Here is a 115,343-nt window from a genome sequence, read left to right as displayed (position 1 = left end):
CTTGGAACCGCAACAACGAGTTTTTGTCAAACCTAAAGATGCGAGATCTTTTCCGTTATACTATTCAATTTAGTTATTCAGCTGCTCAGTAGTCAGCAGAATTTTTCTTGGGAACAGGGTAAAGGGTCAGAGGAAAAGAAATTTGATGTTTCCTTTCACCTTTCTCCCTATAAACCAAAGAGTTTGGAATTGATTGATAGCTGACATTTGAGTTTTTCTGAGGTTGATAGTAGTAATGAAGAAGTTTTCTGTATCTAGCAAACAATTGCGTTCTGTAGCAAAACTTTTCGGTCTTTTCTGTCTTTGTTTTATTTTAGTTATTAGCTGTGGTCGGCGATATGATGCTAATGTAACGGGTAATGCGCCAACGGGTAATAATAGCGAACGCTTATCTGTAGGAACAACTTTAAAACCGCGAACTCTCGATCCGGCAGATGCTTACGAATTAGCGGCGAGTAATGTGTTGTATAGTTTGGGCGATCGGCTTTATACCTACAAATTAGGCACAGATCAATTAGTACCAGAATTAGCTACAGCTTTACCAAAAGTTAGCGCAGATGGTTTAACTTATGTAATTCCTTTGCGTCAGGGAGTAGTGTTTCACGATGGCACTCCTTTTAATGCCGAAGCAATGGTTTTTTCCTTGGAACGCTTCATTAAAAATGGGGGAAAACCTTCAAACTTGTTAGCAGATATTGTGGCATCGGTACAAGCTTCGGGGCCTTATGAAGTAACAATTAAATTGAAAAATCCTTTTGCGGCATTTCCAGCAATTTTAGCTTTTGCCGGAATGTGTCCGGTTTCTCCTAAAGCTTATCAAATTGGCGAGGGGAAATTTACACCAACAAAATTTGTCGGAACTGGCCCTTATAAATTAGTTGAGTTTACACCAACTTCGATTCGTTTAGAAGCTTTTGATAAGTATTGGGGAGAAAAACCAGCAAATAACGGAATTGATTTTCAGGTGCTTACTAGTGCGGCAAATTTATATAATACTTTCCGCACGGGAACGGTAGATATTGCCTATCAAAGTTTAGATCCGGTACAGATTTCTAGCTTGCAACAAAATGCGAAGTCTGGAGGTTGGCAGGTATTAGAAGCGAAAGGCAATGTAATTAGTTACATGGTACTGAATACGAAACAGAAACCTTTGGATAGAGTGGAAGTAAGACAGGCGATCGCTTCTTTAATTAATAGAAAATTAGTGACTGAGCGAGTTTTAAGGAATCAAGGAGAACCTGCTTTTAGCATGATTCCTAATACTTTTAATGTGTCTATTCCAGCTTATCAACAACTTTATGGCGATGGAAATATCGCTAAGGCAAAAGAACTTTTGACTAAGGCAGGATTTTCTAAAGAGAATCCTTTGAAGTTAGAAATTTGGCATCCGATCGCTTCTTCAGTTCGCCAACAAGTTGCCAGTTTGTTACGAGAATATGCCGTACAAGAATTAGATGGCATGGTACAAATTCAACCCCAAGGAGTTGAATCAGCAACGTTTTTTGCTAACATTCGTAAGGGAATTTATCAAAGCGCTTTAGTAGATTGGTATCCCGATTTTTCCGATGCAGATAATTACATTCAACCTTTTTTAAGTTGTGCTAAAGGTTCACCAACAACAGGTTGTCAACAGGGTGCAAGTCAAAGTCAAGGGTCGTTTTATTATAGCGATCGCATGAACAAATTAATTCAGCAACAGCGCAGCGAACAAAACCCAGAAAAACGCAAACAAATCTTTGCCGAAATTCAAAAACTCATGGCGCAAGATGTTCCTTTAATTCCCTTATGGCAAAGCAAAGATTTTGCTTTTGCTAAACAAGGATTACAAGGAGTAAAATTAGACCCAATTCAACAATTACCATTTTGGGACATCAGTAAATAGTTTTGAGTTTTGAGTTTTGAGTTAGTTTTGAGTTTTGAGTTTTGAGTTTTAAGTTTTGAGATACCAAAGAGAGAATTTGAATGGCAGCAAGTATAATTCAACAGAAGAGTTTTGATTTTGCTCTAGAAATTATCGATCTTTACCAAGAACTGATAAAATGCAAAGAGTATGTGATTTCTAAGCAATTATTGCGGAGTAGAACAAGTATTGGTGCTAATGTTGAGGAAGCTAGTGCTGCTCAAAGTAGAAAAGATTTCTTGGCGAAAATGTCAATTGCTTCCAAAGAAGCAAGAGAAACTAGATACTGGCTACGTTTGCTACAAAAATCGCAAATGGTAAAAATGGATTTCACTACTCAACTTAACCACGTCGATGAACTGATCCGTATTCTAAACTCAATAGTTAAGACAACTAGCGAGAACTGAATATGGTTTTTGCAGTTTTTTAGCCGCAATAAACTAGAATCCAAACTCAAAACTCAAAACTAACTCAAAACTCAAAACTCAAAACTAACTCAAAACTCAAAACCCAAAACTCAAAACTAACTCAAAACTCAAAACTCAAAACTCAAAACTAACTCCCAAACTCAAAACTCAAAACTCAAAACTAACACAATGTCTCGATCGCGTGCTTTACAATATTACGTTATGGCGCGTTTACTCCTTGCTCCTTTGATGCTGTGGACGATCGTTACAGTAGTTTTTTTACTACTAAGAGCAACTCCCGGCGATCCTGTGGATGTAATATTAGGAGGACGTGGCGCACCAGATAGCGTTAAAGAAGAATACCGTCAAAGATTAGGATTAGCCGATCCTTTGTGGTTACAATATATTCGTTATCTGGGATCTTTGCTCAGTTTTGACTTAGGAAATTCTCTCACTAGTCAAGGTCAATCTGTTGTTGAAATTATTCAACTACACTTCCCGGCAACTTTGGAATTAGCAACTTTTGGGATGGCGGTTGCCTTAATTGTTGGAGTTGGATTTGGTGCTATTTCTGCTTCTAAACCAAATACAGTTTTTGATGTTAGCGGCAGGTTATTTGGCATTATTACTTATGCCATTCCTTTGTTTTGGTTTGGGATGATTTTACAATTGATTTTTGCTGTACAATTGGGTTGGTTTCCTCCTAATGGTCGCTTTTCTTTAGGTTATTCTCCTCCTCCCACAATTACAGGTTTGTACACTGTTGATAGTATCCTTAATTTAGATATCAATCAGCTATTAATTTCGCTTCATTATTTGGCACTTCCTTGTTTGACGTTGGGATTTTTAATCAGCGGAATTTTTGAGCGAATTGTTAGGGTAAATTTACGCCAAACTCTAAAAGCAGATTATGTGGAAGCTGCTAGAGCTAGGGGAATTTCGGAAAGTAAAATTCTCATTTCTCATGCTTTGAAAAATGCTTTGATTCCTGTAATTACTGTTTTAGGTCTGACTTTTGCTTCTATGTTGGGGGGTGCAGTTTTAACAGAAGTCACCTTTTCTTGGCCTGGATTAGGTAGTAGACTATATCAAGCAATTTCCGATCGCGATTATCCAACCGTTCAAGGAATTATGGTGTTTTTTGCCGCTATTGTAGTGGTTGCTAGCATTTTAATTGACATTATCAACGCCTACATCGATCCGCGCATTCGCTATTAACAATCAGGCGATTTCAGTTGCAACTAAACAAAGAAAGTGTGCTTGACAAGCACTAAAATTATCTGCGGTATCAATCTAAAATCTCAAATCGGATGACTGGTGGCTGATGGCTACCAGCTTTTTTATTTCTTAGCGAAATAAGCATAATTTCTAAATTTCCCATTAAAATGCAAAGTTTTTGCAAAGTTTTTGCAAAGTTTTTGTGAAGTTTTTGTGAAAGAAATCAATCATATATATATAGGCAGAGGTATCGCTAAAATATGAAGTAGGTATAATTAATGAGTCCTATTAAGTAATTCCGATTTTAGTAACGAATTACTAAGGAAATCTACAATCTTTGCTTAGGAGGAACACAGATAATGGGTACGGAATATTCCATACTTCAACCTAATAATTTGCTGATGCAACAAACTAATTCTTTAGCTGCAAATAGCTCAATTTCTGTGGAAGTAATTTTCACCAAGGATATTGTAGGTAAAGATGGTACAGACATAATCACTGGAACTGAGGAAAACGAACGAATTTTCGGTTTAGGTGGAAACGACTTTATCCAAGGAGGAAAGGGTAGCAACTTTATTGATGGTGGTAACGGTAATGATATTATCTTCGGTAACTTAAATTCTGGTTTTGTAGGTACAGAGAACCTCAACGATACCATTTATGGTGGCAATGGCAATGATGTTTTATTTGGTAATCCGGGGAATGACTATCTAGATGGGGGGAATGGTGACGACTTCCTCTGCGGTGGAGGGGGAAATGACACTTTAACTGGCGGCGCGGGTAAGGATACATTTTATTTTCATGCACCTCTAGCAACTAATACGATGCAGGGACAAGTAAACACTCTTTCTAATTTTAATGCTTCTTTAGGGGAAGACACTATTACTGATTTTACTCCGGGAGAGGATACGATTTTCTTATCTCGGCAGCGTTTCTCTAACCTTTCTAAAGTTGTAGATTTTAGTACAGTTTTTGCTACCGTTGATAATGATTTAGCAGTAGAAACAAGCAGTGGTTTAATTGTTTACAACTCAGTTAACGGCAACTTGTTCTATAACCAAAATGGCAGTGAATTAGGTTTTGGTGATGGTGGTTTATTTGCTGTATTAATTGGGGCTCCAACTATTACATCTGTGGATTTTGCAACGACAAAAATGACTAGCTAAAGTTCAATTTGCTAATTGTTAGATTAATCACAAGTTTAGGCAGCTAGAAAAGATTGTGCTGTGTGTTTTTTTCAAGTCAGGCAAATGTTAAATTAGGTGCATCTGGTTAAACTGGATCTGGGTAAAAACCCAGATCTTATTTCAAAAGTTCGGTTTTAAGATTGGCGAGTAATCTGTTGATTCACTTCTTGAATTTGTCTGGTAAAGTAAGGTTCTCGATAACTTAACTGTTTGGCGATCGCCAGTCCTTTTTCAAAAGCTGCGAGTGCTTGAGAATAGTTTTTTTGTTCTAAATAAAGTTGAGCAATTTGATCGTAAGTGTTCATCATTCCATAGAAATTGTTAGCTAGTCGATCGGTTTGTAACAGCACTTGACTAGTTTCTAATGCTGCGTCTATTTGCTTTAGTGAAAGTTGCAATGCTACTAGTTTTCTGAGTGCATCAGCTGCACCGGAATATTGCTGAATTGACCAAGCAAAGGAGTAGGTTTCTTCGTATTGTTGAGCAGCTTCTTCAATTTGTCCAAGGGATTCTAATTTTGTGCCGATCGCTAATTTTAAATCAGGAATTTCGGTGAAGTTTTGCAGGTTTTGGTAAAGTTCAATTAACTGTTGCTTGGTGTTAATAAATGGCAGCGGTTGTTTCAGTTGTTCGTAAATATAGGCAAGTTGTTTTAAGTAAGTAATTTGCTGTTCCCCATTATTTTGCTCTTTGGCTAAATTCAACAACTCGTTATAAGTAACGGCGGCTTTTTGGTAATCAAACCAATTTAAACTTAATTCGCCAATTTTGAGCAGTGTTGCTGTTATTTCATCTGTGTTTTGTTGTTCTCTGGCGGCGCGGAGAATTTGTTCATAAGCTACAACTGCTTTATCAGGTGCTCTGACTTGTTCATAAGCTGTTGCTAAAGCACGCCATAAATCTAATTCTACTGGAGGTTTTGCTGTAACTTCTGTTTGAATTGCTTGCAATCTTCGGGTAATAAATTGGATATCTTCTCTGGAATTTTCCGACCAGGCGATCGCACCGACTCTCCCCAAAGCTTGCACTTCTGGTAATAATCCTAATACCCTCGTTAAGCGCAATTCTCGATACCAAACTGCAAAAGCAGTGACTTTATCACCAGCTTGAAATAACTCCGTTGCTTCCTGATTTAATTCATTTAATGATTGGGTTAATTCTGTCCTTTCTTCCTCAGTTAAAGGTTTTTTATTTCGCGCTGACTGAGGTAACATCGGATCGAGAGTTCTAAACTCTAAAGGATTGGGAGGAAATACATTTGGATCTTCCTCATTATTACTCTGAGCATAAACCGGAAAACCCAAAATTAACCAAAGCAAAGAACAAACAATCGAAAAATAAAACTTGCTGATTTTTTGTTGTTGGCGATCGCTCATAATTTAAAATCCACTCAGGCTAATATAAAGAAGATCGGAAATAGCAATTAGTTTCCACTCCCTAACTGTAATCGATGAATAGGAGATAACTGGTGAACAAAAGCATCAGAATTTTAGTTCTGAGTTTAGCACTAATAGGATTGACTTTACTATCATCTTGTGCTTTACCGAGGATTAATGCTCAACAACGGACATTTCTCGACCTATCTTTAGAATTTTTGGGTGAATATCAATTACCCAAGATGAAATTTCAGGATACAACAGTTGGGGGATTATCGGGGATAACTTATGACCGACAACGCGATCGCTTTTATGCCATTTCGGACGATCGCAGCAACCTCGCGCCAGCCAGATTTTACACCTTAAAGTTAGACATAAACAACAGTAAACTGCAAAACGTAAAAATAGAAAACGTTACCTTTCTCAAAACCAAAAACGGCGAAACTTACCCCAAAGGTAGCATCGATACCGAAGGAATTGCCCTCACTCCTCAAGGAACTGTATTTATTTCCAGCGAAGGTGCTACCCGTGAACTTGTTTCCCCATTTATTGGCGAATTTGACTTAAAAACTGGCACCTTAAAACAAAATTTGCCAATGCCAGAAACTTACATTCCTGAAGCTAATGGCGAACAACAACAAAGGGGAGTCCAAGATAATTTAGCCTTTGAATCATTAACACTTAATCCTACCGGATCTTTGCCCTCCACTAGCGAACCAATTCGTTTATTTACAGTCACTGAATCAGCATTAGTTCAGGACAAAGATCCACCGCAAAAAGACGAACAAGGTAACTATAAACCACAAATTACTAAATGCCGATTGTTACATTATCTAATTAGTGATGGCCCACCAATCATCATTTCTGAACATCTTTATCCCCTATCTCCCAATCCCCCAGGAGCAATATATCATGGCGTGGTGGATTTATTGGCGATCGATCAAGGTGGACATTTCTTAAGTATAGAAAGGTCATTCGGTTTGACAGGTTTCGGCGCAAAAATTTATCAGCTATTCACTGGTGCAGCTACCGACACCTCTCGCATCGCCAGTTTAAAAGGTGAAACAAGAGCAGTACAACCAGTCAAAAAACAATTAATCTTAGACTTGAAAGAATTAGGAATTAGATTAGACAACCTAGAAGGACTAACTTTTGGCCCTCGTTTACCTGATGGTAGCCAAAGTTTAATATTGCTCAGCGACGACAACTTCAAAGAACAACAAATAACCCAATTCCTGTTATTTCGACTTAAAATTTCCTAAAAGTTCGTAGTAGCGACTTCAGTCATTTCAATTCCACTAATAAGGACTGAAGTCCTCACAACAAACCTCACAACAAACTTCACAACAGACAGAAATATAAAAAAATTAGGGCATCAATCACAACTAAGCGATGCCCCATTTTGACAATTATTAAAGTGAGAGATTACAGAGGTTTCTTGGTTAAAGTACCATCGACATCAAGCGTACCGTCAGGTGTAGAAACATCTTCCTCTGAGGCGTAATAACCATTATTTGTGTAACTTTGTCCAGCTACACCCTTTAGTGAACCCACAGCTTGATACAATGCTTCCAAGCGAGAATCAGCTAAATTATTTGCTGGTACTCGGTCTAAAATTCCGAAGCGTTCTAATCTAGCTTTGACCTTTTCTGTACCACCAACAAGGAAAACTTCCAGGTGTTTTTGATTAGCTTCTGCAATCAAACTTTCCAGTGCCAAAGCAGCAGTAACACCCAACATTGGCACATCGCTAACATCCAAAATCACGACTTTATAATCTTCCATGATTGCTTGGCGTTGCGAAATCGCTTTAGCAGCACCGAAGCTCATTGGCCCACCTAAGTGTAACAGCAGAATCTTTCCACCAGCTTCTTTGAACAAGAGTTTTTCTTCTTGGCTGAGAGGTGTTTCATCATCAGCATGAGTAATTGCTTTTACTTCCTCAGATTGGATATCTGACAAACGTTGAATGGTCAGAATATTGGCAACAAAAACCCCAACACCTACAGCAACAATCAAGTCAACAAATACAGTCAGTAGCAACACGCCATACATAATTGCTGCTGCTTTCCAAGACAGCTTATGGGCGCGTTTTAAGAAATTCCAGTCAACAATATCAATCCCAACTTTGACCAGAATACCTGCTAATACAGCTTGAGGAATAAACTGAGTTAATCCACCAGCACCAAGAACGATAATAAATAAAACTACGGCATGAAGCATCCCGGAAAGAACTGTTGTGCCACCCGCTTGGATGTTAACAACTGTTCCCATTGTTGCGCCAGCGCCAGGAAGACCGCCGAAAAGTCCCGATAGTAAATTGCCAATTCCTTGTCCGACTAATTCTTTATCAGAGTCGTGTTGAGTGCGAGTGATACTATCAGCAATTACCGAAGTTAATAGAGAGTCAATACAGCCCAACATCCCCAGCATTACACCATCAACTAACATGATGGTCATCTGATCAAAGGTGAATACTGGTAATTGTAGTTTGGGTAAACCCATTGGAATTTCACCAATGAGTCTGAGGTCAGAACCTTTGAGAAAGAAGGCTGCAATTAAAGTACCAATGACTAATGCTAATAGTTGCGGTGGTACTAAACGACGGATTTTTTTGGGAGTTAGAAATAAAAGGGCTAATGTTAAAGTTGCTAACGCAGTTTCGGCTGGATCGAGATTTGAGATAAATGTCGGAATAGAAGTGAAGACTGGTATGATTCCACCTTTTGGATTGGCTTGTCCAAAAAATGGCCCGATCTGCAAAATGATCATGATTACACCAATCCCGGACATGAATCCAGAGATTACGGTGTAAGGCATCAAGGTGATGAATTTACCTAATTTCAGGATGCCGAACAGGATTTGAAATATACCTGCCAACATGACTACTGTAAAAGCCATTGCCAACCCGTTCTCTGGGTTTTTCGCAGTCATACTGGTAACAATGGCTGTCATGACAACGGTCATCGGCCCAGTAGGGCCAGAAATTAGGGTGGGAGTTCCACCAAATAGCGCGGCAAAGAAACCCAGAATAGCCGCACCGTAAAGACCTGCGATCGCACCCGCACCCGAAGAAACACCGAATGCTAGAGCCATTGGTAAGGCTACGATCGCCGCCGTGATTCCACCGAACAAATCACCCCGCAGGTGATTAAATGTTACCCGATTCGCTAGTTGCATAACTAAGACAGTCCCACAAGTATTGAGTACTAATTTACATTGCTAATGCTCTATAGGTTCAAAACTAATCATTGGTATTTTTGATGATTAGAATTATTTTGTATAGGGGTAAACAGTCAGAATCTACAATTTACATCCAAAAAAATAATATTTACCTATATTTAATCGAACAATAAATAACCTCAACGGATGAATCGAGCAATTTGACTCTGTATAGATTTAAAAATTAAATCTTTCTAAAGACCGATCGGGCTACAACTTATCAATGTCCCTCAAGTGAAAGCAGCTGGCAAAGAAATCCTTGAGATGCAAATTTTGCAGAATCTATACCGAATGGCAATCAGAACAGAAAAGCCTTCTGCTTTAAAATAGTTGGGACTATGTGAATACTGTTTAACTATCAATGACCCATTCTACCGACATTACCACCTTAGCTCGCTGGATGGCAGCTGACTTTAGTAATCAAGAGCAAGCATTTGAAAATCCGCCATTTTACGCCCATATTCGCGTTTGTATGCGTCCATTACCCTTAGATCTGCTATCAGGGGTCAGTTTCTTTGTCGAACAAGCTTATGATTACGCGCTGAACGACCCTTACCGCGTGCGAGTGTTGAAATTAGTTCCTAAAGACGATCGCATCGAAATTGAAAACTACACCCTCAAGTCAGAAACAGAATTTTACGGCGCTTCCCGTGACGTGAAACGACTAGAAAACCTCAAAATTGACAATTTAGAGAAATTACCAGGCTGCAACATGATTGTAGAGTGGACTGGCAGCAGTTTTAAAGGCAAAGTGGAACCAGGTAAAGGTTGCATTGTCGTTCGTAAAGGTCGCACCACTTACTTAGATAGCGAATTTGAGATTGACCAAGAAAAGTTTATCAGTCTCGATCGCGGACGTGACCCCCAAACCGACGAACACATCTGGGGTTCCCTCGCCGGCCCATTTTACTTCGTGCGTTGGGCAAGTTTCGCGGAGGAAGTGAAAGTTTAAAAAAATTATCCCAATTCTCAAATTATCTCTGCTCCTCTACTCCTCTAGTTTAATTCGATCAGAATATTCACTTTGGTGGTTTAAAGGGTACACAAACCTGGTACATTTAGCGAGTGTCAGCAAGCAGGATAAACAAGATCAAGATGAGAGTTCTGGTTATTGGTGGCGACGGTTACTGTGGTTGGGCGACAGCACTTTATCTTTCCAACAGAGGTCATGAAGTTGGCATTCTAGATAGCTTAGTGAGGCGACACTGGGATTTAGAACTATGTGTAGAAACCTTAACCCCGATCGCACCCATTCAGCAACGCCTCCAGCGTTGGCAAGATATTACAGGGAAAACCATAGAATTATTCATTGGTGATATTACCAACTATGATTTTCTCAAGGTAGCGCTGCACAAATTTCAACCAGATGCGATCGTCCACTTTGGCGAACAGCGTTCCGCACCATTTTCCATGATCGATCGCGAACACGCTGTTCTCACCCAAGTCAACAACGTCACGGGAACGCTGAACATCCTTTACGCCATGAAGGAAGATTTCCCTGATTGTCATTTGGTGAAATTAGGAACAATGGGTGAATATGGTACACCCAATATTGACATTGAGGAAGGTTACATCACGATCGAGCATAACGGACGCAAAGATACCCTGCCGTATCCTAAGCAGCCTGGGTCAATGTATCACCTCTCCAAAGTGCATGATAGTCACAACATTCATTTCGCCTGTCGGATTTGGGGTTTACGTGCCACAGACTTAAATCAGGGAGTCGTTTACGGCGTGCTGACAGAAGAAACTGGCATGGACGAACTGCTAATTAACCGCCTAGACTACGACGGCATTTTTGGCACCGCCCTCAACCGTTTTTGTATTCAAGCAGCAATCAATCACCCGATTACAGTTTACGGCAAAGGTGGTCAAACCAGGGGATTTTTAGATATTCGAGATACAGTAAGATGTGTGGAATTGGCGATCGCAAATCCAGCTGCTCCGGGCGAGTTCCGTGTCTTTAACCAATTCACCGAACAATTTAACGTCGCCGAACTAGCTTTAATGGTGAAAAAAGCTGGTACAGCATTAGGATTAAATGTAGAAATCAATAACCTGGAAAACCCCCGCATCGAAAAAGAAGAACATTACTTCAACGCTAAAAACACCAACCTACTTGATTTAGGTTTACAACCTCACTTCCTCTCCGATGCCTTAATTGATTCACTGTTAAACTTCGCCATTAAGTATCAACAGCGAGTCGATAAAAACCAAATCTTACCAAAAGTTACTTGGCGACGGTAGGTTTTTTGGCACATCAAAGCCTGTGAAAAAAGCAAGTTTTCAGGATGTGAATTCATTGTCTTCCTCCCTACTCTTTTTTCAATAGAGTTAGGGAGGAACGAAAAATTGTTAACCCAAACTAGGCGGAAAAATGAATTGCCAAAATCCCCTAATTAAGCAAGTATGAACCGAAGAATAGTGATATTATTGCTCACCGTAGTTATGCCAGGTGTTGCTACAGCTGGGATCAGTCTTTACTACCTATTCCCAGAATGGGCAGTTTTAGATAGTAGCTACAGAAATTACGCCAAAATTGCCAAACTTAAAACAACAACAATTAACGAATTGTCGATAGCTCAAGCAGCAGAAAATAGGCATCGGATTAATTGTTTTGCTGAAGGAGTAGGAGTTTTATTGGGAGGGATAATGGCTGGAATCGGTATTCATGGTATCTGCCTGCAAAACCCAAGAAATTAATTGTTAAATGATCGATGACTAGTTATGCGAATTGCCCTATTTACAGAAACATTTTTGCCAAAAATTGATGGCATCGTTACCCGTCTTTGCCACACAGTTGAGCATCTGCAACGTAGCGGAGATCAAGTATTAATTTTCTCCCCAGATTACGGCATCACTGAATATAAAGGAGCCAAAATTTACGGAGTTTCTGGCGTACCTTTACCCATGTACCCAGAATTAAAATTAGCATTTCCCCGACCTGCGATCGGCAAAGCCTTAGAAGAATTTCAACCAGATATTATTCACGTAGTTAACCCCGCAGTCTTAGGATTAGGCGGAATATTTTATGGCAAAACCTTAAAAATTCCCATCGTCGCCTCCTATCACACCCACCTCCCCCAATACCTACAACATTACGGATTAGGAATGTTAGAAGGAGTATTGTGGGAACTATTAAAATCCGCCCATAACCAAGCCGAATTAAACCTTTGTACCTCCACCGCAATGGTACAAGAATTAAGAAATCACGGCATTGAAAGAGTAGACTTATGGCAAAGAGGAGTAGACACCGAATTATTTCATCCTGACACAGCTAGTGAGGAAATGCGATCGCGCCTCAGTCAAGGACACCAGAGCAGCCCCCTCCTCCTCTACATCGGACGCTTAGGCGCAGAAAAAGAAATCGAACGCATCAAACCAATCCTAGAAGCAATTCCCAACGCACGCCTCGCCCTAGTCGGAGATGGGCCCAACCGCGAAGCCCTCCAAAAACACTTCGCCGGAACAAATACCAACTTCGTCGGCTACCTCCGAGGCAAAGAACTCGCCTCCGCGTACGCCTGTGCCGATGCCTTCATCTTCCCCTCTCGCACCGAAACACTCGGACTAGTCCTCCTCGAAGCAATGGCAGCAGGCTGTCCCGTAGTCGCCGCCCGTTCCGGTGGCATCCCCGATATCGTCACCGACGGCGAAAACGGCTACCTATTCGACCCAACAGACGAACAAGGCGCTATCAACGCCACCATTCGCCTACTAGCCCATCAAGAAGAACGAGAAACCCTCCGCCACAACGCTCGCAAAGAAGCCGAAAAATGGGGCTGGGCAGCCGCTACTAGACAACTACAGCGCTACTATCAAAACGTAGCCTTCTCCACCTTGCCCAAAGCCGCCTAATTCTGCCTTCTACCCTCTGGAATTTGTCATACTCTATGAAGAAGCTAAATTTATTTGGCTAACCAGCCAAGCCCGGACAAGCTAACAGAATTAGTTTTGAGCATCGAGTTATGAGTTTTCAGTTAAATTGCCTTGACCACTCAAAACTGTTGCCTGTTAAAAGTTCCCTGTTCCCTTTACTCCCAACTTGTCCAGCTTGCTTAACAACAGCCATTTATTTAGCTTTCCCAATATCTACTTAACTTGTGATTAAAACACTTGTAACTCACCGATCAATGCAGATACATTCGTAGTAGGTCATCTACTTTCTTGTCGAAGTAGGTCAGCTTGGCTAGGGGTCAGGGTAAAAAAATAGCATGGGAGAGTAGCAGAGCCAAAAATCATTGGGAAAAAGCCCACAAATTCGACTTTTACCCCTTCAGACCCTCTGCGTTCCATGACCTGTCATTTCCATATTCCATTAGATGGAAAAGAGCTTCCCAAAATAGAAGCTTCACCCTGTAAAACCTCATGAGTATGACATTCCCCAATACTGGTAGCGTCTTAACCACGTTAACCCAGCTAACTCAGCAGCACCGAGTTAAAGCCCTGCTTGAGCGAGTCAGAAACATATCCGTCAAGGAATTTATTTGTCTTCTCGACTTCATCACCGCCGAATTCCAGCAATTCCTCAGAGCCATTGAACTAATTAACAATGAAGCTCTAGAAACCATGCTGGAAGATATTTTAGAAGTTATAACCCTAAAAATGGGTCAAGTCCTGCAAGCAGAACTGAGTACCATCTACTTGGTTGATAACGCTAAAGGCTATCTGTGGTCAAAAATACGCCAAGCAAACAGCGACAGACCTTTAGAAGTTCGCCTCCCCCTAAATGCAGGTATTCCAGGTCATGTAGCTAACACGGAAAAATCTTTGATTGTCCCGGATGCCTACAATCATCCCTTGTTTAATCCTGACTTGGATAAACAACTTGGTTATCATACCCGTGATATTCTTTGTATGCCCGTAAAAAGTAGTAAAGGGCATATTGTAGCTGTAATTCAGCTAACTAATAAAGCTGGCGACCAACCTTTTAATGAAGAAGATGAGCAGGAATTCCAGAGATTTGTCGATGATATCGGCGTAATTTTGGAAAGTTGTCAATTGTTTTATCAAGCGGGACGAAATCAACGTGGTGCTAATGCTTTACTGAAAGCTACCCAAATTTTAGGTCAAAGTCTCGACCTGGAAACCACTTTAAAATCGGTAATGGAACAAGCCCGTATTTTAATGCAGGCCGATCGCAGTACACTATTTTTATTATTTAGAGAAACTAACGAACTTTGGACAAAAGTAGCCACCGCCGACGGTATAACAATGTTTGAAATTCGCATCCCCGCTAATCGGGGAATCGCTGGCTATGTCGCTTCTACAGGTCAACCTTTAAACATTCCAGACGCTTACAAAGACCCCCGCTTTGACCCCACTACCGACCAGCGTACAGGATACCGAACACGAAATATTCTCTGTTTACCAGTTTATAATTCAGCAGGTAGTTTAATCGGTGTAACTCAACTAATTAATAAACATCAAGGTAGCTTTACTTCTTCTGATGAAGAGTTTATGCGAGCATTTAATATTCAAGCCGGAATCGCTTTAGAAAATGCCAAACTCTTTGAAAGCGTATTAATAGAAAAACAATATCAAAAAGATATTCTGCAAAGTCTATCCGATGCAGTAATTTCTACAGATATGGAAGGTAGAATTGTTACTATTAATGATGCAGCTTTAGAATTGTTGGGTTGCCCAGTAAAACAGACAAACGACAGAATTCATAAATCTAATTGGGAACAAAAATTAATGGGTCGTTTAGTCTGGGAAGTAGTACCAATTGAAAACTTACAAATGCGCTTAGAAGATAGTTTGAAAACAGGTGCAAATCACTATGTTCCCGAACAAAGTCTGACTGTAGGTTTATATGTCCACTCAAGCTGTTCTAGAGAAAAAGAGCAAATTAATTGGTCAGAAATTGCTAACCAAAATGGTCATGAAATAACCGGATGCAAATGTATTTTAGCAATTCCAGATCGCACCAACCCCGACTATTATATTACTTGGAATCAACCAAAACCCGCTCCAGAAAATATCAAGGAAACTCCTGAAGAAGAAATTCCTTATCTGATTCACAAAGATCAAATAAAAAACATCGAACGGAGTGTCAATCTCTCAGTTAAACCACTGACAAATCCCGAAGGAGCGGTGCGAGGCGGTTTAGTAGTTTTAGAAGATATTTCCCAACAAAAAAGAATGAAAAATGCCATGTATCGTTACATGACTCCCGGAGTCGCAGAACGAGTTATGGCGCAAGCAGAAGATACTTTAATGATTGGAGAAAGAAAAGAAGTTACAATTTTATTTTCTGATATTCGCGGCTACACCACAATTACAGAAAACTTAGGTGCAGGGGAAGTAGTATCACTGCTCAATCAGTATTTTGAAACAATGGTAGAAGCAGTATTTGACCATGAAGGCACTCTCGATAAATTTATTGGCGATGCTTTAATGGCTGTATTTGGTGCGCCATTATCATTACAAGATCATGCCTGGAAAGCAGTGAAAACAGCCTTAGATATGCGTCAGCGTCTAGCCAAATTTAATCAGCAACGTCGCGCCAAAAATCAGCCAATAATAGCTATCGGTATTGGCATTAGTTCGGGAGAAGTAGTTTCGGGAAATATTGGCTCGCATAAACGCATGGATTATACAGTGATTGGTGATGGAGTTAATTTAAGTTCTCGCTTAGAAGGCGTGACTAAAGAGTATAGATGCGATATCATTTTAAGCGAGTTTACTTATAACTTATGTCACCAACATATATGGGTACAGGAGTTAGATAAAATTCGTGTCAAAGGCAAACAAGAAGCAGTGAAAATTTACCGATTAATTAGCGATCGCTCTCAACCTCTAGATCAAGAAACCCAACAATTCTTACACTATTACAACTTAGGTAGAGAAGCATTTCTTTCGCGGAAATTTTCTCAAGCAATTACCCAATTTGAAATAGCGCAAAAATTTCTACCTAATGACCCAGCACTAAACATACATCTCGAAAGAGCTAGAAAATATCTTAGTCAACCTCCCGCCAAAGAATGGGACGGGGTTCACGAAATGACAACAAAATAGAAGGTAATTGGTAGTAGGTAGTAGGTAGTAGGAAATTAATTAGCACATTGAATTCCTTGGGAGCGACAATAAAATAACACAAATACTAATAGCTAAATCACCATGAACCAAAAACTTTACGAAGGCAAAGCCAAAATCATTTACACAACCGACAACCCAGAAATTCTGCTAGCGTATTACAAAGACGACGCTACAGCATTTAATGCTCAAAAACGGGGTCAAATCGCAGGCAAAGGACAAATTAACTGCACCGTTTCCACACATTTATTTAAACTTTTAGAGCAAGGGGGAATTCGCACCCATTTTATAGAACAAACAGCCCCAGACCAAATGTTAGTGCGTCGGGTGCAAATAGTGCCTTTAGAAGTAGTAGTGAGAAATATTGCTGCTGGTAGTCTTTGTAAACAAACCGGATTGCCAGAAGGAAAGATTTTAGCAAATCCCTTAGTGGAATTTTACTATAAAAACGACGCATTGGGCGATCCATTACTGACTAGCGATCGCATACTAGTAATGGAACTAGCCACCCCGGAACAAATCGAACAACTGCGAAGTCTCTCCCTAGAAGTTAACCGAATTCTCACTCAATTCTTCAACCAATGCGGCATCACCCTAGTAGACTTCAAACTAGAATTTGGCCTAGATGAAACCCAACAAATCCTCCTAGCTGACGAAATCAGCCCCGACACCTGTCGCCTGTGGAACCAGTCAGAAACCGACTCCGAAAAACGAGTCATGGACAAAGACCGCTTCCGCCGTGACTTAGGCAACGTAGAAAACGCCTATCAACAAGTCCTAGAAAGAGTTCTAGCTCAAAACCTGCACTAACTAAAGGCAAAACGGAAGAAAGGGAACTCCTGAACAGGGAACAGATAAATTCTTCAATTGTCTCCTGTGCTCCCCTGCTCCGAGAGTCCCTACACTTGCCAAATAGCTAAATTCGACACATGATCCCAACAAGGCAGATAATGGAGTATTGCCTAAACAGGTGATATTGTGTTGGATTGAATACTTATATAGTGAAGAGTCCCCTCGTTGGGAGTCAAAGAGTCAGAAGCTAAAACCAAAATTGGCTTTAAGACTTTAGACTAAAAAACTCTGCTTAACGACGGTGTGTGGAAGTGGTAAATAACAACAACAAAATGCGTTTATCTCCAGTCTTGGTAGCAACTGTTGCTTGGGTCACATTGGGTAACTCAAATCCAGCTTCCGGGCAAACTACGGAAAACAACTGGGCAACAGCAATCAAACTTTTAAATAAATCCCAAAATGCGGCTTCACGCAAGAGCGCCCAAAGAATTGCTTCTCCTTCAGTCGAGAGAGCATTAGGGGATAGAGGTCAGGAGTTAGGGGATGGGGAAAAAGACACATCCCTAATCCCTAACCCCCAACCCCCCATCTCCCCATCTCCCCAACCCCCCATCTCCCCATCTCCCCATTTGCGTGCCGAAAAAGTGGTTGAGGAAATTACTATTTCCGAACTATCAATTTCCCCATTTGAGGTTCAAAACACCTCTAAAGCAGAATTGAAACAGGAAGTACAGGCACACATTAATATATTTCCGGCAACCATATTGCCGCCCTATCAAGGCCATTACTCGCCTAAAGATACAAAAGGAAATTTAATCGAATTGCCCGTACAGCAGAGCACCTTTTATTCTTTAAACCATATTTCTGATCTTCCGCAAAAACTTAAAGGGTTAATTACAGCACAAGCACCACCCGCCACAGAGGCACCAGCAATACCAGAACCGACAGCACCTGAACCAGCAGAAACGGATACGCCCCCGGCTGAAGGTCAAAGAACCCAACCACAAACGCCAACTCAACCAACCGCTCCTCCCCCCTTACCCACACTCGAACAGAACGCGCCTCCTTCGATACCCAGAACTGAACCCAAGCCTCCCGCTCAACCCACCCCATCTTCAGAAGCAGAACCTCGCGTATTAGTAGCAGAAGTATTAGTGAATGGAGTAGAAGGAAAGCTGCAAGACATTGTTTATGATGCCATCCGCACTCGTCCGGGAAGAACAACCACCAAATCACAGTTACAAGAAGACATAAACGCCATTTTTGCTACGGGTTACTTTTCTAGAGTCAGAGCCGAACCTACCGATACACCCTTGGGCGTGCGAGTAACATTTGTTGTCGAACCCAACCCAGTCTTGCGTTCCGTCCAGCTAGAGAGTAGCCAAGTATTGCCCAAAGATCTAGTAAATCAAACCTTCCGGGAACAGTACAACGAAATTCTGAACTTCCGGGACTTGCAAGCCGGGATTCGGCAGCTAGAGCAGTGGTATCGGGATAGAGGCTACGTTTTAGCACAAGTAGTAGATACCAGAGTATCTCCAGAAGGTGTTGTGACCTTGGAAGTAGCCGAAGGAATCGTCGAAGACATTCAAGTGCAGTTCTTGAATAGAGAAGGAGAAACAGTTGACGCTGAAGGTCAACCAATCAGAGGAAGAACCAGACCATATATCGTTACCCGTGAACTAGCAACCAAGCCCGGTACAGTATTTAACCGAAATGAAATTCAACGGGATTTACAGCGAGTGTTTGGTTTAGGCTTATTTGATGACGTGAAATTATCATTGAATCCTGGTCAAGACCCCCGACAGGTAACAGTACAAGTGAACGTGAGAGAAAGAAATAGTGGTTCTATAGCAGCCGGGGCAGGTTTCAGTTCCGCAGCCGGTTTATTTGGGACGGCAAGCTATCAACAGCAGAACTTGTTTGGCAGAAACCAAAAAGTTGGTTTAGAAGTGCAGTTAGGGCAAAGGGAATTTCTCTTTGACGTGCGCTTTACCGACCCTTGGATTGCTGGCGACCCCTACCGGACTTCTTACACCGTTAATTTATTCCGAAGACGATCGATTTCCCTGATTTTTGACGGTGGCGATCGAGATATTGACCTACCAAACGGCGACACACCCAGAATCCTCCGACTCGGCGGCGGTGTCACCTTTACTCGTCCTCTATCTCGGAATCCCTTAGCAGATTCAGAATGGGTGGCTTCCTTAGGATTACAGTATCAAAATATTTCTATTCGGGATAATGATGGCGACCTCAGCCCCAGAGATGAGCTTGGCAACAACCTCAGCTTTAGCGGTTCAGGGAAAGATGACTTAATTACAGTACAACTTGGCGCAGTGCGCGATCGCCGGAACAACCCAACTCGCACCACCCAAGGTTCCCTCTTCCGCTTCGGTCTAGAACAATCCGTGCCAATTGGTGAGGGTAGCATCCTCTTGACCAGATTGCGCGGTAGCTACAGCTACTTCATTCCAGTTAGATTCACCAACTTTACCCCAGGCCCACAAGCCCTCGCCTTTAACATCCAAGGCGGAACTATTCTAGGAGATTTGCCTCCCTACGAAGCCTTCTCCTTGGGCGGCGTGAACTCGGTACGCGGTTATGATGAAGGCGACTTGGGCAGCGGTCGCAGTTACTTCCAAGCTACAGCTGAGTATCGCTTCCCAGTATTCTCAATTATTGGTGGCGTGCTATTCTTCGATTTCGGTACAGACCTGGGTACTGGCGGAGATGTCCCCGGAAGACCCGCCGAAATCCGCAATAAACCCGGTACTGGCTTCGGTTACGGTGTCGGCGTTCGCATTCAATCACCTCTAGGCCCAATTCGGATTGATTATGGCTTCAATGAAGAAGGTGATAGCCGCTTTCAGTTCGGTATCGGTGAAAGGTTCTAATTTAGTAGAGGACAGGGGAGACAAAGTGACAAGGGGACAAGGTGACAAGGGGACACAATAAATTGATCCTGTTCCCTGTTGCCAATGACCAATGACCAATGACCAATGACCAATGACCAATGACACAAACTCTGGCAACTAGTTTTGAACTTTCTGGCGTGGGACTCCATAGCGGAATCATTACCAAAGTGCGGGTTTTACCAGCATTACCAGGTGAAGGTCGCTATTTTGTTAGGGTTGATTTACCGGAAAAACCAGCTATTCCCGCTAAGTTAGAAGTTGTGACTCAAACTCTACTTTCTACTCAACTGGGGGAAAACTCTAGGGGAGTTCGCACCGTAGAACACCTATTGGCCGCTTTAACGGCTATGGGTGTTCGTGATGCCAGAATCGAAATCGATGGGCCAGAAGTGCCGCTTTTGGATGGCTCGGCTCAAGTTTGGGTAGAAGAAATCTTACGGGCAGGATTAGGAGTAGAGGAGCTCTTGAGCAGAGGGGCAGAGGGGCAGAGAGGCAGAGGGGCAGAGAAGATCCAAGAGAGGAAAATTCAAAACTCTCTGACTCCTGAAACTCTTCCTAACTCAAAACTCAAAACTCAAAACTCAAAACTCTCTCACTCCCCCAGTCCCCAGTCCCCAGTCCCCAGTCCCCTATCCGTTTATCAAGGTGATGCTTTTGTTTGTGCTATGCCTGCGCCCCAAATGCGTTTTACTTATGGCATAGATTTTGCTGTTCCGGCGATCGGGAATCAATGGTACAGTTGGTGTCCAAGTCAGGAAAGTTTTGCTAGTGCGATCGCACCTGCACGCACTTTTGGTTTAGCATCCCAAGTTGAAGAGTTACGGGCTAAAGGTTTAATCAAAGGTGGTACTTTGGAAAATGCTCTAGTTTGTGACAATTCTGGTTGGTTAAATCCACCTTTGCGATTTGCAAATGAACCAGTACGTCATAAAATCTTAGACTTAGTAGGAGATTTGAGTTTATTGGGAAATATTCCGATCGCTCACTACTTCGCCTACAAAGCAAGTCACAACCTGCATATCCAACTAGCTAAGTTGTTACAAGCACAGGGACTGGGGACTGGGGACTAGGGACTGGGGACTGGGGGAAATTAATTAAAAATTCCCCAAACTTTCTCTCTAACTGAAAAGTCAAAACTCAAAACCTAACACTTTCCCCAAGATAAATCGCCAATCTAAAATTTAACATCGCTCTGCTCATGTCCGTAATCGAAGCAAATACATCCAATTCTCAAAGTTCTGAATCAACAGATATCGAGTCTTCTACCGTCAGCAAAAAAGTTTTTCCAATTGAAGAAATTCAAAATTTGCTGCCCCATCGTTATCCTTTTTTACTAATAGACCGCATCATTGATTACTTACCAGGAGAAAAGGCTGTAGGCATTAAAAATGTCACGATTAATGAGCCTTTTTTTCAAGGACATTTTCCCGGAAGACCTCTTATGCCAGGAGTTTTAATTGTCGAAGCAATGGCGCAAGTCGGTGGCATAGTTCTCACTCAGCTACCTGAAATGGAACGCAGTTTATTTGTTTTTGCTGCCATTGATGGAGTGCGCTTCCGTCGTCCTGTAGTACCAGGGGATCAATTAGTAATGACTGTGGAACTACTGAGCGTCAAACGTCGTCGCTTTGCGAAAATGCGCGGCATTGCCCAAGTAGATGGTCAACTCGCCTGCGAAGGTGAGCTCATGTTTTCTTTGGTGGACTAGTGCAGCGTGGCTCCTTTTTAGGGGATAGGGGGTGGGGAAAAGGCAATTTCCCTAACCCCTACCCCCTAACACCTAACCCCTAGTTACCCCAACTTGAAAAACGAAGCTAAGAACTCAAAACTTTGATGATGACTACTTTAATCCATCCCACTGCTGTCGTTCATCCTAGCGCCGAACTTCATCCTACAGTTCAAATTGGAGCTTATGCTGTAATTGGGGATAAGGTTAAAGTCGGTGCAGGAACGGTTATTGGCCCTCATGTTGTGATTGAAGGGCCAACGGAAATTGGGGAACGTAATGAAATTTTTCCGGGGGCTGCGATCGGTCTGGAACCCCAAGACCTAAAATATGATGGCTCGGCTAGTTGGGTCAAAATTGGCAACGGTAACAAAATTCGCGAGTATGTCACGATTAACCGCGCCACTAACGCAGGGGAAGCTACAGAAATCGGTAATGATAACTTATTGATGGCTTACGTTCACGTAGCTCATAACTGCGTAATTGAAGACTCAGTGGTAATTGCCAATGCTGTGGCTTTAGCAGGTCATGTTCATATTGAGTCAAAAGCAGTAATTGGCGGAGTTTTGGGTATCCATCAATTCGTTCATGTGGGACGTTTGGCAATGGTGGGTGGGATGAGTCGGATCGATCGCGATGTCCCCCCCTTTATGCTAGTAGAAGGCAATCCTTGCAGAGTGAGAACTCTTAATTTAGTCGGGTTAAAAAGAGCAGGTTTTACTAGCAGTGATTTAGCAGATATGAAAAAAGCTTTTCGTCTGTTATATCGCGCTGGATTTACTTTAAATCAAGCTCTCGAAGAGATGGAAAAATTAAGCACTAACCCACATATTGAGCATTTATACAACTTTCTGCAACTGAGTCAATTACCAAAACGTCGGGGGCTAATTCCTGGCAAATCTCATGGTATAAATGTTGATGATAATTAGTCAAAAAGTCATTAGTTATTGGTCATTAGTTATTAGTCATTGCTCAAAAGTTAACGAATGACAAAACACAAATGACAAGTGACAAATGACAAAGGACAAATGACAAAATGACTATGCGGATTTTCATTTCCACTGGCGAAGTTTCTGGTGATTTACAAGGGGCGTTATTAATTAACGCACTGAAGCGTCAAGCCCAAAAATTGGGACAGGAATTAGAAATTGTTGCCTTGGGTGGTTCCCTCATGGCGCAAGCGGGTGCTACTTTGTTGGGCGATACTACTAAAATTGGCTCTGTGGGCATTCTGGAATCATTACCCTACATTTTGCCGACTCTACAAATCCAAAATCGAGCTAAACAATATTTACGGCAAAATAAGCCAGATTTGGTAATTTTAATTGATTACATGGGACCGAATTTGGCGATCGGGAATTTTATGCGATCGCACTTGACAAATGTCCCCGTTGTGTATTATATAACTCCCCAAGTTTGGGTTTGGTCATTGGGCGATCGCGACACCAAACAAATTATCAAAAATTCTGACCTAATTTTGGCAATTTTCCCGGAAGAAGCTCGGTTTTTTGGAGAAAAAGGCGTAAAAGTAACCTGGGTAGGTCATCCTTTACTAGATAAAATGACTAATGCTCCCAGTCGTTCGGCTGCGCGTGCTAGTTTGGGAATTGCGTCCGAAGAAACGGTAATTACCTTAGTGCCAGCTTCCCGAAGACAAGAGCTTAAATATGTTTTACCAGTAATGTTGGCAGCGGCGAAAATTCTCCAATCTAAAATTCCAAAGGTAAAATTTTTAATTCCCCTATCTTTAGAATCATTCCGTCAGCCCCTCGAACAAGCAATTCGAGAATACAACCTAAATGCTACTTTAGTAGGTGATAAAAACATAGAAGCGATCGCCGCAGCTGACTTAGCAATTAGCAAATCTGGGACAGTAAATCTAGAAATTGCCCTTTTAGAAGTTCCTCAAGTCGTAATCTATCGCGTTAACCCGATTACTGCCTGGATCGCCAAAAATGGGTTAAAATTTGCCATTCCCTTCATGTCGCCGCCCAACTTGGTATTGATGAAAGCGATCGTCCCGGAATTACTCCAAGAACAAGCAACAGCAGAAAATATTGTCCAAGAATCCCTGAATTTATTGAATACTGCCAAGAGAAGCCAAGTTTTGGCAGATTATCAGCAAATGCGTCAAGCTTTGGGGGAAAAGGGGGTGTGCGATCGGGCAGCCCAAGAAATCTTCACCCTGTTACCTTTGTAGCAGGGGAGATGGGGGGATCGGGAGATGGGGAAGTTTATTAACTCAAAACTCAAAACTCTGTGTTGGCGGGTTTTGTTGTTAATTTTTCTGCTCTTGAGTGCAGAATTGTCTACTCTCACCCGCCCCTACCACTCAAAACTCCCCCCACCTCCCTACCTCCCCACCCCCCCACCTCTGTCCCCAGTCCCCGAAACAGAAAGATCATTTTTCTTTAAGTATTGTTACTTGCAGCATGGTATGATTGCATCTGGCTAGAAAAAGCCAAAGTCAAATTATAGAACCCATTTGCGAGTTCCGTTACCTTGACAGACTCATCTCATGAATCCACCACTGTAGCCACAGCTACGGATAATTCTCAAGTTGATTCCCCGGCAGAAAGACCCAGAGAATCAATGCAGGAATACTATAACCTGCAAAAAGAACTATTCATAGTCACCTTGACGACAACAGCGATTATTTTCGTCTCTGTTTGGATTTCTTACAACCTGAACACAGCGCTAAATTATTTGCTTGGTGCGTGCACAGGTGTGGTTTACTTGAGAATGTTGGCAAAAAATGTTGAACAGCTTGGTCAACAAAATCGCAGTCTGAGCAAGTCTCGGTTTGCCGTATTTATTGGGTTGATTATACTAGCAACTCAATTGAGTCAGCTACAGGTTCTCCCCATATTTTTGGGATTCCTGACATACAAAGTTGCACTCCTATACCAGATGGTGCGAGCCCTCATGCCGTCCGATCCTAGATAGATTAGACAAGCTGGGATGCTCGAAAGCTAAATTTCGGGGAAAGTTTCCTGAAGGTCAAAATGCTCAGTGACTTGAATTACTTAACTTTTACGCACCTGGCTAGTTTAGAAGTGGGTCATCATTTCTACTGGCAAGTGGGCAACTTAAAACTACACGGGCAAGTATTTCTCACCTCTTGGTTCGTTATTGCCCTCCTATTGGTAGCTTCATTCCTAGCTACTAAGAGCATCCAGAGAATTCCCGGCGGTATGCAGAATTTTATGGAATACGTTCTGGAGTTTATCCAAGGACTGGCAAAAAACCAACTTGGTGAGAAAGAATACCGTCCTTGGGTGCCCTTTATCGGCACACTGTTTTTGTTTATCTTCGTGTCCAATTGGTCAGGAGCATTGATTCCCTGGAGATTAATTAAACTTCCAGAAGGTGAATTAGCTGCACCGACTAATGACATCAACACCACTGTAGCCTTGGCATTGCTAACTTCCTTGGCGTACTTTTACGCTGGGTTTAGCAAGCGGGGGTTGGGGTACTTTAGGAAATATATCGAACCGACACCAGTCCTATTACCCATTGCGATTTTAGAAGATTTCACCAAACCACTTTCCCTGAGCTTCCGTCTATTTGGAAACATTCTGGCGGATGAACTAGTAGTTGGGGTGTTGGTGCTACTGGTGCCTCTGTTTGTACCTTTGCCAATTATGGCGTTAGGTTTGTTTACCAGTGCCATCCAAGCTTTGGTATTTGCTACCCTGGCGGCGGCATATATCCATGAGGCGATGGAAGGGCATGGTGGAGAAGAACATGAGGAGCATGGTTAGTCCTCATTTAATGGTAGGTTGATTAGGAAGAGAGAATTTGGCATCAAGGAAGTAAATTTCTGATCCTAGCTCAAAAGTCCAAAATCCGATTTGTTTGTTGTGTAGATAAGGTAAGTTAAAACATCATGGATCCATTGGTTTCTGCTGCTTCTGTATTGGCTGCTGCTTTAGCTGTTGGTTTAGCTGCTATTGGCCCTGGTATTGGTCAAGGTAACGCTTCTGGACAAGCTGTAGAAGGTATTGCTCGTCAGCCAGAGGCTGAAGGTAAGATTCGCGGTACTTTGCTGTTAACTCTAGCGTTCATGGAATCCCTGACCATCTACGGTCTGGTTATTTCTCTGGTGTTGTTGTTTGCTAACCCCTTTGCAGGTTAAGCAGAGTAAAGCATTGAGAGATGGGTAATGGAGAATGGCAAATTTTCAGAGGTGAGATGGGAAATTGTGATTGAATTTGCCATCTGCTACCTGTAATTTGAAATTCCTCCATACCCAAGTAATCAATTTTTCCAGAATTTATTTTGCTCCCTGGTAGTTTTTGAAACTGTAAAAAATGTTTGATTTCGACGCTACTTTGCCTTTAATGGCAGTGCAGTTTTTGCTGCTGGCGGCGGTGTTGAATGCGGTTTTCTATAAGCCTCTGTCTAAGGCAATAGACGATCGCTCTGAATATATCCGCACCAATGAGGTTGAGGCACGAGAACGCTTGGCTAAAGCAGAGCAACTGGCAAAGCAGTATGAGGAACAGTTAGCTGTAGCTCGTCGGGAAGCTCAAAGTGTAATTGCTGCTGCTCAAGAAGATGCCAAGAAAATCGCGCAAGAGAAAAATGCTGAGGCTGTTGCAGAAGTACAAGCTCGATTAGAGCAGACTCGGAAAGAAATAGACGAGCAAAAACAAGCTGCAATGAGTTCTCTAGAACAAGAAGTAGATGCTCTCTCGCGCCAAATTCTAGAAAAGCTTTTGGGGCCAAGTCTAGCAAATCGATAGAGCATAAGCTTTTTGCATTGCTGAAATGAGGGTTTACTTAGTGTCGGAAATTGGCTCTAAGTTGAAAGCGAATGTATGGGAAACAAAAGCCGCTATCAATAGTGAATGGGTATGATGGAGACTTTCTTTTTACTGGCTACAGAAGCTCATTCGGAAGCAGCGGAATCAGGGGGTTTTGGGCTGAATTTTAATTTATTTGAAACCAACCTGATTAACCTAGCTATTCTGATTGGAGTTTTATTTTATTTAGGGCGGAACATCGTTACTAATATCCTGACGGAAAGAAAGAAAGGAATTTTAGAAGCGATCGCAGAAGCGGAAACTCGCCAACGCAAAGCAGCTGAAGCTTTAGCAGATCAACAGCAAAAGTTGGCGCAAGCGCAGGCAGAAGCAGAACGAATTAGAAAAGAAGCCCAAACAACTGCACAAGCAGCCAAAGAATCTATCCTAGCTCAAGCAGCTAAGGAAGTAGAAAATTTGCGGAAAAAAGCTAGCGAAGATTTGAACACAGAAACAGACAGAGTGCTAGCAGAATTACGGCGCATGGTAACAGAGTTAGCAATTCAAAGAGTAGAATCTCAGCTAACCTCAATTTTGGATGAATCCGCTCAACAAGAATTAGTTAATAACAGCATTGCCCTGCTAGGAGGAAACCAATGAAAGGAAACTTATTTGGTGAAGCAGTAGCAGAACCTTATGCAGAAGCAATGATGTCAGTGGCGCAAAGTCAGAACTTGACAGAAAAGTTCGGTGAAGATGCGCGGGGTTTAATGGAACTGGTAAAAAGTTCACCAGAATTGCAAAAATTTCTTGGCGATCCACTAGTTCCAGCTGCTAAAAGAAAGGAAGTAATCAGCCAAATTATCGGCGATCAGGTTCATCCTTTTATAAAGAACTTTTTGATGCTTTTGGTAGATAAAAAACGGATTCTATTTTTAGAACCAATTTGCCAAGAGTATTTAAATCGATTGAGAGAACTCAATCAAACTGTTCTGGCTGAAGTGACCTCAGCTGTGGAATTGAACGAAGACCAAAAACACTCGGTTCGGGAAAAGGTAAAATCCCTATCAGGTGCCCAACAAGTGGAACTCGCAACGAAAGTCGATCGCGATCTCATTGGTGGGGTAATCATCAAAGTTGGTTCTCAGGTGTTTGATGCGAGTTTGCGCGGTCAATTACGTCGCATTTCTCTGCGCCTGAGTAATGCCTAGTTTAGTTATGAGTTATGAGTTATGAGTTTTGAATTAAATTAATAACTTAAAACTTAGAACTCAAAACTTAAAACTTGTGCGTTTTGCCTTTTCACTAATTAACAGACACAGTAACAACTAACAAATAAGACTTCCATGATCAGTATCAGACCAGACGAAATTAGCAGCATTATTCGGCAGCAAATTGAGCAATACGACCAAACTGTTGATGTTACTAATGTTGGGACAGTATTGCAAGTAGGAGACGGGATCGCCCGGATTTATGGCTTGGATAAGGTCATGTCTGGCGAACTGTTAGAGTTTGAAGATGGCACTATTGGCATTGCGTTGAACTTGGAACAAGACAACGTGGGTGCGGTGTTAATGGGCGAAGGTCGGGAAATTCAAGAAGGTAGCACGGTTAAGGCTACTGGTAAAATCGCTCAGGTGCCTGTAGGTGAATCTCTGATTGGTAGAGTTGTAGATGCGCTGGGTCGTCCGATCGATGGTAAGGGAGATTTGGGAACTAACGAATTTCGCTTGATTGAATCTCCAGCACCCGGTATCGTAGCGCGGAAATCGGTTTGTGAACCTCTACAAACAGGGATTACCGCGATCGATGCGATGATTCCTGTAGGTCGGGGACAACGGGAGTTAATCATTGGCGATCGTCAAACTGGAAAAACTGCGATCGCAATTGATACCATCCTCAACCAAAAAGAAGAAAACGTTGTTTGCGTTTATGTAGCGATCGGACAAAAAGCTTCCACCGTTGCTAACGTGGTACAAAAGCTGCAAGAAGGCGGCGCAATGGATTACACCATTGTAGTTGCTGCTAACGCCAGTGACCCCGCTACCTTACAATACTTAGCACCTTATAGCGGCGCGAGTATGGCTGAGTACTTCATGTACAAAGGCAGACACACCCTAGTAATTTACGATGACCTTTCCAAACAAGCCGCAGCTTATCGCCAAATGTCCTTGCTGCTGCGTCGTCCACCAGGACGGGAAGCTTATCCCGGAGATGTATTCTACCTCCACTCTCGTTTATTAGAACGCGCCGCTAAATTGAACGATGAATTGGGTTCAGGTAGCATGACAGCCTTACCCATCATCGAAACTCAAGCGGGTGACGTATCTGCTTACATTCCGACTAACGTAATTTCGATTACCGACGGTCAGATCTTCTTAACCACTGACTTGTTTAACTCTGGTGTTCGTCCAGCAATTAACCCTGGTATCTCCGTATCTCGCGTAGGTTCGGCAGCACAAACCAAGGCAATGAAACAAGTTGCAGGTAAACTGAAGCTGGAATTGGCTCAGTTTGATGATTTGGCAGCTTTCGCTCAGTTCGCTTCTGATTTGGATAAAGCGACTCAAGACCAATTAGCACGCGGTCAACGCTTGCGGGAATTACTGAAGCAACCTCAATATTCGCCTCTGTCTGTTGCGGAACAAGTTGCTTTGGTGTACGCAGGTTTGAATGGTTATATAGATGACGTTCCTGTAGACAAGGTGACTGGTTTCACTGCGGGACTGCGGGAATACTTAAAGACTAGCAAGCCGAAGTATGTGGAATTAGTCCGCAACGAGAAGAAGTTGGGTGATGAAGCAGAAGCTTTGCTCAAGGAAGCGATCGTAGACTTTAAGAAGAACTTCCTAGCAATGGCTAAGTAATTTGTCAAGAATTAGGGGTTGGGGGTTGGGGTGTGGGGGTTGGGGTATTTTTCTTCTTCTTCCCTAACCCCTAACTCCTTCTCTTTCCCTACACCCTACACCCTACACCCTATCCCCTTCTTTGGAAAAACTATGGCTAATTTAAAAGCAATTCGCGATCGCATTAAGTCGGTTAAAAACACCAAAAAAATCACGGAAGCGATGCGCCTAGTAGCAGCAGCTAAGGTGCGTCGTGCTCAAGAACAAGTTATCGCCACCCGTCCCTTTGCTGATGCTTTGGCTCAGGTTCTCTACGGTTTACAGTCCCGGTTACGCTTTGAAGAAGCTAACTTACCCCTACTCAGACAACGGCAAGTTCGTACTGTAGGGTTGTTAGTGGTGACAGGCGATCGCGGTCTGTGTGGTGGTTATAACAATAACGTCATTAAGCGAGCAGAAACTCGTGCTAAGGAACTGAAAGCTGAAGGATTGGATTATAAATTTGTTCTGGTAGGACGGAAAGCTATTCAGTATTTCCAACGCCGCGAACAACCAATTGATGCTACCTTCTCAGGTTTAGAACAAGTTCCCACAGCAGCAGAAGCATCTGCGATCGCTGATGAACTCCTGTCTCTATTTTTGTCGGAAAGTGTCGATCGAGTAGAACTGGTTTACACTAAGTTTGTCTCGCTGATTAGTTCTCGTCCAGTAATTCAAACTTTGTTACCCCTCGATCCCCAAGGTTTGGAACCCTCAGATGATGAAGTTTTCCGTCTCACTACTAGAGGCGGTCAATTTCAGGTGGAACGCAGCAAGGTAACAACCGAAGTTCGCAGTTTCCCTAGAGATATGCTCTTCGAGCAAGATCCTGTGCAAATTCTTGATGCTTTGTTACCGTTGTATTTAAATAACCAATTGTTGCGGGCATTACAAGAATCAGCTGCTAGTGAACTGGCTGCTAGAATGACGGCAATGAACAATGCTAGTGATAATGCTAGTGAGTTGATTGGTACTTTAACCCTGTCGTACAATAAAGCACGACAAGCAGCAATCACACAACAACTCTTAGAAGTTGTGGCTGGTGCTGACGCTCTAGGTTAGGAGCAAGTAATTATTTAATATTTCAGTTTTCCACCCCCTGGTTGATAGCGCCTGAAGATACAGGCGCTTTTTTTAGGTTGAGGGGTCAAGTTGCTAGTTACAACAAATTGCAGTTTTATGAAGTAGACCCCAGAAACCCGGTAACTTCTGCGAAACCGGGTTTCTTTGTGCCTCACTTACCTGAAAAGTGCTGTATATAGCAGTATACGATCGAGGCTGGTAGTAGGTAGTGGGTAGTAGGAATGCAACTACCTACTACCAATTTCAAACCATCACCACGCTAGTAACTAGCAACTTAATGTTTTATCTGATTAGATGGGAAGGGCGATCGGGCTACTTATTTTTGTGGCTATTTTTGCCACCCTTACTACCGATCTCAGACATATGTTCCCGATCTTCACTCACTGCTTCGCCGCCTTTGCGACCAATTTCAGCCATGTGTTGGCGATCTTTACTGACAGTTTCGCCGCCCTTACGTCCAGCTTCTCTAGCCTCTTCTGGGGTAAATTCATGAGCAGTACCCTTTTCATGGGCAGCTTTCCCACCTTTGCTAGCAATTTCTCTTTGCTTCTCTTTATCCATTGAGGCAAATCCGCGTTTACTTTTCTCTGCCATGACTAGACTCCACTTTTTTTCAAACCTGGCAATTTGATTATGCAGCTTATTACATCCTAGAAAGGTTCTATGGACGATCTCTTCTTACTACAGGATTATCTATTTTAGTAATTTTAGTAGCCTACTCTACCAAATTGAATATTAGTTTATGGAGAAGCCCGCTTGTTTGTGATTAAAGCAGAGAAAACGATCGCGCCTCTGGAGAAAATAGTCGAGTTTGCTAAGTAATGTAACGAATCTGATCCGGTACTCAGTTTTTGGGGTTATCCGATCGCCGAGCGGAACCTTTTGCTGAAGGAACTGTGGAAGACTTTCCATCTTAAGTTTTCCGTTTTGAGTTGTCAAGGCAATTTAACTCAAAACTCAAGCATTTGTATAGCAAGTTACTTTTATACCTATTTGTAATGGTTGCAAGTTGACTTATTGTGTAAATGGCAAACATATTTTTACTACAAGCTTTATACAAGCTTCACATAACCCGGGGTGAGCCAGAAAGTCAATGAAGATTTGAAGAAGAAAATCCAGTAATACTACCTAATCGGGAATTATGCCCTTATTATTTGGATCTATTACCTAAGTAGTTTCACGGTAATCCAGCCAAAAAAGTTTATGATCACTCCTCCAGGGCTGTGTCCAACACTTGTCGGTTCAGAAATGTTTAATTCCAGAATGTATCAAGTAGCTCACCCTTCAACTAATTCTGTGATTAAACGATTCATAGATATAGTGGGTAGCATTGTAGGGTTGTTGATTTTGTCTATTGTATTTTTACCGATCGCGATCGCCATTAAGCTAGATAGTCCAGGGCCGATATTCTACACTCAAGCTCGTTGTGGGTTACAAGGAAAACCTTTTAAAATCCGTAAATTCCGATCGATGGTAGCTAATGCAGACGCTCTTAAATCAAAAGTAAAGAACGAAGCTAAAGGATTGATATTTAAAAACGAAAACGATCCTCGTGTGACTCGCGTCGGAAATTTCCTCAGAAAAACTAGTTTGGATGAATTGCCGCAATTCTGGAACGTTTTCAAAGGAGAAATGAGCTTAGTTGGTACTCGTCCACCAACCCTGGATGAAGTTGCTCAATACAAAGAACATCACTGGCGCAGACTAGATGTTAAGCCTGGTATTACTGGATTATGGCAAGTTAGCGGTCGTTCTTCCGTTAAAGATTTTGAAGAAGTCGTAACTTTGGACTTGAATTATCAAAAAAATTGGCATCATCTTTACGACCTTTACTTAATTTTGAAAACTATAGAAGTAGTAGTGTTGAGGAAAGGTGCTTACTAACACAAAATCAGCCAACAGAAAGGACTCTCTTACCTTTCTTTGGCTCTTTCTTTTGTGCTAATGCAAGCAAATGTTTTCTAGCTCCAACTTAACGAGCAATTGAGATTAACACCTGCTTTTCTGTGATTAACATTATTTGTATTTATCGGAAGCTGACAAGCATATTGCTCAAGAGAATTGTTTGATAATTGTAGGGAATGGTTAAACTCACAATTATCTAATTTAGCTCCCGAAAGATTAACACCTCTGAGGTCGGCTTCAGTTAAATTAGCTTGACTCAAAATTGTCCAATTTAATTGTGCATTGTGCAAGGAAGCTTTAGTAAAATTAGCGCTAGTTAGGTCTGCGCCTATAAAATTTACTCCTTGGAGTTCAGCTTGGGTAAAATTAGTGCCAATTAAATTTGCTCCTTGAAAGTTAGCCCCACTCAACTTTGCTTCGCTTAAATTGACTCCACTTAAGTCTACTCCAGTTAAATCAACTCCGTTGAGATAAGCTCCGGTGAGATTAACATTTTGCAGATCTGCGCCTTCTAAAGAAGCTCCACTTAATCTGGCAGCACTTAAATTTGCCCAGCTAAGAATTGCACCATTAAGATTAGCTCCTCTCAGGTTAATTCCGGTTAAAGAAGCGCCACAAAGATTGGCTTTTGCTAAGTCAGCATTTCTCAAGTTAGCAGCATTAAGATTAGCACCGCTGAGTCGAGATTGAGTTAATTTCGATTTGACTAAAAAAGCACCCTTGAGGTTAGCTTTAGTTAAATCGGCATTTTCCAAACTCCCTTCACTTAATTTAACAAAACTTAAATTTGCCCAATTTAATAATGCGCCATTAAGATTTGATTTAGTGAGAAAAGCTTTACTAAAATCGGCTCCGGTAAGATTTGCTTCTGCTAAATTTACTCCGATTAAAGTTACTCCGCTTAAGTCTACTCCTCGCAGGTCATATCCAGAGAAGTCTCTATGTCCCATATCATAAAGCCTGAGCATAATGTGACGAGCCATGTTCTGCGATTTCCTATTGCTAAATTTTTCCTCTGAGAAGTTAAGGGGACTGGGATTCCTTATAAAACAAACATTTCACAAAATTTTCTGGTTTACTTGTCACCATAAGTACCAGCGTGATAATTTATATTTCCCTGTTGAGCTTCTAATTTAAACAGTCCACTAAAAATATTACTTTGGTTGGCTTGGGAAAAAATTTAAGAAAAAAGATGTTTTGTCAAGCAAATTTAACAATTTATTTATATTTACTACTGATTTTACAAAAATTACCAGTCAAAGGGAAGAGCGAAATAATCGGTGAGAGTAAAGAATTGTTGCTTTTGATCAGTGAAGGGAAGAGGGACTGGGGAGAAGAGGTGGAGGGATGGGCAAGAACATCTAATGTAGGGGTAATTCATGAATTACCCCTACATTAGATGTTCTCTCCCCTGCTCCCCAGTCCGAGAAGAGGTACTTTTAGTCACTTTTGTTAAGTTGAGTAAGGGATATTTTGATTTTTTGACTGTGAATAGGCAGCATTAGAGTTTAGTAGATTTTTCATTTGGTTGAGTTATGTTAGATACTCTCGATCTCGATCGTGCTTTAGATAAAAATACTTATCGCACCCAGATTGAAGCTTTGATGCGGCAGTTGCGATCGCTCCAAAAAGCCTGTTGGGATAAAAAACAACCGATGGTGGTAGTTTTAGAAGGTTGGGCAGCGGCAGGTAAAGGCGGATTAGTGAAAAAAATGGTAGGATACATGGACCCTAGAGGTTTTACAGTCCATCCTACTTGGCCTCCGACCCCGGAAGAACAAAAGTATCCTTTTTTGTGGAGATTTTGGAAACAGTTACCAGCGCGTGGCAGTATCGGGATTTTTTATCATAGCTGGTATATTCATGTACTCGAAGATCGGTTATTTGAGCGGGTGGAAGCAGCGCAAGTGCCGATGGTGATGCAGAGTATTAATGCTTTTGAGCGTCAGTTGGTGGATGATGGAGTGGCGATCGCCAAATTCTGGATTCATCTTAGCCAAAAAGAACTGAAAAAACGCCTGAAAAAATACGCCTCCAACTCCTTAGAATCTTGGCGAGTTCGTCCTGAAGACTGGCAACAAGAGAAAAATTACGATCAATATGTTGCCCTTGCCGAAGAAATGCTGATTCATACTAGCACTGGATCGGCACCTTGGACTTTGGTCGAAGGTGACTGTCAACGCTGGGCAAGAGTCAAAGTTTTAACGCAATTTGTGGCTACAATTACCGAAGCACTCGATCGGCAACACTCTCATCTTCCGCCGCCTTCCCTTCCACCCCAAGAACGCCTGAGTCCCGCCGAACCAAATTTATTGGCACAGGTAGATTTAACTCAAAGTTTGTCTAAGTCAGAATACAAAATCCAACTGAGTCGAGAACAGGTAAAACTCAGACAATTACAATTAAGTATTCATGAACATCAAGTCCCAATTTTAATTATCTTTGAAGGTTGGGATGCCGCCGGAAAAGGTGGGGCTATTAAGCGACTTACAGATATTCTCGACCCTCGCAGTTACAAGGTTAATGCTTTTGCTGCACCCACTGACGAAGAAAAAGCTCATCATTATTTGTGGCGTTTTTGGCGACGCTTACCAATGGCAGGAACAATTGGCATTTTCGATCGCAGTTGGTACGGTCGAGTATTAGTAGAACGAGTCGAAGGTTTTGCTAAAGAAAATGAATGGCGACGCGCCTATCAAGAAATTAACGAGTTTGAAGCCCAGTTAACCAGTGATGGCTATGTTTTGGTGAAATTTTGGTTACATATTAGCCAAGAAGAACAAATGAGACGGTTTGAGGAACGGCAGAACGATCCATTTAAAGAGTATAAACTGACTGAGGAAGATTGGCGCAATCGGGAGAAATGGCCGTTCTATGAAGTAGCAGTAAATCAAACTATTCAACGCACTAGCACTCCTACGGCCCCTTGGACTTTAATTCCTGCTAATGACAAGTACTTTGCCCGTGTTAAAGTAATTCAGACTGTTAGTGGGGCGATCGTCCGCGAACTAAAACGTAGATAATTGTCTTTGGTCATTTGTGATTGGTCATTTGTCATTGGTCATTGGTGTTTGGTTATTAGTTATTAACCCAACTTTTTCCTTATTTTAAACCCCTACAAATGACGAATGACCAATGAATAATGCCTAAAACTATATTCGTGAGGTAGTGTTTTTATGTTGTTTCTCACATTAACTCAATTAATATTTTTAACGTTAATAGTTTGGTTAGTTTGGCGAGTAGTTTTTCGACCTGGTAAAGAGGGCGATGCTAGCGGTGGCAGTGCTGGTGGTGGGAAGTATAGACCAAGAGATTATTTAGCTTGGTTGGGGGCGCTAATTGTTTTACTGGCAGTAATCCTGGCATTATTAACCCCGAATAATGGTGCAGTAGTCCAGGTTTGGAGTATTTTATCTTTACCTCTAAAACCACTAGGATTATCTATTTTATTGCTGTTGTTTGGATTGATGGGGATTAAAAAAGGAGGAATTCCCAAAGATGCAGAAAGATATGTACAAATTGCTACCGCACTTTTGCTGGTTTTTAGTATTCCGATTATTGCTTTTTTGCTGGTGCAATTAATTGAATCTGATTCGATTTTGGCTTTACAAGCAGCGGCGCATCGCCAAGATAAAGTTGATGCTATTGTATTGCTAGGACAGGCAACAACTCAACAACCTTTTTTGGAAGCAAACCAAATTCACTTGACGGATGCGGGCGATCGCATTTTGCAAGCCGCTAGAGAATACGATCAACAATTAAGATTAGGCAACGATGCGTTTATAATTGTAAGTGCAGGCCCTAGACCAGGACAAAGATTAAACCCCAATCAACCTAACCCTGCTGAAGCTTTTACTATTGCCAGAATCCTCAGAAGTTTAGGTATTCCCCAATCAGCTATTTTTATTGAACCAACAGGCATAGATATTCGCACTAGTGCCGAAGCAATTAAACGAAAATATGTGGATCAAGGTATTATTAGTAAACGAGTTATTCTCGTTGCTTCCGCTTTAAATATGCAACGCGCTAGACAAACATTTGCTCAATTAGGAATTTCCACTATTCCTAGTCCAGCTACTTTTTATACATTTCAAGCGGGCGGAGTTCCCAGAGTTATTTTTGCCACTAGCCAAAAAGATAGATGCGATACTATTAGTGTGACTTTCCGTAATGCGCGGGAAGTACAATTTTCTGATTTTATGCCTAATGTAGATTCTTTATTGTTGAGTACTCGCGTAATTAATGAGTTTTGGTCTTCAGTTTATTACTTTTTACGCGGTTGGTTATCTACTGGTGTAGATCCGGTTCCGCTACCCCAGAATATAAGATGCTAAAAGTTGGGAAGTTTCTACATCTGTAGAGACGTTTCATGAAACGTCTCTACTACAGTAAAGGATGTTCCTTTGTAGCATAAACAAATCCAAAGGATATAACATATAAATATGGCTCATTCTCGATTAAGAAAACTTGGTACTTATCTCCGTCCCTACTGGAGAAAAGTTGGGTTAGGCATTTTAGCATTGTTTTTTGTCAACAGCTTAGGGGTATATATTCCTCTGCTAATTCGGCGCATCATTGACGAACTTAGTGTTACTTTTAGCTTTAATCAAGTTGTCCGTTATGTGGTGGTGCTTTTTATTTTGGCATCTATCATGTGGGTGATTCGTGTAGCATCGCGAATGTTAATTTTTGGGATTGGGCGACAGGTAGAGTTTGACTTAAAGCAAAAGATTTTTCAACATCTGCTAACTTTAGAACCATCTTATTTTCATAACAATACAGCCGGAGATATTATTAACCGTGCGACTAGTGATGTGGATAATATTCGACGGTTGTTAGGTTTTGCTGTATTGAGTTTGGCAAATACTTTTTTTGCTTATGGGTTAACTTTGCCAGTGATGTTAGCAATTAGCCCTATTATCAGTTTATCAGCGATCGCAGTTTATCCCTTCATGTTACTAACTGTTCAATTGTTTAGTGACAAATTGCGTAATGAACAATTGCAAGTGCAAGAAAAATTATCTAACCTGAGTGAGTTAATTCAGGAAGATATGAGTGGGATTTCTTTAATTAAGATTTACGCCCAAGAGGAGAATGAAAAACGCGCTTTTACAGGGTTAAATAATGAACTACTAGAAGCAAATTTGCAACTAGCTAAAACTAGAACTACTCTGTTTCCTTTAGTTGAGGGAATGGCTTATATTAGTTTGCTGGTGTTATTGTGGGTGGGAGTAGGCGCGATCGCATCTGGTACAATTAGTATTGGGGATTTTGTCGCTTTAATTCTTTATGTCGAACGCTTAGTTTTTCCCACAACATTGCTAGGTTTTACGATTACAGCTTATCAACGAGGAGAAGTAAGTATCGATCGCATAGAAGCAATTCTAACTGTAGAAGCAAAAGTCAAAGACCGAGAAAATTCTGTACCATTACCCCTAGAAAAAGTTAGAGGTAAATTAGTAGCAAAAAACCTTAACTTTACCTATCCCGGCGCTAAAATTCCGGCTTTAAGTAATATCAATTTTACCATTGAACCGGGAGAAACTGTAGCGATTGTTGGGCCAATAGGTTCAGGTAAATCAACATTAGCTAATGCAATTCCCCGCTTATTAGATATTGCCAAAGGAAACTTGTTTTTGGATGGGTATGATATAACTTATTTGCGGTTGCAAGACTTACGAAATGCGATCGCTTACGTTCCCCAAGAAAGTTTTCTCTTCAGTACAACCATTAAAAATAACATTCGCTACGGCGATCCAGTAATTGAACATCCTTATGTAGAAAACGCAGCAAAACAAGCACAAATTCACGAAGAAATTACCACATTTCCCCAAAATTATGAAACCATAGTTGGCGAAAGAGGAATTACACTTTCTGGCGGACAAAGACAGCGTTCCGCATTAGCCAGAGCATTATTAGTGGATGCACCAGTGCTAATATTAGATGATGCTTTAGCGAGCGTAGATAATCAAACTGCAACCGCAATTTTGGAAAATTTATCTTCGGGAACTGAACGTAAAACCGTAGTTTTTATTTCTCACCAAATGTCTGCTGCTGCTAGTTGCGATCGAATTTTCGTCATGGATAAAGGCGAAATTGTCCAAGTAGGAACTCACAAGGAATTAGTAGAAAAACCCGGATTATATCAATCACTTTGGAATCAGCAAAAATTAGAAGAATTGCTGAAGTAATAGGTAGGAAGTAATGCCAAGTTACTATAATTATTTCCTTACCGAAACTTCCAATGGGTATCTTCTAGCCAGCTTTTTCCATTTTTCTGCTTCTGATTGTAAAACCTCAAACAGTGAAAACACATAACAAGCAATAAAACTCATAATCACCAGTTCACCGCCATCTTCTAAGAGGATTAATACAGGATCTAACTCAGGAGAACTAGTTATCATGTGAACTAAATCTAGTATGACTCCGCAGAAAGCAAGAGCAAACATCATGATAATTAAATCTTTTGATACTCTTCGGGAAGTGTAATCACTAAATCGATAAGTAATAGTAATTAATGCTAAGAAAAATAAAACAACTACACCAATTACCACCAGTTCCCCAAAATCTTGTCCCCGCAGATTGAACATTCCAGGAATAGCCAATTGATTAGTGATAATAGTACCTAATCGTTCGTGAATTTCCCCCGCATCATCAAGCAAAAGATAAAAGAATAATAATGACCAACTTCCATATAAAAGTAACCCCGTTCTGAAAGCTAAAATTAGCAATAACATAGCAATCCAATACTCTTTTATATACTGGAATATTTCCGAAAATCCCCTATCTGTTTCCAAGGAGAAAGCATAATTTTTAGTTAATCCTGTGTAGGAATAAATCAAATGAAGCAACATAAAAGCAACATCAGTCAATAAAAATAAGTAAAACAGTCTCATTGACTGATTGCTAAAATTGAATATCCCGGAAAAGTTAAATCTTTTTAGTCCCATAATGTTTCTCACCTCAATAAAATTTAAGCGCATCAAACTATCAGTAGGGTGTTTATAGCCTACGGCATTTAAGAAAAGCGCCGCGTCATGCGCCATTCCTAAAGATGAGTTAACTGCAATTTATTTATTTTTTAATCTAAACTTAAACTACTGCTCGATCGCTCTTTCTTATGGATGATTGTTGCAAAGAGAAGCAACATTCCTCAGATCGAGCCTCTGAGCATTAGTGTTTTCACTGAATAATCTCGCTTCTTGACAGTATTTTCCTCTATATTCAAATGTATTTTTTTCATGAAGAGTAAGTGGAAATATTGACCATATTTTATTTTTTTGATGAAGACTCTCTCAAACTGATTGACGAGGCCGATCGGGGTATGACATTTTTTTGATGAGATTCAAATGGATGCGAACAGAAATATCAGCTAGTTGTTTGTCGATTTAATTCATTTTTTAGAAATATAAGGAGATTAAGTATGAATTTCATACGATATGGGCTGTTAGCGGGGACGACTGTGGCAATGCTGCTTTTTACGACTAGACAGAGTGATGCGGCATCGATTTTGCAAAATGCGACTCTGGCAACTCCACCTGCCGGAAGTACTGTAATTGGAGAATGTGCTACTGGGGGACTTTGCCAACCTGGAGACGTGCTAAATCTTACGTATAATCCAGGCACAAGTTCAGTATTTGCCACAAATGACACAGATTACAACTTTACGAAATTCATCTACACTATTCTTCCAGGGCAAGATGCGGTTTGGTCATCGCAGTCTACGTTTGATTTCTTCAACAAGGCAGAAATTTCCAGTGATGGCAAAGTTCTTACCCTGAGTGATGGTTTATTTAGTGTTGGCGCAACGGCTCTTTTCAGCGCCACCTTTTCTGGTAACACTCCAGTGAATGCTGCTGTTACATTTGAAGGTTCTAAGGCTGTTCCCGAACCAAACACAATTGCTGGTTTAGCACTAGTGGGTGCAGCTGGTGCTTATTTCCGTCGTCGTAAACAACAAAATGTTAATTAGTTGATAGCAAATCCGGGTTATCTACCTCCTTTGTTTTCTTCCTCTTTTCTTGGTATTCTAATTCGCTATTGCGAATAATTGCGCTACCGCGTCTTTGGGGTTTAAAAAAGAGGTAATTAACCCGGATTTAAAGAGAATCAAAAAAGTTAGCCCCTGGCAAAGGTAGATTTTGTAATTGAGAATTGATTCTTTGGGCTGTAGATAAGCCAGATTGCAAAGCACTTTCGACCAAATTTCCTCCACACCAATCGCCACAACAAATTAAAGGTAAACTTGTTTGAGCATCCAAAAACATTTCCCCTAAAGGGCGACTAGGAAAAGCATAACGCCAGCGATGAACTTGGAAGAATTCAGGACTGTCTAACCAAGGAATAAAATGTTTAGCTGCACTCGCTAATAATTCTCTAGCGGCGGGTTGTAAATCCTCCGCATCTAAATAAAGTTGAGCAAATTTAGCGCTACTTTGAATCACAAAAACAGGTGCTTCTGAATTTAAGCGTTTACTACTATCCAAACCTATCCAAGCTAAATCATCATTTTGGGAAAAAAGAATTGCTTTCTCAGGTCGATCGACTTGACAAGAACTAGAATAACCAGCCATAACCGTAATACAAGGAGCAAAATCGATCGCTCTCAACTTACCCAAAACCTCTTGAGAAACCAAAGGTTCTAATAACATCAAAGCTTGAGGCGCTGGAATTGCCACTACCACCGCTTTTGCCAATAAACTTTCTGGCAACTCATCATTAATAGCAGCGAAATTCAATTGCCAACAATCTTGATTAATTAAAGAAATTGACTCAACCCTGTGATTTAACCAAACTTCCAACCCAGTAGCCAAAAACTTAGCAACCGCACTCATTCCTTCAGGCGCAACATAACAGTTAGTCGAAATTTGGGAGTCGGGTGAAAGGAAAATTTTATCCGTCCATAATTTTAGGATTTGGCGATCGGATAAAATCTTTACCAAACCCTGCAAAAATTCACCTTTCTCTTCCAAATAGCGCAAACCGTGATCGGCGCGAGTATCATGTAAACGGCGCGTCGCCACCCTTCCGCCCACACCACGCGACTTTTCCACCACTACCACCCGATAGCCAGCCTGACGTAATTGCTGCCCCACAGTCAAGCCAGCCACACCAGCACCAATTATTGCCACATCAAACATGACTTAGTGAACTCCGCATTCAAAGGGATAAGTAGGTAGATATAAATAAAGTAAAATTAAGGCGGGCAGGATGCCCACCCCACAAGATTTACAGCTTTCTTGTGGGGTGGGCATCCTGCCCGCCCCATCCATAAATAACTATTATCACTTTATTTATTTACACCTACTTAGAAGTAGATTGACAATTCAACCTCCTGTCAAGCTATTGCTGTGACGGCAGATGAATTGTTCTATTAAGATAAGGTACAGCAACGCATCTCTAGTCTGGGAGGGTTCGATTTTGGATGAGTTGAGATCGGCGCTGGAGTTAGCAACAGAAGAAGAATTGCAACAACTTACCGCAATTCTGTTCTGCCGCAGATTTAATCCTATAGATTATATTCACACGCCTGACCCAATAGAAGTGCAAAGCCAAGACCGAGAAGCTTGGCTGGAAATGATCGAAAATAGATTTCGTTTTTTAGCAGCAGATGGCATAACAGTATTGCGAGGACGTACCCAGCAAGTAACTTACCGCCAAACTTTAATTCAAGTTTGTCGCTATCTCAAAATTCGTTATTCCCATAAACTTTCCACCACAGACTTAGAAGCAGAAATTTTTCTCAATCTGCTAAAACGGGCTTGGAAAGAATTACCTGCTGGCGATCAAAATGAAATTACTAAGAGAGTACAAATTGGATTATCGGAATCTAAGTTATCGCAACCATTACCCCTTTCAGTACAAAAAGATCCTTTTGGTTGGCTAATTAAAGGTGGTAGTGCTTTGGCGGTAACTTCCATTCTACAACCGATGCTTTTGCAACAAATTGCCCGTCAGTTTGCCATCCATTTTGCTACTTATCAAATGGCGAAGCAAGCTATTGTTCAAGGCGGCGCAGCAGTAGCCACAAAATTCCAAGGTTATATGGCCCTGCAAGCAGCAGAAAAAGGAATGGCAATCACAGCTGCTCGATATTCAGCAGTACGTGGTATATTTTCATTTTTAGGCCCTGCAATGTGGGCTTGGTTTGTTGCCGATGTTGGTTGGCGGTCAATTTCTACCAATTATGCACGGATTATTCCAACCATTTTTGCCTTAGCCCAAATTCGTTTAACTCGTGGGGAATGTTGGGAATTAGCTTAACAAAATGAAGGATGAAAGATGAAGGAAAAATTTTTGCATTGGAAAATTAAAACCTCTCACTTTCATCCCGATCGCAAATTGCAATTTTTGGGAAATATGTTTCAGCTGGGCTTACTTACTTTTCCAGTAATTCCAGCAGTGGGAATGGTGTTACTTTCGTTATCCGCTTTAGCAACTTGGTGGAAAAAATACCGCCAAATTATTAGTCAACCTTTAACTTGGGGTTTGGGAATTCTCACAGTTTTGTTAGTTATAGTATCCAGTTTTGGCTATTACCGGACTGAAGCTTATTTAGGTTTAGGCAATTTAATTCCCCAATTCATCTTTTTTACTGGCATTAGTGCGTTAATTCAAACTCCCGCCCAACTAAGACGAATTAGTTGGATTTTAGTTATTACTTCCGTCCCAGTAGTAATTTTTGGTTTAGTGCAAATATTATTAGGTTGGGGAACAGTTGGTGCAGTGGAAAGTTTTTTGGGTTTAGCGATCGCACCCACCGGAAACCCCCCAGGCAGAATGTCCGCAAACTTCATGTATGCCAACATACTAGCCGCCTATCTCACAATAGTTTTTATTTTAAACTTAGGTCTATTAATCGAAAACTTCCAACAAAAAACTATTTCTCAGTCCCCACCCGTAGACGGGGGGGTTAGGGGGGGTTCCCAGTCCCAATTCCTAATAGTAACACTGTTAGGAAATTCCCTAGCTTTACTACTAACAAATTCCCGCAATGGTTGGGCGATCGCAGTTTTTGCCGCCTTAACCTTTGCCGTATATTTAGGTTGGCGTTGGTTAATATTTATAGTTAGCGGAATTTCAGGAATTATTCTATTATCAGCTTTCTCACCCTCACCAATTCGGGAACCTTTTAGAAAAATTGTTCCCTATTTTATCTGGGGAAGACTGTCTGATGAAATGTTTGGCGATCGACCAATTCCTCTATTACGTTCAACCCAATGGAACTTTGCTTTATCTCTCACCCAACAACGCCCCTTAACAGGTTGGGGATTACGGAATTTTTCACCTCTTTATATTAACAAATATTCCAATTATCCCCTAGAAATTTGGTTAGGACATCCCCATAATTTATTTTTAATGTTAACCGCTGAAATCGGTATTCCTGCCACAATTTTCTTTTGTATTTTAGTGGGTTGGGTAATCTTTCAAGCCTTTTTATTAATTAGAGATTGGTCAGATACTTCAGCAGACAAATTAATATTTTTCAGTCATTTAGTAGCTTTTTTCGGTTGTATTTTGTTTAATACTGCCGATGTCACAATGTTTGATTTACGAGTTAATGCTTTAGGTTGGTTGCTGTTAGCTGGAATTTGGGGAGTTATAAGTACTCATCGAGCCAATATTTAACATATTCGATACTTATGACTTATGATAGTAAATCAAATTACTCTCACAGGTTATCAGAAATAATTAAATCAATTATCTCATTTTTAAACTTTCGGTAAATCCGAAAGTCACTATCCAAAGTTAATACCGAACTGCCTTCTATTAACTCCCTCATCCTTACTAAACAAGCATCAGCTAACGACATTGGTACATTCTGATATCTCTTCATTAACTCGCGGATAGTTTCTACTTGATCATCGAGATGAATTGGTATTGTGATTACTCCAGCCTCCAGCATCGACATAATGGCATCTTGTCCGCCGTAAGTTCGCCGTAATAAAAAACACGCTTCAGAAATTACGGCTTCACAAGTAAATAAAGGTATTGCTAGATTTTTCCAAACTTCTCTCGTCCAATGATGGAAATTATCTCCTTTATCAAGAAAAGCTACTAAGGGACTTGTATCTATAATTACTTTGGACTTCATTCTTTACCAAATCCCTCTAAATAAGCTTTATTAGTAGAAAGGTCGCCTAATCCACTATCAATACATCCCGCCCATTGTTGAGCAACTTCATAAGCAGAAATAGGTTGTATTTCTTTCGCATTATTTTGGGATTTATATTGCAGAAATTGAATAAAATCAATGACTTCTTGCTGTTGATTACTGGATAATTTTTTAAATTCATCGATCATTAATTGTTCGTTATTAATGGCTTGTGTCATATTTCACCTGTGGAAACATCTAATGTTTTAGCTTAAACAATAGTGATGTGGCTCAATTTTACCAAAACTTCATCTTTCCTTTCTTTGCCGATCGAATGAAGCCTGAAATACAGTCCAAAGTTCTATGGTTAGTCTTGCTGGATAACTTTAAGCTGTAAGTATCGCTAAAATAGTCGATAAACTTTCACAACTAGTCAGAGGGAAGCAGAGGTGACTAGCAACAGGGAGACAGAAAACCAAAACGAAACCAGCGTTTCCACCAAAGATCGCATAAATTCGAGTTATTACGCCTTATTAGGGCTGCATCCAGCCGCATCCCCCGTAGAAATTAGGCGTGCTTACCGGGAATTAAGCAAACGCTACCATCCCGACACTACAACCTTACCAAAAGCGATCGCCACCAGCAAATTCCAACAACTTAACGAAGCCTACGCCACTCTCAGCAACCCAGAACGCCGACTAACCTACGACTACCAAATAGGTTACTCCCGCGTCGCCGTAGTTCAGCCAAAGCCAAACCTACACCAACAAGTTACCCAAAAAACCCATTCCTCTTCCGCTTACCTCGACCCCACCGACAGACCCCTCGATGGTGGAGAAATTTTTGCCTTATTTCTACTCCTGTTAACCTTCATTGGCTGTTTAGCCTTAGCCTTCTTCGTTGCCTTAACTCGTGGTGAAGCAGCATTACAACCAATAGTCAAAGAAAATCAGACCATACTCAAACAAGTAACCACCACTCCAGTAAGTTCATTCCCTGTTCACACTGCGCCACCGCTGGGCTAATAAGCGTAAAAATAATAAGTGAAGGTTAACTATTCCTCACCTTTAACTTATTAAACTATGACGATTCCTCCTCCAGAAACCCCGTTGTATAACCATCCCCTACCAGAAATTGAACAATGGTTAAAAGCCCAAGGATGTCAACAAGATGAAACAGAACTCCATTGTTGGCGAGTCGAAAAACCCGCCTGGAAAGCTGAATTGTGGTTAGATATCGACCAAATAACAGTTCGTTATCTCAACGCTGGGGAAAATGGTCAGGATATTCAACGATCGTTCAAATATTCCCTGAGTCGCCGCGACATTCAAGAAGCAGTTTTCTCAGGCCCTTAAAACGATTTTAGATTGGCGATTTTAGATTTTAGATTTGTGATTGATGAAACAGGTGTTTTAATCTCAAATTAGATTAATCAATCCGAAATTCCCAATCAGAAAATCTAAAAATCTAAAATCCAAAATCTAAAATCTAAAATAGTTAGACTTTTCCAAAACGTCGATCGCGCCGCTGATAAGCAGACAAAGCTTGATGAAACTCTTTCCGGTCAAAATCAGGCCAAAGAGTTTGAGTAATATAAATTTCTGCATAAGCCATTTGCCACAGCAGAAAATTACTAATTCGCATCTCGCCACTAGTCCGAATTAATAAATCGGGATCGCAAATCCCCGCCGTGTAAAGATGACTTTCAAACAAAGAATCATCAATTTGTTCTGGGTTTAGAGTACCTTGTTGCACTTGATTAGCGATCGCCCGACAAGCCTGTAAAATCTCCTCCCTGCCCCCGTAATTCGTCGCCACCGTAAACTTAATTCCTTGATTTTCTTTGGTTTGGGCCATCGATCGCTCAATTTCAGCTTGCAGCGACGAAGGCAAAGAATTCAAATTCCCCACAAAGCGAATTTGCACATTCTCCTCCATCATTTCCCGCAATTCTTGACGCAAAACCCGCTCAAACAAAGTCATCAAAAAATCAACTTCCTCTAAAGGTCGCCCCCAATTCTCCGTCGAAAACGCATAAGCAGTTAACGCCTCAATCCCCCAATCCTTACAGCAACGTAACAAATCCTTCAGCGCATCAACCCCGCGCCTATGTCCCATAATTCGCGGTAAACCTTGTTGCTTCGCCCAGCGACCATTGCCATCCATAATCACCGCTACGTGCCTGGGCAATCTCTCTGGCTCCAAATCATCCGGCAGATATTTTAAGACAGTTTGCTTGAGAGTCATATAAACATTAAAAATTTGAATTCGTTAGTTTTTCAATGTCAGGAACAATTTCAATTCAGTTAATCTCTACCATTTAAGAAGCATAATGTCCGAATCATCACATCGTTACTTTAAATAGCTTGCGCCTATTTGTCCTCACTGACAAGTCATTTCTTATCCCGCGAAGATGACCGCGAACCGAACAAACGCCCAAGCCAACCGAACAAACGCCCAAAAACCGCCTGTCCACCGGAACCAATTTGCCGACCTAAAGTACGTATAGGAGCCACAGCCCTCTCATCACTAGAAGGAGAAAAGCGCAATTCCAGAAGTTCCTTTAGTTTACTGCTGGTTAAAGGTCGATTCAGTACACCCCTTTCGGCTAAAGAAATTGACCCCGTTTCTTCAGATACAACAATACACAAGCAATTTTCGACTCGCTCTGTAATTCCCATCGCCGCCCGGTGGCGCGTCCCCAACTGGCGAGATGCAGTGCGCTCCGAAAGAGGTAAAATCACTCCCGCAGCCACAATTCGCGAACCAGCAATCAACACCGCTCCATCATGTAATAAAGTTGAAGTCTGGAAAATCGTCTGTAACAGTTCCTTAGACACTTCCGCATTCAGTTTCACTCCCGGCACCGAAAAATCCTGCTCATCAATTGGACTACTTGTTTCCATTATGATTAAAGCACCGATCCGGTTTTGAGAGAGTTCTTTTACCGCATCTACAATTTCATCAGTTACGCTGTCCTGCTTCGGCATAACTCGACCTGGGTGATGAAACAATTGCATAATTTCTCCCCGACCAAGCTGTTCCAAAAATCTGCGAAACTCTGACTGGAAGATCACAGCCATCGCCACAGCCGAGCCAACAACCAATTTATCCAGAACAAAACTCAAGAGAAACAGGTCTAGGCTTTTGCTCAAAACACTAGCCAACATCAAGATAATAAATCCCCTGACCACCCAAAGGGTGCGTCGCTCACCAATGATGACCAGCACCATATAGGTGAGAGCCAGAACCAACCCCACATCAACTAAACGTAGAACCCAACTAGGGTCGGTCAGCCATTTACGTAGCGCATCTCCCATCAGTTCTGGAATAAATTACTCTACAACTCCCCTCGCTCCTACCATATCAGTTAAGCTGAACCAGAGTTTAGCCAAAAAGAATGTAATTTCATCATAATTTCAATTATTACCAGTGGTATCAAAGCTTTACAAATTGCCAGGTTTTTCATTTAATTTAATTTAATTTAATTTTAATTTTTTTTTTGACTGAAATCGCTAAAAAAACTTTTTCATCCTTGAAACAAATATTACTTTTTGCAGACCAAAAACTATTTAATTCAAGACTCAATATTTTAGAAGGCAGAAAGCAGAGGCAAAGTTTTGAGAGAGGGAGTTTTAAGTTATCTCCCTGCTCCCCTACTTCTCTACTTAGATTAGCCGCTCTGGGAGGCGATCGCATCTGATCAAATCCTGATAAGTCTCGCGCCGGATAATTACATTCGCTTCCCCATCTTTAACTAAAACCGCTGCTGGACGAGGCACTCGGTTATAGTTAGAAGCCATGCTGTAATTGTAAGCGCCTGTACTGGGGACTACCAAAATATCTCCCGGTTGAGTTGGAGGCAAAGAAATATCTTTAATCAAGACATCCCCCGACTCGCAGTGTTTACCAGCAACAGTTACCGTTTCCGTTAAAGGCGCAGACATCCGATTGGCGACAACGGCTCGGTAAACTGATTGATAAGTAATAGGACGAGGATTATCCGACATTCCCCCATCTACAGAAATATAAGTGCGAATTTCGGGCACTTCTTTCCGACTCCCGATCGTGTAAGCTGTCACACAAGCCGATCCAATTAAAGAGCGTCCAGGCTCACACATTAATTTTGGCAGAGGTACTTGTTGAGCTTGACAAGCAGCCGTTACCGCTTCACAAACAACCTTCGACCATTCGGCAATACTTGGGGGATCGTCAGCTTCAGTGTAGCGAATGCCTAAACCACCACCAATATTTAAATGAGTTACTGGCAAACCATAATCGGCTGCTTTTTTCAGCCACTCTACCATTACTCCTGGTAAATCGTGATGAGGCTGGAGTTCAAAGATTTGTGAACCAATGTGAGCGTGTAGTCCTATACATTTAAGGTTAGGATTTTTGCTAACAAAGCTAAATACTCGATCTATTTGATGAGGATCGAAGCCAAATTTACTATCTAAGTGACCAGTGCGGATATATTCGTGAGTATGACATTCAATCCCTGGAGTTAGCCGCAGCATAATTGATACTGGCAATTTAGCTAAACCAGCTAAAGTTTCCAATTCTAGCCAATTATCGACGATAATCGTGCATTGGGAATCGATCGCTAACTGTAATTCCTGAACCGACTTATTATTACCGTGAAAATAGAGTTTTTCAGGAGCTACACCAGCCTGAAGAGCAGTGTAAAGTTCGCCTCCAGATACTACTTCTACAGCTAAACCTTCACTGTGGACGATCGCACAAACCGCCAAACAATTCCAAGCCTTAGAAGCATAAACTACCTGAGATTCCCCCGGATAGTAACTTTTAAAACTATCACGATATTGGCGACAAGCAGTTCGCACAGTTTCTTCATCCAATATATATAGTGGCGAACCGAACTGCGCCACCAAAGAAGTAACATCACAGCCACCAATTTCCAAACAGCCACTACTATTAACCTTAGCTGTCAAAGGTAAAAGTTCCTGATTTGGCGAAGCAGTAGCACTCCTGGAATCAGACAAATACTGAGAACCAGAATTGCGAACCTCAGCCGGGTGAGTTGATACCATAATGTGAGAGCGATCCTCAAAAATTCAAAATAACAAGCTTAAGTGCTTCACTTTAACCAGTTTACATTCGCGCCTTGACACAAACATTAATTATTCAACCTTTAACAATAGATTTGTTACCAGCAGTAGTCGAACTAGACCAAAAATGCTTTGCTGGACTCTGGACTCTAGAAGGCTACCAAAGAGAGTTAGAAAGCCCTAATAGTGACGTTTTGTTAATTTTGGCGCGAGGGAGCGGGGGGGCAGAGGGGCAGAGGGGCAGAGGGGCAGAGGAGCAGAGGAGCAGAGGGGCAGAGGAGCAGGGGAGCAGGGGAGCAGAAGATAAAAATTCCCCTTGTCCCCTTGTCCCCAGTCCCCAGTCCCCAGTCCCCAGTCCCCGACTCTTGGCAATGGGCTGTCAGTGGGCTATTTTAGATGAGGCACACATTACGATCGTGGCTGTCTCTCCTGAGTACCAACATCAAGGTTTAGGTCAGGCGATGCTCCTAGCTTTGTTGTCTAGAGCCAGACAACGAGGATTAGAACGAGCCACCTTAGAAGTAAAAGCGTCCAATCAGCCAGCCATTTCTCTTTACGAAAAGTTTGGCTTCAAATTGGCTGGAAGACGACGCGGATACTATCAAGATACGGGTGAAGATGCTTTGATTCTTTGGCTAAATGGCTTGCAATATCCCGAATTTACTCGGACTTTAGCCCAGTGGGAACAGCAAATTTTTTTGCGTCTTGCCACTTATGGTTGGGAATTACAGATGAGAGAAATTGCTAATTAACAGTGAAAAAATTAAAAGTTAGTAAAGGGAAGAATTTAGATGTTTTAGATACATAAATGGCGATCGCCAAGGGAAAACCGCCAATTTTTTATCAATAAATGTACCAGTCTCAAGGGGTGTTTATTCAAGAAGAATGTCAGCCCTCCAGAATCCCTATGCTAGAATCAACCTACCGGGACTCAGCAGGTGATGGAAAGCTGCCATGTTTGAACGCTTTACAGAAAAAGCAATTAAAGTGATCATGCTGGCCCAGGAAGAAGCACGTCGCCTGGGACACAACTTTGTAGGTACAGAACAGATCCTATTAGGTCTGATTGGTGAGGGGACAGGTGTCGCCGCCAAGGTACTCAAATCGATGGGCGTTAATCTCAAAGACGCTCGCATTGAAGTAGAGAAAATTATCGGTAGGGGTTCTGGTTTTGTTGCTGTAGAAATACCTTTTACCCCCAGAGCTAAGCGCGTTCTGGAGTTATCCCTAGAAGAAGCTCGTCAACTAGGGCATAACTACATTGGCACTGAGCATCTCCTTTTAGGTCTGATCCGGGAAGGGGAGGGGGTTGCAGCAAGAGTTCTGGAAAATCTAGGTGTCGATTTATCGAAAGTTCGCACCCAAGTCATTCGGATGTTGGGTGAAAATACCGAAGTTACCCCAGGTGTCAGTCAAGGTCGGACGAAGACTCCAACTTTGGATGAATTTGGCTCGAATCTAACTCAGATGGCTGGGGAAGGTAAACTCGATCCGGTGGTGGGTCGCCAACGGGAAATTGAGCGGGTAATTCAAATTCTGGGTCGGCGGACTAAGAATAATCCTGTATTAATTGGGGAACCTGGTGTTGGTAAAACAGCGATCGCAGAAGGTCTAGCCCAACGCATTGCTAATTCTGATGTGCCAGATATTCTCGAAGATAAGCGGGTGGTGACTCTCGATATTGGTTTGCTGGTTGCAGGGACAAAATATCGGGGTGAGTTTGAGGAACGCTTGAAGAAGATTATGGATGAAATTCGATCGGCTGGAAATGTAATTCTGGTGATCGATGAGGTTCATACTCTGATCGGAGCGGGTGCGGCTGAGGGTGCGATCGATGCTGCTAATATTCTGAAGCCTGCTTTAGCACGGGGCGAACTCCAGTGCATCGGCGCGACAACTTTAGATGAGTATCGCAAACATATTGAAAGAGATGCGGCTCTAGAAAGACGCTTCCAACCAGTAATGGTGGGCGAGCCTTCTGTAGAGGAGACGATTGAGATTCTCTACGGTTTGCGCGAACGCTACGAGCAACACCATAAGCTGAAGATTTCTGATGAGGCGATTATTGCAGCTGCGAAGTTATCCGATCGCTATATCTCGGATCGGTTCTTGCCAGATAAGGCGATCGATTTGGTTGATGAAGCAGGTTCTAGAGTACGTTTGATTAACTCGCAATTGCCACCAGCAGCGAAAGAGTTGGATAAGGAACTGCGTCAAGTTCTTAAGGAAAAAGATGATGCTGTGAGATCCCAAGATTTCGATCGGGCGGGTGAGTTGCGCGATCGAGAAATGGAAATTAAGAGCCAGATTCGATCGATTTCCCAAAATAAAAAAACTACCGAGACTTCCTCCGACAAGGATTTACAACCAGTTGTCACCGAAGAAGACATTGCTCAAATTGTCGCTTCTTGGACTGGTGTACCAGTGAATAAACTCACTGAGTCTGAGTCGGAAAAGTTACTACACATGGAAGACACCCTGCACCAGCGTTTGATTGGTCAGGAAGAAGCAGTTACAGCTGTTTCACGGGCGATCCGTCGGGCTAGAGTTGGGTTGAAGAATCCAAATCGTCCGATCGCCAGCTTTGTCTTCTCTGGCCCAACCGGGGTAGGTAAAACAGAGTTAGCTAAGGCTCTAGCATCCTATTTCTTTGGTTCGGAAGAAGCAATGATCCGCTTGGATATGTCGGAATACATGGAACGGCACACGGTTTCTAAGTTGATTGGTTCTCCTCCGGGTTATGTTGGTTACAACGAAGGCGGACAATTAACGGAAGCAGTACGTCGTCGTCCTTATACTGTGGTACTTTTCGACGAAATCGAAAAAGCCCACCCCGATGTTTTCAATATGCTGCTGCAAATCTTGGAAGATGGTCGTTTGACTGATGCCAAGGGTCGGACGGTAGATTTCAAGAACACTTTATTGATCATGACCTCCAACATCGGTTCTAAGGTAATTGAAAAAGGCGGCGGTTCTTTGGGCTTTGAATTCTCCTCTGACCAAAACGAGGCGCAGTACAACCGGATTCGTTCTTTGGTTAATGAGGAGTTGAAGCAATATTTCCGTCCAGAATTCCTCAACCGTTTGGATGAAATTATTGTCTTCCGGCAACTTTCCAAGGATGAAGTTAAGGAAATTGCCGATATCATGCTCAAGGAGGTTTTCGGTCGGTTGTTGGAACAAGAGATTACTTTAGAGGTAACGGAAGCTTTCAAGGACCGCTTGGTACAAGAAGGTTACAACCCGAGCTATGGTGCAAGACCTTTACGCCGTGCAATTATGCGGTTGTTAGAGGATAGTTTGGCTGAGGAAATTCTTTCTGGTCGCATTCAAACGGGAGATACTGTAGTTGTGGATGTGGACGACCAAGGTCAAGTAAAAGTACGTCAAGGGGAGAGGCGAGAGTTGCTACCCCAAGCGGCTGAATAAGTTGTAGGGGCAATTCATGAATTGCTCCTAGAATTCAATTTTTCAGACTGCAAGGTTTTGGAAAACGGTAGGGTTAATTTCTACCGTTTTTCTGTTGATTACTGCAAGCTAGATTCCCGATTTCTTGAAGAGGTCGGGGATCTAATCAGGATTAATAATCAAAAAATCTAGTCAATCTATAAATCCTGTAAGTCACGATCATGAAATATAATGTAATTTCGCAATTAGTTTATACAATCAATCAACCGAGCACTTTTATTTTTAATTTGCAGGTTGTCAGAAATGATTTCCAAAAGATTATTGCTGAAGAATTACGGGTCGATCCGCAATTACCATTTGATGAATTGATTGTTGATGAGAATAGAAATCGCTATGTTCGCTTAGTTGCACCTGTAGGTAATTTGGCGGTAAACTACCAAGCAACTGTGGATTTGTCGCATTTTTTCACAGATGGTAAAGATACGGCGGAGGTACCGCCATCCCAATTACCAATGGAGACTTTTAAATATCTTTATCCTAGTCGTTATTGTCAATCAGATATGTTGTTTGGTTTGGTGCAGAGTGAGTTTAATAATTTAGAACCTGGTTATCAGAGAGTAGCAGCGATTTGTGATTGGATTTATGAGAAGGTGACGTATCTTTCTGGAAGTAGTGATTCGCAAACTTCTGCTTATGAAACGGCGATGCAAAGGGCGGGTGTTTGTCGAGATTTTGCTCATTTGGGTGTGGGTTTTTGTCGGGCTTTAAATATACCAGCGCGGTTTGTAAGTGTGTATGCTTACAAGTTAGAACCGCAAGATTTTCATGCGGTTTTTGAGGCTTATTTGGGCGATCGCTGGTATTTGTTTGATGCGACAAAATTAGCACCAAAAGAGGGTTTTATTCGCGTTGGTACGGGTAGAGATGCGGCTGATGTTTCTGTAGCAACTATTTTTGGTTCGGTAAAGTTGGAAGAAATGAAGATTTCTGTAGACCAAGTAAGGCAAGAAAAGGAGGCTGATAATATGGGTGAGGCGATCGCGATCGCCTAGCGTGCCAAGATTGCATATCGCGTAGCTTGTGCATAACAGGTATTTCAGGGCACCTGATGAGAGCCTTCCGACGATTTTAAATAGATGAAAACGGGCTACCAACTCAAGCCCGGACAAATTAACTGAAATATCTGTTCCCTGTTCCCCGTTTCCTTCCCACAATAGATCGATGGCTAACAAAAACTAACAAGCGCAGCTGTTAGCCTGAACTAACTCGCGAGACTCTTGCTTAACATAACCAGCCATAGCTGCTAATTGTAACTTCAGAAAAGCATTGAAGTCTTCTGACTCATACTTTTGGCTTAAAAGTTGTCGCAGTACGTTTTCAGCTTCTATAGTTAAATACCCAGTGTTTAAAGCCTGTTGTACCACATCACGGATTAAAACCATAGCACCTCCTCAAAAAAGAACTAATAAGCCCATGTTCAAGTATACTTAAAATTTGCTTATAACTATGACTCCATAACTCCTTGTGATGTTTCCGGCAACTAAATTGTGATAGATTCATAGTTCTAATATTTCGTGCATCTTCTAAGTGAAAGATCACTTCTTAGGCTTCATTGAATTCTATGTAGTGCCATAGTTTATCCAATTTCATCTGTCTTTAGCATGAAACTAGAGAAAGATTGCTTCAGTGAGTAAGATGGCTCTATATCTTCATGAGAAAACTAGTTTCGTTTCCGTATCAGAAATAACAATTTATGCAGTATAAAGACCAAGAATTAAAAGATTCTCCTACTGAGTCACCTTCGCAAAGCGTCGGGGTAGCAAAAGTCTGGCGACAAATCAAGGAAAATCTGCTCATTCTAAGCATAGCCTTGGGGTTAGCGTTGTTAATTCGCACCTTTATAGCGGAACCGCGCTTTATTCCCTCGGATTCTATGGTACCGACTTTGCAGTTAGGCGATCGCTTAGTAGTCGAAAAAATCTCCTATCGCTTCCACCCACCAGAAATGGGCGATATCGTAGTTTTTGAACCACCCACCCAATTACAAATTCAAGGTTATGCTAAAGACCAAGCATTTATTAAACGAGTAATTGGCGAATCTGGGCAAATTGTCAGCGTCGCTAATGGCAAAGTTTATATTAATAACAAACCATTAAAAGAAGATTATATTGCCGAATCACCTGATTATCGTTGGGGGCCACAACAAGTCCCAGAAAACCAAGTATTTGTCATGGGAGATAACCGCAATAATAGTAATGATTCCCATATTTGGGGCTTTTTACCAACGAAAAATATTATTGGTCGTGCTTTGTTTCGCTTTTGGCCTTTCGATCGCATTGGATTTGTGACTAAAAAATAATTTTTGTCATTGCTTATTTGTCATAAGTCATTTGTTAACCTGTTGACGAATGACCAATGACTAATGACCTAAAAGCACAAATGGTGCATCAATTGACCAATTACTTCACCGGGTAAAGATAAGCGATTTTGGAAATCTGCTAAATTGCGATAAAACCCAGCAGATTCCCGATTGGCGACAATTCGATCGGCTAACGAACTATCAATACCGGGGATTTTACTTAACATTTCCCCAGTAGCAGTATTAGGATTAATTAGTTTGGGTGAGTAAATGCTTTCCACATCGTAATAACAAAATTGCAGAATTGGTGCTAAAGGTTGTAATCTTTGGACTGACCAACTTAAAGCAGCAGCAATATCTTCCAAACAATGAAACTGGACTCCATTGCGGCTTAGTTCCACAAGCGATCGCGCCTGATGAATCGACAACCCCGGTAATCTCAACCAATCATCAACAGTCGCTTGATTCACATCAATTCTAATGCCCAAACTTGCTGCTAAAACAACTTCTTCGAGTGACCCAAATCGATAATAGGGGTCTTTTAATAAACGATTGCGAATAAACATTGGTGGTAAATTTAAATCCTTACACTCACGATTTACAGAACTCAACCAATTTTCTAAAGTCTTCTGTCCCTTACTAAAATTGATTTTAGGTTTTGGAGTTGAGATTTTAGATTAGCGATCGAGGATTTGCCAGAAAAGTTATGATTGCTAAGTTTTGAATTTTGAATTAATAACTCAAAACTCAATAGGGGCAATTCATGAATTGCCCCGACAACTTAACAATTAAGTAATTGGCGGCGTTTTTGTTCAAATTCGTAATCAGAAATTAGACCCTCTTGACGGAGACTTTCCAATTGGCGCAAAGCATCGGCGAGGGCTTTGACATTTTGTGGATCAACAGTAGATTTGAAAGAGACAGCTGTCTCGGCATTAAAATTGCGATCGAACTCTTCTGAGTCTTGGACTAAATACCAAAAACCTTCGATCGCACTTGCCACACGCGGTATTGGAGTCCAGGATAGCAACAAATAACAAACACCCCATAGCGGCTGTCCCAAATAAAACTTATGCAGTCCCGCAACTGGAACTAAAGTTCCACTAAATGCCAGCATTGCCGCTACCCTTCGATTTTTCGGCTTAGTTAACATAATATTGCGTCAACCCTCAAAGAGTAAAAAATTGTAGTTAACCCCTTAATTTAGCGTCGTTTTGCCAAACTTAGCCACAACAGTAACTAAGTATTTTGTCACCTCAACAAAACTCATCTGTATCTATGATATAGATTTCTCCAACCATCAAAGCCACAACTGTTCGGGATTTCCCACTTGCTAATTACAAATTACCCGACAATTGATGGCTAGGAGAATGCGATCGGCTAGCATTACAGATAAATAGCCCAGAATATCATTTGAAGAAGCAATCCTGCCTGGACTAAAATAAGAACACAACTAATACAAGACCTACTGAATTAAAAAGTTCAGATTAATTAAAACAAAATGGGATTTTTTGACTCTGAGATCGTTCAACAGGAACTAAAACAACTATCCGAAGAATATCAATCCCTGATTCAAATCGGAGGAAACTACGGGAAATTCGATCGCGAGGGCAAAAAGCTATTCATAGAACAATGGGAATCGCTCATGGAGCGCTACCGTATATTTATGAAACGCTTTGAACTATCTGAGGATTTCATGGCTCAAATGACCATCCAGCAACTAAAAACCCAGCTAAATCAATTTGGGATCACACCTCAGCAAATGTTCGACCAAATGCACCTCACCCTAGAACGGATGAAATCCGAATTAGACAAACAGCCCTAACCAATTTTGTCACTTTGGCAATAAAGTTAACTCAATGATTAGCTTAATAGCGAAAAACAGTAAAGGGTAAAAAACTCTTTTCTTCTTTACCCTTTACCCTTTCCCCCTGTCCGCCTCAATTCAACTAAGGACGAGGACGCTTAAATTTAGAAGGTGGGACAAAGTAGTCCACAGGTACACCATCCAAAGCCCGATTCATAAAATTCCGCCAAATCGGTGCCGCATAGTGACCACCCGTAACACCAGAAGCCAAACGTCGGTTATCATCTCGACCTATCCAAACTGCCACAGATAACTGAGGAACATAACCCACAAACCAAACATCCTTTTCCGAAGAAGTAGTACCAGTTTTTCCCGCAGCTGGACGACCAATACTCGCCAATTTTCCGGTGCCGCCATTAATTACCGATTGCATAATACTGGTAGTAGAAGCAGCAGCCCAAGGATCGAGAACCAACTTAGGTTTCGGCGTATTATCTAAGATGACATTATTCTGAGTATCAGTCACCTGCACAATTAAAGTAGTGTCCGACTGCCAACCATTATTAGCAAAAGTCGCATAAGCAGCAGCCATTTCCATTGGTGTCAAACCAATAGCACCCAAAGGCAGAGAAATCACAGGTTCCATTGGGCTTTTAATTCCCAAAGTACGGCAAATTTCAATTACCTTATCCAATCCCACAGCACGTCCCATTTTGACAGCTGGAACGTTGCGCGATACCGCCATTGCCGCACGAATACTCATTGGCCCTGCAAAAGTATTATCGTAGTTTCTGGGAGCATAACCGCGCACGCCATCGCGATAGCGTACTGGAGTATCAAAAACAGTTGAGCTAGGCGTAAATCTACCCGAAGCAAAACCCGCGTAGTAAACAAACGGCTTAAAAGCAGAACCGGGCTGCCTGATAGCTTGGATAGCACGGTTAAACTGACTCTTTTCGTAATCAGAACCGCCGACCATCGCCTTAATAAAATGGGTGCGCGGGTCAACAGCTGCCAATGCCAGTTCCGTCCTCCAAAGACCGCGACGTTGCAATCTCCGATGTTCGTTGGCGATAAAATCTTCCGCCATGCGCTGGAAGCCAATATCGATCGTGGTTTGCACCCGCATTCCACCCTTTTGCACCGTTTCCCGCCCGAACTTCTGAATTAACTCTTGCTTCACCGCATCAGTAACATAAGGTAACTGACTACCTTGGAAAGATGTCACCTTACCCATTTTTAAAGGTTGCTTTCTCGCAGCGGCTTCTTCCTGCGGTGTAATCCAGTTTAACTCCCGCATCCGAGCCAAAACTAAAGCCTGACGCTGTTTGGCTAACTTATAGTTAACAAAGGGGCTGTATTCCTCTGGCGCTTGGATAATACCCGCCAACATTGCTGATTCTGCCAAATTTAACTCAGAAGCATTTTTATTAAAATAACTTTCGGCCGCAGTTTGTATCCCGTAATTGTTGTGTCCCCAATAGACCTGATTTAAGTACAACTCTAAAATTTGGTCTTTGGTGAGAATTTGTTCTAAGCGAATTGCCATTACCGCTTCTGCCACTTTGCGGCTAAAAGCCCTTTTGTGGGAGAGAAAAACGTTTTTCACCAACTGCATAGTGAGAGTCGAACCACCCTCTACCACATTACCCCTTTCCCAGTTAGCTTTAACCGCCCGACCAATACTGCTGGGGTTAATGCCGTGATGCAGATAGAAATGGCTATCTTCAATGGCTAATACTGCCCGCTTCAGTTCGGGAGAAATTTTATCCAGGTGGACAACTTCCCGGTTAGCTTCCCCGTGAATACTAGCGAGCCATTTACCTTTAATGTCATAAATGTGAGAAGTTTCTGTGGGGGCGTAAGTGCGTAAAACTCTCACATCTGGCAAATTGCGGAAGCTAATCGCAAGGCCAACCAATCCTCCTGCAACAACGGAAGTGGTTAGCATGGTAACACTCAAAAGCGTGCCACCAGTAACTTTGGCAATGGTCTGTACAAATTGAAAGCTAGATGCGTTAGTGCCGGATGGCTTTTGTCGGAGTGTATTAGACGACACGGCGATTTGACTTCCTCAACGCGACAGTAGTGAATAAAACTGGATAATTTGTCTGGGTTTAGATAACTGAGTACTTATAACTGCTCTATTCTAAAGATTGATTTTGAGTACAGGAAAGTGGGGACATCTTGATTATGGGATCTGATTATGAACTGCCAAGGTCAAACTGTACCACAAATAACATTTGTTCGCCTGTTTCTGGAGAAGGATGAGTTTTCGAGGTCGGCCTGATTGAGTTAGCATTGATATTCTGACAAGTTTTACAGTTAGATTTACCTGGCTGATGATTTTATTTTTGATGTCAACCAGTGAGTTTAGCACCCTCTGGACATTTGGCAAGTATGACCTCTGATAAATCTTTTAATTTTACCCAAGATCTAAACAAGCTGTACCGTGGAATCAGCGAGATTTTCCCCAATGTAACTGATTCTCAGGATGTGAATGAGAATCTGGCACAAAGGTTAGCACAAAGCGATCGCCCTTTGCGAGTCAAACTCGGAATCGACCCCACTGGCGCTGATATCCATTTAGGTCATAGTATCCCAGTTCGCAAGTTACGCGCATTTCAAGATGCTGGACATACAGCGGTGCTAATTATTGGTGATTTTACCGCTAGAATTGGCGATCCGACCGGAAAATCCGAAGTACGTCGCCAGTTAACTCCCGAAGAAGTGGCGCAAAATGCCCAAACTTACCTAGAACAAGTGCGCCCAATTTTAGATTTTGACACTCCCGGACGGTTGGAGATTCGCTACAACTCGGAGTGGTTGTCTAAACTGGATTTGGCGAAAATTCTGGAATTACTCGCCACCATGACTGTCGGGCAAATGCTGGAAAAGGAAGGTTTTGATTTACGCTACAAGCAGCAAAGTCCAATTTTTCTCCATGAGTTTCTTTATCCGTTGATGCAGGGTTATGATTCGGTAGCAGTTGAGGCGGATGTAGAATTAGGCGGAACTGACCAAAAGTTTAATATTGCGGTGGGTAGAGATTTACAACGACATTTTGGTTTAACGCCGCAGTTTGGAATGTTGATGCCAATTTTGCTGGGTACTGATGGTAAACAAAAAATGTCTAAGTCTTTGGGTAATTATGTAGGGTTAAGGGAAGATGCCTTAATCATGTACTCAAAGTTAGAGAAAACACCAGATAGTTTGGTGAAAGATTATTTTGAGTTGTTGACTAATAAATCTTTGGATGATTTACCAAGTGATGCCAGGGAAAGGCAAAAGCTTTTAGCTTTAGATATTGTTTCCCAATATCACGGTGAGTCAGAGGCGCAAAAGGCACAAAGGGATGCGGAAAATTTGGTGGGTGGAAAAACTTTCCAAGCTGATACTGTTCCTGAGTTTTCTTTGGCATCGGTGAACTTTCCGGCGAAGTTCTTTTATGTTGTGAGTGCTTGTGGGTTATGTAAAAGTAGTTCGGAGGCGCGAAAGCAAATTCAAGGGGGTGGGGTGCGAATTGATGGGGAACAAAAGACGGATGTAAATTTAACTTTTGATTCTCCAGACGAGTTGTATGGTAAGGTATTGCAGTTAGGAAAAAATAAGTTTGTCCGACTGGTGAAGTAATGATGGTGTTAGCAGCAGAGAAGGTGATTGTGCCTTTAGATGTTTCGCGGGAGGAGGATGCGATCGCGCTCCTTTCCCAACTTCCTGAAGTACAATTTTGGAAAGTCGGATTAGAATTATTTGTCAGCACTGGTGCCGGAATTCTCCCAACTCTCAAACACCGCCAAAAACGCATTTTTCTAGACTTAAAATTCCACGACATTCCTAACACCGTCGCTGGCGCTTGTCGCGCCGCCGGAAAATACGGAGTTGACTTACTCACCATTCATGCTACTTGCGGCAGAAAAGCTTTACAAGCTGCCAAAACCGCATTAGTTGAAGGTGCAGCAGAAGCAGGTTATCCGCCGCCGAAGTTAATCGCAATTACCTTATTAACTAGCTTGAATTCCAGAGATTTAGCCTTTGATTTAAAAGTGCCAATTGAATTGCCAGAATACGCTTTACAAATGGCAGTTTTAGCCAAAGAATCTGGTTTAGATGGCGCAGTTTGTTCGCCCCAAGAAGCAGCACAACTGCGTCAAGTTTGCGGCGATGAATTTCTCTTAGTTTGTCCGGGAGTTCGCCCGAAATGGGCAGAAACAGGCGATCAAAGTCGCACTTTTACGCCTAGTGAAGCAATTAAAGCAGGGGCAGATTATTTAGTAATTGGGCGACCAATTACTGCTGCTACCAATCCTCAAGAAGCTTGGGCAAAAATTGGCGATGAATTAGCGAATATTTAAGTCAAAAATTTTCTCTTTTCTTCTCTCTGTGTTCTCTGCGTCTCTGCGGTTCCATAAATTATCTAACTCTTCCGCAAATCTTTTTTTTAGAACGCAGATGAAAGCAGATAAACGCAGATGAACGCAGATGTATAGAGAGATTTTTTGTTGAGTATTATAGATTTATAGTTTCAAACTTTGCAATGATATGAGAAGTCAAAATTTAACAAGGAAGGGAGTTTTTCGACTTTTCTTTTATTTCCTTTGTTTCCTGACTTCGGTGTTATTAGAAAATTCATCAGCTAAGAGTCAAAATTATGTTTGTCCTGCTGATTTGGAAAGTTTAATTAATTTATTATTACGAGATTTACCCAGTTATGCTAATCGGGTAACTAGTAGAAGTAATCCGATCAATTCCCCTAGTGGAACTTATGTTATTTTAGCTGGAAAACCGGAGTTTGCCCCCTTAACTCTTGGCCCTGGTGTTTACTCTCCAGCCGCACCAGTTGAGGGGGAAGGTGTGCCAAAACAGGTGTTTTTTACTACTTTAGAAAAACAGTATTTGGCTAATCGGGCAGATTTATTACAAAATTATCATTGGTTGTTTTTGGTAAGAAGTGATAGTGGGTGGCGATTGGTAATGTTATATTCTCAATTAGGATCTTATCCCACAGAAAATACTCCTACTTCACCCAGAGAAAGTAGTACTGGAATTATTGGACAAGCTGTGCAGCTTTGGTTAAGGGATTGTCGTGCTGGGGTTATTAAATCTTCAAATACTCTGGAAAGAAAAAATTAATAATTCATCATAAATAGCTACTTCTTGCGTTTTTACTATATTTAATTATTCTTATAATATCTTAATTTTAAAGAGTTATTAAAGACTTACTTTGGATAAGATTTTAGCCTTGACGCTAGGGAAAATAAATATCTATATTGGATTAAAGTAGTGCAGATAAATAAAGTAAAAACCTGAGAAGATAACCGACTAGCTTAACAGCTTTTGTTGTCAGAATTTTAGGTTTATATAGCTGGTTGTCAAATTTTTCTTTAATTACTCTCACCTACTTAGCGATCGATTAAGTTTTGCTCAGGAGATTGTTATGTTTGGAAAAACATTATTATCCGGTTTGATTATTGCTTATACTACAGCATTACCAATTTTATCTCTTAATATTGAAACTGCTCAGGCACAGGATCGCCGAGATTTCAAAATTATTAATAATACAGAACTGACGCTCACAAGCGTCTATGTTTCTTCGGCTCGTTCACAAAGGTGGGGTAGGAATATTCTACGCCGACCTGTCATGGCTAATGGCAATGTTAATATTAATTTTTCAGACAGTCGTTCTACCCAGTGTGTATATGATATTAAAGCTGTCTACGAGGATGGTAGTTTCGATGTAGGAAGATACAATCTTTGTGAAATTACTGAGTTAGAATTATATGGCTCAGGTGGTGACTATGGTTCTAGTAATGACAATAATTCTTCGTACTAGCTATTGATTAATTCCATACTTTTGCTCGCACTCAGTAACAGGACTAAACAAGTTACACTTCCTCACCTTGTAGGGTGCGTTAGTTAACCAAAACCTATCTATTCCCATGCAAAAATTACCGACTGACACACCCTAAGATTATGACTGTTGCGTTAAGTTCTGAGTCTGTCAGAAATCTTAATCCGGGAGAGTCTTCTATTAATGTAGATTTTCCTGAAGAAAGCTTCTAACTAGAAGAGTTGCGAATTTCGTCAAATTTAGCGCGAATTACTTGAATATCTTGCCACATTAACCACTTAGGGCTACCTGGTTCTCGCGAAGGATTTCTTAGCAAATAAGAAGGATGGAAAATTGGCATACATAAACGATTTTCCCATTCCATCCATTGACCACGAATTTTAGTGATTCCCTTTTTTTCGCCTGTTAAGCCTTTGACAGCGGTAGCGCCAGCTAATAAAATAATTTTGGGATCTACCAGGCGAATTTGTTCTAATAAATAAGGTTTGCAAGCGTTCATCTCTTCATTGGTGGGTGGGCGATTTCCTGGGGGGCGGCATTTATTAATGTTAGAAATATACAGATCTTTTTCACTGTCTAATTGGACAGCAGCTAAGATTTTTTCTAATAATTGCCCCGCTTTACCGACAAATGGTAATCCGGTTTCGTCTTCGGTTTGTCCCGGCGCTTCTCCAATTATCATTAAATCAGCTTGGGGGTTGCCTCTGCCAACAACTGCATTGGTGCGATGATTTCCTAATTCGCAGCGATGGCAACGGTTACAATGTTCTGCAATCTCAGTCATGGTTTGGTAAGTTCCGGGAGGAATGGGAACTTTGGCATCTGCGGGAATCAGATTTGGCGAAAAATCTGGTTTGGGGGGAGATGCACTAAAGTTGGAAAGATCGAAAAGATTACCTTGTTCTGCGTCAGACATTACAAAAAAAAAGATTTTAGTAGCACAAAATTATACTATCGGTCAAGATGGAGTTTGACTAAATAGCCAAATAATGATCTAAATACTGTCTATTCTTGCTCAAATTGGATAAGTTTGCCCAGAAAAAAAGGTGCTAAAATTAATCGAAAGCTGAAAACCAAGGCTAAAAAAGATCTGGTTTGTAAACCACAGTCAATTCAAAACTAACCAGCCTGTACATAAGGTCGAACGGGAGTCCACGATTCGTTAAATAGGTGGAAAATAATGGATGAACAATGGCTAAAAGCTTCAAAAATAACTGTTAGTTAACACATAAAGTCAAATAGGGTGGGCTACATCCGAATTTACGCCTGTGGACAAGAAGTAGCCGTCTACCTTGGCAGAAGCAGGAAGCAAACCCTCTAGAAATGATCCATTTCTAGTTGAATGGTGAAACTTGAATTAAGTTTAAGCAAGTTTTGTGTAGCAGGCAATCCTACTGCCAAGTGACGGAGATAGAGTATGCCACATTCTGTACTGTTTTGCGATCGCAGCAGTGCCGGAATACAATTAGCCGAAGCAATTGCGGCAGAGATCAACCTAGTTAAAGCGTCGGGGGTTTCTGTATCACCAGTTGTCTATGCGCTGCCTCGCGGTGGTTTGCCAGTTGCCGTCCCAGTGGCGCTGAAACTGGGTTGCCCAATGGATATTATTACAGCAAAAAAAATTGCTCGTCCAGAAGAGCCAGAATTGGCTATTGGTGCAGTAACGGCAGATGGGTTAGTAATTTGGTCAAGCAGATTGGGTGAAGATAAAAACGATCCTAGTTTACAGTTAGCTTTTCAAGAAGCAAAAGCGAAAGCTCAAGCGCAATTGCAACAGTTAACGCCTTATTGCCCAAATGTGTTATCAGAAGGTGCGATCGCCATTTTAATCGATGATGGCATTGCCACAGGCATGACTGTTGCTGTAGCTATTCTTTCTTTGCGCTTAAAAAGACCTGCTGCGGTTTGGATTGCCACTCCAGTCGCACCTTTTGCTTTAATGAAAATGTTAGAAGAATGGAGCGATAAAGCGATCGTCCTAGCCCAACCCCAAAAATTCCCCAGCGTCAGCCGCTTTTATGAAGAATTTCCCCAATTAGAAATGGAAGAAGCCATAAGTTGTTTACAACAAGTGAATGGGAGGGAATGGGGGGATGGGGGGATGGGTTCGATTAGGGGAGATGGGGAAGTTTAACTCAAAACTCTGTAGGGGCGGGTTTTGTTGTTTATTTTTCTGTTGTGAACCAAGACTTATCTGCTCTCACCCCCCCTACACCTCAAAACTTTCCCCAGTCAAGAGTCAAGAGTCCCCAATCGCCAGTCCCCATACCTTGTTACGATAATTAACCAGGTTCTCATAATTCTGGAAAAAATGTCGGCAACTCTCGTTTCCTCACTTGATTCTATTCCTGGTACTTATTGGCAATGGCGACAACAGCAAATATATTATGTGCGGGCTGGAAAATCTGATCCAGAACGTCCTCTGCTGCTGTTGATTCATGGATTTGGTGCTTCCACAGATCATTGGCGGAAAAATATTAATGGGTTGAGTAAAGATTTTGAGGTTTGGGCGATCGATCTGTTAGGATTTGGTCGTTCCGCTAAACCAAACTGGGATTACAGTGGCGATTTGTGGCGCGATCAATTACATGATTTTATCACCGAAGTAATTGGTAAACCCGTAGTTTTAGCCGGAAACTCACTGGGAGGCTATGCTTCTTTATGCGTCGCCGCCCAACGCCCTAACACTGCAAAAGGTGTAATTCTTCTCAACAGTGCAGGGCCATTTACAGAAATTGAACCACAACCCGAACCTGATTTAATCAGAAAAATTTGGGGTGAATTAGTCTTATCAATTCTCCGCCAACCTTGGGCAAATTTTCTCCTATTTCAATACATCCGTCAACCTTGGGTAATTCGCCAAACTTTGGAAAAAGTTTACCTCGATCGAAGTGCAGTTACAGATAGATTAGTTCAGGAAATTCACCGTGCTTCTTGCGATCCTGGTGCTCCTGAAGTTTTTGCTTCCGTTTTTAGCACTCGTCAAGGCGAAAAAGTTGATATTTTACTCAAAGAATTAGCTTGTCCTTTATTATTAATCTGGGGAGAAGCTGATCCTTGGATGAATGCCAAAGAAAGAGGTCAAAAGTTCCGCCATTACTATCCTAATTTAACCGAATATTTTCTCCAAGCCGGACATTGCCCTCATGATGAAGTACCAGATCAAGTAAACAGCATCATCAATCAATGGGTAACAACTAATTGCTAACTCGTTCGTTGTAGGCGCTTTAGCGATAAATCGCTTACAACGAACCTCATTTTTAGTTGTTACTAACGTGGCACAACAGCACAGAAAGTTGTTTCCCCAAATGCTCCCACTGCTAACTCAAAAAGCCAATTTTCCTCCAGTGTTTCCCCGTTATCTCCTGTGCTACGTTTAGCTGTAGGAAGTAAACTCAATGTTCCGTTCTCGTTCATAAAAGAACGCAATTTTTCAGTAGTCATTGCTTTAGTAGCACGAGCCGATAAACCAAAAGCAACAGGATCTTTACGAATTAATGCTAAAGGACTGTTAGCATTACTATCATCCTCAAGAAAACTCTTAATTGCTAAAGATACAGCTTCGGTAAATGTGACTTTTCCTCCTAAAGCCATTTGTTTGTTAATTACAGAATAACTAGCCACAAACTTTAATTGCGAAACTTGTAATTCTTGTGTGATGCCAGCAACGGTATTTTTTCCATAAGCTAAAGTAGAAACATTGTTTCCGGCAGCATCAAACAGTTTCGCTTCATCCCCAGCATCATTCCAAACAGCAGTTCTACTCCCAAAAGAAAACCCACCAGTTTCAGGATGTACTTCATTTGTGTACACTCGGAAACTCTTGCCACTTTCTAAGATAGTTCCTTCAGGGAAGATGAAAAATTGCTTCGGGTTACCACCCCCAGAAGTGATTTTCCAACCGGAGATATTAGCTGGACTGTTGCCGAGATTGCTAATCTCTATATATTCATCGGATTGAGTACGTTTGACTTCACCTTTATAAAATAGTTTGGAAATAGTGACATCTGTAGTTGCGGTGATGGTAAATTCTTCCGCGTCACTTACTAAAGGTTCGGGTGTTGGTTCGATCGCGGGTTCGGGCGCGGGTTCTGGCGCTGGTGTGACATCAACTGTTGGTTCGATCGCGGGAGTTTCATCAACTGGTGGTTCGATCGCGGGAGTTATTTCAACTAATGCTTCTGGCGCAAGCGCTGGTTCTAGCGCAGGAGTGACATCAACTAGTACTTCAAGTGCGGGTGTTGGTTCTAGCGCGGGAGTTATTTCTACTGGTGGTTCCGGCGCGATCGCTGGTTCTAGCGCGGGAGTGACATCAACTAATGCTTCAAATGTGGGTGTTGTTTCAGTCGCGGTTTGGGGTACGGGGGTTTTAATAAATTCAGCCGTAGCCATTAACCCTTGACCACTAGTATTATTAGTGAGGATGATCTGATTGTGTGGGGAATCGGGTTGTAAATCAATAATGTGGATACCCCGATCTTGATAAAGAGTTGTTACTCCTGAAAATAGTGGATCGTTTTTATTAACAACCACATTTTCGCTAACAGTATTAGATGATTTTTGCAGTTTTAGACCAAATGCTGCTAGGAAAGTATTCCAATTGTTTGCTTCTAATTGCGATCCTCCTTGACCTGTACCAGCCCAGAGATAAACCTTGCCACCATTTTTCACATATTCAATTAAAACTTGGTTATCGATCGGATCGCCACCGATAAAAATCCCATCATATTGACTCAGGGTTGCTAAATTAATCGGGATAACCATTCCCTTAGTCCAAGTATGACCGGATTTGGTCATCGTTTCTTCTAAGGACGATTCCGTTAAACCCCAATTATTAGAAAGTACATGAAATTTGCCTTTCTCGTCTCCGACAAAGTATTTGGCAAGATTATTCGCAAATGTGGCTGTATCGGGTGCATTTTGGAACCCTCGATCGCTGAAGGTCCATTCATCTGCATTAACTACAATTCTGCCATTCAACGGTTTAGGCACGGGGACTTTAATAAATTCAGCCGTAGCCATTAACCCTTGACCATTACTATTTGTGAGAATAATCTGATTAGATGGAGAATCAGGTTGTAAATCAATAATCTGGATACCCTGATATTGATAAAGAGTTTTTACTCCTGTAAATAGTGGGTGATTTTTATTCACAGCCACATTTTCGCTAACAGTATTATTTAATTTTTCCAGCTTCAGACCAAATGCTGCGAGGAAAGTATTCCAATTGTTTGCTTCTAATTGTGATCCTACTTCACTTGTAGCAGCGCAAAGATAAACCTTGCCACCATTTTTCACATATTCAATTAAAACTTGGTTATCGATCGGATCGCCACCGATAAAAATCCCATCATATTGACTCAGGGTTGCTAAATTAATCGGGATATTCATTCCCTTAGTCCAAGTATGACCGGATTTGGTCATCGTTTCCTCTAAGGACGATTCCGTTAAACTCCAATTATTGGAAAGTACATGAAATTTGCCTTTCTCGTCTCCGACAAAGTATTTGGCAAGATTAATCGCGAGTGTGGCTGCATCAGGTGCTTTTTGGAAGCCGCGATCGCTAAATGTCCATTCGTCTGCATTAACTACGATTTTGCCCGGTGAATTACTCATGATTTTAAGATTTTTTCCGAAATATTTAATGTAATGTAAAAAACTATTAATTTTTTAAGTTGTACATCATATTAATAAATCATAGCAAAAAGTTGACTTTTTCCTCAAACTATTAGCTTGTCCTTTGTGGTTAATTTGCAGAAAAGCTGAGCCTTGGATGATTGGTAAAGAACCAGGTCAAAACTTATACCATTATTATCCTGATTTAACCAAATATTTTCTCCAAGCCGGACATTGCCCTGATGATGAAGTACCAGATCAAGTAAACAGCATCATCAACGAATGGGTAACAAATAATTGCTAACTTGTTCGTTGTAGGCGCTTCAGCGCTGAAGCGCTTACAAGGAACCTTATCGCCAATTTCCTACTAAAACATAAGGTGTCCAAAAGTAAGGAAGTTTATATTTATCTTCTTGTAAAAGGCTAAGTTGAGCGCGTCTTAATGCTTCAGCTTTTGTTACGTCACCTTTGAGTAATTCCTGGTAAAATCGTACCATCAAAATAGCTGTCGATCCATCATCAACTTTCCACAAAGTTGCTAAAGTGCTGCGTGCGCCTGCTCTGACTGCTACTCCAGCTAATCCTAAAGCGGCGCGTTTATCTCCTTGGGCGGTTTCGCAAGCACTTAAAACTAATAGTTCGATCGGGCGATTTCCTCTTTTATCTTTTTCGCTTAATAAAGTGTCTAATTGTTTGACATTTATCTTGTCATCCCAAGCTAGAATAAAAGTTTTTTCCGCTTGAGAACCAAATTGACCGTGAGTAGCAATATGAACTATTGGAAAAGGAGATGATTTAATTTGTTGTTCTAAGTTACTTTCAGTAAATTGTTCGTTGATTAATAACACTGGAGATTTTACCTTTTGTTGAATTTCGCTCAATTCTCTTTCCACATTTGGCAAAGCTGAAAAATTCTGTCTTGCTTCTGATAAACCAGCTGCTAAAACTTTGATTGTACCTTGTTTTAGAGGTTGTGCTGGGAGTAATTGTAATCCTGGAGTTAGAGCAATGCTGTATTTTTCGATTAAATATTGCTTTCCGTCATGCAGCGCCGCCATCGGAATATTTCGTAATACACCATCTAAAACAAACACTAAAGTTTGAGCTTTGCTATTTTTTAAATCTGCTTCCCCCTGGCGAATTATCAAATCATATACTTGTTGAGAAATCCGTAAAACTTGTTGCTTATTTCCCGTTTCTCTGCCTATTTGATCTCTTAGTTCATTAATTAGAGTTTCGATTTCGCAGCGAGATTTTAAAGTTGCATAATAGCGCAATGGTAATTCTTTGTCAGGTAAGGCGACAATGACTGCTAATCTATCTGGTAAAATAATTGGATAAATTACGGCTGCGGTGTTGTCTACTTGGTCAATTTCTACAGGTTTTGCATCTATACAAGCTTCTTGAAAAAAGTTATCTAATTCTGCTAGTTGTAAGGATTCAATTACTTGACGTGCTTGCCGTAAATTTTCTTGACTAACTTCTCCTTCTCCACTGATTAGTAATTCGACTAATTCCCGATAAACTGGTTCTACACTTTCCCGAAACGAAAATTGTACATCTGGATTATTGGGATTAACAGCAACTAAGTCACCCCGCAGAGATTTTAGGGTTTCTAATGCTGTATTGTAAGCTGCGATCGCTCCTTTAGCGTCATCTTGTGTCTTTAATTCTTGCCCTAATTTCCATTGCCAACGATAGGAAATATCAGCAGCATTGACTGCTTGAGATAAAGCTAAAGCTTGTTTTGTTAAGTTAGAACTTTCTAGAGTTTTGCCAATTAAAGCATAAAGTTCCGCTAATTTCCCCAATGAGTAAGATTCTGCTTGGCGATCTTTTAAACTCCTCGATTGTTGCAGCGATGTAGTTAATATTTCAGTAATATCTGACCAAGCAATTTGCTCGATAAAATCTGGTACTAAATGAGGAAATACCTTGCTATTCCCAACTGTTATTCTATTATCTACACACTCGGTTTCAGCAGTTTCTCCTGCATTGACAGCTTGGATGATTTTATTGTAACGAATCAAACTTTCTGCGAAATTAATTCGGGCATAAACTGAGCGCCGACTGGCGGGTAATTCATTGAGTTTAATTTGCGATCGCAATTCCAAAGCTTTTTGTAATTCTTGATTTTCTACTAATAAGCTAAACTGACTTAATTGCGCCATAATTCGCAACATTGACGAAGGAGAATTTTTAATTACGTTTTCATACTCATCAAAAGCAATTTTGGTTTCCGATTCTGCTTTTGAGATTGATTCATCTGTTTGTCTTTCTTTGTTGGCAATTGCTCTGGCAGTATTACCTAAGCTAAAATGAGTGGATGCGATCGCAGATTGCGAATTCAATTCTTGGGATACTCTTAAACTTTCTTCTAACAAGTATCGGGATTTTTCTAATTCTCCAGTTACGCGCAAAGTATTGCCTAAACTGCGTAATCCTGTAGCTTTAATTAAAGAATTAGGTTTATTTATTAGCTCAACTTCTATCTGTTCCAATGTAGTTTTAGCCCGTCGATATAAACCCAAACTTTGCATTGCTTGGGCTTGATTAATTTGACTCCCAATTACTCCTTCTAAATCACCAGCTTGTAAGTAATTAGCAGCAGCTTCCTGCCAAGTTTTTAAAGCTTCTGCTGTTTTTCCCGTTGCTAATTGTAAATGAGCTTGAGCATTTAAAACTTTTGCTAAAATCAAGGGATAACTTTTCTGAGAACGGGCGTTACTAATTAAAGTTAAACTAGTATCAATTGCTGTGGTTGCTGCTGCCCAGTTTCCTAACTTTTGTTCAGCTAAAGACACATAACTCAAAGCTTGAGCTTGATTAAGTTTGTCGCCAGATTTTCCCCAAGCAGTAGCAGCTTGTTGCCAAACTTTCGCCGCTTCGGAAAATTGTTCAGCTTGAAATAATTCCGCACCTTGTTGCAGTAAATTTGATGAGGAACTTACTGATACATTAGTTGTTGAGATAGACTTAGGAAAAGCAGTAGCAACACTGGCAGTAATAACCGCCGCCAAAAGTACAATAATCAAGAAGATTAATGACTTTTTAACTTGTGCTGGAAAGCGAAATAAACCCTTGAGCTTTTGTCGGTGTTTCATAGTTCTGCTTTATTGTTGCTGACATTCTTGGGGTAGAAAAAAGTTAGGATTTTGGGGTTTTGCCGTTGAAGTATCAGCAACGAGTACCACTTCTCCTTGAGAATTAATTTTCCATCCTTGTGCTTCAATAATTTCAGAAGGAGTTGATGATGGGGAAACCTTGCTTTGTGCTTCTGTTCTTCCCGCTGATTTGGTAGAAGGCTCAGTTGCTACTCTAAGATCTATCCAGGTGGCTTCATCTGCGATCGATTCGATCGGATTAATTGGCAACCCTCCCCTACCAGTAATAATAAATTCACTACCATCGGCAATTTTACTGCCACAAGCTTGGGGAACCAAAGGCGGTAAAGCCAATTGCTGATTTAAAGGAATTACCTGAAAAACAACAGTATTAAAAGTTACCGTACCTTGCAACAAGGGATTTGCAGAAATAGCTGTCACATCATTACTAGGAAGAACTCGCGTAGCAGAAGGAATGTTTTCAGTACTCACTTCTCTTCCTAATCTTGCTACTAATTCTTCCCTGGTTAGTGGTTGTATTCCCAAAGAACCAGAACGAGCATTGATATTAATAACACCACCAGGGTCAAATCTGGCATTCGCTGTAATGTCGCTGTTGTTGATAGCAACTAATCCATCAGTATTAATAGTAATATTTCCGCCCCCACCAGCTTCGTTTGCTGTAGTGGTAATTTCACCTTTACGCATTACAAGTAAATTAGCTGCTTTTAGTGTAATACTTCCCCCTTGTCCTGCTTGAGTTTCAGCGGTGATACTAGTATTTTCGTTTAACCAGATGGAACGAGCAGAAATACTAATATTGCCTGCATTTCCGATCGCACCTTTTTCTACAGTACTGAACACCGAACTAGGAAAAAGACCTTTATTTCCTGCGGGATCTGTAGTTGAAAAACCTGAAAAGGAAACATCTTTACTAACTTGAATTACGATGTTACCAGCTGATCTTTGTCTGTTAGGGTCTGGTTCTTCAGAGCGGATTAAAGTTTGAATTTGAGAGCCATTTTTTAAGGAGAGCGATCGACCAGAGATCTCTATTTTCCCACCATTACCCACTCCCCCTTTCGCGACAGTGTTGAAAATATTGCTGTTGTCAAGAGAAATAGCATCTTCAGCTTTGACAATTACAAGGCCAGCATTCCCTTCGCCAAAAGTGCTAGTGCTTAGTCGAGCACCATTAGTCAAAGACAGTGACTTAGTGGAAATTTCAATTCCCCCTGCATCGCCAATAGCTCCTGTTTGCACTCTACTGAAGGCACCACTATCCACTCCATCAAAAGAGATGGTATCAGTGGCAGAAATTATGACTGTTCCGGCATCACCCTGACCATAAGTACTGGCATCAAGTTCAGCGCCTTCACGTAAGTAAAGGAAGCCAGTTGTAATTTTAATATCTCCACTCTTTCCACTCAGCGCAGAATCTGTTTCTTGAACATCAAGATTAACATTATTCTCTACCCGGCTAGATGTAATAGTTATGCCTTGAGCAGAATTAAAAGTAATATTTCCGGGAGTAATTACTACTGATTCTGAACTTTTTCTAATTCCGGCTGTTAATAGACTATTCCCTGAAATATCTAACCTATTAGCATTAATAGTAATGCTCCCACTACCATCAGCCAGTACATTAATTCCAGCTTTATTGTTGATAGTTACATCTGCCAAAGTAACAGGTTTTTGTATATCTTTAGGAAAACTCAAGCTACCATCTGCATTGATTCCTACTGTTCCTTCTCCTGCCAATCCCCCTAACTCTACACGACCACCCGGAGCCTGTAAAATTCCCCCTTCAACTATGACGTTGCCACCGACAAAAGTTAAACTTTTTCCAGTTTCAACTTCCAAGGGATTCAATTTATTATTAAACTTTTCCGTTGCACCACCACTCAAATTCTGACCGTTACCTTTGATGCGGATTTCTCCAGGATTCTTGCCATATTGCAACCCAATTGGTACATTAATACTCAGCAAAGCTGTAGCTTGGGGATTAGTCGCACTAAATTCCAACCCATCCCCAAATTTAATACTATTAGCGGTACTCCCCAAAAATGAGCCGCCAATATTTAGCCTCGCATTTGGCCCAAAAATAATGCCATTGGGATTGAGTAAAAATAAATTAGCCGTGCCATTAGCTCTAATCAACCCATCAATATCAGAAATCGATCTTCCCGTTACTCGACTGAAGATATTTCGTACATCAATAGCATTATTAAAATATGCTTCTATGCCATTGGGTACAGAAAATTCTTGAAAACTGTGAAATAAATTATTCCCCGCCCTAGTTCCTCCGTCAATAGTGCGGAGATTGCCAGAAGGTGTTACCTGAGAATTAACCGGAAGCGTATTATCCGGGACTATTTGTGCCTGAACTTTGCTGATTAATAACCCAAAAGACAACAGGAAAAATAAAGTTGAAACAACAAATTTTTGGCTTTCTTTATGGGTTGATAAACTGATTTTCAGCAGAACAACAAAAACTAAGTTAGTTGTCTTGGTAAATGCTTCTTGATCGGACATTTTCATAAACTTTGAGAGACAATATTATCAAAATTATGACCTATTCCCGGCAAAATTATAGTTGTTGTCAACTTTTTTGCATATTGCGATCGTTTGCCAAGTATCAGCGATTTTGTACAGCTAAGTTTGGTGGTAACTCGATTTTAGTTAATCTAAAAGGCTTTTCTCCAATCCCTTGAATTTTCGCTGATTCCAGAAGCGTTTTCCACTCATTCATTAACGTTGGATCGTTGGGATTCTGGTTAATTAATTCTGCTAAATTTGCTATTGCTTCATGCCAAATGCTATTTTCAGCATATATTCTTGGACGTTCTCTTGCGGCTGCATTTTGCAATTGATTTGCTAAATTCGTGGGCGGCACTTCTCGCTTAATCCATCCGACAACAGTAACATCTTTTGTTCGGTTGTTGCGATCGCAAATAATCGAAGTGTACCAAGTATAATTTTTGTTGTTTTCTAGCTGAATAGAGTTTTTAGGTAAACTGATGCTGATAATACCAGGTTGACCTTTAATAGTAAATTTGCTTTGGTAAACATTATTTCTCTGTTGATCTTGTAAAGTAAATTCTGCACTTTCTGCTGAAGTTTGCGGCATATATACCAAAAATTGTGGTTGAGATTCTAATGTTAATCCCACACCACCAGCTAAGCTATTATCAGGTCTTAAAGCTGTTAATGGCAACGAAGGAATCTTCTGATCTTGTTCGCAGGGTAATCCTCTAGTGGCTCCTCCTCCTGTGCTACTGGGTGCGCCTCTATCTGGTGGTACGTATCTCGTTCCTGTGGATGCTGTTCTTGTTACCCTACCAAGTGCCCCTGTATTTGGAGATGGTTGAAATTCCCCAACGTTAATATTTTCTCGCTTGATAGGTTGTTTTTCAAGTGTAAGGACAACTGCTAAAGTTTTAAATGCTAGAGAAAAATTGCAGATGAAATTTATCCCTGAGACTAAAGATAACAATGTCAGCAGATACACCAAAGAATTACGCTTCTTTCGAGACATTTTTGACTTTTAATATTTTTCAATTTTTTTAGATTTTAGCTAAGCAAAAATCTGTTGTCAAGATTGAGTTGATAAATTTTTGGTTCCTTATTTAAAGTGGTGTATGGTACAAAACAGAATCCTCGCTTACTTATCCATTTGAAAATGTTCTGCAACAAAAGCTTCAGCAGATTCACGATTATCAATTTTTTCATCCAAAGTAGCTGTGAGCAAAGCATCTAAAATTTCTTTAAATTGCTTCCCTGGTTTATATCCTAATGCTTTCAAATCATTACCATTTAAAGGTGCTTTGATCTGACTCCATTCTGTGAGATAACGCCAAATCTTTTGTCTAACTGTGCGAGTAGAGACGTTGTATACAACGTCTCTACATCTGACGGCAATTAAAATCAAAGTTGGTAAATTGTATTGACGTAGTAATTGAACAATTTCACTTTTTAATGGCAATTTTGGCAAAGATTGAGTAATGTTAGTTTCGGCTTTATCTAAATTTTCTAATCGCTCAATACTATCTGCTGGTAATTGTAAATTACTCGCTACTTTACCGCGAAAATCTGGAGCTAAATAAGCAATTAAAACTTCCAGGCGCATTTGCCAATGTTCTAAGGTTTTTTGTGGGTCGAATTTTTGGAGACAGCGATCGAACAAACGCACCTCCCACCACAACTTTTCATCTAACTCTAAAGTAGGATGAATGCAGCGCAAAGCTTCTAAATTTGCCAAAAGTTGTAATGCAGGTTTCCAATATGGAGCTTGTAAAATATACTTTAACTCTGATTTTAACCGAGTTTCCAAAGCTGGCGCTCTACCATTTTTACCTTGAATTTGTTCGTAAATTCCACTTGCTATGGCATACCGAATATAACTTTCTGTTTGCGGTTCTATTTCAAAATTTAACCGCACAGCAAAGCGCACCGCACGATAAATTCTGGTAGGATCTTCAATAAAACTATTAGCGTGTAAAACCCGGATTTGTCGAGATTGTAAATCTAATAAACCGCCAAAGAAATCTAACAATTCACCAGCACGGGGTTTTGTTAGTCTCATTGCTAAAGCATTTATGGTAAAATCTCTTCTGTAAAGGTCTTGACGAATGGAGCTTGCTTCCACTTCGGGGTTAGCTGCTGGATAAGGATAAAACTCAGTTCTCGCAGTAGCAATATCTATCCAAAGTGAACCTAAATCTGGGTCTTTATGCCACAATAAAGCAGCAGTTTGGAATTGTCCGTGAACTTCTAAACGCACACCTGGATAAATTTTTTGTAAGGCTTTAGCTAATTCTACACCTGCACCGACATCGGCAGATTTATGGAATCCATCTACTACTAAATCGATATCTTCTAGCAATACTTGTTTTTGATTTTCTGCCAATAGTAAATCTCGGACTGCGCCACCGACTAAATAAAGATGCCAACCGCGTTTTTCTGCTTCTTGGGAGGCTTTTTGTAGTAATTTCCATAAAGGTGCAGTTAAGCGATCGCGCAACCGAGAAATCGGCAAAGGACAATAAGCAGTATTCACCCCGGTTTTTTTGTCTCTTTCTCCTCTCCGATTTTCTTGATGCAACTGTCGTAAAACATCAGTGCGAGTAACAATTCCTACTAACTGTCCTGCTTGTAAAACTGGCAACCTACCAATATCATAAGTTACCATTAATAACTCAATTTCTGGCAAAGGAGTATCGGGCGAAATAGTCTTTAAATTAGTAGTCATGTAACCTTTAACTGGCGCATGACTAAAACCATGATGTAACGCAATATCGATATCTCGACGGGAAATAATTCCCACTAATCGATCGTTGGCATCTACAACAGATAATCCCGAATGACCATATCTTAATAAAATGCGTTGTGCTTGTTTAATTGTAGTTTCTGGGCGAATTGTTCGGACAGGAGAAGACATTAACTCTCTCGCTGTTGGGGGATGGGGAATTTGTCCTTTTAAGCGCTCGATTAACTCTTGTAAAATCAGTTCCGAAGAGACTGTTTTCATAGTTAAAGATGCCGCTTGGGAATGTCCACCACCGCCTAAATCTTGAAATAATTGATTTAAGTCTGTGCCATCAATGCGCGATCGACCAATCACCGTTAAACTCTCATAAGAATTATCACTCTTGTATCTAGCTGCTAACAACAAAAGATCGCTTTCGGTTAAATCAATTAACCGAGAAGCTAAACTAGATAAACCAGGCACAAAACCAGAAGTATCAATTAAACTCCAAGCTAAGGTATAACCCCACTGATTTACCCTTTGCAAATTATCTAAAGCAACAGTGAGTAATTGTTGTAATTGACGAGATAAACCCGGATCGATATACTCTGCAATAACTGGTAAAGAAGCACCTTGAGCCATCAACCAAGCTAAAGCCGCAGCATCTCTAGCTGTAGAATGGTCAAAAGTTAAAGAACCCGTATCGACATGGATACCCAACGCCATTACCGTTGCTTCCGCAGGCGTTAAAAAGTTTTCTCCTGCTACTTTTTGCAACTGTTCTACTATCAAAGTAGTAGTAGCACCCACAGCTTCAATTGTGACTTGCGTTGCCGGAATGTCAGAAATTTGATTTAAGTGATGGTCGTATAAAGTAATTTCGGTTAAATCGGGTAAATCTAACCATTCAGCTGCTTTACCCAAGCGATCGCTCTGTTGCGTATCTACTACTATAAGCGATCGAATTAGTTTGGGATTTACCGATCGCCTTTCAATCAAAGCATACTCATCCCGATGCAACGCCAAAAAATCCCGCACCGCTGGATGAGCACCACCAGTCAAAACAATTCTAGCGCCCGAAAGCAACCGCGTTAACCCAACAGCTGCTCCCAAAGCATCAAAATCAGCAGTTGTATGACACAAAATTAAATCCATCACTTTCTGGGCACTAGGGACTGGGGACTGGGGACTGGGGACTGGGGACTGGTAAAATCTTAACCTTATTCTCTTTCAGCTTTCACCATTCTTTATTCTGCCCCTCTGCTCCTCTGCCCCTCTGCTCCTCTGCCCCTCTACCCCTCTGCCCCCCTGCCCCTCTGCCCCCCTGCCCCTCTGCCCCTCTGCCCCTCTGCCTTGAAGCCTTTCTTGCTGAAAGATGACCGCTTCATGGTAGTTTAGCAAGATAGGAATTTAAAATCTCATCCCTTGTGGGTGAAAAAGTTAATTAGTTAATCAGCTGTCTGCTGTCTTGGGAGAAGCAAAAAATGACAATCCTGTTTCAACTTGCGCTGTTTGCTCTGGTAGCACTATCTTTCGTATTAGTAGTTTGGGTACCAGTGGCATACGCCTCACCCCAAAATTGGGATCAATCCAAGAGATTGCTGTTTTTGGGTTCTGGGATTTGGGTGGCTTTAGTATTGGTGGTAGCTGCGTTAAGTTCCTTCGTGGTCTAAGCTGAGTCAATTAGTCATTCAGTCATAGCTCAAAAATTTATTGCTCAGTAGGTCATAAGTCAATGGCTTTGAGACAATGGACAAAGAACAATTGACGATGACACGAAAAAATTGACATGGCAGTTTTTGAGGGAAGTTTTACTCAGACAGACACCTTAAAGTTTGGGATTGTCATTGGTCGTTTCAATGACTTAGTGACAGGTAAGCTTTTAGAGGGATGTCAAGATTGTCTGAAACGTCACGGCATCGATACCGATCTTCACGGCACTCAGGTAGATTACGTTTGGGTACCAGGCTGTTTTGAGGTATCCTTAGTTGCTCGCCAAATGGCACTCAGCGGGCGCTATGATGCCGTGATTTGCTTGGGTGCTGTGATTCGAGGTCAAACACCTCATTTTGATTATGTCGCGGCTGAAGTGGCTAAAGGGATTGCGGCTGCTGGTTTTCAAACCGGAGTTCCGGTAATTTTTGGCATTATTACAGCAGACAATATGCAGCAAGCTCTAGAAAGAGCCGGAATTAAAAGTAATCATGGCTGGAATTATGCTATGAGTGCGATCGAAATGGCTAGTTTGATGCGCCAAATTAAGGGGAACGGTGAAATGGAACCTTATAGCAGTAAAGTTGTTGGGCCTGCCGCTACCCAACCTTTACCAGCGGCGCTGAAAAATGCGATCGCCCCCGACTCCTCAGTTGAGCCATAATTAATTCATCCCACCATCAGCCAAAAATTTTCCGAATTTTTAGTTGACAAACCAAGATTTCTCTGACATACTAGTAAAAGTCTAGAGGTTGCGGGCATAGCTCAGCGGTAGAGCGTCACCTTGCCAAGGTGAATGTCGCGCGTTCGAATCGCGTTGCCCGCTTAGAAATGAAGTAATTTAATGTGATAATGAGTTACAGCCAAAGAGGTAAATCTTGGGTAACATATCCCAAAGCCAATCCTGAAGCCAAATTACGCCTATTCTGCTTCCACTATGCTGGGGGTGGGGCTGTGAGCTTTCGCTCTTGGTGGGATGATCTGCCATCAAAGGTTGAGGTTTGTCCGATCGAACTTCCCGGACGTAGTTTTCGACTCCAAGAAACTCCCTTTACTCAAATAGAACCGCTGATAGAGGCTCTCGCCCCAGTCGTCTTGCCCAACCTGACTAAACCCTTCGCTTTCTTCGGTCATAGTCTGGGAGCATTAGTGAGCTTTGAACTGGCGCGGGTACTGCGTAAAGAGTATAACCGAAGTCCATTACACCTGTTTGTTTCGGGACACCGTGCTCCCCAACTTCCCGATCGCCATCCGCCGATTCACGCTCTACCAGACTCGGAATTTCTGGAGGTACTGCGACGCTATAACGGTACACCCGAAGCCATACTAGAAAATGCGGAATTGATGGAACTGTTACTTCCGACTCTGAGAGCCGATTTTTCAGTAGTGGAAACTTACTCCTACAAGCCCGAAGCACCTCTAGATTGTCCGATTACAGCTTTTGGTGGATTAGAAGATTGGAAAGCTAATGCCTTGGATCTAGAGCCTTGGCGAGAACAAACCAACTCTGCCTTTTCTCTGGAGATGTTTCCCGGAGATCATTTCTTCATACACTCAGCCCAAACTCTTGTGCTGGAACGCCTTTCGCAATTACTGCATCAGATTGTTGAGACCCCATCCCAGGAGCTTGTTCAGGAAATGAAACCTCTATATTAATAAACAAAATCTGTTGAGAGTGCTAAAATGCAATACAGTATTTAGCTTTTAAGCTTTATTAAATCAAGAGCAGTTAAAAAATGGTGGAAATACCATATAATAAATTGTTCATGACGCGAATGTTTATAGTAAACCTTTGGATAAACTCGGTTTGATATAAGACCGCTTGTGCCATCTCCAAAAGCCCAGAAGATAGATTTAAATAGTGATTATCCCTGTCCCTGTGGACGAAGGGGGCGACTGATGCCCATTGTCCTGACAGAAGCCTTCGGCTGCAATAAATGTCAGCAAATATTTGTAGTGGAGGAAAATGGTCATGCGATCGAGCAACTCTCGACGACCTATCCCTACAAAAGATCGTGGCACTGGACAGGTAGTAGGTGGAGTAAAGCCTATCCGCGAATCAGAGACAGTTACCTACCTGTGGCGCTGTTAATCATTGTGGTAGTGTTTGTGGTAGGACTGTTTTTGGCTCCCAATTTACCAAAAGAACCTCACATCATCATTGGGTTTATCATGGGAGCAGTGGTGGCGTTGATGTTGATAGTCCTGATGTACTGGCTAGCTTACAGACGTTAGCTTTATGACCACCGAAACGTTTGATGGTTCAGTGAATCCAAATTTGATGGCGACAGTGCAGCGTGCCTATCACGCTTCTTTTGCACTGGGTACCATCAAAGGAGTCGATCGATCGCGTGCCGTGCAAGCAATGGCACAAGCACTAAAAAGTGCCTCTGACGATATTTTGGAAGCCAATACCTTAGACTTGGAAGCAAGTCGGGAAATGGCAATACCAGAATTAATTTTAGAGTGGCTAAAACTGACCCCTGAACGCCTGCAAACTACGATCCAAATGCTGCAAAGGTTAGGGGAGTTACCAGATCCGATGCGGCGAGTAATGACAGCAGCTTATCAGTTGGAACATTCCCAAACTTACTGCCAGTTGATGCCGTTAGGGGTAATAGCTTTAGTTTATGAGGCGTTTCCTGAATTGGGAGCGATCGCAGCTGGCTTATGTATGAAAACCGGGAATACTTTAATTCTTCGGGGTGGAACTGAAGCGAGTCATTCCAACAGTGTAATTGCTCAAGCTTTGCAGTCAGCATTACAGGGCGTGGGGATACCAGAGGGAAGCTTGGAACTTTTGCCGACCGATCAAGGTGGTTCTTTGCGGGATTTAATTACACAAGACCGCTACATTAATTTAATTATCCCTTACGGTCGTCCGAGTTTAGTGCAGCAGGTAGTACGCCAATCAACTGCACCAGTTTTGAAATCGGGAATGGGTAACTGTTATTTATTTTGGTCGCCTTCGGGTAGCTTGGAAGTAGCGCGTTGGGTGATTATGGATAGTCATCAGAGCGAGCCCGATCCGGTGAATGCGATCGAAAAAGTTTTAATTCATCCCAATCAAAAACCCTCTTCCTTAGTTACGCTGTTTAACAGCTTAAAGGAAAAGGGCTTTACCTTAAAAGGCGATACCAATTTAGTAGCAGAGTTTCCTGAGTTGAGAAGCACAAATGATTCGGAATGGAGTGAATCTTACCTGACTAAGACAGTAGCTTTTAAGCTGGTCGATAGTTTAGAAGATGCGATCGCTTGGATTAACCAATACAGCAGCGGTCATGCTGACTGTATTGTTACCGAATCTTACCAAGAAAGCCGCCAATTTGCCTTGGGTGTCAACAGTGCCTCAACTTACATTAACGCCAGTCCCAGATTTTCGCGAAATCCGGGAAAAGGAGACGCTATCTTTCTGGGAATGTCTAACCAAAAAGGACAGCGCCGAGGCTTAATCAGCATGGAAGCCCTGACAACGCTGAAGCACATTGTACAGGGAAATGGCAGATTTTAGGAGTTTCTCCTCAGGAGAGTTTTGAGTTTTGAGTTAGGGAGAGTTGGGGGAGTTTCTCGTCAGGAGAGTTTTGAGTTAAATTTCCTCATCTCCCCATCCCCCCATCCCCCCATCTCCCTATCTCCCCTGCCTACTTCTGCGCGAGTTTAACATTCTGGGCTAGACCGAAGAATTGCAGGACTTGAATTGTCATCCATGTCATATCAATTTCCCACCACTGTAAACCGTGACGGGCGGAATATTGAAAGGCGTGGTGATTGTTGTGCCAACCTTCGCCGTAGGTAACTAATGCTACCCACCAGCAGTTGGTGGAGCGATCGCCAGATTCATAAGTACGATACCCAAATTTGTGAGTAGCACTATTGACAAACCAGGTACAATGAAATACTGCGAATAAACGAAAAAAGATCCCCCAAACTACAAAAGGCCAGCCACCTAAAAGGTAGAGACCAATTCCCAGTATTACCTGTAACAACACAAAGTATTTTTGGAAAAACTGATAAACTGGGTCTTCGGCAAGATCTTTTGTAAATCTAGGTATATCGGCGTTAGCTGGACTATCAAATAACATCCAACCGATATGACTCCACCAAAAACCCCGATTTGAATCATGAGGATCGGGTTCTTGATCGGAATGGAGATGATGCAGGCGGTGTAAACCAACCCAATCGATTATTCCTCCTTGGCAGGCAAGTACTCCGCAGAAAGCTAAAAAGTACTCCAACCATTTTGGAGTTTGAAAACTTCGGTGAGATAATAAACGATGCCAACCTAAAGTGATGCCTAAGCCGCCTGTAACCCAGTGGAGGAAGACAGCCAAGCCGATCGCAGCCCAACTGAAATTACTGGGAAGTAGAGCAAATAATGCTCCGATGTGAACTACCAATAAACCAATTGCATGGGAAGTATTGGGGCGAAGTTGAGTTGAGCTTGCAATTGTCATGCAGGAACCTTAAAACGAATTGTCTAGCCCAATCTGCGCGATCTTAAAATCCGCATACCTATATCGTGAATGAGGAATTAATGAACAGCTTATCTAAGCTGCTTGAAGCAGAACAGGCACTATTTCCGATTTTTTCTGGAATTGACGCTCAGGTCAAGCAAAATCTTAAAAGAGTTTTAGCAGCTTTTGGTCGTCATCGCGTCGGAGCCCATCACTTTGCAGGTGTTTCCGGCTATGGACATGATGATTTGGGGCGGGAAGTTTTAGACAAGGTGTTCGCGGATGTTATGGGTGCCGAAGCTGCGGCGGTAAGAGTGCAGTTTGTTTCCGGTACTCATGCGATCGCTTGCGCCTTGTTCGGTGTCCTGCGTCCCGGTGACGAAATGCTGGCTGTCGTCGGTTCTCCCTACGACACTCTCGAAGAAGTCATTGGCTTGCGCGGTGAGGGTCAAGGCTCACTTATTGAATTTGGCATTAAATACCGAGAATTACCTCTGACAAAAGAAGGAAATGTGGATTGGGAAGCTCTCTCCCATGCGGTAGGTGAAAAAACGCGCCTGGTTTTGATTCAGCGTTCTTGCGGCTATTCTTGGCGTTCTAGCCTCTCTATTGCGGAAATTGAGCAGATTATCTACCTTGTGAAGCAGCAAAACCCGAACACAGTTTGCTTTGTGGATAACTGTTACGGCGAGTTTATCGAAACCCAAGAACCGACCCATCTGGGTGCTGACTTAATAGCAGGGTCATTGATTAAAAATCCGGGGGGTACAGTGGTCACGGCGGGGGGTTACGTCGCTGGAAGGGCAGATTTGGTGGAAGCGGCGGCTTGTCGCCTTACAGCCCCCGGAATTGGCAGTGCGGGGGGTGCAACTTTTGACCAAAACCGTTTGCTGTTCCAAGGTTTGTTTTTAGCACCCCAAATGGTTGGGGAGGCGATGAAGGGAACTTATTTGACTGGTTATGTGTTCGACAAGTTGGGTTATCCGGTGAATCCTCCCGCTTTAGCACCTAGACGGGATGTGATTCAAGCGATTAAATTGGGTTCGGCTCAAAAGTTAATTGCTTTTTGTAAGGTGATTCAGCAATTTTCCCCGATCGATTCTTACGTGGAACCTGTACCTTGGGATATGCCCGGTTATGAAAGTCAGGTGGTCATGGCTGGTGGTACGTTTATTGAAGGTAGTACTTTGGAATTTTCCGCAGATGGGCCTTTGAGAGAACCTTACATTGTTTATTGTCAGGGTGGGACGCATTGGACTCATGTTGCGATCGCACTGGAAGCAGCGATTGATGCGATCGGACCTGCTTAGAAAGTTTTGAGTTTTGAGTTTTGAGTTAAGTAGGTATAGTTAAATAAAGTGAAAACCAAGGCAGGCAGGATGCCTACCCCACAATAAAGCTGTAACTCTTGTGGGATGGGCATCTTGCCCGCCCCATCTTTAGATAACTATTATCACTTTATTTATTTGCACCTACTTAAAAGAAATGTTTAGTTTTAAATTAAAAACTCATCACTCATAATTTAAATAAGGGAAAATAAAAACGGCTAAAATTTTGATACTTCATTTTTTCCCTAGTTCCATTTTCTTTATGTGTCAACTCTTGGGAATGAATTGCAATGTACCGACGGATATCTGTTTTTCCTTTGAAGGTTTCTCTGCGAGAGGGGGGAGAACAGATACTCATCAAGATGGTTGGGGAATTGCTTTTTTTGAAGGTTTGGGATGTCGGATTTTTTTAGATTCTAAACCTGCGATCGCTTCGCCAATTGCTGATGTGGTAAGGTGTTATCCTATCCGTTCTACTCATGTAATTGCTCACATTCGGAAAGCGACTCAAGGAGAAGTTGCTTTAGAAAACTGTCATCCTTTCCGACGGGAACTTTGGGGTAAATATTGGGTGTTTGCTCATAATGGGAATTTACCAGATTTTCATCCCGAAAATGATGGTTTTTACCGAGCAGTTGGACAGACGGATAGTGAGAAAGCTTTTTGTTTGATTTTGAATGAGTTGCGATCGCATTTTCCCAAAGTTAAACCGCCTTTGACAGAACTTTATCCGGTTTTAAAGGAAGTAACCGCAAGTTTGGCCCAAAAGGGAACTTTTAATTATTTACTTTCTGATGGTTCCGACTTTTTTGCCCATTGTTCGACTAATCTTTGGTACATTGTAAGACAAGCGCCTTTTGCTGCTGCTCATTTAATTGACCAAGATGTGACGGTGGATTTTCAAAAGTTGACGACTTTGAACGATCGAGTGGCAATTATTGCGACTACTCCTTTGACTGATAATGAGGTTTGGACGCAATTTAAACCGGGAGAATTGTTAGTTTTTCAAGATGGAATGGTGAAAATTGGTGGTGAGTAATTGGTAATTAAATTTTTTAAACCGCAGAGACGCAGAGGACACAGAGAGAATAGAGAGAGTTTTTGCGAAAGTCGATAAATGTTGCTGAAATCATCTGTGATCATCTGTGTTTATCTGTGGTTAATAAACATGGTTTTTTCAATCAGTTAGGATTCTTATATAACCATTCTTGGCGTAATTTTTCGATCGCTTGTTCTTTGAGTTTTGCTTCTACTTCTATCCAAGGTGCTAATTTATAAGCATCTGGCATTACTGTGATTAAGTCGCTATGATGTGGATCGTTGAATGATTCTTTGCCATTGGAAATATGAACTAATTGCCATTCTGGTTTAGGCCAAGTTGTTTGGGCTTTGGCTAACATTTCGGCTATACTAGGATGGTCGTAACTATCAAGTTTTTCGTGGATTATATGATGATGAGCATCAAAAACCATTGGGATATTTGCGGCGCGACAAATGTGGAATATTTCACTGGCGCTGTAGGCGTATTCGTCATTTTCTAAGGCGATTCTAGAACGAATTGTTTCTGGTAAATTGGTGATTACATTAATTAGTCTTTCGGCGCGATCGCTTTTTCCTCCATGTATTTCCATTACTGTCCAAGGGGAACGTGGTAAACTTAATAAATCTAAAATTCTGGCATGAGTACTGAGAATTTTAATGCTGTTTTCAATAACTTCTGGTTTGTCGGAACTTAAGACGACAAATTGATCGGGATGAATCACAATTCTAATATTTAATTGCTGGGCGCGATCGCCAATTTTCCCCAATTCTTCGCTAAATTCTGTTAAGATATCCTCGCCAATGGTGTCATCAGCAAAGGGAAATAAAGCAGAAGTAACACGATATAATTTAATGTTGTTAGTTGCACAAAAAGCGATCGCACCATTGAGTCGCTGCAAGTTGTCTGCATATAATTCTCTTAACACCTTTGCTTGTTCTGTGGGTGTTAATGTTAACAATCTTTTGCGAGTAACAGTGCGATAACGCACTTTGTCAGAGGCGGTAATGCAGACTAAACCTAACTTTGGTAAGGTGGTTGTGCGATCGTTTTTTGTGATTAAATTCATTGTTTCGCGCCTTGGGGTAAAAAAGCAGCTGAATCATAATAGGTACGGAAACGCTGTACCTTTCCATATACTGTTTCTATAATACTCACACCTTGATATTTTAGCGGTTCACCTGATGTTAAAGTACCTTCAGAAATCCATTCTAACACCGCTGAACCATTGCTTTCTACCTTGTCGCCTTTTTTTAATTCGTCTGCCAAAATTTTGCTCCTATTTCGCTACACCTCTATTTGTTACATTGTGTTAACCGAGAGAAATTAAACATCAACCTAAATATAGAGATCCCAATTCTGGTAAAATATTCCTGTCGTTAATTGCTACTTTCTCATGTCTCTTGAAACTACCCCAGAATCAACCAGTACTACAGGTGCAGATGCGATCGATCTAGCTATTGCTAAAGGCATAGATTTTGATGGATCTCCCATTCCTACTGAAAAATTAGATCTTTATAATCAAGTTATGGCGTTGGAGGCGGGGAGACAACGTAGCGGAGTTAGCAATACAATGCGATCGCGAATTGTCAGAATAGGCGCAAAACACATTCCCCAAGATGAACTCAATCAAAAGCTAATTGATGCAGGATTCGCACCTTTAAAAGACAAAGAAATTGCCTTCTTTTACGGTGGAAAATAGCAGCAAAAGTCAGGTTAACTTAGACAGCTTTCAATAGTTGCAGCTACCGATTTAGCAAGACTAGAAAGTTCATAACCACCTTCCAAACCAAATAAAATTCGTCTGGTTAATTGCCAACAATAATTGGTGAATACACCATAATCTTGAGGTTGTAGATTTATCCATCCCAAAGAATCAGCTTGATTAGCATCATAACCAGCACTGACTATCAATAAATCTGGCTGAAAATTGCTAAGAAATGGCATAACTTCTCGTTCAAATCTCGGTTGATAATCAGCTAAAGTACTTCCTGCTGAAAATCGCAGATTTAAAACATTGTTATGTGCGCCATGTTCATCTTCTCTGCCAGTGAAAGGATAAAAAGGTGATTGATGCAAAGAACAATAAGCGATTTGGGGATGGTTTTCTACAATTTCTTGTGTACCATTACCGTGATGAACATCCCAATCTAAAATAGCTACTCGGTTAATTTCTGGTTGTTCTAAAGCATAGTAAGCAGCAAGTGCAGCATTGGCAAATAAACAAAATCCCATGCCAGTATCCGGTAAAGCATGATGTCCGGGAGGACGAGATAAAACAAAGGTTGGTTCTTCAGTTATTAGCACTTGTTGAACACCATCTAACCAAGCATTTACTGCTAACAAAGCGACATCATAACTATCAGGAGAAACAATGGTATCTGAATAAAAATCGCCGCCACCTTGTTTAGCTAATTGGGCAACTTTTTGAATATATTCTGCTGTGTGAACTTGTTGGAGAAGCGGGATTAAAGATGTTTGATTGACGGGAGTTGGCGATCGCCATTTTAGTCGATCGGCCCAAGGTACATTTTTGAGTAAAGATACAATTGCTCTCAATCTTTCTGCTTTCTCTGGATGTCGTTCTCCCGTGTTGTGGCGCAAAAACTCGTCTGAATAAATGATAGTCACCATAGTTGAAATTTGTTTATACTTAACAGCAAATCGTTGATACTTGATTCTTCAATTTTACAATTAGAAAGTTATGCAGTTAGGAAATTTAACAAACTACCCTTACCCATCACAAAGAAAAGTAATAATGGGAAAGCGAGGTGCAGTAGCGACGAGTCAAAACCTCGCAGCTTTAGCAGGAATAGAAATGTTATTAGCTGGGGGAAATGCGGTGGATGCAGCTGTCGCAATGGCGATCGCACTTACCGTAGTTGAACCCACCTCTAATGGCATAGGTTCCGATGCTTTTGCGATCGTTTGGGATGGCAAATTACATGGTTTAAATGCTTCAGGAAAAAGCGCCAAATCTCTACCTTTAGCAGCATTTACAAACTTAACAGAAATCCCCTCAAATGGATGGTTGCCTGTAACAGTTCCCGGTGCGGTTTCTGCTTGGCGAAACTTATGGGAACGCTGGGGAAAATTACCCTTTGAACAGCTATTTTCTCCCGCAATTCGCTATGCTGAAAATGGTTTTCCTGTTTCTCCAGTAACTGCAGAAGCTTGGCAACGTGCGGAAAGAATATTCTTACCTTTAAATCGTCCTGAATTTGCACATTTTAAACAAGTCTTTTTCCCCAAAAATCGCGCACCGAAAGCGGGGGAAATTTGGGGAAGTGAGTTGCATGGGAGGAGTTTGAGAGCGATCGCAAATTCTGGCGGCGAAAGCTTTTATAATGGAGAAATTGCCCAACAAATTGCTAACTTTGCCGCAGATACAGGCGGATTTTTAACTACAGAAGATTTAGCGAGTCATTTAGCAGATTGGGTAGAACCAATTTCTACAAACTATCGAGATTTAACAGTTTGGGAAATTCCTCCCAACGGACAAGGAATTGCCACTTTAATAGCATTAAATATATTAGAAGGTTTTGATATTGCTCAATATCCCCGTGAATCTGTCGAGAGTTATCATTTACAAATTGAAGCGATGAAATTAGCATTTGCTGACGTTCATCGTCACGTTGCTGATATCAGATTTATGACAGTTGCAGCAGAACATCTTTTAGATAAAAGCTATGCTGCTGAACGGAGAAATTTAATTAATGATACTGCGATTCCCTTAGCTGAACCTGGACTTCCGAAAGGTGGAACTGTTTATTTAGCAGCAGCAGATGGGGAATTAATGGTTTCCTTTATTCAATCTAATTTTGAAGGTTTTGGTAGTGGAATATTAGTTCCTGAAACCGGAATTGCTTTGCATAATCGCGGGTTAGGTTTTACCTTAGAAGCGGGACATCCTAACCAAATTGCCCCTGAAAAACGCCCATTTCATACTATTATTCCCGGATTTTTAACAAAAGATAATCAACCTTTAGGCCCCTTTGGAGTTATGGGAGGGCCAATGCAACCCCAAGGACATTTACAAGTAATATTAAATATGGTGGATTATGGCATGAATCCCCAAGCAGCTTTAGATGCACCACGCTGGTTTTTTGTCACTGGAAATAGAGTATTATTAGAAGAAAGTATTTCGCCAAAAATAGCTGAATTATTATTAGCAAAAGGTCATGAAGTGCGAGTAACTAAAAATACATCTTTGTTTGGTAAAGGTCAAATTATCTTACGGGAAAACGATGTGTTTATTGCTGGATCGGAACCTCGTGCTGATGGAATGGCGATCGCACTTTAGAGAAAATAGAATAAAATAGTTATTGTTGGAAAACTTCTCCGACCTTTAAGCGAAAAAGTATGAATAGAACACAGCAATTTACTGCAATTATTGAACGAGAAGGCAATGAATATGTATCATTTTGCCCTGAATTAGATATTGCTAGTCAAGGTAGCACTGTAGAAGAAGCGCAGCAAAATCTTATTGAAGCTTTAGAGTTATTTTTTGAAACTGCTGATGCTTCGGAAGTTCAGCGTCGTTTGACTGAGATCTTGCACCTGCATTTTAGCCCGCCCGGAAATCAATTTCCGGGCTAATAGCTCAAGTCCATTAAAATGGACTGGAAGCTTTTGAATACTAATACTAACTCTCTGTGAAGATGCGCTTAATTAAGCCCAATTTTACAGAGAATTGGTATTAGTATTTAGTCCTCTTTAGAGGAGTTTAGCTATTAGCCTGCGAATTGATTCGCAGGCGGGTTTTGCGATTGGTGCAAGCTCTGAGTTGAATACAAAATACTCACTCTACAATCAAACCCATCGCCTTTTTAATAATCTCATTTCGATTCACCATTTTCCCAATTTCTTCAGCTTCATAACGTCCTTCAAAAGCTTCTATTGCTGCATCTCTTAAAGCTGAATCATAAGCATCTTCTAGAGTTTCTAATAACTCTTCTTCAGTTAAATAATTGCCCTTTGCTTTGTGTCGCTTATTAGTACGTTGAATTTGCTTAACTGAATTCAGGATCGAAGTGTCCCAAGATTTAGTAGTACGATTTTCCGCTGATTGTTTGATTAAATGCAATAATAAGATAATACCAAAACTAAAAATTTTGTTGAGTTTATCAGATTTACTCATTTCTTCTAATTCTTCTACAATTAGCAGAGCTTCGGATATTTTGCCCTGATGCAACAATTCTTTTAATGTGAGTAACTCTTCCATAGTTTGTGAATCCTAAACATTTTGATTTCCCAAGTGTTGCTGACAAAAAGCGATCGCTTCCTCCAAATCACTAGTAACTTGAGGATAATTCATAATTGGCGGTTCAATAATTACCAAAGTAACTCCTAATTCTGCCGCTAATTGCCGTTTAATATTCTCTCCACCAGGCGCACCGGAAGCTTTAGTTACTACCATTGAAATTTGCCAATGTCGCCAGAGTTCCCTTTCTAAATTAATTGGAATAGGAGGACGCATAGCAAATAATTTATCTTGAGTAAAACCAGCGGCTAAAGCTGCTTCAATAGAAGTAGTAGCAGGTAAAACTCTGGCGAATAAAGTCGATCGCTCATGCCAATCTTTAAACAAAGGCAAAACTTTATACCCCACAGTAAAAAGCACCCTTTCCCCTACTAAATATTCCCCCGCTACTAACTGATTAAAACTATCCAAATAAATCAACCTCCCCCCCACCTCCCCATCTCCCCACCTCCCCATCTCCCCATCTCCGCACCGGGCGCGTTCAAAGCGTAAATAAGGAATATCTTTTTGAGAGCAAGCGGCGATCGCATTTTGGGAAATTTCCACTGCGTAAGGATGAGAAGCATCTAAAACCGCAATAATATTTTGTTCAGTTAAAAATTGATTGATTTGGGATAAATTGAAACGCTCTACCCAAACTTGCAGCAAAGGCGAAATTGGATAGAGCGATCGGGCACTTTCGGTAGTTACAGAAATTACCAAAGGCAACCCAATTTGGAGCAACGCTGTTGCTAATTTAGCACTTTCTCCAGTGCCGCCAATTAACCAGATTCTATCTTGAGTTTCTGTTTCCTTCTGCAACAGCTGACTCTCTGTTAACCTTTAAGGGCTTTCGTAAAATTGCGGCGAAAAGACTTATTCACCATTAACACAGGCCACAATAAGGCTAAAGAGATGCGAGTCGGCAAACTGCGTTGGAAGTTGGTCTTTTCAAAACCAGTCCAGAACTTCCAAACGCCACCAACGTAAGCCACCAACAATACTAGAAGAATTAACTTACCCATAAAATCTCCTACAATCCTACTTATATCTTAATTTCTGCATCTGAAAGTAGCATTCTTTACCCAGAATAGCAGATAGGATATTTAGCTGACGACTTTCATATAATCTAGCTGATTAAATTAATTTTAGCTTTACTCTCTGTCAAAATTTTGGCAACTGCAAAGCAAGTATATTTAGGAGCGCTCTAAATTTTGTTGCTCAAAACAGCACAATCAATCAATTATTAATGTAGTTTTGTTTAATGATAATTCTGGGGAGTTAACTGATTTGCTAAAAAATGTTTAACAAAAACTCTCTGCCGGGGAACCAGAGAGATAATAAAGATTGCGACGCTAGCTGGAACTGAGAATTGTATCATAACACTTCTGTTAGTTAGAAATTCAAAGCCAAGCTCAGCATCTAACCTAAAAGTTAGTAAGATTTGTGCAGAAAGATTATAAAAAGCTATCTGCCCAAAATGTAAACCTAGACAAAGAGGTGATTTGAGTAATTTGTTAGCCATGAGCAAAAATACTTGATAGGAGTTGAACCCACTTTGCCAAAATTAGTTAAGCTGATCTAACAGTCCAGATGTAATTACTGAGCAAACCTAAAATTGGTTCACTGATACCGGAGTCTGATGAAATGTATCTTAGGAGTTAGTAATAAACATCCCAAGATAGGTAGATACAATTATCTATTACCTGTTTAATAAAAATAGGGATCGCAGTCCCCGGTACTAGGTGTCACCAGGAAAATCGTATAATTACGAATAAGTACTTTATAGTGGTTAACCCAGCTATAACCACTAGACAAAATATCAGGGGCAAAGTGAATCAAAGTTTTAGTGGGGAAACCTAACTATCACTCAACCCGCCCTAATTGGTAACAAATAATTAAGAAGATAAAATAGGAGGACTTATGCGGGCAGTGCTGATGGCAGGCGGATCTGGAACCAGATTAAGACCGCTAACTTGCGATCTCCCGAAGCCAATGGTTCCTATACTCAATAGACCGATCGCAGAACACATCATCAACTTACTAAAAAGACATAGAATTACAGAAGTAATTGCCACATTACATTATTTACCAGATGTGATTCGTGATTACTTCCATGACGGTAGTGATTTTGGCGTACAAATGACCTACGCAGTGGAAGAAGACCAACCTTTAGGAACAGCAGGATGTGTCAAAAATATTGCCGAACTTTTGGACAAAACATTTCTAGTAATTAGCGGTGATTGTATTACCGACTTTGATTTAAGCGCCGCCATTCACTATCATAAAAGGCATCAATCAAAAGCTACTATAGTCCTAACTCGCGTGCCTAATCCGATCGAATTTGGTGTAGTAATTACAGACGAAGATGGACATATCAAACGGTTTTTAGAAAAACCCTCTACCAGTGAAATCTTTTCCGATACAGTCAACACAGGTATTTACATTCTAGAACCAGAAGTTTTAGACTTTTTGCCAGCTAACCAAGAAAGCGACTTTTCCAAAGATTTATTTCCCCTGTTACTGGATAAAGGAATACCAATGTATGGCTATATTGCCGAAGGTTATTGGTGCGATGTTGGTCACTTAGACGCTTATCGAGAAGCGCAATATGATGGATTATGTGGCAAAGTTAAATTAGAAAAAGCTTACGAAGAGCGATACGTCTCTGCTACCCTAGCGCGATCGACTTACGTCGGAGAATCAGGAATTTGGATCGGACAAAATACCTACATTGACCCCACAGCCGAAATAGAAGCACCAGTATTAATCGGAGACAACAGCCGCATTGGGCCAAGAGTACAAATAGAAGCCGGAACTGTGATTGGCGACAAAGTAACCATTGGCGCAGAAGCTAACTTAAAACGCCCGATCATTTGGAATGGGGCAATAGTCGGTGAAGAAGCTCAACTGAGTGCTTGCGTACTTGCCAGAGGTACAAGAGTAGACCGTCGCGCTCAAGTTTTAGAAGGCGCAGTCGTCGGTTCCCTGTCCACAGTAGGAGAAGAAAGCTTAGTTAACCCAGGTGTCCGGGTTTGGCCTAGCAAACAAATTGAATCTGGTGCCACCTTAAACATTAACTTAATTTGGGGTCAAAGAGCCACCCGGAATCTATTTGCTCAAAGAGGCGTTTCAGGATTAGCCAACATTGATATTACTCCAGAATTTGCTGTCAAATTAGGTGCAGCTTACGGTTCCACCTTAAAACCTGGGTCACAAGTAGCCGTTTCCCGCGATCAACGTAGCATCTCCCGCATGGTTTCTCGTTCCTTTATTGCGGGTTTAATGTCAGTGGGAGTTCATGTGCAGAATTTGGAAGCTACAGCTATTCCGATTACTCGCACAGTGATTTCTACTTTGTCAGTAGTCGGCGGTATTCATATTAGAATACATCCTGAACGGCCCGATCATATTTTGATTGAGTTTTTAGATTTGAAAGGAATTAACATTTCCAAAGCTCAAGAAAAGAAAATTGAAGGAGCGTATTTTAAGGAAGATTTACGTAGGGCGCAAATTGATGAAATTGGCAATATGGCTTATCCAAGTCAGGTGATGGATCTTTACATTACTAGTTTTGAAAAACACCTGACAACCCAGGCAATTCGCCATAGTAACTCCAAAGTAGTAATTGACTATGTTTATGCGGTTTCTGGTGCTGTATTGCCGCAATTGTTAGCTAAGTTTGGTTGTGATGCAGTAGTATTAAATGCTTCTTTGAATCAAACAGCTGTTTCCGCAGTGGAAAGAGAAGCATTGTTACATCAACTCGGTCATGTGGTAGAAGCATTAAAAGCGAATTTTGGGGTACAAGTATCTGGGAATGGCGAACAGTTAATTTTAGTGGATGAAACTGGCACACCAATTCGCGGGGAAATGCTAACCGCTTTAATGGTAGATATGATTTTGACTGCTAATCCGCGAGGAACAGTAGTAGTTCCGGTTGATACTTCCAGTGCTGTAGAACAAATTGCGCGACGACATGATGGTAAAGTAGTTCGGACTAAAGCTAATCCTAGTGCCTTAATGGAAGCTTGCCAAACTAACTCTCATGTAGTGTTAGGTGGTTCAGCAGAAATGGGATTTATTTTCCCGCAATTGCATCCGGGATTTGATGCGATGTTCTGCATTGCTAAGTTGATTGAAATGTTAACAATTCAAGAGCGATCGCTCGGCACAATTCGAGAAAACTTGCCTATAGTTTACCATAAAAGCCAAATAGTGCGTTGCCCTTGGACAGTTAAAGGAGCATTAATGCGCTATTTAGTAGAAACGCATCCGGCTGACTCTTTAGAATTAATTGATGGGGTGAAAATTTGCTCTTTAACTGATGATAGTTGGGTGTTACTTTTACCCGATGCTGGCGAACCATTAGTGCATATTTTCGTGAATAGTAGCGATCGCAGTTGGGTCGATCGTACCTTAAAAGAATACCGCTTTAAAGTGCAAAACTTCGTTGAACTAGAACAACGAGAACAAGCAATTAAATAGTTGTGTGGTAATCGATAATTGGTAGTAGGTAATTGGTAATTTATTCCAGGAATTATCAATTACTAATTACTAATTATAAAAAAAGTTGTAAAATAGTAATAAGGCCGACAAAAACAAACAATCATCACTCAAATTTTATTTATGAACAGCTGCATTTTAATGGCTGAGGTCGTACAAGATCCTCAACTGCGATATACACCCGATAACCTCGCCGTTGCTGAGATGTTAGTGCAGTTTCCCGGTGTCAAACCTGACGATCCACCAGCTAACTTAAAAGTAATCGGATGGGGAAATTTAGCCACAGAAATTCACGAACGCTGTCACCGAGGTTTGCAAGTAGTTATTGAAGGTCGTTTGGGGATGATCACCTTTGAACGTAAACCAGAAGGTTTCAAAGAAAAACGTGCAGAATTAACAGCACAAAAAGTTCATTATTTAAGTGCTAGTAACAGTTTTGCGGCGGCGACAACCGGGACAACAGCTACTTTAAACCAACCTACAAATACTAATCAAGACTCTTATCGTTCAAATAGTGCAGCAACTAAAAGCAGTACATCTTTTGCCACTGCTACTGCTACAAATACTGCCACTATTCCCGAAGGAAATGATGCACCTTTTCCAGCAGTTCAAACCACAACTACATCAAAACCAACAACTCCTGTAAATCCACCAGATGTGGATGATATTCCTTTTTAAGTTAGTAATAAATCTGGTTCGTTGTGGGGACTTTAGTCTTTTTATTTAAGAAAAAAACGACTAAAGTCGCCACAAAAAACTAATTGACTAAATTGCTTGAATCCACTCTTTAACTTCGTATTCAGTCCAAATACCGTTTTGCCAATAAGGATCTGCTTCAACTAACTGGCGAACGGTAGCTTCATCTGCCGCTTCGTAAATAGCAAAGACTTTTGTTAAGTCTTGAGTCGGACCAATTGTAATTAAAACACCAGACTCTTTTTGTGCTGCTAAACCATCTAAATGCGCTTGTCTGTAAGGTGTTCTTTTTTCCAGAACATCCTCACAATAACTTCCCCACATCACGTATTTTGGCATAAGGTAAATTTTCCAGAAATCAAATGTAATATAGCAATGTTAAACTCAGATATTGCACTTCTGAGGCAGAGCCTCTATTTTTCGTTCCCCGGTTGAACCGGGGAACGAGATTTAGGAGATTCTATCTCCCGGCAGCAAGATTTGAAGATGGCGATAAAAAATTACCAACTACCAACTACCAAAAGCACTAACTTCTGAGAGTGACTTGGAATTTTTCGGTTAAAGCTTCCCGGACTTGTTGATGTACAGATTCGATATCTTCTTCTGTGAGAGTTCGATCGCCCGCCCGATAAATCAACCGAAATGCTAAACTGCGTTGTCCTTCGGGCACATTTTCGCCCAAATATCGATCGAACAATTCCACTGATTCTAATAAAGTACCAGCAGCTTTTGCCATTACCCGTTCAATTTCTGCCACCGAAACTTTAGTGGGGGCGAAGAAAGCGATATCGCGATCGGATGCTGGATAACTAGAATAGGGTTTTAAAACCGGAGTGGAAATCTCCTCTTGATCCATCTGATTTAGTAACACATCCAGGTTTAATTCAAACACATAAACTGCATCGGGAAGACCTCTTTCTTGACGTAACTGGGGATGGAGTTGCCCGAAAGTTCCTAAGCGATCGCCTTGTACCCACAAAGAAGCAGTTCGTCCCGGATGTAAGCGAGAATCACGGCAATCTGGTTGATATTCTACCGTAATTCTTAACCGTTGAAACACACTTTCTAAAACACCTTTAGCTTCATACCAAGTCATTGGTTTTTCCTTTCCAGAATTTACCCAACGACCTACTGTAGGATCGCCACCGATAATTCCCGCTAAAGAATCAGCTTCCATTAACCCATCTTCTTCACTCCAGAAAATGCGCCCAATTTCAAAACCATTTAAAGCGCCATTTCCTTGCTCTAAATTATATTGGAAACTGTCAATTAATCCCGCAATTAGATCGGTGCGTAAAGCCGAATATTCGCTAAACATTGGGTTACGCAGTTTGATTTGTGCTTCTCCTTCCGGTTTACCCAAAGAGTAATGTACTAACTCTGTTAACCCTGCACCTCGTAAAGCTTCGCGCAATTTGCGGGTTAACAATTGGTCAATAGAAAGATAACCAGGTTCCGTTTCTTCGGGTAATTCTACACAGAAATTATCGTAACCATAAAGACGGGCAATTTCTTCGATTAAATCGATTTCCCGTTCTAAATCTCGATAACGGTAAGGTGGTACTGTAACTAACCAAACATCTTCATCTTCAGTGGGAGTAATTTTGCATCCCAAAGATGTGAGAATGGGGCGGATATCTTTTGGTTCTAATTCGCCAATTTCTTCGCCTAAATCGATCGGCCCTAAAATTTGATTGACTCGATCGAGACGTAATTCGATCGATCTAGTCCAGGCAGATTGATTCGGGCGATTATCGGATATTTCCTGTGTGACTGGAACTCCACCAGCTAATTCGGAAATTAACGCGATCGCCCGCCGACAAGCTAACTCTAATTCTGCCTGATTCACGCCTCTTTCATAACGTCCCGAAGCCTCAGTTCTGATTCCCAAACTGCGTGCCGAACGGCGAATTGCTGTAGGATCGAATAAGGCAGCTTCCAGCATGATACTTTGAGTTCGATCGGAAACTTCTGTCTCTTCTCCACCCATTACCCCCGCTAAAGCTACTGGTACATCGTTAGCAGTAATTAGCAAAGCTTGGGGTTGTAAATTGCGAGTTTGTCCGTCTAATGTTTTCAAAGATTCGCCAGTTTTAGCCAAACGAACACCGATAGTTAGAGAATTTTTACCCGTGACAGATAGCAAACTTTGGCGATCGAAAGCGTGTAACGGTTGTCCCCATTCTAAAAGTACGTAATTGGTAATATCAACCACATTATTAATTGGTCTAATTCCTGCCCCTTGCAATCTTTGTTGTAACCAAACTGGGGAAGGATTAATTTTGATATTTTCAATTACCGTACCAATATAAGCAGGACAAGCTTGGGTTTCTTCAATTTTTAAACTTAAAACCTCTTTGTTTCCCCCAGGAATTTTCCCTTCAGGAACGAATGGTAATTTCAAAGTTGCCCCAGTTAAAGCCGCCACTTCTCGCGCAATTCCAATCATACTTAAAGCATCGGCACGATTAGCTGTTGCTGTTAAGTCGAGAATCACATCATCTAAACCTAAAAGTGGGCGAACATCGCTGCCTAAATTGATGTTTTCTGGGTCAAAACTATGAATTCCCGATGATTCCTTTTCTAGCCCTAATTCTGCCAAAGAGCAAATCATCCCTTCCGATCGTACACCGCGCAGTTTAGTCGATCGCAATTTCAAATCAATTTTCGGCAGATATGTGCCAATAGTCGCAACTGGCACAAAGAGATCCGCCTTGACATTAGCCGCGCCACAGACAATATTTAAAGGAGTGCCTGAGCCAATATCTACCTCGCAAACTCTCAGCTTATCGGCGTTGGGGTGCGGTTGACAACTTAGCACCTTACCCACTACCACACCATCAGCCCAAGTGCGACGGTCCTCAATGTCTTCTACTTCAAACCCAGCCATAGTCAGCTTGTGGGCTAATTCTTCCGGGGTAATGGTGAAATCTACCAGTTCCCGCAACCAGTTCAGAGAGATCCGCATTGCTAAAATGCCTTTACTGTTGTCAGACTGTCTATTGTACCTAAAGTATCAACAATCCCGGCTTCTTTACTAGTCTAAGAATGCAGAAGGTAAAGAAAGGGAACTCCTGAACCGGATAAAATTTCCCTTCTTTACCCGGTACCCCTACGCCTAAAGTATGGTATTCACAGGATAGGGAATCATTTACCCGCTATGTAATTTTCATACCACTTCCAGTAATGATTACTTGCATCGCCAAAAATATTGCGTAAAAATACGTAATTATAAACCGAATTACAATATATCTGCAATGCTTATCATTAGTAATATCTCGGATTTAATCTCTGTTGACCACCATGATAATATCTCTGTATGTGATAAGCTCAGATTGAACGCTCTACCAGAGAATCATCCATTTTAGTTAAGATGGAAGTATCATTTTTAGCTTTATTGTCGAATCATTAAGTAATTTATTTGTTAGTTTTCCAGTGACAACGGGTAATCTAACTATGGATAGGTTAAATTTTATGTAATTTCAATGGAGGTGAATGTAGAAGAAACCAAGAACAGTTCACAGATTTAGAGGTTGCTTAATCAAATCTTTAATTGATTTGTTGCATACATAGTACCTTAATTGTTGGTTTTAGCCCGGATAATAAAAATAGGGCGCTCAAAGAATACTGAAATGATCCTATGCGCGAGTGACGCTGAATGAGCTATTGCTTAAATCCAGCCTGTCCTAATCCAGAAAACCCAGACCACGAAGAAAGTTGCCAAGCTTGTGGTTCACATCTCTTGCTGCGCGATCGCTATCGTGTAATCAAACCTCTGGGTCAGGGTGGCTTCGGAGCTACATTTTTGGCTAACGATCAATTATTGCCAGGAGAACCAAGTTGCGTAATTAAGCAACTCCGTCCCACGGCTACCGCACCTCACGTTTTTCAAATGGCCCGCGAGTTGTTTGAACGAGAGGCTAGAACATTAGGACAAATTGGTAATCATCCCCAAGTACCGCGACTGTTGGACTACTTTGAAGACCATCAGCAATTTTATTTGGTGCAGGAATATGTATCTGGGGATACTCTGCAAAGAGAAGTGAAACAAAATGGCCCCTTTAGCGAAGAAGGAGTCAAACAATTCTTAAGCGAAATGCTACCAGTACTACAGTATATTCACAGTCAAAAAGTAATTCACCGGGATATTAAACCTGCTAACTTAATTCGCCGCAACCAAGACCGCAAGCTAGTTTTAATTGACTTTGGGGCAGTGAAAAACCAAGTCAACCCAGTTGCGGGGAATAGCTCAGACCAAACAGCTTTAACAGCTTATGCTATTGGTACACCAGGGTTCGCACCCCCAGAACAAATGGCGATGCGCCCGGTTTATGCTAGTGATATTTATGCTTTGGGAGTCACTTGTATTTATTTACTAAGTGGCAAATCTCCCAAAGATTTGGATTACAACCCCTCGACTGGGGAAATGCTGTGGGAAAAGCACGTCCGCATGGTCAACCATTTGAGTGACCATTTTGCTAATGTGCTACGGAAAATGTTAGAAGTATCGGTGCGCGATCGCTATCAATCCGCCAACGATGTCCTCAGAGCCTTAGACCTAGAACCATACCTTGATAGTTTAGCCCAAGGCATGATTGCTGGGCCACCACCGGGATCTACTCCATCATCAGGTAGTAAGTTTGGCCCAAATTCCCTCAATAGTGGAACTGGTTCCAAAGGATCAGGCGCTGCCAATTCTGTAGTGAAAGCAGCAATGGCAATTCGTGCCAGACGCACTCGGCTAGAAGGAACAGATATCCATTCAGGAATTAGTGGCTATCGAGCTAATGTTAACAGAAATGCCGGAAATGTACCTAGTAGTGATAACTTTACAGGAAGTAAGAATAAAAATATTAAGCGCAAATTAGACGCGCAAGAAGTACAAACTTCCTACAACAAAGGTAGAAGAGATTTTGCTCAACAAAATCTCAGCTTACTTAATTTACAAAAAGTTGATTTATCAGAAGCTATTTTCCATCAAGCTAGATTAAATCGTACCAATCTGCAAGGCGCAAATTTATTTCATGCCGATTTTGGCAGAGCAAGTTTAAATCAAGCAATTCTCCGGGATGCTAACTTAGGTAGAGCTTATCTGAGTTATGCTGATTTAGAAGGGGCAGATTTGCGTGGGGCAGATTTGAGTTATGCCCATCTAATGAATGCCAATTTGAGAGGGGCAAATCTCTGTGGTGCTAACCTTACTGGTGCCAGAATTACAGAAGAACAGTTAGCAATGGCTAAAACTAACTGGATGACAGTACGCCCCACCGGAAAACGCGGGATTTGGTAAGGGATTGAGGACTGGTGACTCTTGGGACTCTTGGGACTCGGGGACAGGAAAAAGTTCTAATGACTAATGATTAATGACTAATGACTAAGACAGCACTAATTACAGGAGTTACAGGTCAAGACGGCTATTACTTAAGCCGATTCCTTTTGCAAAAGGGTTATCGAGTGGTAGGCTTGGTATTACCTCAACGGCAAAGTAGTCTGGCAAAGTTGGGTTCTTTGGTTAACAAACTAGAGATTTATGCCGTCGATCTGACTGATAGTAGAGTGCTTTCTGGCTTACTTGAACAAGTACAACCTCAAGAAATTTATAATTTAGCTGCTCCTAGTTTTATTCCAGATTCTTGGAATAACCCACTCGAAACCTTAGATGTAATCGCTGGAACAACAACTCGATTTTTAATGGCGATTCGTCAAGCAGGTGTGAAAGCTCGATTTTATCAGGCTAGCAGTTCGGAAATGTTTGGGCAAGTAGACCCTTCGCCTCAAGATGAAAATACGCCCTTTCGACCGATGAATCCTTACGCTACAGCCAAATTACACGCCCATTGGACAATGGTGCATTATCGTCAGCGTTATAATTTGTTGGCTTGCAGTGGCATTTTATACAATCATGAATCTCCCCGCCGAGCAACGCAGTTTGTGACTCGGAAAGTGTGTTTGGCAGCAGCAGCGATTAAATTGGGAATTAGCGATCGCTTAGAACTTGGCAACTTGGATGCGAAACGCGATTGGGGTTATGCGGAAGATTACGTACAAGCAATGTGGCGAATGTTGCAACAAGACCAACCAGAAGATTATGTGATTGGCACCGGAAAACTACACAGTGTCAAGGAATTAGTAGCTACAGCTTTTGAATGCGTGGGATTAGATTGGACTCGCTATGTGGTAGTGAATCCCAATTTAGTCCGCTCTGACGAGCATTTTCTGTTAGTAGCTAACACCAAAAAAGCTAAACAAAAACTGCAATGGCAACCGCAAATGAGCTTTGAGAACCTAGTAGAAAAAATGGTACTCAAAGATTTGGAGCGATTGCAGAATGGCACAATTGCGACTAGTGCTAAACCTTAGTTAAGCAGGGGAACTCTCTGTGCTCTCGGTGCTCAAGAGAAAAATTAGGAGTTAGTTTGAGCAAAGAGCAACAGATTTGGGAACTCTATTAAGTAGGTGAGTTGATCTGCACCTAGCTTGAATATGAATTTAAGGATAAGAAGGAAATAAGAAGGAAATGAACAGTGAACAGCGGTACTTATTTGTTTTCTTAGAAATCGTTGGTGTTGAAGGTGGGATTCAATCCTATATTAAGGATATTTGGCGAGCTTATGTGGGATTGTCTGAACAACCAACTGCGGATGTATTTTTACTCCGTGATGCACCAGTAAAAAACAATCCTTTTGCTACCAAAAAGCTGAGATTTCATTATTTCAAAACCATAAATCCGATGTTAGGGCGAGTTTGGATGATTGCGGCTTTAGCAATTTATCTTTGGCGATATCGTCCCGATCATGTTTTTTGCGGTCACATTAATTTAGCACCTTTAATTCAAACACTTTGCCAAAACAGGGGAATTCCTTATACGGTTTTGACTTATGGTAAAGAAGTTTGGGAACCGTTAGGGCCAAAATATAAAGAAGCTTTGCAACAAGCGTCGGGTATTTGGACAATTAGCCGTTATAGTCGTGACCAAGCTTGTCAAGCTAATCAGATTAATCCTAAATTTGTGGAATTTCTGCCTTGTTGTGTAGATGGCGAAACCTTTACTCCGGGAGAGAAGAATGCTGCTTTGGTGGAGAAGTATAATTTGGCGGGTGCTAGGGTGTTGATGACTGTGGCGCGACTGTGGTCTGGGGATATTTATAAGGGTGTAGATGTGACGATTCGGGCGCTACCTGCGATCGCGCAAACCTACCCCAAGGTAAAATACCTAGTAATCGGTCGTGGTGACGACCAACCAAGATTAGCGCAATTAGCAAAAGATTTGGGTGTTGCTGACAAAGTGGTTTTTGCAGGTTTTGTACCCACAGAACAATTAGTGGAACATTACCGCCTCGCAGATGCTTATATCATGCCTTCCCAAGAAGGATTTGGCATTGTATATTTAGAAGCGATGGCTTGCGGTGTTCCCGTGTTGTCTGGTGACGCTGACGGTTCAGCTGACCCGTTACAGGATGGACGTTTGGGTTGGCGAGTCCCTCACCGTAACCCAGAAGCGGTAGCAAAAGCTTGTCAAGAAATTCTCCAAGGCGAAGATCAACGTTGTGACGGGAAATGGTTACGACAGCAAGCTTTAGCCCAATTTGGTAGAAATGCTTTTCGCCAAAGACTGAAAGAATTATTAGAGGCTACAGACCGTTTTTGTGGTTAAACCTTTTGAAGAGATTCACGACTTATTGGGGTAATTCATGAATTACTCCTACTTAATGGTTCGACCATTAAGGATTCGATGAAGCAAGAAGAAAACATTGAATTTACTAAGGTGTGAGTACATTACTAGCAAACTGCCCTTGCACGTTACCTGCTGGCGCATAGTGACAGACTACATAGAAGGCGTTGAAGTTACGACCATTAACTGTTGCCTTTCCTGGTGCTGCACCGCAGCCTAATTGGGTACTATTCTTCCAGACAACCTGGGTAAAATGTCCAGTAGCCGAAGAAAAAACTGGATTGGCGTAGTTATAGAGGGAAGATTCGTCGTACCATGATTTAACTGCTGACTTGCCCAGGTCGGCTGAGTTGAACGAGGGTGCGGTAGTGTAATAAACGAAGAGGTTTTCTCCAGCGTTGTTCCGTTGACTGCGGGAACTGTGTTGAAGCCCTACATTACTAGTTGCTAGGTGTTGTGCCCAAGCTTGAGCGGTGCTGTTGAGAGACTCACTAATAGTCATGTTAGGGCTATGATGCTTGACTCGATAGGTATTGTGTGCAGATAAAGCATTACTAAGGAAGGTGGTTGAGTCGATCGATGTCTGTGCTAAAGCTCTCAATGGAATGGGAGCTTTAACTATTAGTCCCATAGCTAATGCTGTACCTGTGGTTAGAGTGAGAATGGAAAAGAATTTGTTCATGGTTTTGACTATGCGCTATAGTGTTGATTTAAACATCTAGGAGTACAGGTGTGAGGGTTTTTTTACTATGTTGTTAAAAAAATAGTGCCTGAGATTATTAAACGCGCCAAAGCTACTGAAGTAAGAACTCGCTATGCTAGATTCAGACCAAGATCGAGATGCAGGAAATGAGCATCAAAAATTTTCAGTTTAATATTCCAGGTTTAGGCTGCGCCCTCAGTATTTTCTTGTCGTTTTGGCTGTTAAGTGCGATCGGGCTTGGCTGGCTAGCGAATTCTGTGTTAATTCTAATGGTGTGTTTGGTGACACTACCTGCGATCGCATTTTTTGTGTTTCGCTGGTGGTTAAAGCGCAATTTGGTAGAAGATAATTGTCCCGTTTGCGGTTATCAATTCACTGGTTTAAATCAAACTCAAATGCGCTGTCCTAGTTGTAGCGAACCTCTGTTAATTGAGCAAGGTCACTTTCAACGGGTTACACCACCAGGAACAATTGATGTCCAAGCAGTAGAAGTGTCGGCTAAACAAATAGAAGAATAAATGTTTGTTGTGGCGACTTCAGTCGTTTATTTGCTTAATGATTAGGACTGAAGTCCTTACAACAGACCGATTTTTTATTAGTTATGACGGTGAACGAGGGTGGTACTTGCTTGGTCTACGGGAACGAGCAAGATTTCACTAATATTAACGTGAGTTGGTCGAGTGACGCAGAAAAAAACCACATCTGCAACATCATCTCCGGTTAATGGTGTGAGTCCTTGGTAAACTTTTTCAGCGCGTTCAGTATCGCCATGAAATCTCACTTGACTAAATTCGGTTTCAACTAAACCTGGATCGATGCAACTAACGCGAATTGGTGTTCCTAAAAGGTCTTGTTTTAAGCCTTCAGAAATTGCTCTAACTGCGGCTTTGGAACCACAATAAACATTACCACCTGGGTAGGTTTGCCGACCTGCAATTGAGCCAATATTTACTACGTGACCTTTACCACGACTAACCATTCCCGGAACCACATAACGGGTAAGATAAAGTAAACCTTTGACGTTGGTATCGATCATTTCTTCCCAATCTTGAAAGTCGCCTTCGTGGAGTTTACTTAATCCGCGACTTAACCCAGCGTTATTGATTAAAATATCGATATTTTGCCAAGATTCTGGGAGAGAGTTTAGGGCGGTTTCTACGGCTTGGCGATCGCGCACATCTAATTCTATCAAGTAAATTTCAGTAGTAAACTCTTTGTTGAGGCGATCGGCTATTTCTTGCAATTTTTCCTTACGTCTTGCTGCTAGAATTAGCTTTGCGCCCGCTTGAGCAAATACTTGAGCACAGGATGCACCAATTCCGCTACTTGCGCCAGTAATTAGAACAATTTCATTTTGAACTGAAATCATATATTTAATCAATTCTTAGACGTAGGATAGGCATCTTGCCTGTCACAGATCATGGTAATGGCAATGGCAGGCAAGATGCCTGCCCTACGAGTAATTAACGCAAGTTTTTTAACCGGAAGTTCTGCCAGGACGAGAGGGACGTGCTGGTGCAGGAGAATTAGAACGAGTAGGTTTAGGATTGTTTCTTCCCCCAGCAATTACAGGTAATCTTTGGGAAACAATAGTAATGCCATCTGAACGAACTAAGACAGCGGAAATCCAATATTTACCAGGGTCATTTGGGGCACGTCCAACTTTAAAAATGCCGCCAGCATTTAATGGTTCTAATTGTATTTTTGGTGAATTGAGATAGTTATTAGGGTTGATTTCTTCGAGTAAAGCTGTACCTACTAACAAGTTATCTTTGAGTGGTTCTTTGACTACAACATCGAAATTAAATTCTTGACCTGTGCGGACTTGTTCGGGCAATTTAAAATTAACTGTAGGGGGTTTTTCGCCAGAAGTTAATTGAGTTTTTTCGCTCAAAATCTCTTGGTTAACAATTTTTTGATTTTCCAAGCGTTGTTTGGAACTAATTGTAGCGTTGAAACTCCATGTTCTGCCATCTACTGGCTGAGTTCCTGTAATATTTGTGACTGTTTCGGCGACTATGCCATTACCTTGATTTTGCCAAGATTTTAATTCGGTGCGGTATTTCAATTGAGGATAACGTTGCCAAAGTTGGGTGAGGGTTTTTTCCATGCTTTCGCGATTTAAGCCGTCGCTGTTGCTAAAATTTGCGCCGTAAAATTGCATTACTGCTTGAACATTGCGGCTATTTGCTGCGGCATCAATTTGCGCTAAAGTATTTTTTAATTCCGGTGGCGCAGAGTCAGGACTGGCAGCTTTGGCAGTTGCCCACCCAGAGGACAATCCCAATGTTAACAAGAAAGCTACGGGTAAAGTTGTGGGTCGAAAATTTAGAGGATGTGGCATATTTTGATATTTTGAGAATCAGCCTAAAACACCAGATTTGTTTAGATGTTAACTGAGAAACAGAATTTCGATCGCCAAGCTGCTTCCCTAGAAGGTAATGCTTCAGCACCACGACGACTGTTAATTGCTGCTAGTGGTACTGGGGGACATTTGTTTCCGGCGCTAGCTTTAGCAGAACAATTGTCAGATTACCAAATTGAGTGGCTGGGTGTCCCAAATCGCCTGGAAAAAGATTTGGTTCCAGCTAAGTATCCCTTAAATACGATCGCAGTGGAAGGTTTTCAACAGCGTTTTGGTTTAGGTACGTTGAAAATTGTCGGTAAGTTTACCACAGCAATTCGTAGTTGTCGAGAGTTGCTAAGACGGGGAAAGTTTAATGGTGTGTTTACTACGGGGGGTTATATTGCGGCACCTGCGATTATTGCGGCGCGATCGCTCAATTTACCTGTTATTCTACATGAATCGAATGCGATTCCGGGTAAAGTAACGCGATTTTTTGGGCCTTGGTGTCAGACTGTAGCGGTAGGGTTTGCAGCTGCGGCGAAGTTGTTGCCTGGTTGTAAGACAGTTTATACTAGTACGCCTGTGCGATCGCAATTTCTGACTCCAGAAAAACACGATTTACCCATTCCCGATGATGTGCCTTTAATTGTTGTAATTGGTGGTAGTCAAGGCGCAGTAGCGGTGAATAAATTTATTCGTCAAAGTGCGAAAACTTGGTTTGATAATGGTGCTTGGGTAGTGCATCAAACGGGAGAAAACGATCCAGATGTCGCCAATTTACAACATCCCCATTATTTCCCAATGCCATTTTACAACAACATGGCTGGACTGCTACAAAGGGCGGATTTAGTAATTAGTCGTGCGGGTGCAGGTTCTTTAACGGAATTAGCAGTAATGGGGAAACCTACAATTTTAATTCCCTATCCTTTCGCAGCAGAAGATCATCAAACTTACAATGCAAAAATCTTTGTTGATTCTGGCGCAGCTTTAGTATTTAAGCAATCTGAATTAACGCCGGAAATTTTAAGAAAACAAGTTTTAAGTTTATTAGAATCACCGGATAAGTTACAGCAAATGTCTGAAGCTGCGTTGAGTTTAGCTGTGAAAGATAGTGCAGAAAGATTAGCCAAATTAGTGAGGCAATTTGTGGAGTAGAAGTGACGGAGTAAATTGACAGGCAAGATGCCTGTCCTACAAGACAGGGGAAGAGTATTTAGGTATCTATTAAAAACTGATATCTATCTACTTTTATCTTTGCATACAACAAAAAAGTTAACGGTAACATCTGCGTTCATCTGCGTTCTAAAAAAGCTTACTGGTCTTCAACATGGTCGATCGCACTTTGCTAAAATTAAGTCAGGATTTCCGAGGAAAAATTGCCATGCTGCAAACCGAATCAAAAACCATGAATCTGGAGGAATTCTTGGACTGGTATCCAGATGGTTACGGTCGTTTTGAATTATATGATGGAGTAGTTGTCGAAATGCAACCAACAGGAACACATGAACAGGTAGCTGGAGAATTTGGTAGTGAGTTAGCGATCGAAATTCGTCGCTTAAAACTTCCGTATTTCATTCCTCGACAATGTATAATTAAGCCGATTGATTCTGATAAGTCAGGTTATATTCCAGATGTAGCTGTTTTGGATTGGAATGCGCTGAAAGATGAACCAATGTGGAAAAAGCGATCGCTAATTACCAAAGGTGAAACAGTAAGATTAGTTATCGAAGTAGTTAGCACAAATTGGCAAGATGATTATCTACTAAAGTTAGGAGAATACGAAAAGCTAGGTATTCCTGAATATTGGATTGTTGATTATTTAGGTTTAGGTGGTAGACGCTATATTGGCGATCCGAAACAACCGACTATTTCGGTTTATCAAATGGTTGAAGGGGAGTATATGGTGAATCAGTTTAGAGGTGAACAACGGATTCAATCAGCGATTTTTCCAGAGTTGAATTTAACAGCAGAACAAATTTTTAAAATTGGGGAATAAGGAGAGCGATCGCAATGATTACAACCACGAAAAAAGTAAGTTTTGCCGAATATCTTAAGTATAATGATGGCACTGATAGAAAGTATGAATTAGTCAACGGAGAGTTAATCCAAATGAGTTTAGGAACAGGGAAACATGGGGCGGTTACTAAATTCTTAGAACGAAGTTTCGATGATGAAATTGGTAGAATTGGAATTAATTGGACGGCGCAAAAGTTTGCTGTTGGAGTGCGATCGCCTCGCCGAGGAAGTTGGGATACTTCCCGAATTCCAGATATTACAGTATTAACAATAGAACAATGGGAATCACTTGCTAATCGAGAATTAGTAATTGACAAAAATGAAACTTCCCCAATTTTAGCAGTAGAAGTAGTTAGTGAATCAACTAAAACTACAGATTATCGTGCTAAACGTTCTGAATATGCAGTATTGGGGATTTCCGAATATTGGATTGTTGACCCAATAGATGAAGTAGTAATAGTATGTTCTTTAATCGAAGGTTTTTATGATGCAGTTTCCTTTCGCGGTGAAGAACGGATTATTTCTGGGAGTTTTCCCGAATTAAACTTGAGTGCAATGCAGGTTTTACAAGCAGGAAAGTGAAAATGATTACTAAACTAATGGTGCAACCTTCCTCCTGGGTAGAGTCGGGAATTAAAATCAGCCAAGTGAGAAACCTAAATTTATTTAAGTTTACGGATGAACTTCAATCTCGTTTAGATGAACTAGCAGAGAAAAACAAAAATGGATTGTTAAATTCAGAAGAAGAAGCTGAATTAACTGGAATTTTAGAATTAGACAGGATTTTTACTTTAATAAATGCCAGAATTATTGCCGAGTCATGACAATCAGTAATAACACGCGGCAGTTAGTTCGAGAAAGGGCAAATTATCTCTGCGAATATTGCCATTCTTTGGAAGAAGCAAGTGCGGCGCAATTTGCGATCGATCATATCTTACCTCAGTCTCTCGGTGGTTCAGACCAACTTAGTAATTTAGCCTTAGCCTGTGAGCGTTGTAATGGATATTTTTCACACTCGCCAGTAAATACTGCATAACCTCCTGCATCCCAGACATATAAGGAGACAAAGTGAACAAAAAGTAGGTGCAGAGATGGCTAAACAGAATCAAACAGACAAAATCTCCCAGAAATCGCCCTTATTCGGGATAGGGCATTATAGTTTAGCAGTATTCACTTGTATTTTATTGTTATCGGAATCAGTAGTTGCCGCACCGAGACAATTATCACCTGATTTTCAGGATAAATCCTCGCAGATTGCCCAAGGTAGTGAGCAAGAAAAGACTAAAGCCGCTGCTGTAAGAGTCATGCAGGAAGGATTAGAACTATATAAACAAGGAACAGTAGAATCTAAGAGACGAGCGATCGCAAAATGGGAAGAAGCACTTTCACTTTATCGCGCAGTAAGTGAAAAAGCAGGAGAAGGTGTTATCCTCTTTGGGATTGGTCGTACCTACTTCGACTTAGGAGAATCACAGAAAGCACTCTCGTACTTTAACCAATCCCTGCCCTTATTTCGTACAGTGGGGAATAAAGAATGGGAAGCTAAAAATCTGATCAATCTTGGTCATACCTACTATGCTTTAAGAGAAAACCAAAAGGCGCTGGAGTACTTCAATCAATCCTTACCCTTATTCCGTGCGCTGGGTGACAAAGCATTTGAAGCTGTTAACCTTTGGGGCATTGGTCGAGTTTACAATACTTTGGGAGAACAGCAACAAGCACTAGAGTACTACAATCAATCCTTGCCCTTAAGTCGTGCAGCGGGTGACAAAGCTACGGAAGCTGCTATCCTTATGGAGATGGGCAGAATGTACGATCGCCAAGGAGAAAAACAGAAAGCACTCGCTTACTTCAACCAATCTTTGCCCCTATTTCAACAAGTAGGAAATAAAACAGAAGAAGCTACTACCCTCAACTACATTGGCTTTGTCTACTTAGATTTAAAAGAAAAGCAAAAAGCACTTGATTCTTTCAACCAATCTCTCCCTTTATGGCGAGAAATCGGGAGTAAAGCTGGGATAGCTTCTACCTTCGTAGGCTTTGGTGTTGTCTACTATGATTTAGGAGAAAAGCAAAAAGCTCTTGATTACTTTCATCAATCTCTCCCCCTATTCCGAGAAGTAGGGTATAAACCAGGGGAAGCTGCTAACCTTTGGATCATTGCCAACATCTACGATAATTTAGGAGAAAAGCAGAAAGCACTTGATTACTACAAACAATCTCTTCCCCTATTACAACAACTAAATGATAAACCCAGAATAGCTGCTACCCTCAGCAATATTAAGCGATTATCACCTTAATTTGGCAGCGATTACTTCAACCAATCCAGAAACCCGGTTTCTTGAAGAAACCGGGTTTCTTTGTACTTCGTTACTGCATACCCTTGACTATCCCAGATATATAAGGATACAAAGTTAACAAAGCTCAGGTGTAGGGATGGCTAAACAGATTCAAACAGACAAAATATCAAATAAATCGCTCTTGTTGGGAAGAGGGCAGAAGAGATTAGCAGTATTCATTGGTATTTTATTGTTGTCCGAGTCAGTTCTTGCTGCACCGAGACAGTTATCTCCTCTTGTTCAGAGGGAATCATTGAGGATTGCCCAACAGTCAGCAAGTAGGGGGGAAGAGGAGACTAAGGCTGCTGCTGAAAGAGTTTTTGCAGAGGGAGATCAACTATATAAGCAAAGAACAGCAGAATCTTTGCGACAAGCAATTAAAAAATTTGAAGAGGCACTTTCACTTTATAGGACAGTAGGGAATAAAGCTGGGGAAGCTGTTACCCTGTTGGTTATTGGCACAGTCTACTCAGCTTTAGGAGAAAAGCAAAAAGCCCTGGAGTACTACAACCAATCCTTGCCCTTGATGCCTGCGGTTGGGGACAAGAAAGTGGAGGTTGTTATCTTTAACAACCTTGGCAGTGTTTACGATGATTTGGGAGAAAAGTACAAGGCACTGGAGTACTATAACAAATCTCTATCCTTAAGTCGTGTCCTGGGAAATAAGGCTTTAGAAGCCTTTACCCTCACCAACATGGGTAAAGTCTACTCAAATTTGGGAGAAAAGCAAAAGGCACTCGAGTACTACAACCAATCTCTGCCCTTATTCAGACAGGTGGGGGACAGAGCAGGGGAATCCCTTACCCTTAACAACATTGGCAAAGTCTACTCAGATTTAGGAGAAAAGCAAAAAGCACTCGATTACTTCAACCAATCCTTACTCCTATACCGACAAGTGGCACATAAAGCCGGAGAAGCTGCTACTCTCACCAACATTGGCGGTGTCTACTCAGATTTAGGAGAAAAGCAAAAAGCACTCGATTACTACAACCAATCCTTACTCCTATCTCAACAAGTGGGAAATAAAGCTCTAGAAGCTACTACCCTCAACAACATTGGCGGTGTCTACTCAGATTTAGGAGAAAAGCAAAAAGCACTCGATTACTACAACCAATCCTTACCCTTAAGACTACAAGTGGGAGATAAAGCAGGGGAAGCTACTACCCTCTATAATTTTGCCATCCTTGAACGCGACAAAGGCAATCTCAACGAAGCTCTTACTAAGATTGAAGCTGCCATTAAAATAATAGAAGAACTCCGCCTCAAAATCGGCAGTCAACAACTCCGCGCCTCTTACTTCGCCACAGTCCAAAATTATTACGAACTCTACATTGACTTATTAATGCAGTTGCACAAAACCAACCCTTCGCAAGGTTATGATGCCAAAGCACTGCACGCTTCCGAACGCTCAAAAGCACGCTCTTTGTTAGAACTTCTCACCGAAGCAAACGCCAACATTCGTCAAGGTGTAGACCCCAAATTACTAGAACAAGAACGCAACTTGCAACAACAACTCAACGCTGCTGAACAAAACCGAGTTAAACTTTTGCAAGGTCAATATACAGATAAACAATTAGACAATCTTAAACAACAAATCGAAAATCTCATCACCCAACTTCAGCAAGTAGAAGGGGAAATCCGAGTTAAAAGTCCTCAATATGCCGCATTGAAATATCCCCAACCTCTGACTTTGCCAGAAATTCAACAACAAGTACTCGACGACAACACGATTCTTTTAGAATATTCATTAGGCGAAAACCGCAGTTATCTCTGGTTAGTCAGCAAAACAGAAATCACCAGCTACGAACTACCCAAACGCGCCGATATCGAAGCAGCTGCTCAAGCTTTTTACGCACAAGTGAAATCCTCGGAAATAGGTAGCCCAGAAGTGGGAATGAAATTGAGTCAAATGGTACTCGCACCTGTGGCGAATCAACTGGCGAATAAACGATTAATTATTGTTGGGGATGGTGTTTTGCAAACTATTCCCTTTGCAGCATTACCGATTCCTGTTTCCGCTACTTCTCCCACGCCGCTAATAGTTCAAAACGAAATTGTTACTCTACCTTCTGTTTCTACCATAGCCATTTCACGCAATCAACTGAAAAACCGCACTCCGGCACCAAAAACCCTCGCTGTAATTGCAGATCCAGTTTTTAATATTAATGATGAACGGTTGCAAAAATCCTCATTTGGGCAAAGCAACTCTAGAGATTCTACTGCCTTAAAAAGATCTCTAATTGATGTAGGTGTCACTCTCCAACGTCTCCCTTTCACTCGCAGAGAAGCAGAAGCTATTCTCACTCTTGTTCCTGAAAATCTCCGCACTTCTGCTTTTGACTTCTCCGCTTCTCGCCTCACTGCAACTAATCCCAACTTAGCTCAATATCGCATTGTTCACTTCGCCACTCACGGTTTAATTAATAGTATTAATCCAGAATTATCCGGTGTTGTCCTATCTTTGGTAAATGATAAGGGTGTGGATGAAGATGGTTTTCTGCGTCTTAATGATATTTTTAACTTGAATCTTCCGGCTGAACTCGTGGTTCTTAGTGCTTGCCAAACTGGACTGGGAAAAGAAATGAAAGGAGAAGGTTTGGTAGGTTTAACTAGAGGTTTTATGTATGCTGGTGCAAAAGGTGTGGTGGTAAGTTTGTGGAGTGTTCAGGATGCGGGAACATCGGAATTGATGAAGAAATTTTATCATCAAATGTTAGAAAAAAAGTTGACTCCTGTGGCGGCAATGAGGGCTGCACAATTAGAAATGATCCAGTCTGAACAATGGAAATCTCCTTATTATTGGGCGGCGTTTGTGGTACAAGGTGAATGGAATTAAGTAGGTGTAAATAAATAAAGTGATAATAGTTATTTAAGGATGGGGCGGGCTGGATGCCCACCCCACAAGAAAGCTGCAACTCTTGTGGGGTGGGCATCCTGCCCGCCTTAGTTATCACTTTATTTATATCTACCTAATTAGTGGAAATTCAAAACAATAATGTAGAGACGTTATATATAACGTCTCTACATATTATTTTAAGTTAAGCTTTTAGCTTTTTACTTGGCTACCATGCAGTCTGGGATCGTCAGAATTAGCCTTGTTTGTTGTGACAGGTGGGGTAAATTTGGAAACTTGTCCGGTAGTTTTAGCATAAGGTAAAGATTCACCTGCTACCAAAGCTGCTAAATTTGCTGCCATAATGGTTTTAGGTTGTTCGCCGATAGTTTGCGCGATCGCATTTCCCTCTTTCCCAAAAAATACAAAATGGGGAATTCCATCGACTCGATAACGCTCAACTTCTGGCAACCATTTGTTATTATCCACATTGAGCATGACAAAATTCACCTTGTGAGTATATTGCTGTTCTAATTCATTCATATCACTCGCCATTGCCTGACAAGTCGTACACCAATTAGCATAAAACTCGACTAATGTTGGTTTCCCATTGCTCATCGCTATATCTAACGGCATGGAGTTTTCTGCTAAAGTGGTTAAGGTAGCAGTACTTGTCTCAGTTCGCAGCCCAAAAACGAAAGCAACTGAAAGGATAATTGCGGCGAAAACAATCAATAAATTTCTGACTCTTGCGCCAACGGTGGAGGCTGATTTTTCGGGAGATTCTAAAGAAGAGTTAGGTGAATTCTTAATCATTGGATAGCTGGAAAAAGATTAGGCACTACTTTTAATTTAACTGAACTTGCTCAAAGCGATCGCCATTATGAAAAAACGAGTTACCTTAACTTTCCCCAAACGTTCCGTACAAATGCCAGTAACTTATCGACTGGCGAAAGATTTTAACGTCGCTGCTAATATTATCCGCGCCCAAGTTGCCCCGAATCAAATTGGTAAATTGGTGGTAGAATTATCGGGAGATATTGATGCGCTAGAAGCAGCAATGGACTGGATGCGATCGCAAGATATCGGCATTTCCCTCGCCAGTCGAGAAATATTAATTGACGAGGATGTTTGCGTCAATTGTGGTTTATGTACTGGCGTTTGTCCCTCAGAAGCATTATCATTGGAACCGGAAACATTTAAATTGACATTTTCGCGATCGCGTTGTATAGTTTGCGAACAATGTATCCCCACTTGTCCAGTTCAAGCAATTTCTACTAATTTATAAAAGTACGTTGTTGGGCGTGAGCCCCCCAATTTTTGGCGGGAGCCCAACAAACAACCAAAAAAAATTTTAAACCGGGAAAGATCAGCCAAAAAACCCAACAAAACGAGCGGCGAGAAAGAATTACATTTAAGAGAACCAAAACGCCCCCACAAAAAAACACCCCCCCCCAACCCACCCGCCCCCCCCCCCCCCCAAACAGCCCACGC

Annotated in this window: 103 protein-coding genes, 1 tRNA gene and 1 pseudogene (1 of these 105 running past the window's edge); 71 read left to right on the top strand and 34 right to left on the bottom strand. The window is 41.4% G+C overall.

The window, feature by feature from the left end; genetic code table 11:
• The 5 genes from ACE1CC_RS28645 to ACE1CC_RS28625 all read left to right on the top strand — a co-directional run.
• Positions 1-73, top strand: partial view of a sulfate/molybdate ABC transporter ATP-binding protein gene (locus tag ACE1CC_RS28645; RefSeq protein WP_413273830.1) — the final stretch only. The gene continues 944 nt to the left of window position 1, outside the view; only the last 73 of its 1,017 coding nucleotides appear in the window; the start codon falls outside the window, past its left edge; its stop codon occupies positions 71-73.
• A 162-nt stretch (positions 74-235) separates the two neighbouring features.
• The gene (locus ACE1CC_RS28640; RefSeq protein WP_413273829.1) at positions 236-1,882 is read left to right on the top strand and encodes an ABC transporter substrate-binding protein; all 1,647 of its coding nucleotides are present in this window, start codon (positions 236-238) and stop codon (positions 1,880-1,882) included.
• Positions 1,883-1,962: 80 nt separating this feature from the next.
• On the top strand, positions 1,963-2,307 hold the full coding sequence (locus ACE1CC_RS28635) for a four helix bundle protein (RefSeq protein WP_413273828.1): 345 nt from the start codon (positions 1,963-1,965) through the stop codon (positions 2,305-2,307).
• 189 nt (positions 2,308-2,496) lie between these two features.
• Positions 2,497-3,525 carry an ABC transporter permease gene (locus ACE1CC_RS28630; protein WP_413273827.1) on the top strand — a complete coding sequence of 343 codons (1,029 nt, stop codon included), beginning with the start codon at positions 2,497-2,499 and terminating at the stop codon, positions 3,523-3,525.
• Between the two features lie 359 nt (positions 3,526-3,884).
• Positions 3,885-4,691 carry a calcium-binding protein gene (locus tag ACE1CC_RS28625; RefSeq protein ID WP_413273826.1) on the top strand — a complete coding sequence of 269 codons (807 nt, stop codon included), beginning with the start codon at positions 3,885-3,887 and terminating at the stop codon, positions 4,689-4,691.
• 155 nt (positions 4,692-4,846) lie between these two features.
• On the opposite strand, the gene ACE1CC_RS28620 is transcribed toward ACE1CC_RS28625, so the two are convergent.
• Complete coding sequence (locus ACE1CC_RS28620; protein ID WP_413273825.1) at positions 4,847-6,088, bottom strand: tetratricopeptide repeat protein; 1,242 nt, start codon at positions 6,086-6,088, stop codon at positions 4,847-4,849.
• Positions 6,089-6,180: 92 nt separating this feature from the next.
• Here ACE1CC_RS28620 and ACE1CC_RS28615 point away from each other — a divergent pair, with 92 nt between their 5' ends.
• On the top strand, positions 6,181-7,350 hold the full coding sequence (locus tag ACE1CC_RS28615; protein WP_413273824.1) for an esterase-like activity of phytase family protein: 1,170 nt from the start codon (positions 6,181-6,183) through the stop codon (positions 7,348-7,350).
• 163 nt (positions 7,351-7,513) lie between these two features.
• On the opposite strand, the gene ACE1CC_RS28610 is transcribed toward ACE1CC_RS28615, so the two are convergent.
• Positions 7,514-9,268, bottom strand: a complete 1,755-nt coding sequence (locus ACE1CC_RS28610) for a SulP family inorganic anion transporter (RefSeq protein WP_413273823.1) — start codon at positions 9,266-9,268, stop codon at positions 7,514-7,516.
• A gap of 403 nt (positions 9,269-9,671) precedes the next feature.
• On the opposite strand from ACE1CC_RS28610, the gene ACE1CC_RS28605 reads away from it, so the two are divergent.
• From ACE1CC_RS28605 to ACE1CC_RS28515, 19 genes are all read left to right on the top strand, one after another.
• Complete coding sequence (locus tag ACE1CC_RS28605; RefSeq protein ID WP_413273822.1) at positions 9,672-10,262, top strand: chromophore lyase CpcT/CpeT; 591 nt, start codon at positions 9,672-9,674, stop codon at positions 10,260-10,262.
• Between the two features lie 143 nt (positions 10,263-10,405).
• Positions 10,406-11,557 (top strand): NAD-dependent epimerase/dehydratase family protein, encoded by a 1,152-nt coding sequence (locus tag ACE1CC_RS28600; protein ID WP_413273821.1) that lies wholly within the window; start codon positions 10,406-10,408, stop codon positions 11,555-11,557.
• A 162-nt stretch (positions 11,558-11,719) separates the two neighbouring features.
• On the top strand, positions 11,720-12,013 hold the full coding sequence (locus tag ACE1CC_RS28595) for a hypothetical protein (RefSeq protein WP_413273820.1): 294 nt from the start codon (positions 11,720-11,722) through the stop codon (positions 12,011-12,013).
• Between the two features lie 24 nt (positions 12,014-12,037).
• The gene (locus ACE1CC_RS28590) at positions 12,038-13,168 is read left to right on the top strand and encodes a glycosyltransferase family 4 protein (RefSeq protein WP_413273819.1); all 1,131 of its coding nucleotides are present in this window, start codon (positions 12,038-12,040) and stop codon (positions 13,166-13,168) included.
• Positions 13,169-13,684: 516 nt separating this feature from the next.
• Positions 13,685-16,330 carry a GAF domain-containing protein gene (locus ACE1CC_RS28585; protein ID WP_413273861.1) on the top strand — a complete coding sequence of 882 codons (2,646 nt, stop codon included), beginning with the start codon at positions 13,685-13,687 and terminating at the stop codon, positions 16,328-16,330.
• 102 nt (positions 16,331-16,432) lie between these two features.
• On the top strand, positions 16,433-17,158 hold the full coding sequence (purC, locus tag ACE1CC_RS28580; protein ID WP_413273818.1) for a phosphoribosylaminoimidazolesuccinocarboxamide synthase: 726 nt from the start codon (positions 16,433-16,435) through the stop codon (positions 17,156-17,158).
• Positions 17,159-17,472: 314 nt separating this feature from the next.
• The gene (locus ACE1CC_RS28575; RefSeq protein WP_413273817.1) at positions 17,473-20,037 is read left to right on the top strand and encodes a BamA/TamA family outer membrane protein; all 2,565 of its coding nucleotides are present in this window, start codon (positions 17,473-17,475) and stop codon (positions 20,035-20,037) included.
• A gap of 119 nt (positions 20,038-20,156) precedes the next feature.
• Positions 20,157-21,128, top strand: a complete 972-nt coding sequence (locus ACE1CC_RS28570; RefSeq protein ID WP_413273816.1) for a UDP-3-O-acyl-N-acetylglucosamine deacetylase — start codon at positions 20,157-20,159, stop codon at positions 21,126-21,128.
• 128 nt (positions 21,129-21,256) lie between these two features.
• Positions 21,257-21,766, top strand: a complete 510-nt coding sequence (fabZ, locus tag ACE1CC_RS28565; RefSeq protein WP_413273815.1) for a 3-hydroxyacyl-ACP dehydratase FabZ — start codon at positions 21,257-21,259, stop codon at positions 21,764-21,766.
• Between the two features lie 128 nt (positions 21,767-21,894).
• Positions 21,895-22,713: an acyl-ACP--UDP-N-acetylglucosamine O-acyltransferase gene (lpxA, locus tag ACE1CC_RS28560; protein ID WP_413273860.1), complete on the top strand. Its 819-nt coding sequence runs from the start codon at positions 21,895-21,897 to the stop codon at positions 22,711-22,713.
• Between the two features lie 113 nt (positions 22,714-22,826).
• Positions 22,827-23,984 carry a lipid-A-disaccharide synthase gene (gene lpxB, locus ACE1CC_RS28555; RefSeq protein ID WP_413273859.1) on the top strand — a complete coding sequence of 386 codons (1,158 nt, stop codon included), beginning with the start codon at positions 22,827-22,829 and terminating at the stop codon, positions 23,982-23,984.
• Between the two features lie 302 nt (positions 23,985-24,286).
• Entirely contained in the window at positions 24,287-24,730 is a 444-nt protein-coding gene (locus ACE1CC_RS28550; RefSeq protein WP_413273814.1) for an ATP synthase subunit I, read from the top strand.
• A 59-nt stretch (positions 24,731-24,789) separates the two neighbouring features.
• The gene (gene atpB / locus ACE1CC_RS28545) at positions 24,790-25,548 is read left to right on the top strand and encodes a F0F1 ATP synthase subunit A (protein WP_413264336.1); all 759 of its coding nucleotides are present in this window, start codon (positions 24,790-24,792) and stop codon (positions 25,546-25,548) included.
• Positions 25,549-25,673: 125 nt separating this feature from the next.
• Positions 25,674-25,922, top strand: a complete 249-nt coding sequence (gene atpE, locus ACE1CC_RS28540) for an ATP synthase F0 subunit C (RefSeq protein WP_073593801.1) — start codon at positions 25,674-25,676, stop codon at positions 25,920-25,922.
• Positions 25,923-26,097: 175 nt separating this feature from the next.
• Entirely contained in the window at positions 26,098-26,532 is a 435-nt protein-coding gene (locus tag ACE1CC_RS28535) for a F0F1 ATP synthase subunit B' (protein ID WP_413273813.1), read from the top strand.
• Positions 26,533-26,637: 105 nt separating this feature from the next.
• A complete protein-coding gene (locus ACE1CC_RS28530) occupies positions 26,638-27,192 on the top strand; it encodes a F0F1 ATP synthase subunit B (protein ID WP_459563932.1) in 555 nt (184 codons plus the stop codon).
• Complete coding sequence (atpH, locus tag ACE1CC_RS28525; RefSeq protein WP_413264339.1) at positions 27,189-27,743, top strand: ATP synthase F1 subunit delta; 555 nt, start codon at positions 27,189-27,191, stop codon at positions 27,741-27,743. The genes ACE1CC_RS28530 and atpH overlap by 4 nt, the downstream gene beginning before the upstream one ends.
• A gap of 135 nt (positions 27,744-27,878) precedes the next feature.
• Positions 27,879-29,399: a F0F1 ATP synthase subunit alpha gene (gene atpA, locus ACE1CC_RS28520; RefSeq protein ID WP_413273812.1), complete on the top strand. Its 1,521-nt coding sequence runs from the start codon at positions 27,879-27,881 to the stop codon at positions 29,397-29,399.
• A 132-nt stretch (positions 29,400-29,531) separates the two neighbouring features.
• Positions 29,532-30,479: a F0F1 ATP synthase subunit gamma gene (locus tag ACE1CC_RS28515; protein ID WP_413273811.1), complete on the top strand. Its 948-nt coding sequence runs from the start codon at positions 29,532-29,534 to the stop codon at positions 30,477-30,479.
• 333 nt (positions 30,480-30,812) lie between these two features.
• Here ACE1CC_RS28515 and ACE1CC_RS28510 read toward each other — a convergent pair whose 3' ends face one another.
• Positions 30,813-31,094: a KGG domain-containing protein gene (locus ACE1CC_RS28510; protein WP_073593807.1), complete on the bottom strand. Its 282-nt coding sequence runs from the start codon at positions 31,092-31,094 to the stop codon at positions 30,813-30,815.
• 654 nt (positions 31,095-31,748) lie between these two features.
• On the opposite strand from ACE1CC_RS28510, the gene ACE1CC_RS28505 reads away from it, so the two are divergent.
• Complete coding sequence (locus ACE1CC_RS28505) at positions 31,749-32,384, top strand: sugar transferase (RefSeq protein WP_459563933.1); 636 nt, start codon at positions 31,749-31,751, stop codon at positions 32,382-32,384.
• Between the two features lie 77 nt (positions 32,385-32,461).
• Here ACE1CC_RS28505 and ACE1CC_RS28500 read toward each other — a convergent pair whose 3' ends face one another.
• On the bottom strand, positions 32,462-33,388 hold the full coding sequence (locus ACE1CC_RS28500) for a pentapeptide repeat-containing protein (protein ID WP_413273809.1): 927 nt from the start codon (positions 33,386-33,388) through the stop codon (positions 32,462-32,464).
• Positions 33,389-33,940: 552 nt separating this feature from the next.
• On the opposite strand from ACE1CC_RS28500, the gene pap reads away from it, so the two are divergent.
• The 3 genes from pap to ACE1CC_RS28485 all read left to right on the top strand — a co-directional run bounded on the left by pap (position 33,941) and on the right by ACE1CC_RS28485 (position 38,596).
• Entirely contained in the window at positions 33,941-35,428 is a 1,488-nt protein-coding gene (gene pap, locus ACE1CC_RS28495) for a polyphosphate:AMP phosphotransferase (protein ID WP_413273808.1), read from the top strand.
• A gap of 153 nt (positions 35,429-35,581) precedes the next feature.
• Complete coding sequence (locus tag ACE1CC_RS28490; RefSeq protein ID WP_413273807.1) at positions 35,582-36,739, top strand: YdcF family protein; 1,158 nt, start codon at positions 35,582-35,584, stop codon at positions 36,737-36,739.
• A gap of 108 nt (positions 36,740-36,847) precedes the next feature.
• The gene (locus tag ACE1CC_RS28485; protein ID WP_413273806.1) at positions 36,848-38,596 is read left to right on the top strand and encodes an ABC transporter ATP-binding protein; all 1,749 of its coding nucleotides are present in this window, start codon (positions 36,848-36,850) and stop codon (positions 38,594-38,596) included.
• A gap of 30 nt (positions 38,597-38,626) precedes the next feature.
• Here ACE1CC_RS28485 and ACE1CC_RS28480 read toward each other — a convergent pair whose 3' ends face one another.
• Positions 38,627-39,301, bottom strand: a complete 675-nt coding sequence (locus tag ACE1CC_RS28480; protein ID WP_413273805.1) for a hypothetical protein — start codon at positions 39,299-39,301, stop codon at positions 38,627-38,629.
• 527 nt (positions 39,302-39,828) lie between these two features.
• On the opposite strand from ACE1CC_RS28480, the gene ACE1CC_RS28475 reads away from it, so the two are divergent.
• Entirely contained in the window at positions 39,829-40,377 is a 549-nt protein-coding gene (locus tag ACE1CC_RS28475) for a PEP-CTERM sorting domain-containing protein (protein WP_413273804.1), read from the top strand.
• A 127-nt stretch (positions 40,378-40,504) separates the two neighbouring features.
• On the opposite strand, the gene ACE1CC_RS28470 is transcribed toward ACE1CC_RS28475, so the two are convergent.
• Positions 40,505-41,545 carry an NAD(P)/FAD-dependent oxidoreductase gene (locus ACE1CC_RS28470; RefSeq protein ID WP_413273803.1) on the bottom strand — a complete coding sequence of 347 codons (1,041 nt, stop codon included), beginning with the start codon at positions 41,543-41,545 and terminating at the stop codon, positions 40,505-40,507.
• A 280-nt stretch (positions 41,546-41,825) separates the two neighbouring features.
• Here ACE1CC_RS28470 and ACE1CC_RS28465 point away from each other — a divergent pair, with 280 nt between their 5' ends.
• Both ACE1CC_RS28465 and ACE1CC_RS28460 read left to right on the top strand, forming a co-directional pair.
• Positions 41,826-42,668, top strand: a complete 843-nt coding sequence (locus tag ACE1CC_RS28465; RefSeq protein ID WP_413273802.1) for a YaaW family protein — start codon at positions 41,826-41,828, stop codon at positions 42,666-42,668.
• An 18-nt stretch (positions 42,669-42,686) separates the two neighbouring features.
• Positions 42,687-44,033: an O-antigen ligase family protein gene (locus ACE1CC_RS28460; protein ID WP_413273801.1), complete on the top strand. Its 1,347-nt coding sequence runs from the start codon at positions 42,687-42,689 to the stop codon at positions 44,031-44,033.
• Between the two features lie 43 nt (positions 44,034-44,076).
• On the opposite strand, the gene ACE1CC_RS28455 is transcribed toward ACE1CC_RS28460, so the two are convergent.
• Complete coding sequence (locus tag ACE1CC_RS28455) at positions 44,077-44,499, bottom strand: type II toxin-antitoxin system VapC family toxin (RefSeq protein WP_413273800.1); 423 nt, start codon at positions 44,497-44,499, stop codon at positions 44,077-44,079.
• The gene (locus tag ACE1CC_RS28450) at positions 44,496-44,738 is read right to left on the bottom strand and encodes a DUF2281 domain-containing protein (RefSeq protein WP_413273799.1); all 243 of its coding nucleotides are present in this window, start codon (positions 44,736-44,738) and stop codon (positions 44,496-44,498) included. The genes ACE1CC_RS28455 and ACE1CC_RS28450 overlap by 4 nt, the downstream gene beginning before the upstream one ends.
• 210 nt (positions 44,739-44,948) lie before the next feature.
• Between ACE1CC_RS28450 and ACE1CC_RS28445 the strand changes: the two genes are divergently transcribed.
• Together ACE1CC_RS28445 and ACE1CC_RS28440 are read left to right on the top strand one after the other, a co-directional pair.
• On the top strand, positions 44,949-45,524 hold the full coding sequence (locus tag ACE1CC_RS28445) for a J domain-containing protein (RefSeq protein ID WP_413273798.1): 576 nt from the start codon (positions 44,949-44,951) through the stop codon (positions 45,522-45,524).
• 57 nt (positions 45,525-45,581) lie between these two features.
• Positions 45,582-45,854, top strand: a complete 273-nt coding sequence (locus tag ACE1CC_RS28440) for a DUF3143 domain-containing protein (protein ID WP_413273797.1) — start codon at positions 45,582-45,584, stop codon at positions 45,852-45,854.
• 142 nt (positions 45,855-45,996) lie between these two features.
• Here the strand turns inward: ACE1CC_RS28440 and ACE1CC_RS28435 are convergent, their stop codons facing one another.
• The 3 genes from ACE1CC_RS28435 to lysA all read right to left on the bottom strand — a co-directional run bounded on the left by ACE1CC_RS28435 (position 45,997) and on the right by lysA (position 49,550).
• On the bottom strand, positions 45,997-46,746 hold the full coding sequence (locus ACE1CC_RS28435; protein WP_413273796.1) for an isoprenyl transferase: 750 nt from the start codon (positions 46,744-46,746) through the stop codon (positions 45,997-45,999).
• Between the two features lie 146 nt (positions 46,747-46,892).
• Entirely contained in the window at positions 46,893-47,819 is a 927-nt protein-coding gene (gene cdaA, locus ACE1CC_RS28430) for a diadenylate cyclase CdaA (protein WP_413273795.1), read from the bottom strand.
• A gap of 348 nt (positions 47,820-48,167) precedes the next feature.
• On the bottom strand, positions 48,168-49,550 hold the full coding sequence (gene lysA / locus ACE1CC_RS28425; RefSeq protein WP_413273794.1) for a diaminopimelate decarboxylase: 1,383 nt from the start codon (positions 49,548-49,550) through the stop codon (positions 48,168-48,170).
• Between the two features lie 74 nt (positions 49,551-49,624).
• Here lysA and rimI point away from each other — a divergent pair, with 74 nt between their 5' ends.
• The 3 genes from rimI (at position 49,625) to ACE1CC_RS28410 (ending at position 54,028) form a co-directional block, all read left to right on the top strand.
• Entirely contained in the window at positions 49,625-50,320 is a 696-nt protein-coding gene (rimI, locus tag ACE1CC_RS28420; RefSeq protein WP_413273793.1) for a ribosomal protein S18-alanine N-acetyltransferase, read from the top strand.
• 202 nt (positions 50,321-50,522) lie between these two features.
• Positions 50,523-52,997 carry an ATP-dependent Clp protease ATP-binding subunit gene (locus tag ACE1CC_RS28415; protein ID WP_413273792.1) on the top strand — a complete coding sequence of 825 codons (2,475 nt, stop codon included), beginning with the start codon at positions 50,523-50,525 and terminating at the stop codon, positions 52,995-52,997.
• A gap of 200 nt (positions 52,998-53,197) precedes the next feature.
• On the top strand, positions 53,198-54,028 hold the full coding sequence (locus ACE1CC_RS28410) for a transglutaminase-like domain-containing protein (RefSeq protein ID WP_413273791.1): 831 nt from the start codon (positions 53,198-53,200) through the stop codon (positions 54,026-54,028).
• Positions 54,029-54,211: 183 nt separating this feature from the next.
• Here the strand turns inward: ACE1CC_RS28410 and ACE1CC_RS28405 are convergent, their stop codons facing one another.
• The gene (locus ACE1CC_RS28405) at positions 54,212-54,418 is read right to left on the bottom strand and encodes a hypothetical protein (protein ID WP_413273790.1); all 207 of its coding nucleotides are present in this window, start codon (positions 54,416-54,418) and stop codon (positions 54,212-54,214) included.
• A 311-nt stretch (positions 54,419-54,729) separates the two neighbouring features.
• On the opposite strand from ACE1CC_RS28405, the gene lepB reads away from it, so the two are divergent.
• A complete protein-coding gene (lepB, locus tag ACE1CC_RS28400) occupies positions 54,730-55,335 on the top strand; it encodes a signal peptidase I (protein WP_413273789.1) in 606 nt (201 codons plus the stop codon).
• Positions 55,336-55,403: 68 nt separating this feature from the next.
• On the opposite strand, the gene ACE1CC_RS28395 is transcribed toward lepB, so the two are convergent.
• Positions 55,404-55,901, bottom strand: a complete 498-nt coding sequence (locus ACE1CC_RS28395; protein WP_413273788.1) for a helix-hairpin-helix domain-containing protein — start codon at positions 55,899-55,901, stop codon at positions 55,404-55,406.
• Positions 55,902-56,116: 215 nt separating this feature from the next.
• Positions 56,117-56,488: an NINE protein gene (locus ACE1CC_RS28390; protein WP_413273787.1), complete on the bottom strand. Its 372-nt coding sequence runs from the start codon at positions 56,486-56,488 to the stop codon at positions 56,117-56,119.
• Between the two features lie 348 nt (positions 56,489-56,836).
• On the opposite strand from ACE1CC_RS28390, the gene ACE1CC_RS28385 reads away from it, so the two are divergent.
• Positions 56,837-57,160 carry a DUF1825 family protein gene (locus tag ACE1CC_RS28385; protein ID WP_413264119.1) on the top strand — a complete coding sequence of 108 codons (324 nt, stop codon included), beginning with the start codon at positions 56,837-56,839 and terminating at the stop codon, positions 57,158-57,160.
• A gap of 124 nt (positions 57,161-57,284) precedes the next feature.
• Here the strand turns inward: ACE1CC_RS28385 and ACE1CC_RS28380 are convergent, their stop codons facing one another.
• The gene (locus tag ACE1CC_RS28380) at positions 57,285-59,201 is read right to left on the bottom strand and encodes a transglycosylase domain-containing protein (protein ID WP_413273786.1); all 1,917 of its coding nucleotides are present in this window, start codon (positions 59,199-59,201) and stop codon (positions 57,285-57,287) included.
• A 341-nt stretch (positions 59,202-59,542) separates the two neighbouring features.
• Between ACE1CC_RS28380 and tyrS the strand changes: the two genes are divergently transcribed.
• The 4 genes from tyrS to ACE1CC_RS28360 all read left to right on the top strand — a co-directional run bounded on the left by tyrS (position 59,543) and on the right by ACE1CC_RS28360 (position 62,975).
• Positions 59,543-60,775 carry a tyrosine--tRNA ligase gene (gene tyrS / locus ACE1CC_RS28375; protein ID WP_413273857.1) on the top strand — a complete coding sequence of 411 codons (1,233 nt, stop codon included), beginning with the start codon at positions 59,543-59,545 and terminating at the stop codon, positions 60,773-60,775.
• On the top strand, positions 60,775-61,497 hold the full coding sequence (pyrF, locus tag ACE1CC_RS28370; RefSeq protein WP_459563931.1) for an orotidine-5'-phosphate decarboxylase: 723 nt from the start codon (positions 60,775-60,777) through the stop codon (positions 61,495-61,497). The genes tyrS and pyrF overlap by 1 nt, the downstream gene beginning before the upstream one ends.
• 187 nt (positions 61,498-61,684) lie before the next feature.
• A complete protein-coding gene (locus tag ACE1CC_RS28365; RefSeq protein ID WP_413273785.1) occupies positions 61,685-62,275 on the top strand; it encodes a hypothetical protein in 591 nt (196 codons plus the stop codon).
• Positions 62,276-62,579: 304 nt separating this feature from the next.
• A complete protein-coding gene (locus tag ACE1CC_RS28360; protein ID WP_413273784.1) occupies positions 62,580-62,975 on the top strand; it encodes a hypothetical protein in 396 nt (131 codons plus the stop codon).
• Between the two features lie 226 nt (positions 62,976-63,201).
• Here ACE1CC_RS28360 and ACE1CC_RS28355 read toward each other — a convergent pair whose 3' ends face one another.
• Entirely contained in the window at positions 63,202-63,909 is a 708-nt protein-coding gene (locus ACE1CC_RS28355) for a uracil-DNA glycosylase (protein ID WP_413273783.1), read from the bottom strand.
• Between the two features lie 501 nt (positions 63,910-64,410).
• Between ACE1CC_RS28355 and ACE1CC_RS28350 the strand changes: the two genes are divergently transcribed.
• Entirely contained in the window at positions 64,411-65,127 is a 717-nt protein-coding gene (locus tag ACE1CC_RS28350; protein WP_413273782.1) for a phosphoribosyltransferase, read from the top strand.
• A 177-nt stretch (positions 65,128-65,304) separates the two neighbouring features.
• Positions 65,305-66,201, top strand: a complete 897-nt coding sequence (locus ACE1CC_RS28345) for an alpha/beta fold hydrolase (RefSeq protein ID WP_413273781.1) — start codon at positions 65,305-65,307, stop codon at positions 66,199-66,201.
• Positions 66,202-66,263: 62 nt separating this feature from the next.
• On the opposite strand, the gene ACE1CC_RS28340 is transcribed toward ACE1CC_RS28345, so the two are convergent.
• The gene (locus ACE1CC_RS28340; protein ID WP_413273780.1) at positions 66,264-68,609 is read right to left on the bottom strand and encodes a lamin tail domain-containing protein; all 2,346 of its coding nucleotides are present in this window, start codon (positions 68,607-68,609) and stop codon (positions 66,264-66,266) included.
• Between the two features lie 157 nt (positions 68,610-68,766).
• Here ACE1CC_RS28340 and ACE1CC_RS28335 point away from each other — a divergent pair, with 157 nt between their 5' ends.
• Positions 68,767-68,913 (top strand): hypothetical protein, encoded by a 147-nt coding sequence (locus ACE1CC_RS28335; RefSeq protein ID WP_413273779.1) that lies wholly within the window; start codon positions 68,767-68,769, stop codon positions 68,911-68,913.
• A gap of 46 nt (positions 68,914-68,959) precedes the next feature.
• Here ACE1CC_RS28335 and ACE1CC_RS28330 read toward each other — a convergent pair whose 3' ends face one another.
• The 4 genes from ACE1CC_RS28330 to ACE1CC_RS28315 all read right to left on the bottom strand — a co-directional run bounded on the left by ACE1CC_RS28330 (position 68,960) and on the right by ACE1CC_RS28315 (position 78,116).
• A complete protein-coding gene (locus ACE1CC_RS28330; RefSeq protein ID WP_413273778.1) occupies positions 68,960-71,713 on the bottom strand; it encodes a CHAT domain-containing protein in 2,754 nt (917 codons plus the stop codon).
• Positions 71,714-71,722: 9 nt separating this feature from the next.
• Positions 71,723-74,248: a two-partner secretion domain-containing protein gene (locus tag ACE1CC_RS28325; protein ID WP_413273777.1), complete on the bottom strand. Its 2,526-nt coding sequence runs from the start codon at positions 74,246-74,248 to the stop codon at positions 71,723-71,725.
• A gap of 103 nt (positions 74,249-74,351) precedes the next feature.
• A complete protein-coding gene (locus tag ACE1CC_RS28320) occupies positions 74,352-75,251 on the bottom strand; it encodes a DUF928 domain-containing protein (RefSeq protein WP_413273776.1) in 900 nt (299 codons plus the stop codon).
• 126 nt (positions 75,252-75,377) lie between these two features.
• Positions 75,378-78,116, bottom strand: a complete 2,739-nt coding sequence (locus tag ACE1CC_RS28315; RefSeq protein ID WP_413273775.1) for a CBS domain-containing protein — start codon at positions 78,114-78,116, stop codon at positions 75,378-75,380.
• 329 nt (positions 78,117-78,445) lie between these two features.
• Here ACE1CC_RS28315 and psbZ point away from each other — a divergent pair, with 329 nt between their 5' ends.
• The 6 genes from psbZ (at position 78,446) to ACE1CC_RS28285 (ending at position 82,185) form a co-directional block, all read left to right on the top strand.
• Complete coding sequence (psbZ, locus tag ACE1CC_RS28310) at positions 78,446-78,634, top strand: photosystem II reaction center protein PsbZ (protein WP_413256783.1); 189 nt, start codon at positions 78,446-78,448, stop codon at positions 78,632-78,634.
• Between the two features lie 116 nt (positions 78,635-78,750).
• Positions 78,751-79,338 carry a 6,7-dimethyl-8-ribityllumazine synthase gene (gene ribH, locus ACE1CC_RS28305; RefSeq protein ID WP_413273774.1) on the top strand — a complete coding sequence of 196 codons (588 nt, stop codon included), beginning with the start codon at positions 78,751-78,753 and terminating at the stop codon, positions 79,336-79,338.
• 90 nt (positions 79,339-79,428) lie between these two features.
• Positions 79,429-79,500 (top strand) — tRNA-Gly (locus ACE1CC_RS28300).
• 26 nt (positions 79,501-79,526) lie between these two features.
• Positions 79,527-80,330 carry a thioesterase II family protein gene (locus ACE1CC_RS28295; protein WP_413273773.1) on the top strand — a complete coding sequence of 268 codons (804 nt, stop codon included), beginning with the start codon at positions 79,527-79,529 and terminating at the stop codon, positions 80,328-80,330.
• A 168-nt stretch (positions 80,331-80,498) separates the two neighbouring features.
• Positions 80,499-80,909, top strand: a complete 411-nt coding sequence (locus tag ACE1CC_RS28290) for a hypothetical protein (protein WP_413273772.1) — start codon at positions 80,499-80,501, stop codon at positions 80,907-80,909.
• A 4-nt stretch (positions 80,910-80,913) separates the two neighbouring features.
• Entirely contained in the window at positions 80,914-82,185 is a 1,272-nt protein-coding gene (locus ACE1CC_RS28285; protein ID WP_413273771.1) for a glutamate-5-semialdehyde dehydrogenase, read from the top strand.
• A gap of 130 nt (positions 82,186-82,315) precedes the next feature.
• Here ACE1CC_RS28285 and ACE1CC_RS28280 read toward each other — a convergent pair whose 3' ends face one another.
• Positions 82,316-83,128 (bottom strand): acyl-CoA desaturase, encoded by an 813-nt coding sequence (locus tag ACE1CC_RS28280; protein ID WP_413273770.1) that lies wholly within the window; start codon positions 83,126-83,128, stop codon positions 82,316-82,318.
• 80 nt (positions 83,129-83,208) lie between these two features.
• On the opposite strand from ACE1CC_RS28280, the gene ACE1CC_RS28275 reads away from it, so the two are divergent.
• Both ACE1CC_RS28275 and ACE1CC_RS28270 read left to right on the top strand, forming a co-directional pair.
• Entirely contained in the window at positions 83,209-84,438 is a 1,230-nt protein-coding gene (locus tag ACE1CC_RS28275; RefSeq protein ID WP_413273769.1) for a methionine gamma-lyase family protein, read from the top strand.
• 280 nt (positions 84,439-84,718) lie between these two features.
• Positions 84,719-85,495 (top strand): class II glutamine amidotransferase, encoded by a 777-nt coding sequence (locus ACE1CC_RS28270; protein WP_413273768.1) that lies wholly within the window; start codon positions 84,719-84,721, stop codon positions 85,493-85,495.
• 142 nt (positions 85,496-85,637) lie between these two features.
• On the opposite strand, the gene uvsE is transcribed toward ACE1CC_RS28270, so the two are convergent.
• Together uvsE and ACE1CC_RS28260 are read right to left on the bottom strand one after the other, a co-directional pair.
• On the bottom strand, positions 85,638-86,564 hold the full coding sequence (gene uvsE, locus ACE1CC_RS28265; protein WP_413273767.1) for a UV DNA damage repair endonuclease UvsE: 927 nt from the start codon (positions 86,562-86,564) through the stop codon (positions 85,638-85,640).
• Positions 86,561-86,764 (bottom strand): nuclear transport factor 2 family protein, encoded by a 204-nt coding sequence (locus tag ACE1CC_RS28260; RefSeq protein WP_413273766.1) that lies wholly within the window; start codon positions 86,762-86,764, stop codon positions 86,561-86,563. The genes uvsE and ACE1CC_RS28260 overlap by 4 nt, the downstream gene beginning before the upstream one ends.
• Before the next feature lie 127 nt (positions 86,765-86,891).
• Between ACE1CC_RS28260 and ACE1CC_RS28255 the strand changes: the two genes are divergently transcribed.
• The gene (locus ACE1CC_RS28255; protein WP_413273765.1) at positions 86,892-87,197 is read left to right on the top strand and encodes a small RNA NsiR4-regulated ssr1528 family protein; all 306 of its coding nucleotides are present in this window, start codon (positions 86,892-86,894) and stop codon (positions 87,195-87,197) included.
• Positions 87,198-87,211: 14 nt separating this feature from the next.
• On the opposite strand, the gene ACE1CC_RS28250 is transcribed toward ACE1CC_RS28255, so the two are convergent.
• A complete protein-coding gene (locus tag ACE1CC_RS28250; RefSeq protein ID WP_413273764.1) occupies positions 87,212-88,129 on the bottom strand; it encodes a histone deacetylase family protein in 918 nt (305 codons plus the stop codon).
• Positions 88,130-88,199: 70 nt separating this feature from the next.
• On the opposite strand from ACE1CC_RS28250, the gene ACE1CC_RS28245 reads away from it, so the two are divergent.
• Both ACE1CC_RS28245 and ACE1CC_RS28240 read left to right on the top strand, forming a co-directional pair.
• Positions 88,200-89,798 (top strand): gamma-glutamyltransferase family protein, encoded by a 1,599-nt coding sequence (locus tag ACE1CC_RS28245; protein WP_413273763.1) that lies wholly within the window; start codon positions 88,200-88,202, stop codon positions 89,796-89,798.
• A gap of 59 nt (positions 89,799-89,857) precedes the next feature.
• Complete coding sequence (locus tag ACE1CC_RS28240) at positions 89,858-90,094, top strand: type II toxin-antitoxin system HicB family antitoxin (protein WP_413273762.1); 237 nt, start codon at positions 89,858-89,860, stop codon at positions 90,092-90,094.
• 202 nt (positions 90,095-90,296) lie between these two features.
• On the opposite strand, the gene ACE1CC_RS28235 is transcribed toward ACE1CC_RS28240, so the two are convergent.
• Genes ACE1CC_RS28235 through ACE1CC_RS28225 form a run of 3 tightly spaced genes read right to left on the bottom strand, consistent with a single transcriptional unit; the run spans position 90,297 to position 91,762 of the window.
• Entirely contained in the window at positions 90,297-90,719 is a 423-nt protein-coding gene (locus ACE1CC_RS28235; RefSeq protein WP_413273761.1) for a DUF29 family protein, read from the bottom strand.
• Positions 90,720-90,731: 12 nt separating this feature from the next.
• Positions 90,732-91,559, bottom strand: coding sequence for a cobalt-precorrin-6A reductase (locus ACE1CC_RS28230; protein WP_413273760.1), 828 nt, complete (start codon positions 91,557-91,559; stop codon positions 90,732-90,734).
• Between the two features lie 14 nt (positions 91,560-91,573).
• Complete coding sequence (locus tag ACE1CC_RS28225) at positions 91,574-91,762, bottom strand: hypothetical protein (protein WP_413273759.1); 189 nt, start codon at positions 91,760-91,762, stop codon at positions 91,574-91,576.
• Between the two features lie 898 nt (positions 91,763-92,660).
• Between ACE1CC_RS28225 and ACE1CC_RS28220 the strand changes: the two genes are divergently transcribed.
• Positions 92,661-95,225: a sugar phosphate nucleotidyltransferase gene (locus tag ACE1CC_RS28220; RefSeq protein WP_413273758.1), complete on the top strand. Its 2,565-nt coding sequence runs from the start codon at positions 92,661-92,663 to the stop codon at positions 95,223-95,225.
• Between the two features lie 141 nt (positions 95,226-95,366).
• A complete protein-coding gene (locus ACE1CC_RS28215; RefSeq protein ID WP_413273757.1) occupies positions 95,367-95,921 on the top strand; it encodes a single-stranded DNA-binding protein in 555 nt (184 codons plus the stop codon).
• Positions 95,922-96,008: 87 nt separating this feature from the next.
• Here ACE1CC_RS28215 and ACE1CC_RS28210 read toward each other — a convergent pair whose 3' ends face one another.
• Positions 96,009-96,278, bottom strand: coding sequence for a YciI family protein (locus tag ACE1CC_RS28210; RefSeq protein WP_413273756.1), 270 nt, complete (start codon positions 96,276-96,278; stop codon positions 96,009-96,011).
• A gap of 187 nt (positions 96,279-96,465) precedes the next feature.
• On the bottom strand, positions 96,466-98,907 hold the full coding sequence (gene pheT, locus ACE1CC_RS28205) for a phenylalanine--tRNA ligase subunit beta (protein WP_413273755.1): 2,442 nt from the start codon (positions 98,905-98,907) through the stop codon (positions 96,466-96,468).
• Positions 98,908-99,597: 690 nt separating this feature from the next.
• Here pheT and ACE1CC_RS28200 point away from each other — a divergent pair.
• From ACE1CC_RS28200 to ACE1CC_RS28190, 3 genes are all read left to right on the top strand, one after another.
• Complete coding sequence (locus ACE1CC_RS28200; RefSeq protein ID WP_413273754.1) at positions 99,598-101,229, top strand: serine/threonine-protein kinase; 1,632 nt, start codon at positions 99,598-99,600, stop codon at positions 101,227-101,229.
• Positions 101,230-101,309: 80 nt separating this feature from the next.
• Positions 101,310-102,299 (top strand): GDP-mannose 4,6-dehydratase, encoded by a 990-nt coding sequence (locus ACE1CC_RS28195; protein WP_413273753.1) that lies wholly within the window; start codon positions 101,310-101,312, stop codon positions 102,297-102,299.
• Positions 102,300-102,456: 157 nt separating this feature from the next.
• On the top strand, positions 102,457-103,593 hold the full coding sequence (locus tag ACE1CC_RS28190; protein WP_413273752.1) for a glycosyltransferase family 4 protein: 1,137 nt from the start codon (positions 102,457-102,459) through the stop codon (positions 103,591-103,593).
• A 106-nt stretch (positions 103,594-103,699) separates the two neighbouring features.
• On the opposite strand, the gene ACE1CC_RS28185 is transcribed toward ACE1CC_RS28190, so the two are convergent.
• On the bottom strand, positions 103,700-104,293 hold the full coding sequence (locus tag ACE1CC_RS28185; protein ID WP_413273751.1) for a CAP family protein: 594 nt from the start codon (positions 104,291-104,293) through the stop codon (positions 103,700-103,702).
• A gap of 167 nt (positions 104,294-104,460) precedes the next feature.
• Between ACE1CC_RS28185 and ACE1CC_RS28180 the strand changes: the two genes are divergently transcribed.
• Complete coding sequence (locus ACE1CC_RS28180; protein ID WP_459563930.1) at positions 104,461-104,832, top strand: hypothetical protein; 372 nt, start codon at positions 104,461-104,463, stop codon at positions 104,830-104,832.
• 77 nt (positions 104,833-104,909) lie between these two features.
• On the opposite strand, the gene ACE1CC_RS28175 is transcribed toward ACE1CC_RS28180, so the two are convergent.
• On the bottom strand, positions 104,910-105,683 hold the full coding sequence (locus tag ACE1CC_RS28175) for an SDR family oxidoreductase (protein ID WP_413273749.1): 774 nt from the start codon (positions 105,681-105,683) through the stop codon (positions 104,910-104,912).
• 108 nt (positions 105,684-105,791) lie between these two features.
• Positions 105,792-106,658, bottom strand: a complete 867-nt coding sequence (locus ACE1CC_RS28170) for a nuclear transport factor 2 family protein (protein WP_413273748.1) — start codon at positions 106,656-106,658, stop codon at positions 105,792-105,794.
• A gap of 45 nt (positions 106,659-106,703) precedes the next feature.
• Here ACE1CC_RS28170 and murG point away from each other — a divergent pair, with 45 nt between their 5' ends.
• The 7 genes and pseudogenes from murG to ACE1CC_RS28135 all read left to right on the top strand — a co-directional run bounded on the left by murG (position 106,704) and on the right by ACE1CC_RS28135 (position 113,852).
• Entirely contained in the window at positions 106,704-107,816 is a 1,113-nt protein-coding gene (murG, locus tag ACE1CC_RS28165; protein WP_413273747.1) for an undecaprenyldiphospho-muramoylpentapeptide beta-N-acetylglucosaminyltransferase, read from the top strand.
• A gap of 226 nt (positions 107,817-108,042) precedes the next feature.
• Positions 108,043-108,657, top strand: a complete 615-nt coding sequence (locus ACE1CC_RS28160; RefSeq protein WP_413273855.1) for a Uma2 family endonuclease — start codon at positions 108,043-108,045, stop codon at positions 108,655-108,657.
• A gap of 14 nt (positions 108,658-108,671) precedes the next feature.
• The gene (locus tag ACE1CC_RS28155) at positions 108,672-109,259 is read left to right on the top strand and encodes a Uma2 family endonuclease (protein WP_413273746.1); all 588 of its coding nucleotides are present in this window, start codon (positions 108,672-108,674) and stop codon (positions 109,257-109,259) included.
• 2 nt (positions 109,260-109,261) lie between these two features.
• Positions 109,262-109,501, top strand: coding sequence for a hypothetical protein (locus ACE1CC_RS28150; protein ID WP_413256752.1), 240 nt, complete (start codon positions 109,262-109,264; stop codon positions 109,499-109,501).
• A pseudogene (locus ACE1CC_RS28145) lies at positions 109,498-109,683 on the top strand (HNH endonuclease); the annotation flags it as partial. The gene ACE1CC_RS28150 and the pseudogene ACE1CC_RS28145, both read left to right, overlap by 4 nt.
• 85 nt (positions 109,684-109,768) lie before the next feature.
• Positions 109,769-110,977, top strand: coding sequence for a tetratricopeptide repeat protein (locus ACE1CC_RS28140; RefSeq protein WP_413273744.1), 1,209 nt, complete (start codon positions 109,769-109,771; stop codon positions 110,975-110,977).
• A 136-nt stretch (positions 110,978-111,113) separates the two neighbouring features.
• Complete coding sequence (locus ACE1CC_RS28135) at positions 111,114-113,852, top strand: CHAT domain-containing protein (RefSeq protein ID WP_413273743.1); 2,739 nt, start codon at positions 111,114-111,116, stop codon at positions 113,850-113,852.
• 210 nt (positions 113,853-114,062) lie between these two features.
• On the opposite strand, the gene ACE1CC_RS28130 is transcribed toward ACE1CC_RS28135, so the two are convergent.
• The gene (locus tag ACE1CC_RS28130; protein ID WP_413273742.1) at positions 114,063-114,665 is read right to left on the bottom strand and encodes a thioredoxin family protein; all 603 of its coding nucleotides are present in this window, start codon (positions 114,663-114,665) and stop codon (positions 114,063-114,065) included.
• Between the two features lie 67 nt (positions 114,666-114,732).
• Between ACE1CC_RS28130 and ACE1CC_RS28125 the strand changes: the two genes are divergently transcribed.
• Positions 114,733-115,137, top strand: a complete 405-nt coding sequence (locus ACE1CC_RS28125; protein ID WP_413273741.1) for an NIL domain-containing protein — start codon at positions 114,733-114,735, stop codon at positions 115,135-115,137.
• The last annotated feature ends 206 nt before the right edge of the window (positions 115,138-115,343 follow it).

This window comes from Floridaenema aerugineum BLCC-F46 (genome assembly GCF_041929345.1).
Classification (GTDB): Bacteria; Cyanobacteriota; Cyanobacteriia; order Cyanobacteriales; family Aerosakkonemataceae; genus Floridanema; species Floridanema aerugineum.
This window is presented reverse-complemented; position numbering and strand designations above follow the sequence as displayed.

Excerpts from the sequence above, each read along its gene's own strand:
- ACE1CC_RS28415 (WP_413273792.1), top strand. The coding sequence starts at position 50,523 with ATGTTTGAACGCTTTACAGAAAAAGCAATTAAAGTGATCATGCTGGCC.
- ACE1CC_RS28335 (WP_413273779.1), top strand. The coding sequence starts at position 68,767 with ATGATTGGTAAAGAACCAGGTCAAAACTTATACCATTATTATCCTGAT.
- atpB (WP_413264336.1), top strand. The coding sequence starts at position 24,790 with ATGCTCAGTGACTTGAATTACTTAACTTTTACGCACCTGGCTAGTTTA.
- ACE1CC_RS28485 (WP_413273806.1), top strand. The coding sequence starts at position 36,848 with ATGGCTCATTCTCGATTAAGAAAACTTGGTACTTATCTCCGTCCCTAC.
- lpxA (WP_413273860.1), top strand. The coding sequence starts at position 21,895 with ATGACTACTTTAATCCATCCCACTGCTGTCGTTCATCCTAGCGCCGAA.
- pyrF (WP_459563931.1), top strand. The coding sequence starts at position 60,775 with ATGATGGTGTTAGCAGCAGAGAAGGTGATTGTGCCTTTAGATGTTTCG.
- lpxB (WP_413273859.1), top strand. The coding sequence starts at position 22,827 with ATGCGGATTTTCATTTCCACTGGCGAAGTTTCTGGTGATTTACAAGGG.
- ACE1CC_RS28280 (WP_413273770.1), bottom strand. The coding sequence starts at position 83,128 with ATGACAATTGCAAGCTCAACTCAACTTCGCCCCAATACTTCCCATGCA.
- ACE1CC_RS28155 (WP_413273746.1), top strand. The coding sequence starts at position 108,672 with ATGATTACAACCACGAAAAAAGTAAGTTTTGCCGAATATCTTAAGTAT.
- ACE1CC_RS28285 (WP_413273771.1), top strand. The coding sequence starts at position 80,914 with ATGACCACCGAAACGTTTGATGGTTCAGTGAATCCAAATTTGATGGCG.
- ACE1CC_RS28215 (WP_413273757.1), top strand. The coding sequence starts at position 95,367 with ATGAACAGCTGCATTTTAATGGCTGAGGTCGTACAAGATCCTCAACTG.
- ACE1CC_RS28450 (WP_413273799.1), bottom strand. The coding sequence starts at position 44,738 with ATGACACAAGCCATTAATAACGAACAATTAATGATCGATGAATTTAAA.
- ACE1CC_RS28405 (WP_413273790.1), bottom strand. The coding sequence starts at position 54,418 with ATGGTTTTAATCCGTGATGTGGTACAACAGGCTTTAAACACTGGGTAT.
- ACE1CC_RS28500 (WP_413273809.1), bottom strand. The coding sequence starts at position 33,388 with ATGGCTCGTCACATTATGCTCAGGCTTTATGATATGGGACATAGAGAC.
- ACE1CC_RS28225 (WP_413273759.1), bottom strand. The coding sequence starts at position 91,762 with ATGGGTAAGTTAATTCTTCTAGTATTGTTGGTGGCTTACGTTGGTGGC.
- ACE1CC_RS28200 (WP_413273754.1), top strand. The coding sequence starts at position 99,598 with ATGAGCTATTGCTTAAATCCAGCCTGTCCTAATCCAGAAAACCCAGAC.
- pap (WP_413273808.1), top strand. The coding sequence starts at position 33,941 with ATGTTAGATACTCTCGATCTCGATCGTGCTTTAGATAAAAATACTTAT.
- ribH (WP_413273774.1), top strand. The coding sequence starts at position 78,751 with ATGGCAGTTTTTGAGGGAAGTTTTACTCAGACAGACACCTTAAAGTTT.
- ACE1CC_RS28250 (WP_413273764.1), bottom strand. The coding sequence starts at position 88,129 with ATGGTGACTATCATTTATTCAGACGAGTTTTTGCGCCACAACACGGGA.
- ACE1CC_RS28255 (WP_413273765.1), top strand. The coding sequence starts at position 86,892 with ATGTCTCTTGAAACTACCCCAGAATCAACCAGTACTACAGGTGCAGAT.
- psbZ (WP_413256783.1), top strand. The coding sequence starts at position 78,446 with ATGACAATCCTGTTTCAACTTGCGCTGTTTGCTCTGGTAGCACTATCT.
- ACE1CC_RS28295 (WP_413273773.1), top strand. The coding sequence starts at position 79,527 with ATGAGTTACAGCCAAAGAGGTAAATCTTGGGTAACATATCCCAAAGCC.
- cdaA (WP_413273795.1), bottom strand. The coding sequence starts at position 47,819 with ATGGGAGATGCGCTACGTAAATGGCTGACCGACCCTAGTTGGGTTCTA.
- ACE1CC_RS28460 (WP_413273801.1), top strand. The coding sequence starts at position 42,687 with ATGAAGGAAAAATTTTTGCATTGGAAAATTAAAACCTCTCACTTTCAT.
- ACE1CC_RS28320 (WP_413273776.1), bottom strand. The coding sequence starts at position 75,251 with ATGTCTCGAAAGAAGCGTAATTCTTTGGTGTATCTGCTGACATTGTTA.
- ACE1CC_RS28510 (WP_073593807.1), bottom strand. The coding sequence starts at position 31,094 with ATGGCAGAGAAAAGTAAACGCGGATTTGCCTCAATGGATAAAGAGAAG.
- ACE1CC_RS28220 (WP_413273758.1), top strand. The coding sequence starts at position 92,661 with ATGCGGGCAGTGCTGATGGCAGGCGGATCTGGAACCAGATTAAGACCG.
- ACE1CC_RS28270 (WP_413273768.1), top strand. The coding sequence starts at position 84,719 with ATGTGTCAACTCTTGGGAATGAATTGCAATGTACCGACGGATATCTGT.
- ACE1CC_RS28625 (WP_413273826.1), top strand. The coding sequence starts at position 3,885 with ATGGGTACGGAATATTCCATACTTCAACCTAATAATTTGCTGATGCAA.
- ACE1CC_RS28240 (WP_413273762.1), top strand. The coding sequence starts at position 89,858 with ATGAATAGAACACAGCAATTTACTGCAATTATTGAACGAGAAGGCAAT.
- ACE1CC_RS28490 (WP_413273807.1), top strand. The coding sequence starts at position 35,582 with ATGTTGTTTCTCACATTAACTCAATTAATATTTTTAACGTTAATAGTT.
- ACE1CC_RS28140 (WP_413273744.1), top strand. The coding sequence starts at position 109,769 with ATGGCTAAACAGAATCAAACAGACAAAATCTCCCAGAAATCGCCCTTA.
- ACE1CC_RS28595 (WP_413273820.1), top strand. The coding sequence starts at position 11,720 with ATGAACCGAAGAATAGTGATATTATTGCTCACCGTAGTTATGCCAGGT.
- ACE1CC_RS28610 (WP_413273823.1), bottom strand. The coding sequence starts at position 9,268 with ATGCAACTAGCGAATCGGGTAACATTTAATCACCTGCGGGGTGATTTG.
- ACE1CC_RS28535 (WP_413273813.1), top strand. The coding sequence starts at position 26,098 with ATGTTTGATTTCGACGCTACTTTGCCTTTAATGGCAGTGCAGTTTTTG.
- ACE1CC_RS28130 (WP_413273742.1), bottom strand. The coding sequence starts at position 114,665 with ATGATTAAGAATTCACCTAACTCTTCTTTAGAATCTCCCGAAAAATCA.
- ACE1CC_RS28365 (WP_413273785.1), top strand. The coding sequence starts at position 61,685 with ATGAGAAGTCAAAATTTAACAAGGAAGGGAGTTTTTCGACTTTTCTTT.
- ACE1CC_RS28160 (WP_413273855.1), top strand. The coding sequence starts at position 108,043 with ATGCTGCAAACCGAATCAAAAACCATGAATCTGGAGGAATTCTTGGAC.
- ACE1CC_RS28515 (WP_413273811.1), top strand. The coding sequence starts at position 29,532 with ATGGCTAATTTAAAAGCAATTCGCGATCGCATTAAGTCGGTTAAAAAC.
- ACE1CC_RS28585 (WP_413273861.1), top strand. The coding sequence starts at position 13,685 with ATGACATTCCCCAATACTGGTAGCGTCTTAACCACGTTAACCCAGCTA.
- ACE1CC_RS28195 (WP_413273753.1), top strand. The coding sequence starts at position 101,310 with ATGACTAAGACAGCACTAATTACAGGAGTTACAGGTCAAGACGGCTAT.
- ACE1CC_RS28455 (WP_413273800.1), bottom strand. The coding sequence starts at position 44,499 with ATGAAGTCCAAAGTAATTATAGATACAAGTCCCTTAGTAGCTTTTCTT.
- tyrS (WP_413273857.1), top strand. The coding sequence starts at position 59,543 with ATGACCTCTGATAAATCTTTTAATTTTACCCAAGATCTAAACAAGCTG.
- ACE1CC_RS28330 (WP_413273778.1), bottom strand. The coding sequence starts at position 71,713 with ATGAAACACCGACAAAAGCTCAAGGGTTTATTTCGCTTTCCAGCACAA.
- atpA (WP_413273812.1), top strand. The coding sequence starts at position 27,879 with ATGATCAGTATCAGACCAGACGAAATTAGCAGCATTATTCGGCAGCAA.
- ACE1CC_RS28175 (WP_413273749.1), bottom strand. The coding sequence starts at position 105,683 with ATGATTTCAGTTCAAAATGAAATTGTTCTAATTACTGGCGCAAGTAGC.
- ACE1CC_RS28170 (WP_413273748.1), bottom strand. The coding sequence starts at position 106,658 with ATGCCACATCCTCTAAATTTTCGACCCACAACTTTACCCGTAGCTTTC.
- ACE1CC_RS28395 (WP_413273788.1), bottom strand. The coding sequence starts at position 55,901 with ATGTTTATTCGCAATCGTTTATTAAAAGACCCCTATTATCGATTTGGG.
- ACE1CC_RS28125 (WP_413273741.1), top strand. The coding sequence starts at position 114,733 with ATGAAAAAACGAGTTACCTTAACTTTCCCCAAACGTTCCGTACAAATG.
- ACE1CC_RS28590 (WP_413273819.1), top strand. The coding sequence starts at position 12,038 with ATGCGAATTGCCCTATTTACAGAAACATTTTTGCCAAAAATTGATGGC.
- ACE1CC_RS28345 (WP_413273781.1), top strand. The coding sequence starts at position 65,305 with ATGTCGGCAACTCTCGTTTCCTCACTTGATTCTATTCCTGGTACTTAT.
- ACE1CC_RS28235 (WP_413273761.1), bottom strand. The coding sequence starts at position 90,719 with ATGGAAGAGTTACTCACATTAAAAGAATTGTTGCATCAGGGCAAAATA.
- fabZ (WP_413273815.1), top strand. The coding sequence starts at position 21,257 with ATGTCCGTAATCGAAGCAAATACATCCAATTCTCAAAGTTCTGAATCA.
- lepB (WP_413273789.1), top strand. The coding sequence starts at position 54,730 with ATGCAGTATAAAGACCAAGAATTAAAAGATTCTCCTACTGAGTCACCT.
- ACE1CC_RS28210 (WP_413273756.1), bottom strand. The coding sequence starts at position 96,278 with ATGCCAAAATACGTGATGTGGGGAAGTTATTGTGAGGATGTTCTGGAA.
- ACE1CC_RS28440 (WP_413273797.1), top strand. The coding sequence starts at position 45,582 with ATGACGATTCCTCCTCCAGAAACCCCGTTGTATAACCATCCCCTACCA.
- ACE1CC_RS28275 (WP_413273769.1), top strand. The coding sequence starts at position 83,209 with ATGAACAGCTTATCTAAGCTGCTTGAAGCAGAACAGGCACTATTTCCG.
- ACE1CC_RS28605 (WP_413273822.1), top strand. The coding sequence starts at position 9,672 with ATGACCCATTCTACCGACATTACCACCTTAGCTCGCTGGATGGCAGCT.
- ACE1CC_RS28340 (WP_413273780.1), bottom strand. The coding sequence starts at position 68,609 with ATGAGTAATTCACCGGGCAAAATCGTAGTTAATGCAGACGAATGGACA.
- ACE1CC_RS28325 (WP_413273777.1), bottom strand. The coding sequence starts at position 74,248 with ATGTCCGATCAAGAAGCATTTACCAAGACAACTAACTTAGTTTTTGTT.
- ACE1CC_RS28635 (WP_413273828.1), top strand. The coding sequence starts at position 1,963 with ATGGCAGCAAGTATAATTCAACAGAAGAGTTTTGATTTTGCTCTAGAA.
- murG (WP_413273747.1), top strand. The coding sequence starts at position 106,704 with ATGTTAACTGAGAAACAGAATTTCGATCGCCAAGCTGCTTCCCTAGAA.
- ACE1CC_RS28315 (WP_413273775.1), bottom strand. The coding sequence starts at position 78,116 with ATGGATTTAATTTTGTGTCATACAACTGCTGATTTTGATGCTTTGGGA.
- ACE1CC_RS28190 (WP_413273752.1), top strand. The coding sequence starts at position 102,457 with ATGAACAGTGAACAGCGGTACTTATTTGTTTTCTTAGAAATCGTTGGT.
- ACE1CC_RS28620 (WP_413273825.1), bottom strand. The coding sequence starts at position 6,088 with ATGAGCGATCGCCAACAACAAAAAATCAGCAAGTTTTATTTTTCGATT.
- ACE1CC_RS28640 (WP_413273829.1), top strand. The coding sequence starts at position 236 with ATGAAGAAGTTTTCTGTATCTAGCAAACAATTGCGTTCTGTAGCAAAA.
- ACE1CC_RS28410 (WP_413273791.1), top strand. The coding sequence starts at position 53,198 with ATGAAATATAATGTAATTTCGCAATTAGTTTATACAATCAATCAACCG.
- ACE1CC_RS28480 (WP_413273805.1), bottom strand. The coding sequence starts at position 39,301 with ATGAGACTGTTTTACTTATTTTTATTGACTGATGTTGCTTTTATGTTG.
- ACE1CC_RS28600 (WP_413273821.1), top strand. The coding sequence starts at position 10,406 with ATGAGAGTTCTGGTTATTGGTGGCGACGGTTACTGTGGTTGGGCGACA.
- ACE1CC_RS28630 (WP_413273827.1), top strand. The coding sequence starts at position 2,497 with ATGTCTCGATCGCGTGCTTTACAATATTACGTTATGGCGCGTTTACTC.
- ACE1CC_RS28505 (WP_459563933.1), top strand. The coding sequence starts at position 31,749 with ATGTTTAATTCCAGAATGTATCAAGTAGCTCACCCTTCAACTAATTCT.
- atpE (WP_073593801.1), top strand. The coding sequence starts at position 25,674 with ATGGATCCATTGGTTTCTGCTGCTTCTGTATTGGCTGCTGCTTTAGCT.
- ACE1CC_RS28390 (WP_413273787.1), bottom strand. The coding sequence starts at position 56,488 with ATGTTAACTAAGCCGAAAAATCGAAGGGTAGCGGCAATGCTGGCATTT.
- ACE1CC_RS28180 (WP_459563930.1), top strand. The coding sequence starts at position 104,461 with ATGAGCATCAAAAATTTTCAGTTTAATATTCCAGGTTTAGGCTGCGCC.
- ACE1CC_RS28530 (WP_459563932.1), top strand. The coding sequence starts at position 26,638 with ATGGGTATGATGGAGACTTTCTTTTTACTGGCTACAGAAGCTCATTCG.
- uvsE (WP_413273767.1), bottom strand. The coding sequence starts at position 86,564 with ATGAATTTAATCACAAAAAACGATCGCACAACCACCTTACCAAAGTTA.
- atpH (WP_413264339.1), top strand. The coding sequence starts at position 27,189 with ATGAAAGGAAACTTATTTGGTGAAGCAGTAGCAGAACCTTATGCAGAA.
- ACE1CC_RS28570 (WP_413273816.1), top strand. The coding sequence starts at position 20,157 with ATGACACAAACTCTGGCAACTAGTTTTGAACTTTCTGGCGTGGGACTC.
- ACE1CC_RS28470 (WP_413273803.1), bottom strand. The coding sequence starts at position 41,545 with ATGTTTGATGTGGCAATAATTGGTGCTGGTGTGGCTGGCTTGACTGTG.
- ACE1CC_RS28355 (WP_413273783.1), bottom strand. The coding sequence starts at position 63,909 with ATGTCTGACGCAGAACAAGGTAATCTTTTCGATCTTTCCAACTTTAGT.
- ACE1CC_RS28350 (WP_413273782.1), top strand. The coding sequence starts at position 64,411 with ATGCCACATTCTGTACTGTTTTGCGATCGCAGCAGTGCCGGAATACAA.
- ACE1CC_RS28150 (WP_413256752.1), top strand. The coding sequence starts at position 109,262 with ATGATTACTAAACTAATGGTGCAACCTTCCTCCTGGGTAGAGTCGGGA.
- ACE1CC_RS28185 (WP_413273751.1), bottom strand. The coding sequence starts at position 104,293 with ATGAACAAATTCTTTTCCATTCTCACTCTAACCACAGGTACAGCATTA.
- ACE1CC_RS28475 (WP_413273804.1), top strand. The coding sequence starts at position 39,829 with ATGAATTTCATACGATATGGGCTGTTAGCGGGGACGACTGTGGCAATG.
- ACE1CC_RS28360 (WP_413273784.1), top strand. The coding sequence starts at position 62,580 with ATGTTTGGAAAAACATTATTATCCGGTTTGATTATTGCTTATACTACA.
- lysA (WP_413273794.1), bottom strand. The coding sequence starts at position 49,550 with ATGGTATCAACTCACCCGGCTGAGGTTCGCAATTCTGGTTCTCAGTAT.
- ACE1CC_RS28575 (WP_413273817.1), top strand. The coding sequence starts at position 17,473 with ATGCGTTTATCTCCAGTCTTGGTAGCAACTGTTGCTTGGGTCACATTG.
- ACE1CC_RS28435 (WP_413273796.1), bottom strand. The coding sequence starts at position 46,746 with ATGACTCTCAAGCAAACTGTCTTAAAATATCTGCCGGATGATTTGGAG.
- ACE1CC_RS28385 (WP_413264119.1), top strand. The coding sequence starts at position 56,837 with ATGGGATTTTTTGACTCTGAGATCGTTCAACAGGAACTAAAACAACTA.
- purC (WP_413273818.1), top strand. The coding sequence starts at position 16,433 with ATGAACCAAAAACTTTACGAAGGCAAAGCCAAAATCATTTACACAACC.
- pheT (WP_413273755.1), bottom strand. The coding sequence starts at position 98,907 with ATGCGGATCTCTCTGAACTGGTTGCGGGAACTGGTAGATTTCACCATT.
- ACE1CC_RS28245 (WP_413273763.1), top strand. The coding sequence starts at position 88,200 with ATGCAGTTAGGAAATTTAACAAACTACCCTTACCCATCACAAAGAAAA.
- ACE1CC_RS28135 (WP_413273743.1), top strand. The coding sequence starts at position 111,114 with ATGGCTAAACAGATTCAAACAGACAAAATATCAAATAAATCGCTCTTG.